This is a genomic window from Salinactinospora qingdaonensis, assembly GCF_039539445.1.
In the GTDB taxonomy this organism is placed as follows: Bacteria; Actinomycetota; Actinomycetes; order Streptosporangiales; family Streptosporangiaceae; genus Salinactinospora; species Salinactinospora qingdaonensis.
On record NZ_BAABDD010000011.1, the window covers coordinates 1 to 115343 of the forward strand.

Here is a 115343-nt window from a genome sequence, read left to right on the forward strand (position 1 = left end):
CACCCCAGCCATAGCCCACCCCAGGCTGCCGAGATCGCGAAGCGATCGAGGCACGAGCCACGGGAAACCCTGCGCACTCTCCTCCAGCCAGAGCCCTCCCCCGCCGCACGCCTCCCGGGGGTAGCGCACCATTAAGCGCAGGAACACGCGAGAACCGGACCCGAATAACGGGACGAACCAGACACAAAAGGGCCAGTGGCTGCGCTTGGTGTTACCCCTGCCCTCAACGAGCGTTGCGCGCGGCGATCCCAGCTCGCCGCGATCAGGCCACCTCTCACCCCACCACCCTTCACTACCAGCCAGTACCCCCAAGCTGCGGGACCAACCCACCACCCCCCACTCCGCCTTCGCCGCGCTCCTCCCCTATCCGCGGGATCGGCTTCCACCACCGGATATCGCGCAGGCTCGGACCGGATACCAAAGGAAACGTGGCAGCGGAGGCGAGGTCCGCTCAGCGGCGAGGGAGGCGGCCAGCCACGCGGGCCAAAGCCGAGGTTCGGGAGCCACGGTTGTCCTCCCGACGGTCGGCGGTGCGGTAGAGGCCATGGCTGACCCGAGTTCCGACCCAGCGCAGCGGCTCGGGCCGCCATACGCGACCGGTGTGACCGACCCAAGGCAACTGGGTGAGGTCGGTAGCGCGCTCCAGTACCAGATCGCGCAGTGTACGACCGGCGAGGTTCGCGGCGGCGACGCCGCTGCTCCCGTAACCGCCGGCCCAGGCCAGCCCGCTCTGGCGGTCCAGATCGACGGTCGGGCACCAGTCGCGGGCAACCGCGAGAACACCGGACCAGGCGTGGGCCACCGGGGTCTGGGCGACGCTGGGGAACAGCCGCGTCAGCGCACGCCACAATTCGGCGATGGTCTGAGGGCGCGTAACTCCCTTGTCGTCGCGCTCGGAGCCGAACCGGTAGGGCACGCCCGGCCCACCGATGGCGATCCGGCCGTCAGCAGTGCGCTGTAGGTAGTTGGCGGCGTGGGCGACGTCGCCAAGCACGTCGCAGTCGTGCCAGCCGATGTATTCCCACAGTTCGGCAGGGAGCGGCTCGGTGACAATCATGGAACTGCTGACCGGCTGCCACTGGCGGCGATGCCCGCTGAGAGCGGCGGTGAAGCCCTCGGTCGCGCGGATGACATGCTCGGCACGCACGGCGCCGGCGGCGGTGACTGCGGCGGCCGGTTGCGCGCCGTCGCGGGGACGGATCTCGGTGACGAGCGTGTCCTCGAAAATGTCGACGCCCATCCGCTCCACAACAGCGGCCAGGCCAGCGGCGAGCTTGGCCGGCTGGATGCGGGCGGCGTGGGGGCTGTGGGCCATGGCGAGGGCCCCGGCGACCCGCAGCTCGTGGTCGGGGTCCAGCAGAGAGACGTCCTCATCGGGCCAGTACCCCCACTCCTGGAGGTAGCGGACCTCCTCGTGCAGCCGGGCCTGCTGGGCGGCGTTGCAAGCGATGAGGCGCATCCCGCCCTTGACCACGTCGGCGTCGATGTTTTCGGTCTTGGTGACGGCGATGACCTCATCGACGGTGTCCATCATGGCGCGCTGGAGGGCGACAACGGCGGCCTTGCCGTGGGAGGCGGCGTAGCGTTCCCGCGATCCGGAGAACTCGGCGGAGAGCCAGCCGCCGTTACGACCCGAGGCGCCGAAACCGCAGAACTCGCGTTCCAGGACTGCCACGCGCAGGTCGGGTCGGGCCTTTTTGAGGTAGTAGGCGCTCCACAGGCCGGTGTATCCGCCGCCGACGATGCACACGTCGTAGTCGGCGGGTCCGGGCAGCGCACGACGGCGCTCGGTGGTCCCGAGTTGGCGGTGCCAGAAAGACACCCTGCCGTTGCGGAACTCGGTGGAACGCGGGATGGCGCGCATCTCGGCCGCGCTAGCGATGAGTTTCATGAGGGGATCTTCTTCCCAGGCTCATCCGTCCAGGTTCGCGCTGGGGGCGGGGGCGAATCGGTACGGGCGGTTGCGTGTCAGTAGAGGTTGGTCTCGGCGTCGTGGCGCAGGCCGGCGTCGATACGGTCAGCGGTCTCGTCGACCCTCAGTTGGTCTTTGAGCACGCGGCCCAGTGAGGCCAGCCCCGAGGCGTCGGGCCAGGCGTGGGGGTGCCACAGGGACGAGCGGCGCAGTGCCTTGGCGCAGTGGAAGAACACCTCACGCGCGTAGACCCGGATGGCCAGCTTCGGCATGCGGCCGTTGACGGCCATGTCGGCGAGGAAGGGGGCAGCGGCCACGAGTTCGGCGTGACCGTTGACGCGCACGACCTCTTCTCGGCCGGGAACGCAGAACAGCAGGCCCACCTGTGGGTGGTCGATGATGTTGACGAGGCTGTCGGCGCGGCGGTTACCGGGGCGTTCGGGGAGGGCGAGGGTGTGCTCGTCGAGGACGTGGAAGCCACCGGGGCGTTCGCCGCGCGGGGAGACATCGCAGGAGCCGTCGGCGCCGGAGGTGGCCAGCAGCGCCAGTGGGGCGCACGCGATGAAGGCGCAGACGTGGGCGTCGATACGGCCGATGTCTTTGTCCAGCACAGTCGAGTGGGGGTCACCGATGATCGCGCGCAACGAGTCCCGGTCGGTGATGACTGTCTCCGAGGCGGCTGCCAGGTGGCCCCCGGTTGGGTTGTTCATCCAACACCTCCGAGCTGCCCCGAACCTGGGCTCGGGGCTGGGGTGAACGTCGTGGGGGGCGTATGTGCCCACCCGGCGGATTGTTGGTGGCGTGTGAGGGGACGGGGGCGCTGGTCCCCTCACACGGCCAAAGGCTCACTGCCAACGGTACGGGCAGGGTAGATCGGGCGGTCTGCCGGGTCTGGCGCCGTCGGCTATGCGAGAGGCGCGTGGCCCGCCAGTGCCGTCGGGGGCGGGTTCAGGACACGACGCGCCCGGTGGGGCCGGCGTGTCGGCTGGGACGCTGCTGCCCTGCGGTGAACACGGGCAACGTCAACGCCCCTCCCCTGGGTCAGGGTGCGACCAGTAACCTAACTCGGGCAACCTAGCACGATGGCGGGCAGAGCGGTTCCTGTTCTGCTTTGCCGGACTCGTCGCGCAGGGTGCGGGCAGCCGCTGCGAAGTTACGCAGCCCTTCGGCGCCCAGCGGGGCGAGCACGTAGCGGCGCAGCAGTTCGAGGTGTTTCTCCCTGGCGCGTTCGGCGACGTCGAGCCCACTGTCGGTGAGTTCGGCATAAGTCATGCGCCGGTCGGAGGGGCAGGCCTGGCGTCGCAGGTAGCCGCGCTGTTCCATCCGGTCGGCGAGCTTGGTGAATCCGCCGCTGCTCAGGCTCACTTCGCGGGCGAGTTGGCTCATCGGCAGCCGGTGCTCTGGGGAGCGTTGGAGTCGGAGCAGCACCTCGAACCACGGGCCGGACATGGTGGGGGAATCGGGGTCGAGCCCTTCGAGGAGGAGGGGCTGGAGTGTGTGGAACGCCTCGTGGAGCAATCCCCAGGCGGTGATGAGTTCATCGTCGGTGATGTCTGAGGTGACCGGCTCCGCTGCTGCGGTTTCACGGATACGCGAGGTCATGGATTGTGATTGCCCCTCCCTGCCCGCGTCGGCGCGGCTTCACAGTTGAACATACTCAGAAAAATCTTCCCAGGAAGCGATTCTGCCGACGCGGGCGGGGCGGACTATGCGCGCAAGGTCGCTCCCGTGCGCTCGGCCGCAGCGGCCACGGCGGCGTCCCGTGCCGCTGCGATTTCCTCGGTGGTCAGGGTACGCTCTGGGGCACGCAAGCGCAGCGTGTAGGCGAGCGACTTGTGTCCCTCCCCGACCTGAGCGCCGGTGTAGACGTCGAAGAGCCGGACACTCTCCAGCAGCGCGCCGGCCCCCGCGCGTAGTGCGGCCTCGACCTCGGCGGCGGGTACGGAGTCAGCGACCACCAGAGCCACGTCTTGGGTGGCCACCGGGTAGCCCGACACCGTGGGGGCGACGACACCGGTGCGCGCGCTCTCCAGGAGATCGAGGTCGACTTCCATGGCCACGGTACGTTCGGGCAAGCCGTAGGCGGCGATGACGCGGGGATGCAGTTCCCCGGCGTGGCCGACGGCGACCTCACCCTGGGGGCCGTGAGCGTGGAGCACCGCACACCGGCCCGGGTGCCACGGGGCGTACTGGTCGGCGTGGACAGTGAGCTCGGCGCCGACGAGCCGGCCGACCTCACGGGCGGCCTCGATGGCATCGGCCCACCCGGCGGCGCGGCCCGCCCCCCACCACCCGGCCCACTGGCGGTCACCGGCCAGGACAGCGCCGACTCGGCGCGGTTGGTCGGGCAGCGCGGCGCGCAGCGATCCGAGTTCGGCCTCGGTGGGGCCCCGGTCCACGGTCAGGATGGGGGCACGTTCGGGCGCGTGGGCGCGTGGCTGGTAGACCAGCCCCACCTCGAACAGGGCGACGTCGTTGAAGCCGCGGCCGACGTTGCGGACCAGCGTCTTGAGCAGCCCCGGCAGCAGGGTGGTACGCATCAGGGGCTCGTCGCTGCTGAGCGGGTTGGCCAGCGTGACCGCCCGACGGCGCGGGTCGTCGGTGTCGAGTTGGAGGGCGTCGAAGTCGCCGTGCCCCACGAAGGGGTAGCTGAGCACCTCGATGAAGCCGGCCCCGGCCAGCCCCCGGCTCACCGACCGGCGTAGCCGCTGGCTCTCGGTCAGCCCGCGTCCAGCGGGGGCGCGTGGCGGGATCGAGGGGATGTTCTCGTAGCCCTCGTAGCGGATGACCTCCTCGGTGAGGTCATTGGGGTCGGTGAGATCGGGGCGCCACGGCGGGGGGGTGACCCGCAGAGTAGTGCCGTCCTCGACGACCTCGCAGCCCACTTGGCGCAGCCGCGTCGCTGCGGTTCCCGGCGGATAGTCGACGCCGGCCACGCGAGAGGCCAGATCGGCGGCGATGACGATGGGCTCGCGCGGGGTGGTGAGGTCGATGTGGGTGAGGCCGGCCTCGATGCGGGCTCCGCCCAGTTCGGCCAGCAGGCTGACCGCGCGGGTAGCCGCGGCCAACTGCATCGCGGAGTCGATGCCGCGCTCGAAGCGCCTGGAGGACTCCGAAGCGAGCTGGTGGCGCCGCGAGGTGCGGGCGATGTGGGTTTCGGCGAAGTGGGCCGCCTCGATGAGGACCTCGGTGGACAGTTCACTGATCTCGGTAGACAGCCCGCCCATGACACCGGCGATGTTGATGGGACCCGACTTGTCGGTGATGAGGATGTCGTCGGGGTCGAGCGTGCGCGTGACGTGGTCGAGCGTCTCCAGTTGCTCGCCTTCACGCGCGGCACGCACGACGATGGGGCCGCTGAGCTTGTCGCGGTCCCAGGCGTGCAGCGGCTGCCCCATTTCGAGCATGACGTAGTTGGTGACGTCGACCGCCAGCGAGATAGCGCGCACTCCACACATGGCCAGCCGCCGCTTGAGCCACATCGGGCTGGGGGCTTGCGGGTCGAAACCGGTGACACCACGCAGCACGTAGCGCGAACACAGCGCAGGATCGGCCACCGTGGCGGGGTAGCCTTCCCCTCCGCTCTCGGGCAGCTTGACGTCGGCGGGGTCACGGAAGGCCGCCTCGTAAAGGGTGGCGACCTCGCGGGCCACCCCACGCACCGACAACGCATAGCCCCGATCGGGGGTGACGGCGATGTCGAGAACCTCGTCGCGCAGCCCCAGCAGCTCGAAGGCGTCGGCGCCGGGAGCGGCCAGACCCTGGTCCAAGACGAGGATGCCGGCGTGGTCCTCCCATAGCCCCAGCTCGGTGGGAGAGCAGATCATGCCTTCCGAGACTTTGCCGTAGGTCGTGCGTGCCGAGATGGCGAACCCGCCGGGCAGGACCGCGCCCGGCAGCGCCACCACGACCAGGTCACCTTCGGAGAAGTTGCGGGCGCCGCAGACGATGTGCTGCTCCTCGCCGGTGCCGTTGGCCTCGCCAACGTCGACACGGCAGTAGCGGATGGGCTTTTTGAAGCCGGTCAGCTCCTCGATGCTGAGGACACGGCCGACCACGAGCGGGCCGGTGATGTCGGTCCCCAGTTCGTCGACGGTCTCGACCTCCAGGCCCGCTGTGATGAGCCGGGTGGCTACGTCGCGAGCCGTGACGTCGGCGGGCAGGTCGACGTAGTCGCGTAGCCAGGAAACGGGGACGCGCATCAGATCTCCATCCCGAAAGCCGAGGTGAACCGCACATCTCCCTCGACCATGTCGTGCATGTCGGAAACACCGTGAGCGAACATCAGGGTCCGCTCCACCCCCAGGCCGAACGCCCAGCCGCTGTAGCGCTCGGTGTCGACGCCGGCAGCGGTGAGGACCCGCGGGTTGACGATGCCGCAGCCGGCCACCTCGATCCACCCCTCCGAACCGCAGGTACGGCAGGGACGGTCGGGGTTGCCCACCGAGGCTCCACGGCAGACGAAGCACTGCATGTCCACTTCGGCCGACGGCTCGGTGAAGGGGAAGTAGGACGGGCGGAAGCGGGTCTTGAGCCCGGCGCCGAACATGCCCGACACGAAGGCGTCAATGGCGCCACGCAGGTGCGCCATGGTGATGCCCTCGTCGACGACCAGCCCCTCTAGTTGGTGGAACACCGGGGTGTGGGTGGCGTCGAGCTCGTCGGTGCGAAACGTCTTGCCGGGAGCGACCACGTAGACCGGTGGCTCCCGGTCGAGCAGGGCCCGGACCTGCACCGGTGAGGTGTGCGTGCGCAGGACCATGTTGGAGGGGCCGCCGGAGGGGGCCTCGACGAAGAAGGTGTCCTGCATGGTGCGCGCCGGGTGGTCGGGCAGGAAGTTGAGCGCGTCAAAGTTGAACCACTCGGCTTCGATCTCGGGCCCCTCGGCCACCTCGAAACCCATCCCGACGAAGATGTCGGTCATGCGCTCGGCGATGGTGGTCAGCGGGTGCCGGGCGCCGCGCTGAGACCGGTCCCAGGGCAAGGTGACGTCGACGGCCTCCTCGACGAGGACACGGGCGTCGCGCTCCGCCTCCAGTTCGGCCTGGCGGGCCTTGATCGCCTCGGAGATCTCGCGCCTGGCGCCCCCCACCCGCTTGCCGGCGTCGGCGCGCGCCGCGGGAGGCAGTGCCCCGATCTCACGGTTGGCCAGTGCCAAGGGCGACCGGTCGCCGGCGTGGGCGAGGCGCACTTCCTTGAGTTGCTCCAGGCTGGCCGCCTCGGCGACGGCTCGCAGCGCCTCGTCGCGCATGCGGGCGACCTCGTCCGGGTGGAGAGGGGTCACCTCGACGGGGTCGTAGGAATTATTGGGTGCAGACATGGTGATTGCCTCGCGCCGCCCGCGCCGCAGGCGCGGCGGCTGTCACGGTCCACCTCCCGTGGAGGTGGACGCAGAGCCGACACGTTGAGCTTGCGGTTCGCCCGCCGCATGGTCCGGATTCGCTCAGGCGAACTCAGGAGTACCGGCGGGCATGATAAATCGGAACTCCGCGCCGCCGCTGGGGGCGCGCCCGACCGTGATCGTGCCGCCGTGGGCCTCGATGAGCCCTTTAACGATGAAGAGCCCCAGACCGGTGCCGCCACGGCGCTTACCGCGCCAGAACTGGCGAAAGACGCGCGGGATGGCCTCAGGCGCGATGCCCTCGCCCTCGTCGCGCACAGACACCGCCGCTCCTCCCTCGTGTGGCTCGATCACAACAGTGACAGTACCAGCGCCGTGCCGCACGGCGTTTTCGACGAGGTTGGTGATGATCTGGTCGACCTTGTCGACGTCGAGCCACATCTCCGGCAGCGGTCCGTTGACATCCAACTGGAACCGCTCGGCGGGCTCACCGGCCACGACTCGACCGTCGATGATCTTGCGGGCGCGTTCGGCGAGATCGACCACCTGGCGACGCAGCTCCAACCGGCCGGACTCGATGCGGGAGATGTCGAGCAGTTCGGTGATCAGCCGCGTTACCCGGTCGGCGTCGGCATTGACGGTACGCAGCATGAAGAGCTTCTGGGGTTCGGTGAAGCTCTCCCATTTGGCGAGCAGGGTCGCTGTGAAGCCTTTGACGCTGGTCAACGGGGAACGTAGCTCGTGGGCCACAGTGGAGACGAGATCGGCCCGACTACGTTCGTGACGCGAACGATGCGTGGCATCACGCAGAGTAACAACTAGGCGCACTAGGTCACCGCCGCGATGGGCACGCACATAGCGGGCCGACATGAGGATCTCGCGGCCGTCCGTCAGATACAGCAGCCGCTCGGGCTGGCGGGTGCGGGTACGCAACCCGTCATAGGGGTCGGTGCACTCCCACCAGTCGCGCCCCTCAGCATCGTAGAGCGGAAGCACCTCGCGCAAGGGCCGGCCCAGCATCGCCGTCGCCGCTGTCCGGGTGAGCCGGGCCGCCATATGGTTGAAGATCACCACCCGGCCGAAGTGGTCGGCTACCACCAAACCGTCGGGTAGTTCGTCGGCGCCGATGCGGTCGCCCGCGGCGAGCGGAGTGTCTCTCACTTCACCCGCTGCCGGCTCCGCTGGAACGGGCTGAGCGCTGTACAACCCGCGGGACGCACCATCCGCCGACTGGTCGCCGCCCACGACCGCCTCCCAAGCCATATATGTGCACATCCGCGCCGCTGAGTGCGAATCCGCTCGTCTTTTCCGCCGCCGAATTCCGAATCAGCCGACGACACCACCGAAAATCAGTACCCGCTTATCGCGCCCGCTACGCACCCGCAGGCGTGCCTGTGCCACGCATGCGCGGTACCGAATGCGGTCGGCCGCCGGGCCCCTTCTCGCGGCACTGAGCGTATCGGCAACCGTGGGTAGGCGAGCAACCCAATCCAACCCACCTCTTCAGTGGTTTTTAATCGGGATTCCGACAAACCACGACAATGCACTTTTCCAGCCAGGGAGCCGCGCGACCCGCACCAGGAAAGATGCAGGTAATACCCGTGTTACGGGTAGTTACGCCTATAAGGCATAGCGCTCACCGCCATGGGCTGATGTCCCGTATCCGACAGGGATTCAGCCCCCCACCGACGCATCCCGACGCTGTTCGCGTGCCGTGGTGTAGAGACACACGGCTGCGGCTGTAGCGAGATTGAGACTTTCGGCGCTGCCATAGATCGGCACACTCACCGCTTGGTCGGTTAGCGCCAGCGTCTCCTCAGGTAGCCCCCACGCTTCGTTGCCGAAAACCCACGCGACCGGACCGGCCAGCTCACCGCTGTCGGTAGCGTCGTCAAGGCTACGATCGCCGCTGCCGTCAGCGGCCAGCACCCGCGCCCCCCTCCCCCGCAGGTGGGTGACGACCTCCCCAATGCGCGGGCCAACCACGACGGGCAGGTGGAAAAGGCTGCCGGCGGAGGCGCGCACACACTTACTGTTGTAGGGGTCGACGGAGGCGTCGGTGAAAACGACGACGTCGGCACCGGCGGCGTCGGCAGTGCGCAGCACCGTACCGGCATTGCCGGGATCGCGGACGTGGGTCAACACCACCGCGAGGCGCACCGGGCCAAGCTCGTCGAGCCCGCGGTCGATGAAGCCACAGACCGCCAACAGCCCTTGCGGGGTGACCGTCTGGGCGAGCTCGGCCATAACCTCCGTACTCACCCGATGCACGGGAGCACCGGAGGCCTCCGCGGCGGCGACCAGATCGGCGTGGCGGTGCGTGGCCTCGGCTGTCCCGAACATCTCGCGCACCACGCCACTGCGCGCCAAAGCTTCACGGACCGCTTGTGGCCCTTCGGCGAGGAACAGTCGCTCGCGCTGACGAAACGCGCGCTTAGCCAAGCGCCGGGCCGCCTTAATCCGGGGCGACCGAGCGCTGGTGAATTCGTGGGTGGGGGTCATGACCGGTTACGCGAACCAGTGGCGGGGCAGGCGCCGGCGCTGGGAACGACCGGGGATCGCCACGGCTGGACGGCCGTGGCGATCGTGGCGACTCCCTGCCACATGGAATCGCTGCTTCTAGGCCGTGGCCTGAGCCTGCTGCGAGCCGGCCTGCGGGGAGGCGGGCAGCGCCTGCTTGGCGGTCTCGACGAGCGTGGCGAAGGCGGCTTCGTCGTTGACGGCGAGCTCGGCGAGCATCCTGCGGTCGACCTCGATACCGGCACTCTTGAGCCCCTGCATGAACCGGTTGTAGGTCAGCCCGTTGGCGCGAGCGGCAGCGTTGATGCGCTGAATCCACAGCTTCCGGAACTGGCCCTTGCGGTCCTTACGGTCCCGGTAGGAGTAGGTCATCGAGTGGAGCATCTGCTCCTTGGCCTTGCGGTACAGGCGTGACCGCTGGCCACGGTATCCGCTGGCGCGTTCGAGGATAACCCGACGCTTCTTCTTGGCGTTGAGAGACCGCTTCACGCGTGCCACTGTGACTCCCTTGTGGGTTTCCGGTGCGCGTTGCGTGCATCACCGGTCGGCTCTGCTCCTCCTGGAGGTGGAGGGGAGCCGGTTGCGAACATGGTCATCCGGGGGTGGTAGAGCGGGGTGCCGCGCGTTCCACTCGGTCCCGGTTCTGCGGCGGCAGAGCCCGCTGCTAGGGGAGCAGCTTCTTGATCCTCCTGGAGTCGGCCCGCGCCATCGGGACCTCTTTGGAGAGGCGCCGGGTGCGCTTGGAGGACTTGTGCTCCAGGAGGTGGTTCTTGTTGGCACGGCGGCGCATGATTTTGCCGGAGCCGGTCACGCGAAAACGCTTGTTGGCTCCACTGTGGGATTTGTTCTTCGGCATAGTCGCCGTCGTCTCCTTACAGCTTCACTCGAAAAAGTGCCGCCGGGATCGGCGGCACGGGCACTGCTCGCTTCACACTGCTCAGGCCCGCGTGAGCACATTCCCCGCTGCGGGGCCGTGTCGCACGCTGTTGTGCCCGGTCGCCCCTGAGGCAGTGGACGGGCCCGGGGAATCCGGCGTGCGCGGGACGCGCACATGCCGGTTCCCCGGGTCCCCCTGGCTGGCGGGGCCCGGTGAACCGCACACCGGGGTTCGGAGGTTAGCTCCCCTGCGCCGCTTGACGCTGCTCACGACGCTGCCGGCCCTGCGAACGGGACTCGGACTTCTGGTCGGAGCGTCGCTTGTGCGGGCCGATCACCATGACCATGTTGCGGCCGTCCTGCTTGGGCTGTGACTCGACCTGCCCAAGCTCTTGGACGTCTTCGGCGAGCCGGCTCAACAGCCGGTACCCCAATTCGGGACGCGACTGCTCACGGCCTCGGAACATGATCGTCACCTTGACCTTGTCGCCCCCCTTGAGGAACCGCTCGACGTGACCCTTCTTGGTCTCGTAGTCGTGCGGGTCGATCTTGGGGCGAAGCTTGATCTCCTTGATGATCGTGTTCGCCTGGTTCTTGCGCGACTCACGCGCCTTGACCGCCGAATCGTACTTGTATTTGCCGTAGTCCATCAGCTTGGCGACCGGCGGGCGGGCGGTCGGCGCGACCTCAACGAGATCGAGGTCAGCCTCCTGAGCGAGGCGCAGCGCGTCCTGCACGGACACGATACCGACCTGCTCGCCATTGGGTCCGACGAGTCGGACCTCGGGAACCCGGATACGGTCATTGATGCGGGGCTCAGCGCTGATGGGACCCCTCCCTAGCCTTGTCGTGTTGCGTATGTGTTGGGGGGCCGCCCAGGCCCTCGGGCCCGAAAGCAAAAACCCCGCCAGCATGTGCAAGCGGGGTGATCCACCGGAAGGCGAAGACGACGGTGGCGCCGAATCTCGGGCGATCACCGACTCTCCTCCGGTCCGTACGACGCAGACGCCGAAGCGCCGGCTCGACCGGCCGGGTACCGGTAACCCACACGGGGGACTACCCCGGTAGGTGGGAGGATCGACCTCCGCTTACGGTTCGACACTCCTCATACTACTACTGGCAGTACGAGCTGCGACGAACAAACTTTCTGGCATTCTATCAGGAAAATGACGGGCGGTTACCGAAATCCGTCGCCCCGCGCGGCCGGATACCGCTGACTGGCCATCGCCACCGGCAACCAACCGAACGCGGAGCCGATTTTTCAGCGACGCGGCCCGGAATCACCGGTTACCCGCGGTCATCCCGGGCCGCGACCTCCCTTGTGTCTTTTCCAACCCTCCAACGGCGAAAGATATTCCGCGATGCGGCGGCGGGCGTTCACTGCGCCGCGGCGGTCCGCTGGGCGAGTTCGGCCTCGCCCGCGGCGCGCATATCCTCGACCGGGATGCCGCATTGGCCCGTCATCAGCTCCACCTGGAACACCGCCTGGTGCAGCAGCATTGGAAATCCCCCCACCACCGTGGCCCCGGCCTCGCGCGCACGGCTGCCCAAAACCGTGGGCCAGGGAGCGTAAACGACGTCGAAGACCGCGGCACCGCTGGCGGCGATCGCCGCGGCGTGGCCGTCGGCAGCTCCTGCCGGGAGCGTGGAGACCACCATGTCGACGTCGAGGTGCTCGGTGAGCTCGCTCAGCGGCGCCACCGCCACCTGCGCCGACATCCGCTGGGCCGCCGCGGTGAAGTCGCCGGCACGGTCCAGAGAGCGCGCCAGCGCCGTCACGGCACCGGGAGCGGTCGCCCCCAGCTCCCGCAGAGCCGCCAGCGCCGAAGCGGCGGTGGCGCCGGCGCCCAGAATGGTCGCCGTGCGCACCCGCTCGATGCCCGCTTCGGTCAACGCTGCCACGATCCCGGCCACGTCGGTGTTGTAGGCGTGGCGCCGACCCTTGTGGAAAACCAGGGTGTTGGCCCCGCCCACGGCGTTGGCCGGCTCGTTGACCTCGTCGGCCAACGACAGCGCGACGCGCTTGAGGGGCATGGTCAACGACAGGCCCGCCCACGTGTCGTCACAGCCGGCCAGGAAATCGGCCAGTTCGGACTCGCCGCACTCGAACCGTTCGTAGCTCCATGTGTCGGCGATGCCGAGCGCGGTGTAGGCGGCGGTGTGCAGCACCGGCGACAGCGAGTGCGCCACGGGTGAGCCCAGCACGGCGGCACGGGTGAACAACGAATCCTCCTAGAAGTGTCCCAGGAACGCCCGAGGTGAGCACGGCGGAGCCACAGCCATGGCTGATGACCTCACTGGGCTTGCTGGTTCTGGTTGAACTCCTCAACCAGGTCCCAGAACTTCGTCTCTGTCTCGGCGAACTTGGTGACCCCGTTTTCCGGATCAGTGGTGACAAAGTACAGCCAATCGCCATCGGCCGGTTGCAGTGCCGCTTCGATAGCGCTCTTACCGGGACTGACGATGGGGCCCACGGGCAGACCTTGGCGGAAGTAGGTCTTGTACTCGCTGTCGGAGGCCTCGCAGCGTTGCTGCTGCTCGTCGTTTAACGCGATGCCGTACTCACCGAGGGCATAGAAGCAGGTGCTGTCCATTTGCAGCATCATGCCCTCGTCGAGCCGGTTGTAGATCACCCGCGCCACCTTGGGCATGTCGGCCACACTGCCCGACTCCGCCTGGATGATGGCGGCCATGGCCATGATCTCGTTGACGGTGTAGCCCTGCTGTTCAGCGCGCTTGCCCAGCTCTATCTCCTCGGCCACTTGCTTGTAGCGATCGACCATGCGGGTCAGGATTTGCGTGGCGTCAGCGCTGGCGTCGAAAGCGTAGGTGTCGGGGAAGAGATACCCTTCAGCGCCCTGCTCGGCGTAGTCGGGCAGCCCCAGCGCCGCCGGGTCCTCGTAGGCGGCTTCGAACTCCTCCAGCGGAACACCGCTCTCCTCGGCGAGCTGCTCCATGATCTCACTGGCGCGTAGCCCTTCCCGGATGGTGATCTGCTCGCCCATGCGCGAGGCGGGATCGAGCAGCATGTCCACGGCGGCTTCGGCGCTCATGCGCAAGCGCAGCTCGTAGGTGCCCGGCTCGAAGTCGGCGGAATTCTCGCCGCGAATGGCGTTGGTGAACGCGCGGACGCTGGCGACCACGCCCTCGTCCTTGAGGGCCTGACCGATCTGGGTGCCGGTGAATCCCTCCTCGACGACGATCTTGACACTGCCCTCGCCCTCACCGTCGTAGTCGGGAGGGAAGACGTAGGTGCGCAGCACGGTAAAGCCGGCCGTGCCGCCCCCGCCGACGATCAACAGCAACACCAGGACCGCGACGATACCGGCGCCACGGTTGCGCCTGCGCTTGCGGACGGCGCGCCGGGACTTTCGGGAGGCAGTGCTGCGGCGCCCGGCGCCGGCAGCCGAGCGACGCTTGCGATCACGCCGCGGCGGCTCGTCGTCCTCGTCGGAGACCTCGCGGGCGCCACGGGAACGGGACCGGCGGCGCGGCCGGTCGTCTTCGCTATCCTCCCCGGCACCGTCGAGCCACCCTGACTCGTCGTCGGTTTCAAACGGGAGATCGAAGGGGGGGGCGGGGTCGTCAGTGCTATGGGGGGGCTCGGCCACGGGGGCCGCTGCGGTGTTGCGGGAGGACGCCTGAGCGGCGGGGGCCGAATCGCCGGGGTCAGTGTCGGTGGGGCGGCGACGCCTGCGGCGGGGGCCGGCGTCCTCTGAGGGGAAACTCTCGGTGACCGACGTGGACTCGACCGTCTCGGCGGAGCGGCGGTGTCGACGACCCCGCGGCTCGGCATCGGGGAGGGGACCCGCCTGCTGGTTGAGCGCCTCGTTCCAACCGGTCTCGGGGTCGGGGGTGGCCTCAGGTCGATGGCGTCGCCCACGGGGACGAGCCTCGCGAAGCTCCTCTGAATCGGTTGGGGAATGGTAGGCCTCTTGGGACGGGCGGGCCCGGCGGCCCCGGCTGGCGCGACTCGACTCGCGCTGCCATGGGTCGGTCAGCGGGTCGGCATCGCGCTCCTCTGCGGTGGCGCCGGCGCCGGTGTCTTGGCGGCGCCGCGAACGGCGCGACACGCCTTCCTGTCCCTGGTAATTGTCGTAGCTCATTGCGGCCCTCCGATGCGTTGCCCCGGAGGGAGGCCGGTCTGCCGCTCGGTGTCAAGGGCGGTTTGCAGCAGGACGGTGGCAGCCGCCTGGTCGATAACCTGACGGCGGGCGCGCCCACCCTGCGCTCCCCGCTTGCCGTAGGACGCTCCGGAGTGCAACTGGTTCTGTGCTGTCACAGTGGTCAGGCGTTCGTCGACCAGACGCACAGGCACGGGCGCGACGCGGCGCGCCAGTGCCTCAGCAAAGGAACGCACTTTGCGCGCCGCAGGGCCTTCGGTGCCTGACAGCGAGGTGGGGTAGCCGACGACGACTTCCTGCGCCTCGTACTCGCGGGCGAGCTTGGCGATGCGATCGAGATCGCCCTTGCCTCGCCGGATGGTCTCGACCGGCGAGGCGAGCGTCGCGCTGGGGTCACTGCGGGCGACCCCGATGCGGGCTTCGCCCGGGTCGACCGCGATCCGTACGCCATGCCTCAACGGGCAGGCTCCTCGGAACGGAGAAAGGTGCCGGTGCCAGACGTGGTTGACGCCGGCACACAGTGGGGGATTCTCATGTGGCCTCCGAGATCCGCTGCTCGACGGCGCGCAGCGCGGCGTCGATGGCAGTGGGGTCGTTGCCGCCGCCCTGGGCGACATCGGGCTTGCCACCGCCGCCACCCCCAAGGGTGCGGGCAGCGGTGCCGACGAGGTCGCCGGCCTTGAGCCCGGCGGCCTGAGCTGACTTGTTGACAGCGACGACGATAACCGGCCGCTCCTGGGGAACCGCGGCGACGGCGACGGCCACCGGACGGTCCTCCCCCAGCCGGCCCCGCACATCCAAGGCGAGTTTACGCAGATCATCGCCGCTGGTGCCGTCCGGCGCGCGGTGGGTGACCAGCCGGGTATCGCCGTGGTCGCGAGCGCCGGCGGCCAGCCCTTCGGCGGCTTGGAGCACCTGGGCGGCGCGCAGCCGCTCGACTTCTTTCTCCGCCGAGCGCAGCCGAGTGAGCACGGTGTCGATGCGTTCGGGCAGCTCCTCACGCGGGGCCTTGAGCTGCTCGGCCAGCCGGCTCACCAGCAGCGACTCACGCGAGAGGCGGCGGAAGGCGTCCAAGCCCACAGCGGCCTCGACACGGCGCACTCCCGAGCCCACCGAAGATTCGCCCAGCAGCTTGACGACGCCGAGCTGGCCAGTGGCGGCAACGTGGGTCCCTCCGCACAGCTCACGGGAGTAGTCGCTCATCTCCACCACGCGCACCTGGTCGCCGTATTTCTCTCCGAACATGGCCAGCGCGCCCATGGCCAGGGCGTCGTCGAGCGAGGTCTGGAAGTCGCGCACCGGGATGTCGCCGGAGAGGACGGTGTTGACCTCCTCCTCGACCTCGGCCAGCTCAGAGGTGTCGAGGGCGCGCTCGGCGGTGAAGTCGAACCGCAGCCGGCCGGGTTGGTTTTCCGAACCGGCCTGCCCGGCTGAAGGCCCCAGCGCGTTGCGCAGCGCCGAGTGGATCAGGTGGGTGGCCGAGTGCGAGCGCGACACCGAGGCGCGCCGGTCGGTGTCGATGGCAGCGTGGACGTGGTCGTCGACGACGAGCTCGCCGCTGCGCACGGTGCCGCGGTGCACGGACAGGCCCGCGATGGGGCGCTGCACATCGTCGATGTCGATGACGCCGCGGCCGTCGACACTGAGCGTGCCTTTGTCGGCGAGTTGGCCGCCGCTCTCGGCGTAGAAGGGGGTGCGGTCGAGGACGACCTCGGCGCGGTCGCCGGCGCGGGCGGCGGGCACCGCCTCCCCGTCGACGATGAGGCCCAGGATGCGGGCTTCGCCCTCGTGGTCGGTGTAGCCGAGGAACTCGGTGGCGCCAGAGGTGTCGAGCAGTTGGGCGTAGGTGCTGATGTCGGCGTTGCCGAGCTTCTTGGCGGCGGCGTCGCGCTTGGCGGTGTCGCGCTGCTGGCTCATCAGCTCGCGGAAGGTGGCCTCGTCGACGGTGAGGCCCTGCTCGGCGGCCATCTCCAAGGTGAGGTCGATGGGGAAACCGTAGGTGTCGTGCAACTGGAAGGCGTCAGAGCCGGAGAACTCGGTGCCGCCGGCGGCCTTGGTGCGCTCGGCGGCGCGGTTGAACAGGGTGGTACCGGCGCGCAGCGTGTCGGCGAAGTTCTTCTCCTCGGCGTCGATCACGCCGTGGATGACGTCGGCGTTGGTGCGCAGCTCACCGTACTGGTCGGCCATGGCGCCGATGGCGGCCTCGGTGAGGTCGTGCAGGTAGAGGTCGTCGTCGCCGGCGAGCAGGCGCAGGTTGCGGATGGTGCGGCGCAGGATGCGGCGCAGCACGTAGCCGCGCTTCTCGTTGCTGGGGCGCACACCGTCGGAGACGAGCATGGTCGCGGTGCGCATGTGGTCGGCGACCACGCGCAGGCTGACATCGGAGCGCTCGCTGTCGCCGTAGTTGACGCCGGTCAACTCGGCGGCGCGGTTGAGGATGGCGCGCAGGGTGTCGGTCTCGTAGATGTTGTCGACGCCTTGCAAGATGGTGGCCAGCCGCTCCAGACCCATCCCGGTGTCGATGTTCTTGCTGGGCAGCTCGCCGAGGATGGGGAAGTCGTCCTTGCCGGAGCCGGGGCCGCGCTCGTACTGCATGAAGACGAGATTCCACACCTCGATGTAGCGGTTCTCGTCGGCGGCGGGGCCGCCCTCGGCGCCGTACTCGGGGCCGCGGTCCCAGAAGATCTCCGAGCAGGGGCCACACGGACCGGGCACGCCCATGGACCAGTAGTTCTCGGCCATGCCGAAGCGCTGAATCCGCTCGGGGGGCACGCCGACCTGCTCGCGCCAGATGGTCTCGGCCTCGTCATCGTCGAGGTAGACGGTGACCCACAGCCGCTCGGGGGGCAGTCCGAAACCGCCCTCGTCGACGGGGGTGGTGAGCAGGTTCCAAGCGAAGGGGATGGCGCTCTCTTTGAAGTAGTCGCCAAACGAGAAGTTGCCCAGCATCTGGAAGAAGGATGCGTGGCGTGAGGTCTTGCCCACCTCGTCGATGTCGATGGTGCGCACGCACTTTTGGACGCTGGTGGCGCGGTCGTAGGGGGGTGTGCGCTGGCCCAGGAAGTAGGGCTTGAACGGCACCATGCCGGCGTTGACCAGCAGCAGTGTCGGGTCCTCAGCGATCAGGTTTGCGGAGGGCACCACAGTGTGTCCGTTTTTTTCAAAGAAAGTAAGGAAGCGGCGAGCGATTTCGGCCGTCTCCATAGTTGCCCTCCTGTGTTGCTACCGCAGCCACCGACCGTGGTGGGCTGAGAATGGTCCCGTGCGTGGGGACGTGACGACGTTCAGCGGGTGCTCAGGCGCCTATGGTAGAGGGATTGGCGGCCGGGACGGGCATCGCGTATGCCGACTGCGGCTCTGGCCGAGCACCGGGGCGAGTCCACTGCTACCGACGGATTCGATCCCGCTTCCCGCTACAGGCGGTGACACCCACCTGTCCTCAAGGCTACTCGCCACACGGGGCCTACGGCAGCCACCAACCGAGCCGTATCTCTCCCCGATTTTCGGACAAGGATACTACCGCTGCCAAACGCTGACCGTATCAAGAACATTCCCGCTCTAGACGGCTTCGCGGCGGCTCGCTTCGGCCGGTAGGTCCGGCATGTGTCCGTCCAGGTTGCGCCCGCCGGGGACTCCCCCGCCAGCCGGAGACTCGTCATCCAACAGCTCAACGATCTTGATTCCGTGTGCCAGCCGCCTGAGTCAACGGTGGTGACGCTAGGCCACACCCGTGTCCTTTGTTGTGAACGGCTGAGCGGAATCATGCGCCATGCCTCACTGGAGTGGAGTGACCCAATTCAGCCCAGGGAACCTGGCGAATTCGGTGTCGTTGGAATGCATCTCGCCCTGACACTCGACGGCGTAGGCGGCCAGTCGGACGTCTGTGGTCAGATTCCCGCCGAGGCCGACTCTTTCGAAGAAGGCCGAGCGCGATCCGAGGGTGGTCAGGGCCAGGTGTTAAAAGATCAACATTGGGATGTGCAAGCCAGTCATGTACGTATTCGACGGCATCATCGATGGGCAAGGGCGATTGGAGTATCCGAGCGTTCGTGGCGATATGCAAAAAGCCGAAAACCGCAGGCTGGGTGAGACCGATCCGGACAGCGCCATTGATCGTCTGCTCCCCAAGCGTGCGCGCGAGGATGCTGCGGGCCCCGGAGACGACGGCATAGAGCAGCAGATTGGCGTCGGGGACGCTCATGATGCCCGCCGTGATTTGTCGATGATCGCCTCGTCCTCCAGGTCATCGGCCAGTCGATTGAAACCGGAGAGACCAAACCCAGAGCGTATCGCCGACTCGTGTGGTGTCAGGTGGTACGGCTGTTGCCGAGCGACACGTTGCGTCAAGGCACTGCGTCCAGCGCAGGCGCCAGCTCTGGCTCCCGCGCTGGACGGTGGCGTCGGCGAGGCGAACTGCCGGCGTGCAGCCGGCGGTAACGCGGTGTGGGCTGGGCTCCGCGGCGGAACCGCGAGCGGATCGCCTCGCGCTCGCGGTCATCGGCCCAGCCGATCGAATCCGGACAGCTCACGTGCCGGAGGTAGTGCCGACTCCTGCGGCGTCAGGCGGCACGGCTCCCGCCAAGGAATGCGATGCGGCACGGCACTGCGCGACGCATGGTTGACGAACTGCTTCGCGGCCGGTGCGTGCGGCGGCCGGCGTCGTCGACGAGCTGAGTGACGTCATTGTCGAATCTCAGAGTGACCCGGGTAAAGGTCATCGTGTAATGCCTCCAGAGCAAAGCATCGCAATGCTGGTAAGGGTGCTGGAACCGGTAGAGCGTTACAGACCGGCGCGCTGGACGGCGTGGAGAAAGGCGTTCCACTCCGAGTGGCCGAAGGAGAGGAACCCGAGGTCGCGCTGTGTGGAGTCGCGCACCGCGAAACGAGCCGAACCGTCAAAGACGGGCCCGGCCTCGACACAGCTCGCGCCCCCGCTGGGGCTGTGGCTGCTGATGTGCCAACCGATCTCGACGCACTTCGCGTTGCCATTGGCGCTGTCACTACTGGCGCGCCAGCCAACCACTGACGACACGTCCGGTCTCATAAAAGGTCCTTCCCAGTGGTCACGACATAGGTGACCGAATTACGGGGCATGGGTGTGGTGTGCGCCGACAATAGTAGGCCGAGCGCTGCGGCTGTAGCTGTGATTACGTGGTTTCGACACGCCGCCAACCCCGGAGAGAAAACGCCGTATGCGCTGGACCGTATATTCCGAAAAGCCGCTATATCAGGACCGCTGGCTGGACATCCGGGTGGCCGATATCGAGATTCCCGGAGGCCGCCGACTGGAGCATCGACTCATCCGTTCCGCCCCTGGCGCTGGTGCTGTTGTGACAAATGGGGCTGGTGAGGTTCTGCTGCTGTGGCGACATCGATTTATTACTGATTCTTGGGGCTATGAGATTCCGGTGGGCGGCATCGAGAGCGGGGAGTCTCCGGAGTCGGCTGCGGCGCGCGAGGTGGAGGAGGAGACGGGGTGGCGCCCGGGGCCGCTGCGGCCCCTTATCTACACCCAACCCACCAGCGGCATCTCTGACTCCGAGCACCACATTTTCCACACTGACAACGCTGAGCACATCGGGGAGCCCACGGAGGTGTGGGAGTCGGAACGCATCGACTGGGTCGCACTACACCGCGTCCCCGAGCTGATCAGCAACCGCGAGATCGTCTCGGGAACGACCATGAACGCGCTGCTCTACCTCATCGCGGCTACAGGGTGAACGGGTGACAGAAGAAACGGCGGGGAATCGGCGAGAGCCGACGATGGCGGGTGGTGGGTGGTGGGTGGAGAGGCGGTGGTTTGGTGACCGAGCGTTGGGGTGCTGGCGATGACGGCGGCAAGGGCAGGTTGGGAGGTTGGGGTGGGGCGGTCCGGTCATCGGTACTGCTCGTTTGGGACGGGGCCGGCGACGGAGGGCAGCGAGGACGAGCGGTGGGTAAGGGTGGTTTGGGTGTCGGTGCCGTGGCGCTTGGGGTTGCCGGCGGTGGGGGCGGGCGGGGTAGGCGAGGCGGTTTCCGGGTGGTGCGGGCGGCGAGAGCGGGGTGGGGTGGCGTTGGGGTTACTGACTGGTAGGGCAGGGGTGTGAAGGGCGAGGGGTTGGGGTGGTGGGGTAGAGGGTGGCTTTGGTGTCGTGATCGTGGCGAGTCGGGGCCGGTGGGCGATCCTGGTGGCCCATAATCGCCGAGCGGGCGCCCTTCGTCGGGATCGTGGCAACACTGGGCGCGGTCACCGACCCCTATCCGCGTCCGGTTTGGCTGGTTATGCCGCTTTCCCGATGGGGGAGAATGTTGATTCTCGAACGAGTGTCTCGCATGTTGGGCGTTCGGGCTGCGGCCGTGGGGGACTATTGGGGCTTTGTCGCTTTTGCGGGTGCGGTTCTCGCGACCTCTCTGACGAGCAGTTCGACCGCTACACCCAAACCGTGACCGCGCTACTGACCGCCCTGGGCCTGGACGTCCACGTCCCTCACCACCGCGCCCCGGGCTCGCTGGAGGTGCGCAACCCCCGCACCGGACAAACCCTCGAACTCGACATGCGCGACGACCGCAGCGCCGAATGGAACCTCGAAGCCGGCGACGACATCCCCGAAGGCACCAGCGCCACCGGAATCGCCACCCAGATCTCACGCATCCTCGGCGCCATACCACCCGGCGACAACTGAACACGACAGCACTCCCGTGGGCGGCCCTTGCCAACCCCGGCGGTCTAACCGCTAAGCAGGGGCCGCCCTTGTGCGGCGGGCTAGCGGCCTCGCCTATCGGCGGCGGTAGTGTTCTGGGGGTTCGGGAAGGCCGTTAGGGCTGGTCCCGTTGGGGAACTTGGGGGTCAGCGCGGGGCGGGCCGAGGCGGGCTCGTGGCGGTTGCGCAGTTCGGCTTCGCGCTGCTGCACGGCCGCGGCGACATCCTCGTTGAACTCGCGCAAGGCGCTGCGGTAGTCGGCCACCCGGTCCTCGACCCGGTGGGCGATGCCCTCGGGGCTCCACGAGCGGGCGGCGCGGTTGAGCTTGTAGACGACGTATCCGCCGAGGGCGGCCCCGGCGGCGAAATAGACGATGCGACCGATCATGCGCGCTCCTTCCGTCGGCGCGTCCGCACGAGGGCCAGCGCACGGCGCTGCCCTAGTACACGGCGCACGCCGTAGGACACCGAGGCGACCTTGACCAGGGGGCCGGTGACCGCCGAGCGTGTCAGTGCGGTCATGCTGGAAACATCCTCGGCGGTGGTGGCGACGTTGCCGGTGATCTCCTCGATGCGCTCCAGCGAGGCGTTGGCCCGCTCCACGGTCGCCGCCACGTCGTCGAGTAGGGGCGCCGTCCGTTGACCGAACTCCGAGACGACCTTGGTCGTCTCGTTGAGCAGCCGGATGAGCTTGACGAGGGCCACGCACAGGAACGCCGTGAGGATCGCCCAGACCACGGCGACGATCAGAGCGGCTACCTCTGCTCCGGTGAGCATGCGGACTCCGTTGACGAGTTGGGGTGAGCTGTCGCCGGGCGGGAGAGGAAGGCAGGGGCTCGCGGGAACCGCTGTAGAGAGGGGGCTCCCCTGCCAGGGTGTGAGGGGTGCTCTCCTACCGGCGCCCGCCGTACCGGCCCGGTCGACGAACCGAAATCTGAATCGGTTCGACCCTATCGTGCCTGGAGGCGTGCCGACCGCTCGACTGAGCGGCGCGTCATGAAAGTCGTGACAGTACTGTGCCTATGTGGTGCCACAGAGCCGAACAGATCGGTCTTTGCGGTGGCCAGCGCAGTGCCTTGCCAGGAAACAGGCGCCATCTCACCCCAAGGTTCGGTCGAGATTCAGGCACAATACCGGATAAGCAATGACCTCTCCCCAGAGGCGGGTCTCCCCGGATCGCCAGTGGACGATTGCCGGGAAGGTCCGCCTCCCGCCGCCCAATCCGCAGAAGACAGGACCCCCGTATGAGTCGACGCGCGGAGCGGACAGTCTCCGTTCTGGTCCCGCCGGATCTCGCTCCCCTGGCCAATGAAGATCCGCGCACGATTGGCCCCTACGTGCTGATCGGGCGCGTCAATTCCGGTCGTGCCGCGACGGTGTACGCGGCAGTGGACCCGGCAGCCACTGGCGACGCCACTGTGGTGGCCGTGAAGGTGCCCCATGCCGCTTACCCGGCTGACGAGGCGGTTCGCGCGGAGTTGGACCGCCGGCTGCGGGCGCTGACGGGGGTGGACGGCCGCGGCTATGTGCGCCCGATCGCGTTCGACGCCAACGCGCGGGTGCCTTGGCTGGCCATGCCCTTCGTGCCCGGGGTCATGCTGGAGCAGTACGTGCGCAAGCGCGGAGCGCTCAGCGATGGCAGGCTGGTCGCCCTGGGGGCGGGGCTGGCGGAGAGCCTTGCGACGCTGCACCGCTTCGAGCTGGCCCACGGTGACCTCAAGCCCGGCAACGTGGTGCTCACCTCGTCGGGGCCGCGGGTGCTGGACTGCGCGCTGCCCGGTGACGCGCTCGCGCCGCCGCACGCGGCGGCGTGGACGAGCCCGGAGCGGCTCCGGGGTGGCCCACCCACGGCGGCCGGCGACGTGTTCGCGTGGGGGGCGGTGGTGGCTTTCGCCTCGACCGGCCGGTTGCCGTTCGGGGAGCAGTCGGGCGACGGCCCCGACCTTGCGGGAGTCAACGCAGAACTTGAGCCTCTGGTACGCGACTGCCTTTCCCCCACCCCCGATGATCGCCCAACGGCACGGGAGTTGCTGGAGGCCGTGGGTGCTGTTGGGGAGTCGCTGTCGTCGGAGGTGGCGGGGGCCACGCCGGTGGCGGGCACGTCGATCACGCGGGTGCTCGCGCGCGAATGGCGGGGGATCGTGGAGCCGGCGGGGCTGCCTCGGGTGGTGCGCCTGGACGGCAAGGGGGCAGGCGGCACATCCGGTACCGGCAGGCCGGGTGGCCGACTGGCGCTTGTGGCCGGCGGTGTGGTACTGGCCGTAGTGGTGGTCGGGGGTGCGACGTGGGCCGGTGTGGCGGCCATGGGTGGTCCGCCTGAGGCGGCGCCTTCCTCCTCGCCCTCGACCACACCGACGTCGACGCCGACGGAGTCGACGACGCCGGAGGGGCCGCGCACGGCGCTGGTGCGTTTCGAGGCGCTGGAGCAGCCCAACCCGGTGCAGGGGCCGTGGGTCTACACGGAGGTGGAGCGCTCCGGGGTCTCGCCGGAGCCGTCGCCGGGAGCCGAGCAGCTCACCCCCGAGCAGTTCAGCAGCGGTTTCGTCGAGGTCGCGGAGTCGTCGCAGCCGTCGGAAGCCTACATCGCCCCCGACGCCGAGGTGATGTGCGCACAGTTCTGCCTGTCCCCGGGGCAGGTCTCCTCCGACCCGCAAGGGCGGGGTACCTACGAGGTCACCGGTCAGGACTTCATCAACTACCTGGGCTGGGGCCAGGTCGTGATCGCTGAGGTGGAGTTCGCCGCGGCGGGTGAGGAGACGCCCGGCGCGAGCGGCACCGCCCCTACGGCCGGGACGTCGAACACCGCTGGAGCGTCCCCGTCCTCGGAGGTGCCTGAGATCGTACGGATCACCGAGATCTTCACCCCGTCGCAGTAGGCGCTGCTGGGCCGAGTGAGCGGCCGAGGCGTCGTCCCGGGCGGGCCGGATGGTTGGGGCGGTGCGCTCGGTCGTGCAGGTTGATGCGGTGACGGCAGGGGATCGTGGTGGGAACCACTCCCCCTTGTGGCGACAGCCGTGGTTCGGACGGGCTTTCCCCTGCCAGCGGTTCACAGCGCCAGAACGCGGCCAGGGTGCGCGGGAAAGATGGTCGGTTTCTGCCGATCCTTAGCGCATGACCGCAAGAACGAGCGAGAATCCGCACAGTAGCCAATAGTTGCCTTATGGGTTTTCTCTTCGCTCTCCCCCATCACTGCTGGCCGTGGATTTCGCGCGCGTGCCAGATCGTCTCAAGGCGTGGGGGCGGCGTCGACGCGCACGGCCGCGGCCACCTGGGGCTGTCGGGGAAGCGCAGCGGTTCCAGCGCCGGACGGCGCCGGGAGTGCTGGGGTTGGCACCCTGGGAAAAGGACTCGGTAGTGCTGCCTGCGAAGCCGGTAAGTGGTCGAGGGAGGCGGCCTTTGGCACAGCAGGACCCGGCCGATCACACGGTTGGGCGCGAAGCGCCGGGGGCTCTTCCCAGTCGAGATGGCCGAGCCGCTGCGAAGCGTGGCGCGGCTGTCGGTTGGCGTAGCTGCGAGCGCGGAAGTTCTCGGTTTCGTCACGGATGCTGCGGAACCGCTGACGGTAACGCGCATCTTCGGCGGTGTCGGCGATCGGGGCCGCATCCGGGGGCAACCACACCGTCCGGGGAGGCAAATGGGAAGAAGAGGACTGACCGCATCTGGCTAGTGGCGGCGCGCCCGTGTGGCGAGGGGGCGCGCCGCGGCGGAGCGGTCATGTCGCGCGCCCGCGCAGGGCCTCCTTGATGCGGGTGAGGATCTCACCGAAGCGGCGCTCGGCACCGTGGGAGGTGGGGCGGTAGTACTCGCGGTCGGCCACGGCGTCGGGGGCGTAGCGTTGGGCGGCTACCCCGCCGGGATGGTCGTGGGCGTACTGGTAGCCCTCGCCGTGGCCCAACTGTTGGGCGCCCTTGTAGTGGGCGTCGCGCAGGTGGAGCGGCACGGGGCCGACTCGCCCGGCGCGCACGTCGGCCATGGCCGCGTCGATGGCGGTGATGACCGCGTTGGACTTGGGGGCCAACGCGATATGGATGACGGCCTGGGCGAGGTTGATGCGGGCCTCGGGCAGCCCGATCAGATCGACGGCCTGGGCGGCGGCCACGGCGGCCTGTAGGGCGGTGGGGTCGGCCATGCCGACGTCCTCGCTGGCGTGGACGACGATGCGGCGGGCGATGAAGCGTGGGTCCTCGCCGGCTTCGATCATGCGCGCCAGGTAGTGCAGGGCCGCGTCGACGTCACTGCCGCGCATGCTCTTGATGAAGGCGCTGACGACGTCGTAATGCTGGTCGCCGGAACGGTCGTAGCGCACGGCATGGCGGTCGACGGCACGTTCGACGTCGTCGCCGGTGATCTCGCGGCGTTGCCCGGCCACGAGCACGGCCGCCTCCAGGTAGGTCAGCGAGCGTCGCGCGTCGCCGCCGGCCAACTGTACGAGGTGGTCGAAGGCCTCGTCGGTGAGCGTGTAGGCCCCGTTGAGGCCGTGCTGCTCGGTTAGGGCGCGCTCGACGACGGTGCGGATGTCGGCGTCGTCAAGGGATTGCAGGGTCAGCAGCAGGGAGCGCGACATGAGGGGGCTGATCACGGAGAAAAACGGGTTCTCGGTGGTGGCGCCGATGAAGCTGACCCACCGGTTCTCCACTGCCGGCAGGAGCGCGTCTTGCTGGGTCTTGGTGAAGCGGTGCACCTCGTCGATGAACAGCAGCGTGCGGGTGCCGCGCATGCCCATCTCGCGGCGCGCCTCGTCGATGACGGCGCGCACGTCCTTGACTCCGGCGGTGACGGCCGACAGTTCCACGAAGCGGCGCTGGGTCACCCGGCTGACGACACTGGCCAGGGTGGTTTTGCCGGTGCCCGGCGGACCCCACAGGAACAGCGACATGGGGGCGTCGTCTTCGACGAGGCGGCGCAGCGGGCTGCCGGGGCCCAGCAAGTGGGGCTGGCCCACTACTTCGTCGAGGGTGCGGGGACGCATGCGCACCGCCAGCGGCTCTTGGCTGCGCTGCGCTTCGGCCCCGGCGTCGTCGAACAGCGTTTCGGACACACCCCCAGCCTATTGGTTGCTCTCGCCTCTCAACGGTCGGGCCTTTCCCCGCCCCTGCCCTGGTTTCCCGGTCCGTCGTCGCCCAGTGCCGTCCAGGAGGGCCATTGTGGTCCTACAGCGGCTGGCTGGCCTACCGCCGGCCCAGCGGCTTCGATGCCGGTCTCGTGCGTCTGGCGCGCGCCCGGGAGGAGCGCAGCGGTGCGTCACGGCGGCCCGGTCGACGTTGCAGAGGGGCCGGTGGTGGGGCCGGGTGGCTCTGCCGGGCAGCCAGCGGGGGACGAGCGGGCCACAGGCCCCACAGCAGCAACGCGATGCCCCACCCGAGGAGGGCCCCGCCGACGGTGTCGGAGAGCCAGTGCGCCCCTAGGTAGATCCTGCTCCAGGCCATGACGACCGTCACGGCCAGCGTCGCCGCCAGTGCCCAGGCGCGGTGGTTCCGCGCCACCGCGACCAGCGCCATCCCCATGACGGCGGCGTAGGCGGTGTGGCCAGAGGGGAAAGCCGAAGTGTGAGTGGCCACGAGTGGCTCAGGGGGGCGCGGACGGCCCAACAGTTCCTTGAATGCCTCCACGGTGATGGCTGAGGTGAAAATCCAGGCCAAGAGCACCAGCGCGAGGTCGCTCCAGCGGCGCGCCCAGGCCAGGGGCGCGAGGATGATCACCATCGGCACGGCTCCCCACGGCCGCATGCCCCCATAGTGCAGCAGCGTGGCAACAGCGGTGAGCGCGGTCTCGCGCCCGGTTACCGCCCAAGTCGTGACGGTTTCGTCCAGGCCGTGGAAGGGCGGCGGAGCCGGACCGATGAGCATGGACAGGGCAAGGGCGCCGAAAAGCGCCAAAGCGGCCACGCCGGCGAGTAGCGGCGCGTAGCGGAGAACGGGAACGCCTCCTCTCGCTGGTCTGAATCCAGCCGCATGCCGGGCGCGCCCGCCCGGTCTCCCCGCTGCCGGGACACCCCGCAACCAGCGGTAGAGCCCCGGCCTGGGGACGTGCCGTCTTCGCGGCCGGCCGGATGGACTACCGGGTCGATTCACCTTCTCCTACCCCGCCCCGCCTCGGGAAAAAGTCCTGGCTGGGCGGGGCCGCCGGGCCACGGCAGCGGTGCACAGCCCCGGCTCGCGCCGGTGGCGGTGTGGCCCTGGGTCGGCGATGGCGCGTGCGCTGGAAGAACACCTGGCTGGGACAACTTCGGCCGCGCTGAGCAGCAGCGACAGGGAGGTCAGCGGGCTGGACGGCGCTGCGACGGCACAGTCACCGTTTGCGGGCGATGAGGATGGCGATGTCGTCGCCGCGGCCGGCCGGCGTGAGATCGGCCAACGAGGTCGCGGCAGCGTGGACGTCGGTGGCCAGGTCGGCCAGGGCACGGCCCACGTGCTGCATACCGTCCTCCATGGGCACCTGGGGGCTTTCGACCAGGCCGTCGGTGCACATGAGCAGAGTCTCGCCCGAGGCGAGGGCGCGCGTGGTGACGGGATACTTGCTGTCGGCGTCAACGCCGACCGGTGGGCCGGTCTCGGGTTCCCAGACCTCGAAGAAGTCGGTGGTGGCGATGACGGCCGGCGGGTGCCCGGCCCAGGCCGCCTGAACATGGCCGTTGTCGAGGTCGAGGACGAGGTAGCCGCAGGTGGCGAAGACGATCTCGCCGGTTTCACTCAGCAGCCGGTTGGTTTCGGACAGTACCGCCCCGGGATCGATCTGGTTGGCGGCGTAGGCACGGAACGCCACGCGAATCTGGCCCATCGCGGCGGCGGCTTCGACACCGTGGCCCTGGACGTCTCCGATGAGCAGCCCGATCCGGCGTTCGGGCAGTTTGATGACGTCGTAGAAGTCGCCGCAGACCCGCCAGCCGGCGCGGGCGGGCAGGTAGCGGGCGGCCACGTCGAGTTCGGGGATGTCGGGAAGCTGAGGCGGCAGCATACGGCGCTGCATCGCGTCGGCCAGTTCGAGTTCGGCCTGCTGGCGGCTGATGCGTTGCAGCGCCTGGCCGGCGAGCCCCGCCAGGGTGAGCATGAGTGCCCGCTCGTCGGGAGTGGCGTGGTGAGGCTGGGTCCACGACACCGACCACACGCCCAGCGCCACCCGGCGGTCCCCGAATATCGGCGCCAGCGCCCAGGACTGCTCGTTGGTGTGGTGCAGCGTGGCCTGCACGATGGGGAAGCGTTCCAGCACCTCGGCGCGGCTCTCGAAAAAGCGAGGCTGGCGGTCGTGCAAGACCGCGGCGATGGGCGAGGAGAGGTCGGAGATGTCTCCGCCGTCGCAAAACTGGATCACGTCGAAGCCGGGGTCGAGCGGAGCGTGCACGCGCAGCCGGCCTTCTTCGACGAGGGTGACGCCGGCGGAGTTGCCGTCGAAGATGGGGACGAAATCCTCAGCGAGCAGCCGGACGACCTCCTCGACGGTGGTCGCGGAGACGAGCTTGGCGGCGAGTTCGTTGACCTGGCGCCCCTGGGCCGCCTCGATGCGGCGGCGATCCGCGAGACGACGCACGAGTTGGACGTGCTCGGTGACGTCGTCGATGATGCCGATGAGGCGAGGTCTGTCGCTGGCCTGGTAACGAGCGCGAGCATGCAGCCACCGTTCGTCGCCGACCTGGTCGAACATGCGAAACCGCTGCTCGTAGTCGTGGCCGCTGTAGGAGGCTTCCAGGGCGTCACGCAGCCGCGCGATGTCATCGCGGTGGACCCTGGCCAGACACTCCTCCAAGGTTTGGCTGTCGCCGGCCAATAGTCGGCCCAGCGGCGAGGGGCCGAACAGTTCCCCCAACTCTCCGGTTTCTAGGTCCAGTGTCCACAGCGCGGTGTCGGAGTTTTCGGTATGCAGTTCAGCGATGGTGCGCAGGGTGTCATCGTCTTCCTGCGCCGGTTGGCACAGCACGACGAGACCAACGGAGCGCTCGTCCTCACTGGGTAGTTGACGCGCTTCGACGACGATCCGGCGCGGGCCGCTGGTTCCGGGGATGTGCAGGGCAGGCCGGGGAGCCTCCGGTGTTCCTTCCACCGCAGCGCGGTGGAGTTGCCACCCCCGCTCGGTGTCCTCCGCGGTGAGCATGGTGGGCCACTGCTGCCCCTGAACTTGTCCTGGGGCGGCTCCTACCAGTTCCTCAAAGGCGTGGTTGGCCAGCAGGATCGTGCCCTCGTGAGCGACGATCACCATGGCCGCCGGCGCGTGCAGAAACGCAGCACCGGAGGGATCGCCCATAGCCGACGTGGCTGTGGTGTCGGCCAATCCCCCCGAGCCGACGAAGCTATCGTTCGTGCCGGTTGTGCCATTCACGTATAGATCATCCCTGCGTGATAACGAATGCCCACCCAACCGCGTGAGTCTCCCAGAGAACATCTTGATTCGGCTCAGTTTATCGAGAAAAAAGACCGTTTGGTCAGGTCAGAGCGCCTCCACCCGAGCTTGTCCAACGTTGGTGGGACGCCCACTGATTCCCGTGGACATTCCGCCACAAGATGCGACAAAACAGACGAAGGGGAGGCTTTCCACCGCTGGAACCAACCACTTTTTGACGTAATACTTACTTGCACATGACGCCGTATAGGTAAACCGCCCCTTGCTTGCCCACGGTATCGACCCTCCGGGATGGACAGGAAAAACAGCCCTCACAGAGGAGGGGATGCCGAGAGGTGCCTCGATGGCTTTTGTCAAGCAGGGTGGGGAGGTGACGTCGTTCGCTCCTACCTCGACCGCTGCGCGATCTCGGCAGCCTGAGGGAGCGCAGAAGCGGATGTGGCCGCAAACGATGCAGGCGGCCACCGGGATCAAAGGACACTGCCATGGCCCGAGACACCACAACGGGTGTCCCTCCCGCCCCCAGGCGCCAGACCGCAACGCCCACCCCCCACACCCCCGGGCGAAGGGGATCTCGGGGGCGGCGTCAGGTTACGACACCTCCCCCAGACACAACCTGCCCCTGGTTGCTGAGATCGCGGAGCGATCGAAGCACGAGCGGCGGGAAACACGCACCCCCACCCCACCTTTCCCGCCGGCAAGAGGCCGGCATCCGCCAGCCGCGCTACGGCGGGGCATACGGTCACGACAGCACGGGACCGCAGCGCCGGCGAATCTTTTCGGAAAGCGAGCGGGGCGATGCGAGTGTGGCGGTGGTGACGCGCCCTTGGTGGGCACCGCACCACCGCCACGGACAGCCAAAACGGTGTTAGGACCGCTTACGCTGATCAGAAGGTGGGACCACGCGGATGTGCACATCGGAAAGCTGGCGCTGCGACACCGGCGCCGGAGCGCCCATCATCAGATCCTGGGCGTTCTGGTTGAGCGGGAACGCGATGGTCTCGCGGAGGTTGGGCTGGTCGGCCAGCAGCATGATGATCCGGTCGACACCGGGGGCGATGCCACCGTGGGGCGGCGCGCCGTACTGGAGGGCGCGCAGCATCCCGCCGAACCTCGCCTCGACCTCCTCGCGGCTGTAGCCGGCGATCGCGAACGCCTTGTACATGATCTCGGGCTGGTGGTTACGGATCGCCCCCGAGGACAGCTCCACCCCGTTACAGACGATGTCGTACTGCCAGGCCAAGATGTCGAGCGGGTCCTGGTTGTCCAGTGCCTCTTCGCCGCCCTGGGGCATGGAGAAGGGGTTGTGGCTGAATTCGATCTCGCCTTCGTCGGAAAGCTCGTACATGGGGAAGTCGACGATCCAGCAGAACCGGAAAGCGTTCTCTTCAAACTGCTCGGCACGGCGGCTCAGCTCGACCCGCACCGGCGCCATGATCCGGTTGATCTGCTCATCGGTGTCGCTGGCGCAGAAGAACAGGCCGCTTCCGGCCTCCCCGCCGGTCTCGGCCAGCAGCTCCTCGGCGATGTCGCCGACGAACTTGGCGATGGGGCCGCTGAACTGCCGGCTCTCGTCGACCTTGAGCCAGGCCAGCCCTTGGGCGCCCATCTCGACGGCGTAGTCGCCGATGCTGTCGTAGAAGGAGCGGGGACGGTCGGCGATGCCGGGAACGGCCACGGCACGCACCCGCTTGCCGGCGAAGGCCTTGAAGTCGGTCTTGGCGAACAGTTCGCTGACATCGGCCATGCGCAGCGGCGCCCGCAGGTCGGGCTTGTCGGTGCCGTACCAGGTCAAAGCGTCGCGGTAGGCGATCCGGGGAAACGGTGACGTCGTCTCCCGCTCCGGGGCGAACTCGTGGAAGAGGTCGGTCATCAAGCGCTCGATGACCTCGAAGACCTCGTCCTGCTCGACGAAGCTCATCTCGACGTCGAGCTGGTAGAACTCCCCCGGCGAGCGGTCGGCGCGGCTGTCTTCGTCCCGGAAGCAGGGCGCGATCTGGAAGTAGCGGTCGAAACCGGCGATCATCAGCATCTGCTTGAACTGCTGGGGCGCTTGCGGCAGTGCGAAAAACTCGCCGGGGTGCAGCCGCGACGGAACCAGGAAGTCGCGTGCCCCCTCTGGACTGGAGCTGGTCAGGATGGGGGTCTGGAACTCGTTGAAGCCCAGTTCGGTCATCCTGCGCCGGATGGCGGCGATGACGCGCGAACGCAGCACCACGTTGTTATGCATGCGTTCGCGCCGCAAGTCCAAGAAGCGGTAGGTCAACCGGCGATCTTCGGACGTGGCGTCCTCGGGGAAGACAGGGAAGGGCAGCTCGGGGCAGGTCCCCAGCACTTCGAGGTCAGTGACCTCGACCTCGACCTCGCCGGTGGCCAGCTCCGGGTTGACGTTTTCCGGGCTGCGCGCGAGGACGGTGCCGTCGACACGGATGACCGTCTCCTTGGAGACGCGGGCCAGCGGCTCAAACATCGGCGACTCGGGGCGAGCCAGCAACTGGACGAGTCCGTAGTGGTCCCGCAGATCGACGAACAGCAGACCGCCGAGGTTGCGACGGTTGTGCACCCAGCCCGACAGGCGCACCTCCGCTCCAACATCGTGGCTACTGAGCTGGCCACAGGTATGAGTCCGATAACGGTGCATGAGGTACCAAGTTCACTAACGACGCGGCTGATGAAGAGCCGGCGGCCCAACATCCGCCCCAGGCGAGGCGGGACGCGGCAAGCCGTCCAGACTTGAGAAATCCTACCGGCAACACGGCCAGTGATCCGCTGTCCAGCCCAGGGCCCGGCTCTGTGCAGGTCAGCCGATACCGCGCAGGAAGGGGTTGGTGGCACGCTCCTGGCCCACTGTGGTCTGCGGTCCGTGACCAGGCAAGACGGTGGTGTCGTCGGGGCGGCTCAGGCAGACACGTTGCAGGCTGTCCAGGATCGTGGGGTGGTCCCCGCCGGGAAAGTCCGTGCGACCGATGGAACCGGCGAAGAGAAGGTCGCCGGTGAACAGCACCTCAGGCTGGTCGTCGCCGGCGGGCAGTGCGAAGACGACCGAGCCGGGCGTATGGCCGGGCACGTGGTGCACGGTGATCTGCAACCCGGCCAAGGCCACCGTGTCGGCGTCGGCTAGTTCCACCAGGTGGTCAGGCTCGCCGGGCACCTGCCCGCCCAGCAGGGCCGAGAGTTGCCCCACCATGGCGGGGTCGAGGCCGGCGGCCGGGTCGGTAAGCAGCCCCCGATCCTGCGGATGGATATGCACGGGAACGTTGTACTCGCGGCTCACGCTGGCAGCCGACCAGACGTGGTCGAAGTGGCCATGGGTCAGCAGCACCCCAGTCGGGGTGAGACGGTGCTCCGCCAACAGCTTCGCCAGCCCCTCCGTAGCCTCCTGGCCAGGATCGACGATGACGCATCCGTTGCCGGCCGCCGGCGCGACCACATAACAGTTCGCGGCCAGTGGCCCGGCGGGGTAAGCGGCGATGAGCACGGCGGCAGATGACCTCGTTTCCGTGTCGAACAGGGCAGCGGGCCGGTCGGTGCGCAGTCCGGCCGTGCCCGCCCAAGCCTATCGGGACCACCGCGGGTGAGCGAGCGGCCGGCGCCGCGAGCAGCGGCTTGCCGAAAATGCCTGCTCATGTAACCGTAAAGGGTGACGAGTGCGACGGATCATCACCATTCGGTCACCGCCCATCGCGAAACTCTTTGCCAAAAGCCACGGCGATGCCATATTGGTCCATGCCCATGGGGCGCGCGAGGACACGTGTGGCCCCGACAATCGGTGGTGTGATCGAGGATCACCGCCCGGACGCCCCTCATCGCGGGACTGGCCAGCGCCTCCGGAACAGGTTTCGACGCACCGTCGCACAGCGGGCGAGAAAATCAGGTCATAGATCGACATAAGTCGCTACAGGTCGATACCTGCCGAACCGTATAGATATTGTGCAGAGTCACGGCAGCTCACCGGACTCGATCCGGATTTCCGAGTTCGCCGCGGCCACGACGACGCTGTGGCGACCAAGCGGACCTGACAAACGTCAGGCTCATGACAGCAGGAGGACACGGTGACCACGGACCCTTGGGGCCGCGTAGACGATGACGGCACGGTCTACGTGCGCACGAGTGAGGGCGAACGTGTCGTCGGGTCGTGGCAGGCCGGAGCGGCCGACGAGGCTCTCACGTTCTTCCGCCGGAAGTACGATGCGCTGGTGACCGAGGTCGAACTGCTAGAGAAGCGGCTCGACACCACGGACCTCTCGGCTTCCCAAGCCATGTCCAACATCGACAAGCTACGGGCCTCGGTACAGAATGCCAATGCCGTCGGTGACCTTGAGGCACTGTCACGGCGGCTGGACGCGCTGGCCGAACGCGCCGAACAGCGCAGAAACGAGCAGAAGCAGGCCGCCGAACAGGCCCGCCACGAGGCGCGCGACACGAAGGAACGCATCGTCGCCGAAGCCGAGCGCGTGGCAGCCGAGACCACGCACTGGAAGTCCGGTGGAGAGCGGATGCGCCAGCTCATCGACGAGTGGAAGGCCGCGCCCCGCGCCGACCGGGCCACGGAGCAGGCGCTGTGGAAGCGGATGTCGGCAGCGCGCAACTCCTTCTCCAAACGCCGCAAAGCCTACTTCGCCGGGTTGGACCAGCAGCGCGAGCAGGTGCGGCTGCAAAAGGAGAAGATCGTCGCCGAGGCCGAGTCGCTGCGCACCTCCACCGACTGGGGCCCCACGGCCGGGCAGTACCGCGAGCTGATGCAGCAGTGGAAGTCCGCTGGCCGCGCCGACCGGGCCAGCGAGGATCAACTGTGGGCACGGTTCAAGGCCGCCCAGGACGAGTTCTTCCAGGCCCGCAACGCCGCCTTCGCCGAACGTGACGCCGAACTGCGCGGCAACGCCGAGGTCAAGGAGCAGATCCTGGAGGAGGCCCGCAACGAGCTGCTTCCGGTCAGCGGCGATCCACGGGAGGCTCGGGCGCGGCTACGCGCCTACCAGGAGCGCTGGGATGCGGCCGGTCCCCTGCCCCGCGACTCCCGGGACCGGCTGGAAGGAGCTTTCCGCAAGCTCGAAGAGGCGGTGCGCAAGGCCGAGGAACAGGAGTGGGAGCGCACGAACCCTGAGGCTCGGGCGCGCGCCGAAGCGACGGTGACGCAACTGCGCGAATCCATCGGGCAACTGGAGCAACAGTTGGAGAAAGCCCGCACGGCCGGCAACGAGCGCAAGATCCGGGAGGCTGAAGACGCGCTCGTGGCTCGGCGTTCCTGGCTCAACGAAGCCGAGAAGGCGCTGGCGGAGATGAGCTAGCGTCCCGCCCGCGGCACCACAGCCGTCGGGCGCGGCGCGTGGAGGGGCGGCCCGGGGTTGCCAGCCGAGGCGTCAGCCTCGATGGCATCGGTCCGGGCCGCTTCAGTTGCGCATGCGGTAGACGTCGTAGACGCCGTCAACCCCCCGAACCGCCTTGAGGACGTGCCCCAAGTGGGTGGGGTCGGCCATCTCGAAGGTGAATCTGCTCAGCGCCACCCGGTCCCGGCTCGTCTGCACCGTAGCGGACAGGATGTTGACGTGCTGGTCGGAGAGCACGCGGGTGATGTCGGAAAGCAGGCGGGTACGGTCGAGGGCCTCGACTTGCAGCGCCACGAGGAACATCGAATCGTCGGTGGGACGCCACTGCACGTGGACCATGCGCTGCTCGTCGAGTGCCTTGGTGTTGACGCAGTCGGCGCGGTGCACCGAGACGCCGTTGCCGCGCGTGACGAAGCCGACGATGTCGTCACCGGGCACGGGGGTGCAGCACTTCGACAGCCGTACCCACACGTCGGCGTCGCCGTCGACCACCACTCCGGGGTTGCCCCCGGGCCGCTGCCGGCTGCGCGAACGTGTGGGCAGCGATGTCTCGGCGATCTCCTCCTCGGCGCTGTCGATGCCGCCCAGGGAGTCGACGAGCTTTTGGACGACGTTTTGCGCGCTGACGTGGCCCTCGCCGACCGCTGCGTAGAGCGCGTCGACGTCGCCGTAGCGCATGTCGCGGGCCAACGCGAGCAGGGCCTCGCCGGTGAACATGCGTTTGACCGGCAATTCCTGCTTGCGCATGACTTTGGCGATGGCGTTCTTGCCGTGTTCGATGGCCGCGTCACGGCGTTCGCGGGTGAACCACTGCCGGATCTTGTTGCGTGCTCGGGCGCTTTTGACGAAATCCAGCCAGTCGCGGCTGGGGCCGGCGTCGGTGGCCTTGGAGGTGAGAATCTCGACGGTCTCGCCGTTTTGGAGCGCGTTCTCCAACGGCACGAGCCGACCGTTGACCCGGGCTCCCACCGTGCGGTGACCGACCTCGGTGTGCACGGCGTAGGCGAAGTCGACCGCCGTGGCCCCTTGGGGCAGGGAGATGACGTCGCCTTGGGGCGTGAAGACGAAAACTTCCTGTACCGAGAGGTCGAAGCGCAGCGACTCCAGGAATTCGCCGGGGTCCTTGGTCTCGGCCTGCCAGTCGATGAGCTGGCGCAGCCAGGCCATGTCGCCGGCGCCTTTGGACTTGCCGCCGCTCTCCTTGGCCGCCCCGCCGCCGCGGTCCTCCTTGTACTTCCAGTGCGCGGCGATGCCGTACTCGGCGCGGCGATGCATGGCGCGGGTGCGGATCTGGAGTTCGACCGGGTTGCCCGCCGGACCGATCACTGTGGTGTGCAGTGACTGGTACATGTTGAACTTCGGCATCGCGATGTAGTCCTTGAACCGTCCCGGTACCGGGTTCCAGCGGGCGTGGATGGTGCCGAGGGCGGCGTAGCAGTCGCGGACACTGTCGACCAGGACCCGGATGCCGACCAGATCGTAGATCTCGTCGAAGCCGCATTCGCGAGCGATCATCTTCTGATAGATCGAGTAGTAGTGCTTGGGCCGGCCGCGCACGGTGGCCTTGATCTTGGCCTCGCGCAGGTCGGCGGAGACGGCCTCGATGACGTCTTGGAGGTAGACGTCGCGGCGGGGGGCGCGCTCAGAGACGAGGCGGGCGATCTCGTCGAAGCGCTTGGGGTAGAGGGTGGCGAACGCGAGATCCTCAAGCTCCCATTTGATGGTGTTCATGCCCAGTCGGTGGGCGAGGGGAGCGAAGATCTCCAGCGTCTCGCGGGCTTTCTTCTCCCGCTTGGCCTGGGGGAGGTAGCGCAGCGTGCGCATGTTGTGGAGCCGGTCGCACAACTTGATGACCAGCACCTTGATGTCGCGCGACATCGCCACGACCATCTTGCGCACCGTCTCGGCCTGAGTGGCCTCGCCGTACTTGACCTTGTCGAGCTTGGTGACCCCGTCGACGAGCTCGGCGATCTCCTCGCCGAAGTCGGAACGCAGCATGTCGAGGGTGTATTCGGTGTCCTCGACGGTGTCGTGCAGCAGCGCGGCGGCGAGCGTGGACTCCTGCATGCCGAGTTCGGCGAGGATCGTGGCCACGGCCAGGGGGTGCGTGATGTAGGGGTCGCCGCTCTTACGCTTCTGATCGCGGTGATAGTAGGCGGCGACCTCGTAGGCGCGTTCGATGAGCCGCACGTCGACCTTGGGGTGGGTCGCTCGGACGGTCTTAACGAGTGGTTCCAGTACTGGGTTCATGGTCACCCCCCGCTGTGCGCCCAGTCGCGCGAGCCTTCGTCGTACTCGCACGGTAGAGGAGCGGCTGTGCGGTGTCGTGGCGGGCGGGCGTGGTGGCGAAGCGTCGTCGGCTGACTGTGGCGGCGAGGCACCGTGGGCGGCGTCGGGCGGCGAAGCCACGGGTAACTCGGATGTGGCCGCCGCGGTGGCGTGGGATGCCGGAGGAGTGTCGGACTCAGATATTTCGGGCGCCGCGGATTCCGCGGCGCCCGGGGGACACTCCGAGGACGCATGCTGCTGTGGGCGCTGGGACTCGTCGGCGGACTCCTCTCGCGTGGGCGCGAGCGTCTGGGGGAATTCGGCCATCGCTTGGTCCGAAACGGCTTCACTGCGCATGGACATTCCTCCCACGGCTCACCCCGGCGGTGTCCTGCTTGAACACGCCGAGCACGTTTGGGGGTCGGCCCATCCCGGCGAGGCCGTGTGGGCCAACGCTCAGCCATCCGATGGCGGAAACGTCTGGGACGTCACTGTCGCCGGCGGAGGCGCGCTCCCCCTGCGGTGAGCATCCGCACTCACCTGTTCCAACGCACCGCCACGGTCCCCTTATGCCTAATGCCTAGATTCTATCGTCGAGGCAACAACAACCACGCACGTCACCAGGGTTAAGACGGGTAGGCGCCGCGAGGTGGGCCCGCCACCGTCGGCTTAGACGGTCGCAAGCGTGTGCAACACCACGTCGGACAATCGTTCTCGGCCGTTGAGGAAAGACAACTCCAACAGCACCGAGAGACCAACGACAGTACCACCGGCCCGCCGGACCAGTTCCACTGCGGCCCGGGCGGTGCCGCCGGTGGCCAAGACATCGTCGACGATCAGCACCCGGCTTCCCGGCGCGACGGCGTCGGTGTGCATCTCGACCGTCGCGGTTCCGTACTCCAGATCATAGGTCTCTTGGAGCACGCGCGCGGGCAGTTTTCCCGCTTTCCTGATCGGCACGAAGCCCGCCCCCAGCGCCAGCGCCGCCGGCGAGCCGAGGATGAACCCCCGCGCCTCCAACCCCACAACCAGGTCGATCTCCGTGGGTGCACAACGGTCGACCAGCGCACGAATGACGTGGGAGAAACCTTCGGGGTCGGCCAGCAGCGGGGTAATGTCTTTGAAGACCACCCCTGGCGTGGGGTAATCGGGGATATCGCGGACACGTTTGTGCAGCAGATCGGTCACATCGAGAGACATATGCTCCGGTGTTTCTGGGTGATCGGGGGAATCACGGCTGGCACGGCCAACACGTGGGAACGGCTAGCGCCAGGGGCGGACGCACGTGGCCCACACGGGGCCAACCCGTGCCTGTCAAGCCGCTCGGACAGCCCGGAAGAGGTCACGGCTGTTTGGGACCGTCGTCGCCTTTGTCGTCGGAGCCCGTGGGAAAGTCGGGACGGTCTTCGGGCGGAATATCTTGCTTGGGGTCGATGACTTCGGCGATACCGGCCTTGACCATCCGGACCCGGGTGCCAGGGGCGATCTCCAGCTCCACCTGATCGTCGCGCACCTCGACGATGGTGCCGAAAAGGCCGGCCTTGGTCAGCACCTCCGAGCCCGGAGCGAGCGAGCTCTGCATCTGCTGCTCCTGCTGCCGGCGCTTCTGCTGGGGCCGCCAGAAGAGCAGGTAGAACACGACGATGATGAGAACGAACGGGAGCAGCGTCCCGAAGATCCCACCCGGAGGCTGTTGAGTTTCGGCTGCAAGAGTGACAAGGCCCACAGGGGCGTCCTTTCCTAGGAATCTGCGGCGGTGGCCGTATCACGTGCCACCACGCGCGGTCGGCATGCGCCACTGCGCCGAACGGGCCGACCGCCGGTCACGGCATGCGCAGTCTAGATTCACGCGCGCGCCCCGAACAATCGCGAGGCTCCCGCCTGAGGTTGTCCCTCCAGCTTATGCTGCCGCTGTAACAACGGTGAGCTGCGAACCCCCAGAGGTTAACGGTTCGGTGTCTGTTGTCCCACTCTCACGTCAACGCGCTCGGCACACCCCGCGGCCCCCTACTGATCCGTCGTGGGTTGACCCGCTTCATCGAACAAGCTCGCCACCCCGAAAGCGGCATCGGGCGGCGGCGTCAGCCCCATGTGCGACCACGCCTCGGGGGTGGCCACCCGGCCGCGCGGGGTGCGGGCGATGAAGCCCGAGCGCACCAGGAACGGTTCGGCCACCGACTCCACAGTCTCGGACTCCTCCCCCACCGACACCGCGAGCGTGGACAGTCCCACCGGGCCACCGCGGAACCGGCGCAGCAGCGCGTACAGCACGGCCCGGTCGAGACGATCCAGCCCCTGCTGGTCGACTTCGTAGAGCTGTAGCGCGGCCTGGGCCACCTCCAGCGACAGCTCACCGTTGCCGTGAACCTCGGCGTAGTCGCGCACCCGGCGCAGCAGCCGGTTGGCGATACGCGGCGTGCCGCGGGATCGCCCCGCCACCTCCCTGGCCGCCTCCGGATGCAGATCGACCCCGAGAAGCCCCGCCGAACGGTTGAGGATCGTCTCCAACTCCTCGGGATGGTAAAAGTCCATGTGTGCGACGAAACCGAAACGGTCCCGCAGCGGCGGCGGCAACAGTCCCGCCCGCGTGGTCGCGCCTACAAGCGTGAAGGGGGCGATGTCGAGCGGGATGGCCGTGGCCCCGGGCCCCTTGCCCACCATGACGTCGACCCGGAAATCCTCCATGGCGACATAGAGCATCTCCTCAGCCGGTCGCGCCATGCGGTGGATTTCGTCGAGGAAGAGCACCTCACCCTCGTGCAGCGTCGACAGCACCGCCGCCAGGTCCCCGGAGCGCTCAATGGCCGGCCCTGAGGTGATGCGCAGCGAGGCCCCCAGTTCGGCGGCGATGATCATCGCCAGTGTCGTCTTGCCCAACCCCGGCGGCCCCGACATCAGCACGTGGTCTGGCGTGCGCCCGCGGCGCTGGGCGCTGCGCAACACCAGGGAAAGCTGTTCGCGCACCCGCCGCTGTCCTACGAAGTCCTCCAGGCGCTTGGGCCGCAGCGCGCCTTCGATGGCGCGGTCGTCCCCATCGGCGTCAGGGGAGACGAGCTCGCGCTCGTGCTCACTCATGACTGTTCGCGCCTCCTGTCAGCATCAGGCTCGGCTCAGTTTGCGCAGCGCGCTGCGCAGCAGGACCGAGACGTCGGTCTCCTCGCCCGCGTCGGCGGCCACAGCCGAGGCCGCAGCCTCGGCGTCCTTGGTGGACCAGCCCAGGTTGACCAGACCGGCCACCACCTGGGGGCGCCAGGCGGCGTTGGCACCGAACACCGGCGCGGCAGCGCCCTCCTCCTCGGTGGCAGCGGGCTCCTCGGCGGGCGGTCCCAGCTTGTCGCGCAACTCCAACACGATGCGTTGGGCGCCCTTGCGACCGATGCCGGGAACGCGGGTCAGCGCCCCCGTATCCTCTGCGGCGACAGCGCGGCGCAGCGTGTCGGGGGTCAACACGGCGAGGACGGCCAGCGCCAACCGCGGCCCCACCCCACTGGCCAACTGCACGCGCTCGAAGACGTCGCGCTCGTCATCGTCGGCGAACCCGTAGAGCGTAAGCGAGTCCTCCCGCACGACCAGCGACGTGGCGACCGTTGCGGTCTCGCCCACCTGGAGCCCCGCCAGGGTGGCCGGTGTGCACCGCACCGTCATGCCGACCCCTCCGACCTCGATGACGGCGGACTCGGCACCACGGGCGGCGACTCGGCCGCTGAGAAAAGCGATCACGGTTACTTGTGCCTCCCCTGTCCATAGTGCCGGGCAGCGCGGGCCGACTCGACCTTACGGGCGAACTCTTCTTGGGCTTTGGCCACCCGGGCGTGCGCGCCGCCGCGCCAGATGTGGCAGATGGCCAGGGCCACCGCGTCGGCGGCGTCGGCGGGCCGGGGCGGGCCGTCGAGCCTGAGCAGTCGGGTCACCATTCCCCCTACCTGGGTCTTATCGGCCCGACCGCTCCCGGAGATGGCGGCCTTGACCTCACTGGGGGTGTGCAGCGCCACCGGCAGCTCGCGGCGGGCCGCGCACGTCATGGCCACGGCCGCGGCCTGGGCGGTGCCCATGACGGTACTGAGATTGTGCTGGGCGAAGACGCGCTCGACGGCGACAGCGGTGGGACGGTAGGTGTCAAGCCACTCCTCTAGCCCCTGCTCGATGCCGAGCAGGCGACGCGGCAACTCCTCCTCGGCTGGGGTCCGCACCACACCGGCGGCCACGAATGCCAAGGGCTGGCCGATGGCTCCGTCGACGACGCCTATGCCGCACCGGGTCAGTCCCGGATCGACTCCCAGCACCCGCACTCGCTCGTCTCCCGTCCTTTCGGCTGCACCCCGGGCCGCACCTGACTGACCTCGAACGCCCGTTCGCGAAAGCCTATCCGGCAGCGCTGTCACGTGGGACACGTCGGCGCGCCACCGCCGGATCACGGCGGACCGTTTTCCGAATCGTCTTCGGCCGATGGGGTGGTGCCTCCGGCAACCGGGAGGGCGAGAGACGACAGGCGCAGGGGCGAGGCGCGGGAATCGGCCCGACGCCCTGCCCTGGCCGGTGGAAAAGCCGTCGAGACAGGCAGCCGAAACGGCGCGGTTCGACCGGTGAGGACGCTGCGCGCCCCCACCGGCGTACGGCGCTGGGGGCTAGAAACCGCCGCGTTCCCGCATGGCGCGCAGATCCTCACCGATCTTGAAGATGACGATCAGCAGTTCCATCCAGATCCGCAACAGGATCAGATAGATCATGCCCAAGATGGGGGTCGCGACGAGCAACACGATGCCCATCCCTGGCGTGTCGCCCATGACCACGAACGCGCTGACTAGGGATATCAACGTGCTCAAAGCGACGGCGACCATACCGAGCACGTAGAGAACCTTGATGACTTTCGACGTCACGAAATAGTCGAAGTTGAAGTCGAAGAGCGCACCGAAGAACCCCTTGTCGGGGGGCGAGGGGTACCCGCCCATGCCAAGAGGAGGGCCGGGCGGCGGCCCCGGCGGGGGCGGCCCCTGCGGCGGGGGGCCTTGGGGTGGCATCCCCGGGGGAGGCATCCCGTGCGGCGGCTGATTGTAAGGGGGCTGCTGGCCGGGGTCCGGCGGGTAAGGGGTAGCCATAAATCTCGTTTTCTAACGTCAAAAGGCACGGAACGTCGGGGGAATCGTACCGCCGGTCGCTGTGCCTGTAGCGCCCCAACAAAACCTGGCAGCCGGCCTGGCAGGCAGCCGGTGACGCTGCCGCCGCAGGCGCACTGCGGCCAACGCAGTCAGCACAGCCAAGGAAAGGAGGGCGAGAGGTCCAGCTCGCTGGGACCCGGCTCTGGGAGCTGGAGCGGCCGTCGTCAAAGAGAAGGCGAGAACGGCGACAGTTGGGCGAGCCCCGCAGCCCGAAGCAACACCGTTTCACCGACCGCCCGCGGTCCTGCGCTGCGGCTCACCCCGCTGCCTGCTAGCACCCCCAGCGCCAGCGTCCGGAACGGAGGCTGCCTAGGGGTGTCACGTCGGGTGTGGGGTGGGTGGTGGCGTTTCCCGCCGCTCGTCCCTCGCCCCGAAGCCACGCCGCATCGCAGGCTTCCGCGTACGCGGGAAGGACGGGAAGGATAGGTGGGGCAGTCCCGTGTGAACAGCGAAAGACGCCCGGTGCCGTGGCGCTCGCACAGGGCTCGTGCCTCGGTCACCGCACCGGGCGCGCAGCGCTCACAACAGCGCTAGCCGATCTTTTCCATCACCTCGTCGGAGATGTCGGCGTTGGTGTAGACGTTCTGGACGTCGTCGGCGTCCTCAAGGACATCGACGATGCGCATAACCTTCTTCGCGGTCTCCTCCTCCAACGGGACCTCCATGCTGGGAAGGAAGTTCACCTCGGCGGAGTCGTACTCCACGCCGTTTTCGCGCAGCGCGGCGGTAACGGCGCTGAGATCCGTGGCTTCGGAGATGATCTCGAAGGTCTCCCCCAGGTCGTTGACGTCCTCGGCGCCGGCGTCGGCCACCGCGAGCATGATGTCGTCCTCGGTGGCGTTGTCCTTGGGCACCAACACGACGCCCTTACGGTTGAACAGATAGGTCACCGAGCCGGCGTCGCCCATGGAGCCGCCGTTGCGGGTGACAGCCGAACGGACGTCGGAGGCGGCGCGGTTGCGGTTGTCGGTGACACACTCCACCAGTAGGGCCACCCCGCCGGGCGCGTAGCCCTCGTACATGACGGTCTGCCAGTCAGCGCCGCCGGCTTCTTCACCGGCGCCGCGTTTGCGCGCACGCTCGATGTTGTCCAACGGAACGGAGTTCTTGCGCGCCTTCTGCATGGCGTCGTACAGGGTGGGGTTGCCATCGGGGTCGCCACCGCCGGTGCGCGCCGCCACTTCGACATTCTTGACCAGCTTGGCGAAGAGCTTGCCGCGCTTGGCGTCGATGACGGCTTTCTTGTGCTTGGTGGTGGCCCACTTGGAGTGGCCGCTCATGCCTGTCCTTTCACCATGTCGACGAAGAGCTGGTGGATACGCGCGTCCCCGGTGAGTTCGGGGTGGAACGCGGTCGCCAACAGGCTCTCCTGGCGTACCGCGACGATCCTACCCGCCCTTTCTCCGCGCGTGACGTGAGCGAGTTCCGCAACGCGCTCGCCGACTGACTCTACCCATGGCGCGCGGATGAAGATGCCCTCGACAGGGCCGCCGTCGAGGCCGCGCACCGCCACCGGCGCCTCGAAGGACTCGACCTGGCGGCCGAAAGCGTTGCGCCGCACGCTCATGTCGATGCCGCCGATGGTCTGCTGGTCGCGCGTACCGTCGAGCACGGTGTCGGCGAGCATGATCATGCCGGCGCAGGAGCCGTAGCAGGGCAGTCCCTCGTAGACCCACTTGCGCAACGGTTCCATCAGGTCGAAGGCGGCGGCGAGTTTGGCCATAGTGGTGGATTCCCCACCGGGGATGACCAGGCCATCGACGGTGTCGAGCTCTTCGGGCCGGCGCACGGCGACGGCTCGGGCCTCACACGATTCGAGGACGCGCGTGTGCTCGCGAACATCGCCTTGGAGGGCGAGTACGCCGATGGTGGGTGTGGCGGTCACGGACAACCTCGCTCACTCACTGCCGCGTCGGATGAGGGGCAGGCGGTTCTGGGGCGGTGACGCCGCCGCGTTGCGGGCGTCATTGTGCGTCAACCACAGCGGACGGCCCGTGCATTCCGCCATGGCGGTAGGTGCGTCTCCCGCCGGCCGGTGGCCAGGAGGAGACGCACCAGGGGGTGTCCGGAGGGCTACCAGCCGCGCTCGGCGTAGCGCTCGGCCTCGGTGAGGTCGTCGAGGTTGATACCGGTCATGGCCTCGCCCAGCCCTCGGGAGACCTTGGCGATGACGTGAGGGTCATCGTAGAAGGTGGTGGCCTTGACGATGGCGTCGGCGCGCTTGGCGGGATCGCCGGACTTGAAGATCCCCGAGCCGACAAAGACGCTTTGGGCGCCGAGCTGGCGCATGAGGCTCGCGTCGGCGGGAGTGGCCACGCCGCCCGCCGAGAACAGCGGCACGGGCAGCTCACCGAGCGCGGCGACTTCCTTGACCAGCTCGTAGGGGGCTTGGAGTTCCTTGGCCGCGCCGAAGAGCTCGGGTTCGTCGAGCGTCGTCAGGCGGTTGATCTCGGCGCGGATACCGCGCATATGGCGGGTGGCCTCGACGACGTTACCGGTGCCGGCCTCCCCCTTGGAGCGGATCATGGCCGCTCCTTCGGCGATGCGGCGCAGCGCCTCGCCCATGTTGGTGGCGCCGCACACGAACGGGACGGTGAACGCCCACTTGTCGATGTGGTGGGCCTCATCGGCGGGGGTGAGGACCTCCGACTCGTCGACGAAGTCGACGCCGAGAGCCTGGAGCACCTGGGCTTCGACGAAGTGGCCGATGCGGGCCTTGGCCATGACCGGGATGGACACGGCGTTGATGATGCCCTCGATCATGTCGGGGTCGGACATACGGGCGACCCCGCCGTGCTGGCGGATGTCGGCGGGAACCCGCTCCAGTGCCATGACCGCCACGGCACCAGCGTCCTCGGCGATCTTGGCCTGCTCCGGGGTGACCACGTCCATGATCACGCCGTTTTTGAGCTGTTCGGCCATGCCCCGCCGGACGCGGGCGGTTCCGACCACGCCTTCGGTGGTGTTCTGGGCAGTGCTGGTCACGGTTGCGGACTCCTGTGTGTGGACGGGTTCTGGGCGGACACGGGTGCCTACCTCACGATTCACGCGCGAGCGAAACCGACGACGGGTACGATCCAGCAGGCGCTGTGGATCACTGTATGTCGTCGTGCTCCTTCCTCTATGGTAGATCCTCGCCGCGCCGCCCCTCGGGGGGAGTCGGCGGCTACCTCCATACCGGGAGCGACTAGGAACGGCCGGGAAATACCGGCGGCTCGTCATCCATGTCGAAGAACACCGGTAGCGGGGCGTGGCCGGCGAGCCGCAGCGTGCGGACGAGTCGACGCGAGCGGACGTCGCGGATCGCGGCGACCGCGTCGTTGTAGAAGCGCCGCGCGATCAGCACCCGCTTGGCCGCCGCCTCGACCTCGGCCAACAGCCCGTCGTCGGCCGCGACATCCCCCAGCGCCTCCCCCAACTCCGGTTCGCTGATAACGGCCCGCAAGGCGCGGGAGAGATTGCTCTCGGCGAGTTCACGCTCGTCGGGATCGTCAGCGCGGCGGGCCCGGCCGGCGGCATCGGCGAGCAGCACGCGCGAGGCCGGCTCCAGCTCCGGCAGTGAGGCCAGTTCCAAGACGACGGAGCTACGGCGCAGCAGGGCGGCGTCCAGTGCCGCGCGGGCCGTCTCCACGCGAGTGTGCAACCGGTCCAGCCGCCCCACCCGCCAGGAAAGGTAGAACGAGAACAGCACCGCCAGCGCGACGGCGGTGACGATGAGCGGAACCCAGTCAAGTCCCATGGTTGGCTCCCCCGCTTCAGAGCGTTACGGCCCCGGATCTGCTCAGAGCGTGTCGGTACGGCCGACGGTGACGCCGCCGCGCGCGGTGCCGTGCGGCAGGACCGTCTCGTAGACCCGCACCACGTCGGCGGCGACCGCGTGCCAGTCGTAGGCGCACACAGCGGCGTTGGCCGCTGCCGATAGTTTGGCGCGGCAGGCGGGGTCGTCGAGCAGTCGTGCGGCCACGCCGGCGAGATCGTCGGGGTCGCCGGTGGCGAAGAGCGCACCGGCCTCGCCGTCGCGCAACACGTGGCGGAAGGCGGGCAAGTCGCTGGCGACGATGGGCGCGCCGGCCGCCATCGCCTCGGCCAGCACGATCCCGAAGCTCTCCCCGCCCAGATTGGGGGCGCAGAAAACGTTCACGGAGTGGTAGGCGCGCACCTTCTCTTCGGCGTCGACCCGGCCAAGGGCGACCACGCGGTCGGCGGCTTCGGCGGCGAGGGCCGCACGAGCCTCGTCGGCATCGCCGGGCCCGGCCAGCAAGAGCCGCAGATCGGGGCGGTCTCGGGCGAGGATGTCGAAGGCTTCGAGGAGCACGGGCAGCCCTTTGCGGGGCTCGTCCATGCGCCCCAGGAAACCGATGGCCTGGCCGCTGCCGGGCCATCCCGGCAGCGGGTCGGCTTTCTCGTACCGGCTGACCGCGACCCCATTGGGGATGAGGACAGCGTCGCCTCCCAGATGTTCCACAAGGGTGGTGCGGGCCGCCTCGGAGACGGCGATACGCCCGTTGATCTTCTCCAGTGCACTGCTGAGTACGGCGGCCGACACGACGAGGGCACGGGAGCGCTGGATCGAGGTGTGGAAAGTGGCCACGATCGGGCCTTCGGCGAGCCAGCACGCCAGCAGCGGCAGGCTGGGGGCCGCGGGCTCGTGGACGTGCAGCAGGTCGAACGCACCCTCGCGAATCCAGCGCCGCACCCGCGCGGTGGCACGCAACCCGAACGCCAGCCGGGCCACCGATCCGTTGTAGGGCACGGGCACGGCCCGTCCGGCCGAGACGATGTGGGGCGGCAGGTCGGTCTCGGAGTCGCAGGGCGCCAGCACCGACACCTCGTGGCCCAACTCCATGAGGGCGTTGGCGAGATCGTCGATGTGCTGCTGCACTCCGCCGGGAACATCCCAGGTATAGGGGCAGACGAGCCCAACGCGCATCAGATCTGCTCTCCTCTCACCGTTGACCTGGGGGCGGGGGCGAGGTGGGGGAGGTCGCTGCGGTGGATCGACCGGCCGGCTCGGCGCCGGGAAGGTCGGCGGTGAAGATCGGCTGGAGCATGTGCCAATCTTGGGGATGTTCGCTGATCTCGGCCTCGAAGACGTGGGCCAATTCCTGGGTCATCGCGCGCGTCTTGGCCGCGGTGTCGCCCGCAGCCGGCACGGGGATCTCCTCGTGGACCCGGATGACCATGTGCCGCCCTTCGTAGTGCAGCGAGACCGGCAGCAGCGCGGCCCCGGTGCGTTGGGCCAACAGCGCAGGTCCGCCCGGCATGCGCGCGCTTTCACCAAAGAACGTCACCCCGACGCCGCTTTCGGTAATGTCACGGTCGGCCAGCAGGCACACTAACCGCCCGGAGCGTAACCGGCGGGCGAGCGTACCGAACGGGTTGGCAGCCCCGGTCAGCGGCAACACCTCCATCCCCAGACTGGAACGGAAGGCGACGAAGCGGTCGAACAGCCGCTCGGGCCGCAGCCGCTGGGCCACAGTCGTGAGCGGGATGCCGCGAGCGGTGATCCACGCGCCGGCCAAGTCCCAGTTGCCCATATGCGGCAGTGCCGCGACCACGCCTCGGCCGGAGGCCACGGCCTGTTCCACACGCTCCACGCCAACGGCGCGGACGCTGTCGTGGAGCTGAGCCGAACTCAGCGCCGGCAGGCGAAACATCTCGTACCAGTAGCGCAGGTAAGAGCGCATACCGGCGCGCGAGAGCGCCCGTAGCTGGTCGTGTCCTACCGGGGCTGCCATAAGGCGCTCCAGATTGGCCTCAAGCTGGCCCACGCCGCTGGTTCTGCGTCGCCACGCTGCGTCGGCGATGCCGGCGAAGGCGTGACGCCCCAGCCGCTCGGGAAGTCGGCGCACCAGCGCCCACCCCAGCGTGTAGGCCGCGGCTGCGACGCGCTCTGCCATGACGTTGCGCCTTTCCTTCCAGGACGTGCCCGTGGGCTGTGCCGGCCGCCGCGGGCCCCTCTAGTTGTTGCCGGCGGGCTGGTGTGGCTCGGCCAGCCGGCTGCGGGTCTCGACCAAGCGCTGCACGATGGTGAAACCGCTGAGCAGCGCAAGCAGCCACAGGCCGCCGGCCAGCGCATAGGGCACATCCATACCGTGCAAGCCGATGGCGACCAAGGCGATGATGAGGCGTTCGGTGCGTTCAGCCACTCCCACATCGCAGTTGGCGCCCAAGCCTTCGGCGCGCGCCTTGATATAGGAGACCCCGAACCCGCTGACGAGGCAGAACAGCGAGAGCCAGGCAAGGGACTGATCGTCGCCTTCTCCCATGAACCACAACAGCAGCCCCGAGAAGATCGAGGCGTCGGCCAACCGATCCAGGGTGGAATCGAGAAACGCTCCCCACCTGCTGGAGCGTTGGGTAGCGCGCGCCACCGCGCCGTCGAGCAGGTCGAACAGCGTGAACACGGTGACGACGATGGTGCCGACGTAAAACTCGCCTCGGGGGTAGAAGACAAGGGAGGCCACGACGACGCCGGCGGTTCCGATGAGGGTGACCATGTTCGGTGTGACACCGATACGGGCAAGCCCTCGGCCTATGGGCTGCAACATCCGGGCGGCAGCGGGACGCAGGATTCTCAGCATGACTTCTCAACATCATAGAGCGCGGGCGCCCGCATCGGGCGAGACGTCCCGCCGTTTCGGAGGGTATGGGGCCGTCGGACGTCCTGCGCTGGGACGGTCACGGGCGGAAAGTGGGAAACGCCGATGTCATTCCTCTCCACTGGGGCACCGGACGACGGCAGGCGCGCCGACCACCGGGGATGCGGCTACGGTTACGCGATAACCACTGGTAGAGCGACACTGCCAGGCCACGACCCCCCGGCAGACGCAGCACTGCCCCCAGCGGCCACCACCGTGGACGGGGCGAGGCCAGCAGCAGCACCGCGATGGCGTGGACTCCGCCCCACACATGGCGACCGTCGGGATGGAGCAACAGGATCTCCTCGGCTGCCCGCCTGCGCAGGTGCGGCGGTAGGTCGGCTGCGTGCCAGGGCACCACGTGACGTCGGCGCCCGCCGTGACGTGGTGCCGCGCGAATTCGGCGCAGGAGGTGCAGAAACCGCACTCGCCGTCGAATATCACCGTGGCCGGTGGCATGGGAACTCCCCCGTTCACGGCCAATGCTCAGCGAGCAGTTCGCGCGTGTCGCGCAGCAACTGCGGCAGTACCTTGGTGCGGCCGACTACCGGCATGAAGTTGGTGTCGCCACCCCACCGGGGGACGATGTGCTGATGCAGGTGGGCGGCGATCCCCGCCCCGGCGACAGCGCCGAGGTTCATCCCGACGTTGAAGCCTTGGGCGTCCATGGCCGAACGCAGCGCCGTGATGGCCGACTGGGTCAGCGCCGACACCTCACCGGCCTCGGCGTCGTCGAGTTCGGTGTAGTCGGCGACGTGACGGTAGGGGCAGACCATGAGGTGCCCACTGTTGTAGGGGTAGAGGTTGAGAACGGCGAACGTGGCCTTGCCGCGCGCGACGACCAGCCCCTCCTCGTCGGAAAGCGACGGGATTCGGCAGAAGGGGCAGCCCGCGCCGGCCGCCGGCCCGGTGGGTTTGTTCTCTCCCTTGATGTAGGCCATCCGGTGCGGGGTCCACAGGCGCTCGAACCCGTCGGCCTCACCGGCCCCGCCCTGGGGCTGCCGTTCCGCCTCGCCCATGCGCTGGCTCACCTCTCCTCGTCTGTGCGCCGCCGGTCGTCGCCTCCCAGCCCTGCACCCGCGGTGCCTTCCGCGGTCGCAGCTCGCCATCCCAGCATAGAAGCTGCGGCCCCACACGGGCGCGCGGGCGGGACACGTCCCGGCCGGGGCCGAAGCGGGCTCACTCTGCCGCCGGTACCGCCGAGGCGTCGGAAGCGCCAGCCCTCGCGGAGTCGCTGGACTCGGCGTAACGGCTGGACAGTTTGACGGGCGTGGCAGTCGTGCCCGCCTTCTTGCTGCGGCGCTTGCTGGCGAGCAGGTTGAGGATCTCGACGAAGAGCGAGAAGCCCATGGCGGTGTAGATGATCGGCTTGTCGATGTGGATGTGGAACCCTTCGGCGACCAGGCTCATGCCGATGAGCAGCAGGAAGGCCAGCGCCAGCATCTTGACGGTGGGGTGGTTGTGGACGAAGCGCCCCAGCGGGCCGGCCGAGACCAGCATGACGATCACGGCGATGATCACCGCGGCCGACATCACCCAGATGGCGCCCTCCTCGTCACCGATCATGCCCACGGCGGTGATGACCGAGTCGAGCGAGAACACGATGTCGAGGATGACGATCTGGGTCACGACCGCGCCAAAGCCCGCGGCGACCTTGGAGCCCTTGTGGTCCTCCTCGCCTTCGAGGCTGTCGTGGATCTCGTAGGTGGCCTTGGCGATGAGGAAGAACCCGCCGGCGAGCAGGATCAGCGACTGGCCGGTGAACTCAAGGCTGAACAGCGCGAACAGCGGGTCGGTGAGCTGCATGATCCAGGTGATGGAGGCCAGCAGCAACAGTCGGGTGATCAGGGCCAAGCCGATGCCCACCTGCCGCGCCCGGTGGCGCTGATGCTCGGGGAGCTTGCCCGACAGGATCGAGATGAACACGAGGTTGTCGATCCCGAGGACGATTTCCAGCGCGGTCAGCGTCAGGAATCCGATGATGAGGTCCGTGGGCATGGTGGCGACTCAACTCCCAGGCGTGTGATCGTCCGTGACGTGCCGAGGCGGTGCAGCGCCCCGAGCAAAGAGCCGGTTCAAGGGCCCGCGGGTTCGCCCCGGACACAACGGAAACCCCGCCGCCGGAAGACCTTACTTTCCCCGCGGCCGTTATCGTAGCGGCTTTACATCGGCGGCGAACCAACGGTAAGGCACTGACCGTGCCCCTCCGAGGTGGCGCGGTCGAGCCGGACGCGCCGTGCCGTCCCGTTCGACCGTCTCACAGGCCGAGCAGCACGCGCAGGTGGCGCGGCGGCGGGCAGCCGTGGCCGAGCATGGCGTCGTGGAGTTCGCGGGGCGAGGCTTTGGGACGAGCGGTCGAGAGGTCTCGGGCAAGGTCGCTGACCTCACGGTAGCCGACGTAGTAGGTGGAAAGCTGGGCACTGGTCAGCCGCGCACGCCGCCACTTGCCGGCGGCCTCGCCCTCCTCCTGGTGGCCGCGCTCGGTCAGCAAAGTCATAGCCTCGGACTCGTCGATGTCGCGGGCGTGCACCCGCACGTCGAGGATGGCGTTGAGGGTCATGCGCAGCCGCATCTTCAACTGCATGAGCCGCAGCGCCAGATCGGCCCAAGGGTCGGCACCCCCGGTCAGCCCGTGGCCGGCCATCAGCTCCTCGGTGTAGACCGCCCACCCCTCGATGAAAGGGCCGCTCCACAGCGCGTGGCGGATCGGGGTGGCGCCCCGGTAGCGGGCGGCATGGGCCAACTGCAAGGCATGGCCGGGCACCCCCTCGTGGACCATGAGGTTACGCACCAGGTGCGCGTTGTACTCGCGGTAGAACGACGCCTGCCGCTGCGGCGCCCACTCCTCGGGGGGCGGGGCGACGGCGATGAGTGTGGGCGCCTCGCTGGTGGGGCTGAGTGGCCCCGGAGGGTCGCAGTAGGCCACGGCCGTGCCGCGTTGGGAAGCGGGCATGTCGATGACCCGCACCGGCTGCTCGGGGATGGTGACGAGGTCCAAATCGGCCACGCGCCGCCACAGGTCGCTCAGTGCCTGCTCGCACAGCGGACGGATCGAGTCGGCGTCGGTGGCGGCGCCGCCGGCCAACTCGTCAAGCACCTCGCGGACCTGGCCGGCCCGCGGCGACTGCCCCGTGTACTCGGCTGCGACCTCGGCGATCTCCTCCTCGGTGGCGATGAGGTCGCTCTCGGCTCGGGTGAGCAGGGTATCGGGGGACAGTTCGGAGTCGAGCGTGTACCACAACTGGGCGGCGTAGTCGCGCTCGCCTAGCCGCGGGTCGGCGGTGGCGGACTCAAGCCGCGACTCCAGCCAGGCCACGTGCTCGTTCAACGCAGCGGCAGCCTCGTCGCGCGCCGGCTCCACTTCCGCGCGCCGCTTGGGCGCCTCGGACAGCAGTGTCTCCAGTGCGTAGGTCAGCAGCTCCACCGTGCCACGGGTGCGTGCGATGGCCGTCTCGACGTGTACGCGCGGCATGCCCCGGCCACCGTCGAGTCGGTCACGGGCGGTGGCCAGGAAATCGCCGACGGCGTGGCAGCGTTCGGTGATCGCGGTCAACCGCTCCTGCAACGGCAGCGTGTCTTTGACGATCAGACTGTAGAGCGCGTCGCTGGGCAACTGGTGCAGCGGGTCCCAGGTGTGGGGGCGCAGCTCGGTGAGTCGCCACAGGTCGGCGCTGATACGCGAGCGCAGCATCTCCAAGTCGACGTGGTCGGCCGCGGGCAGCATGGTGTCGTCGATCTCGTCGAGCGCGCCGATGGCGTCGGTGAGGGTGGCGGCGCGGTGGGTGTCGGCGTCGATGGAGAAGTCGCTGAGCCGGCCGGCGAACCGGGAGTCGCCCAGTCCGCTCGCCCACTCTGGGTTGTCGGCGAGCAGCGCCTCCACGATGGCGGAGGCCACGCTGTGGAACCGGTCGGTCATGGCATTGACGCCGTGCTCAGGCTGGTGGGGGTCTGGCGTTGAGGTCATCGCTCTCATCCTGCCCCTTCAGCAATGGCCGCGCACCTGTTACCCGGCGTTAGACTTGCGGGCCGCGAAAGCGGTGGTGTCCAGCGTCACCGAGAACGGCTCGGGCAGCTTGACCCTCGAACCGATGGCGACTCGGGTGTGGCGGTCATAGCCCTGACCGTGGGGCTCCTCGAACAGGGTGACCGTCTCCTCGACTATGTCGATGAACAGGTAGAGCGGCACCCCGGCCAAGGCGTAGCCGCGCAGCTTGCGCACGCGGTCGTTGTCGGCGTTGCCCGGCGAGGTGACCTCCACCGCCAGCAGCGCCGCCGAGACCGGGAACACCCACTCGTCGTCGGTGATGACGTGCTCAGGCAGCACCACCGGGTCGGGGATGGAACGCTGGTCGAGGTGCGGCGGGGACAGCGTCACCATCTCGACGGGGCCGAACTCTCCCGGCCTGATGTCGAGCAGGGCGCGGTAGAGTTCCCGGACGATCCGGGCATGGCGTCCAAAGGGTGGGGCCGACACGATGATCTGGTCTCCGATGATCTCGACTCGATACCCCTTCGGGACATCCAGTTGGTCGGCGACCTGGGTAAGGGTCAGCTCCGGGTGCTGTACCGCGAACGCCATGTCTTCTTCCTGGCTCCCGTTACTGTCTGCCATGACTCTAATGATGCCCTGTGCCGCTGCGCAGGGAAATGAGCAAGGTGAGCGGGAAACGTGCGACGCGGATCGGAAACAGAGCACATGAACCAAGACGGGATGGTCGACCTCAGCCGGCCCCTTGGACCCGACACCCAGGTCTATCCGGGCGATCCGCCGGTGACGTTCACGCCCGTGGCCACGCCGGCCGAAGACGGGTGCGGCATCACCGCGGTGAGTATGAGCTCGCAGAGCGGCACGCACGCCGACGCGCCGCGGCACTTCTTCGCCGGGGGTGCGGGTATCGATGAACTGCCGCTGGAGCTGTTCACCGGTCCGGCCGTCGTGGTCGACGTGACCGGACGGCCCGACCGCTGCCCCATCGGCTGGGAAGACCTGGCTCCCCGAGAAGCGGATCTGGGTGCGGGCGTGGTCGTGCTGCTGCGCACCGGCTGGTCGGCCCACTACGGCACCCCGCACTACTTCGCCCACCCCTACCTCAGCGGCGAGGCCGCCCGCCGGCTGGTCGCGGCGGGGGTGCGCACGCTCGGCATCGACGCGCCCAGCCCTGATGTCACCCCCGAACCGGGACGTGAGATGCCCGCGGACGGCTTCGCCGTGCACGAGGCGGTGCTGGGCGCGGGCGGGGTGATCGTAGAGAACCTGTGCCGCCTGGAGCTCCTCGACTTTGCCGCGCCGGTGTTCAGCGCACTGCCGATTCCGCTGGCCGGCGCCGACGGGGCGCCGGTGCGCGCGGTGGCCTGGCCGGTCCGGTGAGAACGCCGGGTGGCTACGCGCGGCGGGGGCGGCCGACAGGCCGGTGGCCTTAAGCAGGCGAGCGGGTCGCTGCCTCACCGCCGCGGTGAGGCCAGTGAGGCCGGCGGACAGCGCGCCACCGCGGACAGCCTCGGCTGCACAGCCGGCGTCGCCCCCGTGGGCGGGGCTTGCGGCGCGGCGTGGATGAGGGCTGAGGTGGCGCGTAGTGTTTCCCGTCGCTCGTACCTCGATCGCTGCGCGATCTCGGCAACCTGGGGTGAACTGTGGCCACGGTGGGGGGTTGTTGAGGGGCGGGGCTGGGGCCGGTGCCGCGGCTCAACGCCTTCTGGGGTGCCCTCGGCTCCCACCCCGCAGAGCTTGCCGCCCACCGCTGTAGCCCCGCCACAGCACCATCCCGCGACAGCGAATCCTGGAATACGGCACCGCCCCGAGCCAGAGCAAGATCCCGGCGAAGTTCTGGGGTAGGGCGAGATCGCACGCGCCAGCGACGGTGTCTCACCCCTGGGGCCGTCCGCGTCGTTTCCGCTCACCCCAGCCCCAGCGCCCCCTTCAAGCTGCCGATATCGCGCAGCGATCGAGGCATGAGCGAACAGTCCGCCTTCCCATCCGCCCGACAAAAACATCGAGGCCCCGCCGAGACGGAGGAGAGAGCAGCGCTAGACCTGCCGGTGGGCCTCGACGGCCTTGATGATCTCGGCGACGGCCTCGTCGACGGGGACCCCGTTGTGCTGCGATCCGTCGCGGTAGCGAAACGACACGGCGTCCTTGCTGACGTCGTCATCGCCGGCCAGCAGCATGTAGGGGACCTTCTGCTTCTGGGCGTTGCGGATCTTCTTTTGCATCCGGTCGTCGCTGGCGTCGATCTCCATGCGCACGCCGGCGGCGCGCAGCTTGTCGGCGACGCGCTCCAGATAGGGCACATGCTCGTCGGTGATCGGGATACCCACGGCCTGCACCGGGGCTAGCCACACCGGGAACGCGCCGGCGTAGTGCTCCAGCAGCACGGCGAAGAACCGCTCGATCGAGCCGAACAGGGCGCGGTGGATGACCACCGGGCGCTGCCGGGAACCGTCGGCAGCCTGGTACTCCAGCTCGAAGCGCTTGGGGTGCTGTAGGTCGACCTGGAGGGTCGACATCTGCCAGGTACGGCCGATGGCGTCTTTGGCCTGCACCGAGATCTTGGGGCCGTAGTAGGCGGCGCCGCCGGGGTCCATGACCAGTTCGAGGCTTTGCTGGCCGGCCGCCTGGCGCAGCGCCTCGGTGGCCTCCTCCCACTCCTGAGCCTCGCCGACGAACTTGTCGGACTCGTCGCGCGTGGACAGCTCCAGGTAGAAGTCGCTGAGACCGTAGTCGCGCAGCAGGTCGAGCACGAAGGTCAGCAGCGTGTCGAGCTCACCGGGGAGCTGTTCCCGGGTGGCGTAGATGTGGGCGTCGTCTTGGGTGAAGCCGCGCGCCCGGGTCAGGCCGTGCACCACACCCGACTTCTCATAGCGGTAGACCGTGCCGAACTCGAACAGCCGAAGCGGCAGCTCGCGGTAGGAACGGCCCCGAGAGCGGAAGATGAGGTGGTGCATGGGGCAGTTCATGGGCTTGAGGTAGTACTCGGTGCCCTCGAACTCCATCGGCGGGAACATCCCGTCGGCGAAGTGCGGCAGGTGCCCCGAGGTCTCGAACAGCCCCGACTTGGTGATGTGGGGGGTGTTGACGAACTCGTAGCCCGCCTCCTCGTGGCGGCGGCGCGAGTAGTCCTCCATGACCCGGCGCACCACACCGCCCTTGGGGTGGAACACCGCCATGCCCGACCCGATCTCGTCGGGGAAGGAGAACAGGTCCAGTTCGGCGCCGAGCTTGCGGTGGTCGCGCCGCGCCGCCTCCTCAAGCAGGGTGAGGTAGTCCTTGAGCGCGTCCTTGGACTCCCAAGCGGTGCCGTAGATGCGTTGCAACTGCGGATTCTTCTCGCTACCACGCCAGTAGGCCGCGGCCGAGCGCATGAGCTTGAAGGCCGGGATGACCTTGGTCGTGGGCAGGTGCGGCCCCCGGCACAGGTCCTTCCAGCACAGTTCACCTGTGCGGGGGTGCAGGTTGTCGTAGATGGTGAGCTCACCGGACCCCACCTCGACACCGGCGCCCTCGGCTGCGTGGGAGGCGTCGTCGGCGCCGCCTTTGAGCCCGATCAATTCCAGCTTGTAGGGCTCGGCGGCCAGTTCTTCCTGGGCTTCCTCGTCGCTGACCGCCCGCCGGGCGAAGTGTTGGCCCTGCTTGACGATCTCCTGCATGCGCTTTTCGATGCGCTTGAGGTCCTCGGGGGTGAACGGCTCGGCGACGTCGAAGTCGTAGTAGAACCCGTTCTCCACCGGCGGGCCGATGCCCAGTTTGGCGTTGGGGAACAACTCCTGGACGGCTTGGGCCATGACGTGGGCGGTGGAGTGGCGCAGGATCGCACGGCCCTCGTCGGAGTCGATAGCGATCGGCTCGACGGTGTCGCCGTCGGTCAACTCGTGGGCGAGGTCGCGCTGCTCACCGTTGACGCGGGCGGCGATGACGGTCCGCCCGTCGGCTTCCAATGCCTCGCCCGCCGTCGTGCCGGCCGCCACCACACGCTCGGCTCCGGCGAGGGCGACGCGCAGTTCAGCAACGGCGGACACGGTGACTCCTTGCGAGGATCGAAAAAAGCTGGCAGAGGTGACGACCGCCACAGGGCGGACCCAGGCGATACTAATACTACGGCTTTAGATGCTATCGGTAACGAGCCACCGCCCGGCCCGAATTCCTGCGCGGCAAGCGCCGACGAACCGGTGGTGCGAACCGGTTTACGGGGTGTGACGAGACCCCCAGTGACCGTGGATGCGCGCGTCTATGGAACTGGTACTTGCCCAGACCGATATCGTGATCGCATGTCACCGAGCCCAGTAGCAGGCACCGGTCGTGCGGACCCGGCGACATCCCCCGTCTCGTCTTCCCGCCGACGCGCCCACCATTGGCGCCGACTGCGCGCTCGGCTGCGCGTGTGGCGGATGCGGATGCACTCCCACCCGGTGCTGCACTGGACCTGGTGTAGCGCGGTCATCCTGGTGGGTGGCGTCACCCTACTCGCCGGAATCGTGATGTGCGTGACGCCGGGGCCGGGGGTGGCCGGCATCGTGCTAGGGCTCGCGATCCTGGCGAGCGAGTTCGCGTGGGCGCGTGGCCTGCTGCGGCGCGCGCGATTGTGGGCCCACCACACCAAGGAGATGGCGATCCAGCAAAGCAGCCTCCGGTTTCCTCTTCCTCGCAAGCGGCGGAGCTGAGGACACCTGGCTCGGCGCGTTCCTCCGGCGCGGCACCGAGCGAGGTAGGGGCGGCGAGGGAGGGTGGACGGCTGAGAGGGGCTACGGACGTGTGGTGAACTCCGGCGTGGCAGCGCGGAGTTGCCGAGCATGACGCGCTATGACTGGATTCGGCCACGCTCAAACCGGTGATCGCCCAGCGATCAAATGGAGCGGACGGGCACGCTCATCGCGCGTGTCAGCGCTGCCCTAGGGACGTGTCCCGCGATCATGGGGACGGTGGGGGCGTATCGCCGGTCCCATGATCCCGAGCGGTAACAGGGGGTCAGGGCCGAAACTTCACGAAAAACGGCCGAGTCCCTGTTTTATAGGCCGATCTGTGGCCAAGGTGGGCGATACTGGGGCCAGACCAGAGACGCTGTGGTGTGCCTGAGACCTGGCTGCGGCTGAGCCTCTCGTCGACGTTTCCGATCGGGAAGCGGATGGACGTCAGGTGGAAAGATCCCCCTGACCCGGCGGCCTGTGGGGCGCTGGTCGAACCCTGCCTGCCGAGGAGGGAAACCTTGCCGCGGCGGCGTAGGCGAGGTGGCCCAAAACAAAGATCGGGCTACAGCGGTGTCGACGGCGGGTCGACGGGCGGCGACCCGTGGCTGGTGGGCGATACTGGACTCGAACCAGTGACCTCGTCGGTGTGAACGACGCGCTCTAGCCAACTGAGCTAATCGCCCTCGGTCCGCATCCCCGTGTCTGCGGGGCGGACTACGAAAACTCTAGCGCATTCGACAGCGTGGTCGGCGCACTCACGCCTCCCACGGGGGATACATTCATGTGATCGACATCACACCATGGAATGGGCAAGGCTCATGCTCGACTATGTAAAACGCGAGAAACCCTCGTATCAGGGAGGTGTGGCGCGCGGCTTACGCCGAGCTTGCCCGGCGATGCCCCCTCTCGTGACACGCTCCACAAAACATTGGGAATTTCTTGGTTTGCGCAGCTCATTACAGTGTCGAAGGGTCGAGGAAGGTCGGCGACACGCCGACGCGACGGCCCGAAAGAGTAAAGTTCCACGGTTGCGCGTCATAGACATCGTCCAGCCTCGTTGGAGCGGATGAGGCGTATACCTACCCGCGCACGCGGGGTCAGGACGAGAAAAGGTTTGGCGAACATGAACAGTAGCGACACCACTGCCTCCGCCGAGTTGGGGCTCCGGCTGATCGTCCCCGACCGCCCAGCGGTCCCCCTGGTGGCCCGGCTCGACTACACAGCAGACGACCCCTACGCGATCAAGGTTTCGTTCCACGTCGGTGAAGACGACCCGGTGGAGTGGATCTTCGCCCGCGAACTGCTGACCGTGGGGATCGTCCGGGCTGTCGGCGAGGGCGATGTGCGCGTCTGGCCCGCCAAGGGCAGCGGGGAGCGCACCCTCAACATCACGCTCTCCTCCCCCTTTGGCCACGCCCAGTTCGACGCCGCCGTCGCCCCCGTGGCCGACTTCCTCCACCGCACCTACGAGATCGTGCCCGCTGGCCAGGAGTCGGACTACGTGGACCTCGACGCTGAGATCGAGCAGCATCTCTGTTAGTGACGCCGCGGCAGAGCCAACGGAACAGTCCACGATCGCGCCGGCGCGGCCACTCGGATAGCTCAGGTGACCAGCGGAGGTATACGTGCCGCACACAGAGGCCGTTGCCTACAGATCTGACAGTGGTTTACCCATCCGAAAAACCGCTAAACACACTCCGCGCGACAAAGCGGCGAGAATGCCGCGACTGTCACCAGTCGCGGCATTCTCGGTTCCTGCGGCCAACCGCTGCCTGCTCACCTCACGGGTCCATCTCGGCAGCGCTGCGCTCAGCGAAGACCGCCATGGCCTTGCGGGTGAGGGGACCGGGCGCATCTGCCAAGACGTGCCCGTCAATCGCGCGAATGGGCTGAACGTCGCGCCCTGAAGACGTCAGAAACGCTTCGGTGAGGCCGGCAAGGGCGGACATGGGCACGTCGCTCTGCTCGCCGCCGAACCACTCCAGCACCAACGCGCGCGTGATACCGGCGAGCGGACCAGCCGACAGCGGCGGCGTCGCGAGCTGTCCCTGCGTCGCGGGGCCAGCCACGAAAATATTGCTGCCCGTGCCCTCACACAGGTTGCCGGCGGTATTGGCGAAGATCGCCTCCCCCGCGCCGCGGCGGTGGGCGTAGTCGAGGGCCCGCACGTTCTCGGCATAAGACGTGGTCTTCAAGCCGGTGAGTGCCCCGCGCTCGTTGCGAAGCCAGGGAACCACCGCGACGTCGACGGTGGGCTCGGGCGTGGCGAAATCGGCGACGGCCACTGCGTAGGTCAACGACTCCCCCGAACGCTCCGAGCCCAACGGGCCGGGGCCGGCGGTCACGGTGACGCGAACCCGCGCCGGGTCAACCTCGGGGTTGGCCGCCAGCGCCTCGCCGATTCCGCCGGCAAGCAGATCAAGGTCAGGGGGAAAAAGCCCAAGACCTTCGGCGGAGTGCGCCAATCGCCGCAGGTGCCGGGTGAGCGCGAAGGCTCTCCCACCCACGGCCTTGATGGTCTCGAACACCCCGTCACCCACGGTGATCCCGTGGTCAAACAACGAGATCCTCGCTTCTTCCGCCGGCATTACCCGACCGCTCCCGTAGCCGCTCCCGGCGATCCACACGCGCATCTGAACCATCTCCCTCCCCATCGGCTCACCGGCGTTGACACGCCAGTACCTGAAATCCTGTCACTGCATCCCCGCGGCGGCCCGACAGTGGCTCTTGGACCAAGGCGACCCAGTGTGAAAAAAACCGTGGGGAATCGGCGTGAGCGCTGTAGTGAGCTCTGGGAACGGGTAAGAGCATCCGGGGCAGCGCGCGGCGGACCCTGCGCGTATGCGCCAATGGATCACGAGCCGGTCTCGCACCGCGCGGCGGTGCTGTGGTTCCGAGCTCTTCGTGGGTGAGGTGAACGTCTGGGCCACGAAGCGCGATCGGACCGACTCAACAGTCTGTCCGACAGTGGCCGTTTACGCTGCACGGCCACCCGCGCGGGGTAGCGTAACCAACCGACCACGATCCATTGCGACACGAACGTGACCTAAGCGCCGTGACATGACGCCGAGAGCGCCGGATAAATTACGAATGACTATCATCCGGGCAACACTTATGGGAAGCTACCGCCGTCACCCCTGCCGGCGATCCACTCGACTCCGCCGGCCCATCCCTTCCGTTTCAGCAACCGAAACAGAGCAAGAGAGCCATGACCTCACGGAGCACCGCCCCTGGCGAACTGAGCTGGTTGCTCGACGACCTTCTCACCCGAGCGGACGGCACCCATCACGCCATCGTGCTGTCCACTGACGGACTGCTGATGGCCTCCTCAAGTCAACTCGAACGCCCGGCCGCCGAACACCTGGGAGCGATCGCCTCGGGGCTACACAGCCTTGCCAGCGGCGCCAGCCAGCAGTTCGAGGCCGGGAACATCCGGCAGAGCATCATCGAGATGGACAAGGCGTTCCTGTTCGTGGCCGCGGCCGGAGAAGGCGCCTGCCTCGCCCTCGTCGCCGAGGCCGAATGCGATGTCGGACTCGTCGCCTACGAGATGAACAAGGTGATCCAGCGCGTCGGGCAGTACCTCTCCGCGCCGCCGCGACCGGACATGCCCTCCTCTGCGGCGCGGTTGGAACGCTGAGGCAAGGGGCGGGGCTGAAATCGGCGACAGCGCGGCCGGAGTGCTCCGGCCGCGCTACGAACGAGGGGCACTCGGCGCAGGGGCAGCTTTGGCCAGGGCACGCCAGACACCCGTTTCGAGTTTGTGCCAGCGCTGGAATCAGATAGAGTTTTCTAACGCGAGCAGGGATGAGGCCCACTCACTCGGGGGTTCCACCCGGCTCCGCGCGGACGTGGCTCAGTGGTAGAGCATCACCTTGCCAAGGTGAGGGTCGCGGGTTCGAATCCCGTCGTCCGCTCGAAGCACAGAGATGTACCATGAGGTTTGCCTTATGGCACGCGGACGTGGCTCAGTGGTAGAGCATCACCTTGCCAAGGTGAGGGTCGCGGGTTCGAATCCCGTCGTCCGCTCGGAGAAGCTGCGTGGGTGTCACTCGCGGGAGGCCCGACGGTTCTCGCGGCGGAGTGGCCGAGTGGCTCAGGCAAGGGACTGCAAATCCCTGTACACGGGTTCGATTCCCGTCTCCGCCTCCATTCCCATGGCTCGGGGCGATTAGCTCAGTGGGAGAGCGCTACCTTGACACGGTAGAGGTCGCTGGTTCAATCCCAGCATCGCCCACCAGCAGGACGTAGGTCCGGACAAGGTCTCTCCGTCCTCCCCAAGCGGGTTCGCGCTTGCGGAGGACGGAGAGACCTTTTTCTGTTCCTGCTTTCCGGGGAGGCGCCGGTCGGATCAGGCTGGGCCCCAGCTCCCCGTTCAAAACGGAGTCGGCCCACCAGGCACGTGTGCCGCCGAGGGCGAGCAGGCCATCGAAACCTCTGGGGCCGGAGATGGCACCCGCATGGTTGGGCGGAGCACATGTTCATACAAGAGTTTTCGATAATTTCTAATATTATAACCTCCCCCCGCTTGAACTTACCATGAAATGGAAAAGGGGGATGTTATTCCTTCACAAGATCGCCGCTGTCTATGCAATTCATCGCCAACGATATCCATCATGACACGCCGCTGAAACATTTTGTGGCAAGTTGCCAACGATGGGAGCCTCACCGCAACGCAGCAGGGTTCACGCCAGTGTCACCTTGCCAGAACCACTGACCTGCCGCTGTCCGACGGCGCCACAGCACGGTAGGGCGGGACGGGCGCCCCAGGCAGGACCGCCGTATCGCAGCAGCGGTGGCTATAGGCCGACCACCATCATCGACTGGCCTAATTCACCAGGCCCGATACAGCGGTATTCTCGGCGCGGTCCCTTCGCAGCCAACGGTACCGCGATGCACAACCCCAGCACCGCGCATGCGTTTCAGTCGATCATGTTGGCCCTGAAACCGGGACGGCAATTTTCCATATAGGACGATCCGACACTTTTCTAGACCGACCGCGATCCCCTCACTGGACCGACTGAGAGCCTCTCCTAAAATTCCATGATCACCAAACGGTCGGCGTCTCCACGCAGCCGAAACCGACCAACACGGCAGCATGGAACGGGCACCCCGCCCCTGAAGCCGCAGTCACGGCAAGATCTGACCGGAATCGCTGGTCACATCAAGAACACGGATTGCCGATCTTCCTCATCAGAGCAGCTCCGATGATCTGATTCCTGGCTATTTTTAGAAAAAATCCCAGCAGATGATCAAGTTTCTTATATCACACCCTCCCACTTTCAATGCCACCCTGAACTGCTTGTTTCACTTCCAACAACCGATCAAATACTTTCCATTTTTCTTGGCAAGCCCGGCTGGCTATTGGTAAAACTCTCCTACACAACAACCAGTTCAGGTCCAAATTGAATGGGAGGGCTCAATGATCACTCCGCAACGTAATCAACCAAGTTCAAAGAGAACGATCCAGGCGAGCCCCTCGGCGGTGGACGATGCCCAAGTTCACGGCATTCGCCGAGCACGTCTTCCAGCATCTGCCGCGCATCGAGCAGCGCACCACAGCGGCCTCCTACATCCAGGGAATCCTCACCACCCCCGACAAGAAGTCGATCAACCGAGCCGCCGACGCCTTGGGCCTGTCCGGAGCGGCACGCCACGCCCTGCGCCACTTCATCAACGACAACCCCTGGCCCTGGGACGACGTTCGCCAGGAGTTGGCCAGGTGAATCTGTCAACGCGAGACCGTGCACGCCTGGGTACTGGTACCCGTGTTCATCCCCAAACGAGGTGCGAAGTCGGCCGGCGTGCACAAGGCGTTCGTTTCGATCATCGAACGTGCCCTCAACTGCCAGATCGGGATCGGCCTGTTCCCGGCCACCGCCGACCGCACCATCCCGGTCGACTGGCGGCTGATGCTGCCGCGCCAGTGGCTGCAAGACGCCGAACTATGCCGACAGGCTCGCATCCCCGAGGACGCCAAGCCCCTCTCGTTGTGGTCGTCCATGCTCGACCTGAGAGACACGCTCTCGGGCCACCACGTCGGCAGTCCCGCCCCGCTCATCGCCAAAGTGTGTACGCCCGCCGACGCCCGGGGACTGGTAACCGGACTGACACAGCGACAGCAGAGTTTCACCGTCACCGTGCCTGAACGGGTCCCTTTCTTCGCCGGCTCACCGTTTCCCGAGGGCGCACGGGGCTCCCTGTCCCAGTACTCGGCGTTGGACGTGCTCAGCGGCACCAACCGGCCCGGCACCCGACACCACGCCTCTCCGCTGCTGGAGGGCCCCGCCGACAACCAGCGCCTAGCCGAGCGCTCCGGTGACTCCCGCGCCACGCAAACCCACCGACTGTTCGCCGAGTGACTGCCGGGAGCGGCCTCACCGACCCAAACATGGCTAACGAACATGGCCTCCCAGCCGGTGGAAGAACTGTTCAAGCTCGCGGCTTCGCACCGGCGCGCGCTGCAAACGGTGGACGACCTGCGCGACAGCTTCGGCTTCCTCGACTTTGAGGGGCCTACCTTCCCCGGTTGCCACCACCACGCCACACTGGTGTCGGCCGCCTACTGTGTCAGCAACCTTTCCGCTCGCGCCGCCTTTGCAGCCTGATTCGACAATTCGGCGCGCTGGCGTAGGCGGCCCGGTCACCGGCCTTACGGGTGTGCCTGCGCCTGCCCGTCTCGTTGGCCACGGGCGTTGTCACGCTTGTGACGGGCGGCGGTGTCGGCGACGGCGCCGCCCAGCAGTCGCAGGGCGCCCTCCGAGGCGCTTCCCGGCTCAGCACTGTAGGCGATGATGCGCTGGCCTGGACTTCCCGGGATTTGAAGCGTCTCGAAGGCCAACTCCATCGTGCCCACCGTCGGATGGTGCAACCGCTTGGTGCCAGAGGTACACGTGCGCACGGGATGGCGAGTCCAGCGCTCGGCAAAGGCCGGGCTTTGCATCGTGAGCTGCCCGATCAGCTCGGCCAGCCGCCGGTCGTCGGGGTAGCGCCCAGCGGTGAGGCGCAGGGAAGCCACGGCCAAGGCGGCCTCCTCGGCCCAGTCGGTGTAGAGCTCGTGGAAGTGCTCGTCCAAGAAGAGCAACCGCGTCAGATTGGGACGGCGCTCTGGCGCGTCGACGCTGTCGAAGTCGAGGTGGCCCGCCAGCAGCGCGTGGCCGAGCGGGTTCCATGCGAGTACGTCGTTACGCCGGTCCAACACCAGCGCAGGCACGTCGGCCATGGCGTTGATGAGCTGGCGGGCCGAGGAGCTGGCATGCTCTGGGCACAGGGAGCCAGGGGCAACGCAGCGTCCGGGAGCGGCCAGGTTCATCAGGTGCGCGGTCTCGTCCTCGTCGAGCCGCAAGGCCTGGGCGATCGCGTTGAGAACCTCCTGGGATGCGCTGTTGCTGCGCCCCTGCTCCAGCCGGGTGTAGTGAGTGACGCTCACCCCGGCCAGCATGCACAGTTCTTCCCTGCGCAGTCCAGGTACACGGCGCCGATCACCGTAGGGGACGAGCCCGACGTCTTCGGGAAGCAGGGCCGCGCGGCGGTTTTTGAGGAAATTGCCCAGCTCGGATGCGGGGGGCATTGAATCCCTCTCTCTGTGGAGTTGGCAGGTCCGGCTGACCGCCACCGGCCCGGAGTGGGCCGGCCTGCTCGTGAAAACGCCGCCGCCGCACTGTCCCATCCCGACGTGAGACGCGCAGGGTAGTCACGTCATGACTACCCTGCGGTGAGCTATTCAATACGGAGTCCTAGCTGCCCCCCGTCGAAGGCGCGACGGTTTTCTCGTCGGCGAAGACAACCGAGAGGAAGACCATCGCCATGTCGGCGAAGACGGAAACGGCCGCCACTGGCGTCCATGAAGCTCCCCCCACCCGGTTGACCCCCCGCTTGCGGGTCGTCTTGGTGGTGCTGTTGTCCGCACAGTTCATGCTGGCCGTGGACTTCTCCATCCTCAACGTCGCGTTGCCGATCATCGGCAACGGCTTGGGATTCACACTGGCCAATCTACAGTGGATCACCACCTCGTTCGCGCTGTGCGCGGCCGGGTTCACCCTACTGTTCGGGCGCATCGCCGACCTGTTCGGGCGTAGGCGGCTGTTTCTCTCCGCCCTGGCGGTGCTGGGGCTGGCCTCTCTGGTGGGCGGCCTCGCGACCACCCCCGAGGTCCTCATCGTCGCCCGCGTCTTCCAGGGGTTGGCCACCGCAGCAATGACCCCCGCCGGGTTGTCGCTACTGACCACCTCCTTTCCCGAAGGGCCGCTGCGGGACAAGGCGCTGGGGCTCAACGGGGCCCTAATGTCGGCCGGGTTCACCACTGGCGCGATCCTCGGTGGGCTGCTGACCGATCTGCTGTCGTGGCGCTGGGCGTTTTTCATCAACGTCCCGGTCGCCGTCATCGTGCTGATCGTGGCCCCCATCGTGATCAAGGAATCGCTGCCCCAGGACCGGCCCAAGCTCGACGTACCGGGCGCCCTGCTGGTGACGGCCGGTCTGCTGTCGGTCGTCTTCGGTTTGACACAGGCCGGTGAGGCGGGCTGGGGCTCGTCGATGGCGCTGGGGCCGATCGTGCTCGGCGCAGCGCTGCTGGTGGTGTTCTACCTGGTCGAGCGGAAGGTTGCCGCACCGCTGGTGCCGATCGGGGTCCTGCGCCGCCGCACGGTGGCTTGGGGCAACGTCGCCGGACTTATCGCTTTCCTCACCGAGACCTCATTGGTGTTCCTGATGACCCTGTACGTGCAGCGGGTCCTCGGATTCACGCCGCTGGCCGCGGGGGTGTCCTTTGCGGTGCTCGGCGTGGGCACCGTGTTGGGCGGCACCTTCGCGCCTAAGGTCATCGGTGCCAGCTCCCCCAAGACCACGCTGATATTGGGCGGCGTCGTGCAGGCCGTGTCCACCTTCGCCCTACTAGGGCTGGGAACCACGCAGGCGACCATGTGGCTGCTACTGGCGGTCACGTTCCTGGGCGGTGTGGGCAACATGTTCGTGATCGTCGGATTCATGGTCACCGCAACCTCGGGTCTTCCCGATAACGAGCAGGGGTTGGCCACCGGGCTGGCCACCATGACCCAGCAGGTCGGCATCACCATGGGCACGCCGATCATGAGCGCCATCGCCAACTACGCGATCGTGGGCGCCGGAGCCGTGGCGATCCTGGACGGACTGAGCGTGGCGGTGGCCGCCAACGCCGCGATCGTCCTGCTCGCTGTCCTCACCAGCGCACTGTTCCTGAAGCGTCCCCAGCAGGCCGCCGCATGACATGGCAACGCTCGGGGCTGCTTCCCGAGAGCCTGCGAGCCGGCCGGAAATCGGCCAGTGACTGGCGGCCGATCGAGATCGCGGGCAAAGCGGGAACGGTGGGAGCGCGGCTGTACATCCCGACCCGCCCCCACGCGGGCTGGTTGGTCTGGGCCCATGGTGGGAGCTGGCAGGGCGGGTCGGTCGAAGGGTGGCACCACGCCACGGTCGAGCTCGCGCGGAACTCGGGGTGGCTGGTGGTCAGCGTCGACTACCGGCTCGCCCCCCGCCACCCCCACCCCGCGCCCGTGGCCGACGTGCTGGCCGCGCTGTCATGGGTGCGCAGTGTGGCCGGAGACAGCGGCACACCCGCCCCCGTGGCGGTGGGTGGAGACAGCGCCGGAGGCACAATCGCCGCGACCGCCGCCGTAGCAGCGCGTGACGCCGAGGATCAGGGGGCGGGGCCGGCTCAGGCGCCGGGTCCGTGGCGGCGCAGCGCGTCGGCCAGCGGGGCGAGTTGGGGGTCGCGTTCGGCGGTGCGCAAGATCTCGGCGAGGGCGGCGTCGTTGGTGGGGCGGGCCTCGGCCAGCAGCCGGTGTCCGGCCTCGGTGACGGAGGTGTAGATACCGCGTCGGTCGGTGTCGCACAGGACCCGGCTGAGCAGACCGCGGTTTTCCAGCCGGTTGACCAGGCGGGTGGTGGCGCTCTGGCTGAGGACGATGGCCTCGGAGAGTTCGCTCATCCGCATCTTGGCCCCCTGGCGCTCACTCAGGGCCGCGAGGACGGAGAACTCGCGACTGCTGATGCCGTGGGCAGCCTGGAGCGCCTGCTCGACGTGGGCCTCGATGGTGTTGTGCAGCAGCGAGAGGACGCACCACCCCTGGGCGAGAGCCGACCCCGAGGTCTCTTCCTCGACAGCCGCGCCTTCCATAACGATTCTCCCGTGCGTTCGCGTCCTGTGCCGCCCCAGCTCATGGGCACCCCTTCCAGGATAACCCCACACACAAATACCTGCGCTTGCAAATAATACGCTTCTGCATATATTTTTTACGCTTACAACCAGCGTGCACAACTTCTATGTTGGGACCCCCTATGCCACTTGCACTGTGGGCACTGGCGATCGGAGCCTTCGGGATCGGGACCACCGAGTTCGTCGTCGCCGGCGTCCTACCCGGCGTCATCGACGAGTTCGGTGTTTCGGTATCGACCGGTGGCTACATGGCCACCGGCTACGCCACCGGCGTATTCATCGGAGCCCCGCTGACCACCGCCCTCGGCACCCGCGTCGAACGCAAGCACATGCTCGCCGCCCTGATGGGCCTATTCATCCTCGGCAACATCACCACCGCCCTCGCGCCCGCCTTCGGCGTGGTGCTGGTAGGACGGGTAGTGGCCTCCCTGACCCACGGCGCCTTCTTCGGCATCGGGTCCGTGGTCGCCGCCGAACTCGTCGGCCCGAAGAAGGGCGCCAGCGCCATCGCGTTCATGTTCAGTGGGTTGACGCTAGCCAACGTCGTGGGCGTGCCCGCTGGGACGCTGTTGAGCCAGCACACCGACTGGCGCACGACTTTCGGCGCCATCGCCCTGCTGGGGGTGATCGGCCTGCTCGGCGTCCTCGCCCTCGTCCCCCGCGGTTCCCGCCCCGAGGGGGCACGCCTGCGTCCCGAGGTGGCGGCGCTGCGCAACCCGCAGGTGCTGCTGGCGATGGGGATGACCGTGCTCGGCTTCGGCGGCGTCTTCGTCTCCATCACCTACGTGGCCCCCATGCTCACCGACGTCGCCGGCTTCAGTGAGTCCGGTGTGACCTGGGTGCTCGTGCTGTTCGGCCTGGGGATGGTGGTAGGCAACTCCCTGGGCGGGCGCTTCGCCGACAAGGCCCTGATGCCGATGCTCTACGTCGCGCTGGTATCGCTGTCACTGGTGCTGCTGGTGTTCACCTGGGGCGCCCACAGCACGATCGTCGCCCCGATCTGTGTCTTCCTGGTCGGCGGTTTCGGGTTCGCGACCGTGCCGCCGCTACAGAAGCGGGTCATGGACAAGGCGTCGGCGGCCCCGACGCTGGCCTCAGCGATCAACATCGGCTTCTTCAACCTCGGCAACGCCATCGGCGCGTGGCTCGGCGGGCTGGCCATCGCTTTCGGATTCGGTCTGACCTCCCCCAACTGGGTGGGCGCGCTGCTGCCGGTGGGAGCGCTGGGGCTGGCCGCGCTGTCGGCGGCGCTGGACCGCCGCGACGCCCGCCGCGTCGAACGCGCCGCCACGATCTCGACCTCTCGTGGCTGACCCCGGGTCATCCCACGGGGTCAAGCGGACGAACGTAGGTGCCAAAGAATGACTGACGTCGGAGCCGACTCCTGCGCACCGGCAACCGCCTGCTACGTCTAGCTGTCACGAGAGGTTCGTCGAAGGCTTCGACGGGGGTGCGCTAGTCCCGCGGGGCCAGTCGATGCCCACAGCGGGAAAAGGTGTCCGACGGTGGCCACATCGGCCTCGCAGGCGCGACGGAACTCGTCGGTGCCGGTAGCGACGGCGCGCTCGGGAGGCTCCGGGGAACTCAAGGGGCTTGAACAACCCCACTGGATTTGTCTTCCAATACCAGTCTAGGGTTGTGGACACATGCCGCAGTGCAACTGTACGGCTACCTCATGCCCCAAGTACCCAGGGAGAGGGATGACCACGACCAAACAAGCGCGGGAGGCCGTGCGGCTCACCGCCCCGGTCGCGATGGCCTATGTTCCGTTGGGCCTGGCCTTCGGCGTCTTGGTGGTGAAGAGCGGGATCGCCTGGTACTGGGCCCCGTTGTCGGCTGTACTGATCTTCGCCGGCTCGATCGAGTTCCTGACGGTCAGCCTCATCGCGGGAGGCGTGCCTTTCGTGCAAGTGGCCGCCACCGCCTTTGTCGTCAACTTCCGGCATATCTTTTACGGCTTGACGTTTCCGCTGGAAAGGATTCGCGACCGCCTGGCCAAGATCTATGGCGTGTGGGCGCTGACAGACGAGACGTATGCCATCACATCCGCCGGCGAAGGAGCGGCGCTGAACGGATTCCAGATCACGGTCCTGCAACTCGTCAGCCATTTCTGGTGGGCCGGTGCCGCGTTCACGGGGGCGCTCGTCGGCTCGATCATCCCCGGTTACATCGTCGGATTCGGATTCGCCCTGACGGCGATGTTCGTGACCCTGCTGGTCGATTCGCTCCGCAACAATCCCTCGGCTTTTCAGATCGCAGCCGCACTCAGCAGCGTCCTCGTGGCGGTGATCGCCGACGCGTTCTTCCCCAACTGGTTCCTGATCTCGGGACTCGCGGCCTACCTGGTGCTCATGACGGGACGCTATTTCATGACCTCCACCAACCGCCGTAAGGAGCTGGTATGAATCAGCAGGCCCTGATGGTGATCTTGACCATCAGCGCGGTCACGATGGCCCTGCGCGTCGTGCCCTTCGTCGCTCTCGACGTCCTCCGCGAAAACCTCTACCTGCGTTACCTCGGCCGAGTCATGCCGGTGGGGGTCATGACCCTGCTCGTGGCCTACTCCCTCCGCGAGACCGACTTCCTCACCTTTCCCTACGGCATTCCCGAGATCGGCATCGCGGTCGCCTCCGGTCTGCTTTACTGGAAGACCAAGGCTTCCCTGTTGTCGATCGGGACCGGCCTCATCGCCTATGTGCTGCTTGCTTCCTTCGTGCTCTAGGAAAGACGGGCGTAGACCTCTCCTAGGCGGCTTATACCCTCGCTCAGCACCTCTGGAGGCTGGACCAACGGAATGCGGAGGCAGTCGGAGAACGACTGGTCGAAACCGAAGTAGGACCCCGGCCGCACACGGACCCCCATTCCCTTGGCGGCCGCGCAGAGAGCGGGTGCCAAGGATTCGCCCAGCCGGACCCATAGTGTGAAACCGTCCCCTGGTGTGCATACAGCGTCAGGCAGGAAATCCGCCAGCGCCTGTACCGCCGCGGCTCGGCTCCGTCGCAACTGAGCCGATCGGATCTCCCGCACCTTCTCCATATTCGTGAAAACCTGTATCGCGGTTAGTTGGTCCATAATCGAGCAGCTCGTCTCGTCGCTCGACTGCGACATGGTGAGCGAGGCGATCACTTCCGGACAAGCTCGAACCCAACCAACCCGAAGCCCCGGCCAGTAGATCTTCGACAGTGATCCGATGGTGATCCCAAGGCGGTGATTGCGCAGGTATGACGCCAACGGGCGCGGACGAGGACGATCCGGGTAGGAGGTCAGTTCCGTCGTCGTCTCGTCGATGAGCAGTACCGTTTCCTGGGCCTCGGCTGCCGAGGCCAGGCTCTGCCGAGCTTCGTCGCTCATCACCAGCCCTGTCGGGTTGTGCCCATCGGGAATCGTGTAGTGGCAGGTCGGTCGGACGAGCTCGTAACGGGCCGTGATGTCCTCGCTGTTCCAGCCCACGCCTTCCCGCCGCGGGTCGATCGGCATGGACACGGGCACACGTCCCGTGCGGGTCACCAGGTTGGTCGCTTGAGGGTAGGTGGGTTGTTCGACGAGCACCGAATCGCCACGGCGGCTCTCGACCTCCAAAACCCTGCGTAGTGCGTCCTGAGCACCGGCGGTGACGAGGATCTGCTCTTCCTGGGTCGGCAGCCCCCTGTCGGTGAAGCGCTGTGCCACTAGCCGCCGAAGCTCCGAGAGTCCGTAAGCGGGCAGGGAGGTCCGACTGAAGAAAGCCGGCAGCATGCCCGCGGCTTTGCGGTAGAGCGACTCCAGGAGTTCGCTGTGCGGCATCGGGGCGCCGGTCGCCAGGTCGATCGTCTCGTCCTCTTGGGGCAGCGGCATGAAATCCGCCATGCCCCCACGCGGAATTTGCAGCACCGCGCGTCGCCCTTGAGATGTGGTGATGAGGCCGGATGCCCGCAGTTCGCGATAGGCCGCCGACGCGGTCGTGCGGCTGATGCCGAGCGCTTCTGCGGACGCTCGCTCGCTGGGCAGTTGAGCGCCGATGGGCAGTTGGCCCGATAGCACCAGGGATCTAATGCCGTTCGCTATCGCCAAGTAGGCGGGAAGGTCCTCCGCTGGGCGAACGTCTTGAATCAGGCTCTTCAATGACTCAACCGAAATTCGGCTCATATATCCAGTTTAGCAAACTGGACCCGTTGACCTTATCCATTCGTATGACTACTCTTCTTCAGAGTCGTAAATATACTTTTCACTCGCAATATCACTCCCAACGACACCCCCACTGAGCTCAGAATCAGAGCGGGAGCGTTTTTCCATGCCTCGCACCCCACGTCGCGATGCTTTACTGCAACACATGCCCTCTTATGACGAGGCATTCTCCGACTCCGGAGAGATCAATTGGACCCCCTACACCATCTTTTTCCACCCTCGCAATTACTCGTCTCCCGTCGTCAACACGGACCGCTTGGGATTCCGTCTTTCGACAGATGCGGGGGGACGGCGGGTGTCCCTGGCAGAGTACGCGGGTCCGGAACCGGTGAATATCATGGCCGGCAGTTCCACGACGTTTGGCATAGGAGCCAGCAGCGACGCCACCACCCTGGCTTCACTTCTCTCTGAGGCGGGGCCGACATGGCTGAACTTCGGCGGCCGGAGCTTCAACGCCATCCAGGAATACCTGCTGCTGGCGCTCCACCAGCATCTTCTTCCCCCCGTCGGGGAGATCGTCCTGCTGTCCGGCTTCAACAATCTCGGACTCGCGCGCCAGCCAGTGTCGACCTTGGGCGAGCACGGCACCTTCTTCATGCACGGTCGCTATGAGCGCCTGCGCGAGCAGCCGACGAAACTCAGCTCGATTCTCCGTGGATCTTCACGAGCAGATCACGGCGAACCGGATACGGCGAGGCTCCCACTCGACGAACAGATCGAGTTCGCCATCACGACGACCGCCCGGGCCTTGGAGCTGTGGTCCATTCTGGCCCGGCACCTGGGGGCGCGACTCACCTACGTACTTCAACCTCTCGCCAACTGGGTCCGTGAGAATCCGTGCCCGGAAGAGGCCGAGATCTTCGCGGAACTGGACGAGGTCGGTGGATTCACCGAAATGTATGGTGAAATCCTGGCTGCGGAGGTGCACACCCGATACTCCCGCGGCCTGGAGCAGGTAACCAACGACTTGGGCATCCGGTATGTGGACAGCGTGCCGCTCTTCGCCGAATCGTTGAAGCCCGAAGACTGGGCCTATGTGGACCGGATTCACTTCACCGACGAGGGTCACCGCACGTTCACCGATCTACTGACCTCCGTGATCTGACACCTCCGAATGCAAGGGACACCACATGAAAAGCTTGATCCGCCACATCCTGAGTATCTTCAAGAAGAAAAAGAAGAAGAATCGAAAGAACGATCCCTCGATCTATCCGATGTTCTGACCTGAGCGGTATCGGAGAAATGTGGAAACAGGTATTCAGAAAAGCACTCGACCCAGAAAAACCGTGGTCCGTCGAAGAACTCCATGAGCTCCTGGGCGAGGTGGACCGCCTAACCGGAGCGCAGGAGGCGGGGGCCGCCTGCCCCGACGCTGACACGAGGACTCCCTCCCCCGTGTTCATACGCTCGGTGCTCCGCGGGACGCAGCCCATGGCGGCCGCCCTGGGCGCCACGCTGCACTCGCTCACGTCACCGAGCGTCTTCGAGGATGACCAACACCTCGTGCTGCTTGCCGTCTACTCCCACGACATCGGTGTCGGCGCACCGCATGCCGCGCGATTCGACGCCTTCCAGCGGACCCTCGCGACACACGGCCTCACCGAGGACGCGACCACACGCGCCAAACTGAGCGACCTCAGCGGACTCGCCGACGAGGTCTTCGTCGCCCCGGCGGTTATCTTGGCGCTGAGCCGCAGACCCGACTGCTATCTAGCGGAGCTGCTGGGCGCCGACCTGCATCTGCGCCGCACCGGGCTCCTCGCGCCGTGGTCCCGACTGGCCCGCTGCGGCGTCCAGGGAGAATGGTCCCGGCTCGACCTGGGCGCCTCGTATGATGCAACCGAGCCGCGGCTCCACCAGCGCGTCAGCGAGGTGATCAGCGCCGCCCCGATCGACATGGAACGTGTGCGGTGGGGTGAGGAACTGATGCGGGCGCTCCTGCGGCACTGGGAGCACGCCGTCTGGCGCAACGCCTCCAACGACGACGATCCACACGCCGCGATGCTGAGCCTGATGCGCCAACGGGCACGCGAGGCCTCCGTCTACCACCAGCAGTCCCGACTCGCCGGCCGCACCATCCAGGAGTGGTTCGCAGAAGCTCGGGAGGACCCGAGCGGACTCGTGGCCGCGCTGGCCGAGTCACGGTATGTGAAACCGGGCGCCCCCGACGAGAGCCGGCTCCTCACAAAGCTCACCGACTTCGGCGGTCCTATGTTCCGCATCTTCTCCCCGGAGGATCGCGACGTCATCTCTCGCTGGATCGCCTCTCTCGCCGAGCCCGACCGGCAAAGCGCAGACGAGGCTCCCGGCTCATCGGCACCGCAGGAGTCGTCACCGGCGGCCCCGCGCTTCGGCGCCCACCGTTGCCGCCACGTCTCCACGGCAGACGAGCCTCCCTCGAACATCCGCGAAGCTTACGTGGCGCTCCAGGGGCGCCACTGTGCCCCACGTGTCCGCCGGTTCGCCGACGACTACATCGACTACTGGCTCGACCTGGCGCGGAACAGCCTTGACCGGCACCCTTTCCCGCTCCCCGCCCAACCGCCGGCGCCCGGCGGGCTCAGGGAGTGGCTGCTGCGCGCGCATGAGCAGCACGCCGAGGAGATCGATCTGGAGTCCGCACGAAGCGAGCTTCCCTCCCGTGAGGAACTCATCGAGTCCACCGTCCAACTGGCACCGCTCACCCTCATCGACGGGAGTTGGCTCCTCGGCTTCACCGATGTGACCCTCGCATCCTCGCGCATCGGCTTCTCGCTGTTCGAAACCTACTGGGATGAACTGGGCAATGGGGATATCACAATCAACCACCCGAAGCTGTACCGCGATGTTTTGCACGGGATGGGGGTGACCCTGCCCCCGACCGCGAGCCCGGAGTTCGCCCGTTCCGAACTGCTGAACGATTCGTCTTTCGAGCTTCCGGTGTACTGGCTGGCGATCGGACACGTCCCCAATAGCCGGCAGCCGGAAGTGTTGGGCCTCAACCTCGCGATGGAGCTTTCCGGCGTGGGGGGCTCCTACCGGACCGCCCGAGAGGCGCTGAAGGCCTATGGCTTCCCCACGGTGTTCGTGGACATCCACAACACCATCGACAACGTGTCAACCGGCCATTCGGCGTGGGCGGCGGACGCCATCGAGTCGTTCATGGACGCCGCGGCGACGATGGGAACCGACGACACGGCGTTGGCGGCTCTGTGGGAGCGCATCCGCGTGGGATTCGCCTCGCTCGCCCCACGCCGCGACAAGCCGGGATTCTTCGAGGAGTCGGGAGTGGGCAAGGCGCTCCGGCGGTTACGCGCCGCCCGGGCCACCGACAACCGCTCCATATCCCAAAACGCCCGTGCAACCCACAACGAGGAGCTGAACGGACCCTGGCGGCAGCAGACTCCCGCACCCGCCCATTAGCCATAACCGAAAAGGAGGAAGCAGTGGGCAATGCCTATCTGGGCATAGCGAGTTTCTACCATGACAGCGCTGCCACCCTCGTGGTCGACGGCGTTGTCCGCGCCGCCGCCCAGGAAGAGCGATTCACGCGCCGCCGCCACGACCCGTCTTTTCCCAAGAACGCCGTCGCCTACTGTCTCTCGTCGGCCGGCCTGAAGCTGGGCGACCTTGAGGCCGTCGTCTACTACGAAGACCCGGAACTGAAATACGACCGCGTGCGGTCGAACTTCCGCTCCGCCGGCCCGCGAGCTTTCAAGGCGTTCGTCAACGCGATGCCCGAGTGGGACTCGTGGAAGCGGAACGTACTCGCCACGGTCCGCCACGAGTTATCGGAACTCTTCCCCGGCCAGTCCTGCGAGATAAGGCACTCCACCCACCACCGCTCGCACGCCGCGTCCGCGTTCTTTCCGTCGCCCTACGAAAAGGCGGCCGTTCTCACCATCGACGGCGTCGGGGAGTGGGAGACGACCTCCATATGGCGCGGCGACGGAACGGCTCTCGAACAGATCGCAGCGATCCACTACCCGCACTCCCTCGGTTTCCTGTACTCGGCGTTCACCCAGTACTGCGGGTTCAAGGTCGACTCGGGCGAGTACAAGCTCATGGGCCTGGCCCCCTACGGCCGGCCCCGATACGCCGACCTCGTCCGCGACGAGCTCATCGACCTCAAGGTGGACGGCTCCTTCGAGCTCAACACGTGGTACTTCGACTATCAGCACGGGCAGCGGATGGTGGGACGCACCTTCGAGCGTCTCTTCGGGCGGCGCTGCCGCACCGAGAGCGAGGACATCGAGCAGTTCCACTGCGACATGGCAGCCTCGGTGCAGCAGGTCACTGAGGAAGCCGTGCTCGGCCTTGCGCGGCACGCGCAGGAGGTCACCGGGCTCGATCATCTGGTGATGGCCGGCGGTGTGGCTCTCAACTGCGTCGCCAACGGGGTCCTGGATCGCACAGAGATGTTTCGCGAGCTGTGGATCCAGCCCGCCGCGGGCGATGCCGGCTGCTCGCTGGGAGCCGCCATGGACGCCTCGGTGCGGGACATGGGCAAGCGCCCCCACCTCTTTACCGCCGGTAACGACGGCATGCACGGATCTCTCCTGGGGCCCGAATACGCCCCCGAAGAGATCCGACGTCGCCTCGACGCCTTCGGTGCTGTCTACGAGGACCACGGTGAGGACGTCTGGGAGGCCACCGCGGCGCGCCTTGCCGAGGGAGACGTCGTGGGCTGGTTCCAGGACCGCATGGAGTTCGGGCCGCGTGCCTTGGGAAACCGCTCCATCCTGGGAGATCCCCGCGACACGGCCATGCAGCGCACCATGAACCTGAAGATCAAGTACCGGGAGTCGTTTCGCCCGTTCGCGCCCGCGGTGTTGGACGAGTACGCTGACGAGTTCTTCCTGCGGCGGAGCCCGAGCCCTTACATGCTTGTGGTCTCCGACGTCGTACCGCACCTGCGCCGAGAGACCGCGGGCGGGCTGGGATCGATCAACGATGTCCGTAGCACCGTGCCGGCCGTGACCCACGTCGACTACTCCGCACGGGTGCAGACGGTCACATCGACCAGCAACCCGTCGTTTCACAAGCTGCTTTCCCGGTTCGCGGCTCGCACGGGGTGCCCGGTGCTGGTGAACACGTCGTTCAATGTTCGAGGCGAGCCCATCGTCATGACGCCCGAGCACGCCTACACCTGCTTTATGCGCACCGAAATGGACACGCTCGCCATTGGACCTTTCCTGCTGCGAAAACAGGACCAGCCTGAGTTCAGGGATTCGCAGGAGGACTGGAGGTCCGAGATCCCGCTGGACTAGGAGCCCGCGATGCAGACGATGAAGTACAGTGCCCGGTTCGTTGTGGGCTACCTGCCGCCGTGGCTGTTGGCGGTGCTTCACCCCAGTTCTTGGCGGCGCCGAGACATGCGTCGGCGTCGTAGCAGCATGTGGACCACGCCCGCTCGTCGGACGGAGAAGTGACTGTGGCAACACCGACCCCGCTCATCAGCAAGAGTCTGCATGTCCCGCCGATCGAGATCGTCGACGGTCAGGGATTGACACTGGTCTCGCGCGACGGCGACCGCTACCTGGACTCTTGCGGCGGCGTGGCCGTATCGGCCCTGGGACACCGCCATCCTCGCATCGTCGAAGCCATGGAAGCCTCGACCCGGGACGTCACCTGGGTCCACGCCGGCAGCTTCACGACCCGGGCCGTCCAGGACCTCGCCGCGTACCTGACGGATCGCAGTGCGGGGCTCGACCACGTGTACTTCATGTCGGGCGGTTCCGAAATCATGGAGGTCGCGCTCAAGCTGGTGCTACAGCACCACATGGAGCGCGGGCAGGCGTCTCGCACCGTCTTCGTCTCACGACGCCAGAGCTATCACGGCAGTACTCTGGCGACGCTCTCCCTGTCGGGGAACACCCAGCGTCGCGCCTGCTTCGATCCGGCGCTCACGACACCCGTGGAATTCGTCAGCCCCTGCTACAGCTTCCGCGAGAAACGGCAGGGCGAGACCGACTCCGGCTATGTGGCGCGACTCGCCGGAGAGCTCGACGAGACCATCACGCGGGTCGGAAGCCGGCGCGTGGCGGCCTTCGTCATGGAGACGGTGGTCGGCTCCACCTCAGGAGCCGTTCCCCCCGTCCCCGGGTACCTCGCTGCCATGAAGGAGGTGTGCAGCAAGCACGGAGTCCTGCTGCTTCTCGACGAGATCATGTGCGGGCTGGGTCGGACCGGACGCTACTTCGCCTTCCACGACGACGACGTCGAGCCCGACATCGTCACGGTGGGTAAGGGACTCGGCGCCGGCTACGCGCCGATGTCGGCCCTGCTCGCCACTGAAGAGGTCATGCGTCCGCTTCGCGAGGGGTCGGGCGTCCTCGAAAACGGGCAGACCCACGTCAACAACCCCCACGGCGCAGCCGTGGCTCTCGCCGTCCAGAAGGCGGTCTGTGAAGAGGGCGTTCTCGAGAACTCGGTCGGTGTGGCACGGTACCTGAGATCCCTTCTGGAGGAAGTGAAGACCCAGACGCCGGTAGTGGGCGACGTGCGCGGCCGTGGCATGTTCCTCGGCCTGGAGTTCGTCGATCCGGAGGACGGTCGATCCCCGCTTCCTCACGCGAAACGGTTCTCCCAGCTCCTCAAATCGTCGGGACTGGCGAACGGCGTGCTGCTGTATCCCGGTCACGGAACCGTGGACGGCACTGCGGGAGCCCACCTGCTCCTGGCACCTCCGCTGGTGACCACCGACGCCGAGGCCGCCACGATGGTCGAGCGGGTCCAGGCGTCGATCACGGCCGCCTTCGAGGCGTGGCGCCAGGAGCTTTCTCCCGTGTAGCGCTGGGCCGGCCGGTTCCGCGGTTCGCCCAGGAAAAACCGGATGCCCCACCGCCCTGTCTCCAAGGCACTCGATAGGCGGGCTACCGCTTCCGGCGCGGGCGGTGGCCCGCCGCAGCTTCCCGGCACCCGCTGGGCGGGAACCGTGCCCCGGAACCGCTGGCGACGCCGTCCACACGGTGACTCCCCGTCTGGGGCAGGCAGCGGCCCAGCCGAGCGGAAGGAGCTGCGCTCGACCGGGCCGGGGCTTGAGCGGCTGCGGGAGCCGGCTCAGCTCAGGATGTCGCGGACCTCCGCTGATACCCCGTCGTCGTTGAGGAAGGAGATGTGGCCCACGCAGCCGGCGTAGCGGTTGTCGGCCCCGGAGAGGGTGACGTTGGAGCTGGGGCGGACGATGAAGTCACACAACGACCGGAAGGTCGTGTACGTGACGTCGCCGGGGGTGGGGTCACCGGAGTTGAGCTGGGACAGAAACGAAGAGCCGACGACGACCTCCTGGCACGACGGCTCGGTCTGCACACACGGCAGTTCCACGATGGAGCCCTCGTTGGGGCCGGCCAGCGAGATCCAGTTGTCGACGTGGTCTTGGCCACCGAGGAACTTCACGTACCAGCGAGAGGACAGCGAGCCCATGGAGTGGGCGACAATGTCGACCTTGTCGTGGGCCGGGTCGGCGAGGACGGCGTCGACCTCGTCGGCGATCAGCTCGGCGGTCTCCACGTTGGAGGCGTTGTAGTCGTAGGTGATCGGGTGCAGGTCTTGGGCCTGCCACCCGTCGGCGATGAAGTCGGAAATCATCGAATCCCAGTTGCCGGCGTCTCCGCTGTAGCCGTGCACGAAGAGAACGGGGTCGCGTTCCTGAGCGTGCGCAGTCGTCGGCACCAGGGCCATGGCGAGCAACGTCAGCGCGGCCGCCACAGGCGTGAGAACAAGTCGCATTACGCGCTCTCCTTTCGGGTCGACCTCCGAGTATCAAGAACCCTTACAATGCCGCACATCGGTCGAAACACCGGTTGGGTGACTATTTTTCTCTCCGGCCACCTGGGCTCTGCTCGTGCCGAGGCGACTGGAGGCGACAGCGCCGATCGTGACCGCGTGAACAGGGGCGGGTCCCACATGTCGGGACACTCGAGGGAATCGACGGGACCGTCCCACGTCCGTCGCACACGCACCCGCACCACCTGCGGCAAGGCGCACACCCCTGGACGGGTCCACTGTCGGTGCAGGCGCGCGGCTGGCAGCTCGACGACGAAGGGTCCGACGAGGACGTCGCGCGGCTGAGCGCCCGCGCCGTCGACGGTGCCGAGTCGCAGATCGACGTGGCCTACGACGCTGCCCCATCGACAAGTCCGACGACGCCGCATCCGCCCGTGCGCTCTGGCGACGGCCACTGGTGTGGTCCGTGGTGGCGCTGTTCTTTCTCAACGGTTCGGGCCATGCCGCGTTGGCGTCCCGGCTGCCTGAGTTGCAGCCGGTGCTGGGCCTGTCGGGGCCGCGGCTAGAAGCTGGCACGCAGCGGGTCCGTGGTGGGCGTCACTGCCACCATGCTGGTGGCACCACAGATCGTCGGGCGCTACCGCGCCCGACGGGTGGCTCCCATCGCCGCGGGGCTCTAGGCGTGCAGCGTCTGTCTGGCGGTCGCCGGGGGCGGGGCGCCTCCTTTGTGGGGTGGCTGATCGCCGCCGGTGCGCTCAACGCACTCGTCGACCTCGGGCAGAACGTCCTGGTGGTGCGGCTGGAGAGGAGTGGGATGTGCATGCTCGCCCGGACACGCCCCAACAGCCTGCTGTCACCCCTGGAGGGCTTGCCGGCCGTGGGGCACCGCCGGGACCGGGTTCAGTCTGCTCACCACCGGCCGATTCCCGCCGGTGTACGGTTTCACAGTTCTGGCTGTCGTGGGCGTGCTGGTGGCGGTCCTCGCCTTCGCGGTCTTGCGCAGCCTTGACGCGGTAGACGAGAACGCCGACCCCCGGCCACGACCGCCACCGCGCGCGACGAGCACGACAGAGCCGCATCGGAGGGGCGGTGCGCCCGAGCGCCGGCTGCACGGGATCACCGATGAGCATGTCCCCTGGTGGCGCTCATCCGCGACGGCGACGCCGAGTCCCGCCAGGCGGCCCTGTACGAGCACATCGTGCTCGCCGCGGAAAAGCGGCCCGACAACGGCGGCCCCGACGAGGCGGCGCAAAGACAGCGGTGACAACCGGGGGAAGCCCCGGGGTGACGGCCCCGGAGCCGGCGTCTCCTCTTCTGCCCCCTCTCTAGGCAGATACGTGGGCCGCGCGGTGCAACCCTTTCGCCGGTCACGGTGTTCCTTTCGGGGAAAGCGGAACACACCGCTCGCCCCGCCCTACGTGAGCGGGCAAGCCCCCGAAACCGCGAAGGAACTCCATGGACCTGCAACTTTCCGGCCGTGTCGCCCTCGTTACCGGCGCTTCCAAAGGCATCGGGCTGGCCGTCGCCGCCACCCTGCTCGACGAAGGCGCCAAGGTCGTGGCGGTCTCGCGCTCCAGCAGCCCCGAACTCGACAAGCTCGCCGGAGCGGGGCTGGTTCACCTGCCGGCCGACCTGACAGCGGCCGAAGCGCCCGCCCAGGTGGTGAACCAGGCCGTCGAGATCTTCGGTGGGCTCGACATCCTCGTCAACAACGCGGGCGGCCCGCCCCCCGGTGTCGTATTGCCGCGCCAGTCGTTCCTGGACGCCACCGACGAGGAGTGGCGCGCCATGTTCGAGTTCAACCTGTTCTCGGCCGCGCGCGCCATCCGTGCCGCCATCCCGCACCTGCGCAAGCGCGGCGGCGGGGCGATCATCAACGTCTCCTCGGTCAACGCTCGCCAGCCCTCCCCCATCAACGTCGACTACGGGGCGGCCAAGGCCGGGATGAGCAACCTCACCAAGGAACTCTCCAGCGAATTCGGCCCGGAGGGCATCCGGGTGAACACGGTCTCGCCGGGGCCGGTGCGCACGCCGTGGTGGACCGACGAGGGCGGGGTCGCCGACATGATCGCCGCCCAAGCCGGAACCGATCGCGACAGCGTGCTGAACACCGTCGTACCGGAGATGATGAACCTGACCACCGGCCGACTCGTCGAGGCCCAAGAGGTCGCCGACGCGGTCGCGCTGCTCGCTTCGCCGCGCTCGGCCGCCACGACCGGCGCGGACCTCGCCGTCGACGCCGGCTTCCTCAAGGAGATCTAGGTTCTGTTTTTTGAAAAGGGCGGCGAGGGCCGGCGGCGGGCGCGGGCGGGTGAGCGCGCCCGCTGTCGCCCACGCGGGCTGCCGAGATCGCGCAGCGATCGAAGCACGAGCCGACGACGAACACCCTCCACAGCCCACACTCCAGCCGTTGGAAAAACAACAACCTAACTCGGCCGCGGCACCGGCGGGGCACGGCCTTCCCGGTTTCCCTGCCCGTTTTCGCCACGGTTACCGGTCGGTGCGGCTCGTAAGCGTGGGCCACCGCGCCACGTGAGCAAGGTTGGTGTCACTGCCGGTGGGCAGAGGGTCTCCATGGAGATTGCAGGAACCCGAGTCCTGGTCACAGGTGCCACCGGGGTGTTGGGCTCCGGGCTGGTCGACGCGCTGTGGCAGGCGAAGGCGAACGTGGCCCTGGCGGGGCGCGACCGGCAGCGGCTGACGCGGGCGAGCGCCCATTATGGCGACGCCCCCACGCTGCAATTCGACGCGATGGACCTGGAACGCTGCTCTGAGCTCGCGGCGGAAGCCGCGGGGACACTCGGTGGGCTGGACGCCGTCGTGGTTGCGCACGGAATAGCCGCGTTCGGCGCTGCCACCGACGAGGATGACGCCGACAACGAACAACTGATGCTGGTGAACGCGCTGTCGCCAATGGCGGTGCTGCGCGGAGCCGTCCCACACGTGGGGCCCGGGGGAACGCTGGCCGCGATCAGCGCTGTGCTGGTCGACACCCCCACCGCGGGGATGGCCGCCTATTCGGCGAGCAAGGCCGCGCTGTCCGCATGGCTCAGCGCCCTGCGTGGGGAACTGCGGCGCCGCAAGGTCTCCGTGCTCGACATCCGCGCGCCGCACATGGCCACCGGCCTGGTGGAGCGCCCGATCGCCGGCTCGCCGCCGCGGGTGCTCCCCCGCCCCTTCGACCAGCACGAGTTCTTCGCCACGGTACTCAAGGCGCTCGGAGACCGAACCGCCGTACTGCACTACGACGCCAAGGAGCGCAGCCTCCAGCCCGCGTAACGGCCTTTTCCGCCTCGGCTATCGCCGAAACGGGGCGTGTCGCTACGTGCCGGTGCGCGCCGAAACGTCGGCTCGCCGGCCGATGAGGGGCGCCGGTGGCTGCGGCCTCGGCCTCGCCGAGCATGCGCCCCGGCTCGCTGCGCACGGTCTGCTCGCAACGAGCTACCTTTCACCTTTCTGGATACGCTCGAACGCTTCGACGTTTCCCATAGCGTCGTTGACCGGATTGTGGTCGTGAACGGTCTCCCGAAGCCGTTTCCATGCCTGGGTGTTGTCCCAACTTCCGGTAAGGCCGGCGTAGTAGTCGCTGATCCGCCGTCCGGAGTGGCCGAAGGGGTTGCCCATACCGGCCCGGTCGAACATGGCCGCGACCCATTGCCAGTCGTAAGCGACGTTGTCACTCACGAAGGAAGGACGGTTTCTACCGCAGACCTGCCGTAGCCACTCGGCGAATGCGGCGGCGACCTCCTGATCGCTCGCCACTCGCTCGCCGACAACGGGGATCGCTGGATTCGCCGGATCGGGGCTGCCTTTGAAAAGGCGCCCGTGGAACGTTGTGCGGGTCGTGTAGTGGACCGCACCGAACTCGGTGAGTGTGCCGTTGACCGGGCTTGTGCCGCGGGCTTCGCAGTCCACGAACACGAGATTGTTCATTGATGCTCCCTGTGGCCTCGGTGGTGTGCGGAGGTGGCCGGTCGGGTGATCTCGAATTGCCGCTTGCCGAGCCCGGAGGAGCGAGCCAAGCACTCCTTGTTGTCAGGGGGGTTTCTATAGGGGTTGTCAAGCAGGGTGGGAAGGCGGCACCGTTCGCTCGTGCCTCGATCGCTGCGCGATCTCGGCAGCCTGCGGGGCGCGGTAGCTAAGGTGGCCTCAAAAGCCGCAGGCGGCACTGGGGTGAGGGAGATGCAGGCGGCCACGGAGTGAAAGAACGCCGTTATAGCTCGGGACACAGTCACGGTCGGCCCTCCCCTGCGACGGCGTCAGTTACGGCGCCCACCCTGGACACAGCCGCGAGGCGAAGGGAAGAGCGACCTTAACGACGCCAAGCCATTGTCACTCACCCTGGACACAGCCCCCTAGCTGCCGAGATCGCGAAGCGATCGAGGCACGAGCGGCGGAAAACTCACACGCTGTCGGTGCTGTCGGTCTGGGGTGACCGGTGGTCAAGAAAGGCAGCGAGAACGACCGGCGGGCGGGAGTCGCTGCTGTCGCCATAGCGATCCGCATCGAGTCGGACGGCTGGGCGGCGATCCCCTCCTCGGCTGCGGCAAGCGCGCTTTTGCTATCCAGTTTCCCAGAATTTTGCTGTAGGACAAAACGCTTTGAGCTCGCTCGGCTTGAGATTCCCAGGGCACGTGGGGTAACGCCTCGACCGGAGGTGACACTGGGGAAACGCCCCGGCGCTCCTTGCGGATCTCGAAGTCGTCCATCGCACCCCTTCAGGAGTGGGGTGTCGCAACGACCACTAGAACTCGAGCCCAGGAGGCAGGGCACAACGAACTCCACTTCGGGGCGTGAGCTGCGTACGGACACACCCAACACGGAGACCGACTAGACGGTATGCAAGAGTGGTGTGACACACCCCTACTTTCGCCGCCCCCGACACGGCTGGTGCCGGTCGCTTCGGGACGGCCGACGAGGACAAGGAGACAGCGATGGCAGTCGATCCCACAGGCTCCGCTCTCGCGCAACTGATGGCCGAGGACCCGGGCGGCCCCGTCGTTATGCTCAACCTGCTGCGCTTCGCCCCGGAGGGCCGCGCTTCCTACGAGGAGTACAGCCGCAAGGCGGGCAAATTTCTGAAGCGTTACGGAGCCGAACTGCTCTACGCCGGCGACGGCACCTCCCCCTTGGTCGCCGAAGAGAGACAAGCCTGGGACGCGGTGCTGCTGGTGCGCTACCCCAGCCGGGAGGCGTTCAGCCGCATGGTCGCCGACCCCGAGTACCGGGAGATCACCGAACTACGCACCCGGGGCCTGGAAGAGGCCGTGCTCCAGCCCACCGTGCCCTGGAGCTCTCGCGGCGGCTCCTAGGTTCTGTTTTTTGAAAAGGTCGGCGCGGGCGGGGGTGGGCGCACGCGGGTGAGCACGCCCGCTGTCGCCCCCGCGGGCTGCCGAGATCGCGCAGCGATCGAGGCACGAGCGAACGACGAACACCCCCACGCATCCCACACCCCGGCCGTTCGAACAACACCAACCTAGCCGACCTCTGGGCGGTGCTTCCGCCGTAACCACCCCTCCTTGCCCCTCCCAGCGGGTTCACCGGGACAACGGAGGCGCGTACTTCGTAGCCGTGTGGGCAGGGGCAACGGCAGAAAACGGTAAGGATAGCGCGAGGGCAGCACGCGCCCGGGGCGGTTGTGTGGACCGTTCCTGCCGTGGAGGTGCCGAGACTGCGTTGGAGGGGTGAAGGTGGCATTCACCGGTGTGGAGAATCTCGACCGCAGTATTCACAATTCCAACACGTGGCTTGCTGATGTCGCCAACGGGTTCGAGACGACGGATCGACAGTTCACCTACCGGGTGCTGCGGGCGTGGTTGCATACGCTGCGCGACCGGCTCAGTGTCGAGGCCGCCGCGCACTTGGCGGCGGGGTTCCCCGAACTGTTGCGCGGGGTGTTCTACGACGGGTGGAGCCCCAACAAAGTGCCCGAAAAGTACGACCGCGCCGAGTTCGTGGCCAGGTTCGCGCAAGAGGCCCGGATCGGAAACGGCGAAGCGTCGGAGAAGATCGCGGTGGTCTCAGGGGTGATCCGCGCCCGCCTGGGCAATGGCGCGTTCGATCACACCCTCGCCCAACTGCCCAACGAGCTTCGCCAGTTGGTCTCCCCAGAGTCGACGTAACCGTCCCGGCACACGCCACAACAGCCAGCGCCGCCGTGTCCCCGCCCATCGCCTATGACGCTACGGGCGCAGGGACACGGCGGGACGGTCACCGGGTGGCCTCCTGCGGGGTGGGCAGGGCGAACTCGGCCCACACGACGGTACCCAGACCGGCGCAGAAGGGGAAGGCGACCAGCGGGTGGCTGCCCCAGGCGGCGGCGAGGGTGTCGATGAGCAGCAGGCCGCGCCCGCGTTCGGCGTAGTCGCCCTCGTCCTGGGCTGCGGTGTGTTCGGCCGTGGACTCGCCGGGGCTGTCGGGGTAGGGCTCGGCGGCGCCGTCGTCGACGATGACCAGCCGCAGCCGCTGCGGCGTCGGCGCGGACAGCACGCGCAGCACCTCTCCCCCGGGCTCGCCGGAGCGGGTGTGTTCGACGGCGTTGGCGAAGGCTTCGCTGGCGCACAGCACGACCGTGTCGACCAGGTCGTCGGGCAGGCCGATCGGGTCGTCCTGTGTGCTGCGCAGCCGGGCCAGGTCGCTGCGCAGTTCGGCGCGCACGCGGGAGGTCTGGGCCAAGTCGCCGGGATAGACGCGCGGAGTAAGTTCACCCCGACGCACGGTTACCGGTCCGGTGCTGATGTAAGGCACAATGGACATGTCAGTTGCTCCGTTCCATTGGCTGGTTGACTGACCGCGCTCTGGGGGTGTTGTGGCACCCGCCAGAGCTTTTTCGTGCGCGGCCGTCACCCAGCGGGACGAGGGTCTTAGTCGGCGGCTGCGGGCGCCGGGCGCTGCCGGGTGTGCCGGCTGCTGTGCTGGGCGAGCGGGTCGCCGGGGTCGGGGGTGGTGCCGCTGGTGATGGCTTTACGCGGCTGGGCCTGTTCGATGGTCTCCTCCAGCAGCGTCAGGGAGGCGTCTGCGGGAAGGGCAGCGCCTTGCAGGGTGGCGTAGAGGTCGATGTAGCCCTTGATCTGAGTGGCGTCGGTGACCAGCGCGCCGGGGCCGCGCGGGTGCGGCGTGTAGGCCAGGGTGTGGCGCGGCGAGAAGTCCAGTGTCCAGAACGCGCCGCGCAGCCCGGGGTGGTGGGCCGTGCCGGAGGGGATGAGGTGGAGGGTGATGTAGGAGGCTTGGGCCAGCCGGTGCAGGTGGGCGAGCTGTTCGCGCATGACTTCGGGGGTGCCGACCCTGCGGTGCAGGACGGCCTCGTCCAGGATCAGGCAGTGGAACGGCGGCCCGGACCCGGTGGCCATGAGCGAGCGCAGCTTGGGCCGGTCGGCGACGTAGGAGGTGCACTCCATCGGACGCTCGACCCGGTTCAGCGCTTGATGGTATGCCTCGGTCTGGTACCAGTCGGGCAGCATCAGCGGCGAGAACGCGCGGATCTGGGACGCCTCCCGCTGCAACTGGTCCACACGTGAGCCGCTGCGGACGTGGTGGCTGATGTAGACCTGCGCCCAGGCGTCGGCGAGCACCCCTTCGGCGCCGAATTTGGCATCGAGGAGGTCGATCACCCGCCGCCCGGGATCGTCCTCGCCCGCCTCGATCTGGCCCATCGTGTACTCCCCGACATGCACCCACTCGGCCAGGTCGGCCAACGACAACCCGAGCTTCTTCCGGGCCGCTCGAATCCGCTCCCCGAGCCGGGACCAGTCCGCAGTGTGTGAAGCGGCCTCGTAGTTGTCGTTCCGCTGGTTTGCGTCGCGACGGCTATCGACACCCATCTCAAACCCCTTCCTGAAGTAGATCTAACGCTGCGCTTCGAGGCAAAAGCCCTCGGTAGCCAAGAACAAAGATAGAAACTTATGCGATATCTGTCAACGCTTATGCAATAAGTTGTGGAGAGTCTGACAGCATGACCATGCCGTGACGGAGGCGAGCCACCGCTACGGTAAAGACGCGAGTACACACATGTCGGAAGGTGACAGTCGGATGAGCACCCTCGAACCGCCGAAAGCGCGGTACAAGCAGGTGGCCGCTCTCCTGCGAGAGGCCATCAAGAGGGGCGACTACGCTCCCGGCTCTTCCCTGCCCAGCCAACCGGATCTTGCTCGCAAGTTTGACCTGAACCAGAGTTCGATCAGCCGTGCCATGGCCATGCTCCAGGCAGAAGGATGGATACGCACCGAGCACGGACGAGGATCTGTGGTGCTGGAGATCCCCACCGTCAAACGCGTGCGCAAGATAGACAAGGACTACCGCAGAAGCCAGAGTGGAAGCTCTTATGCCGAAGGGCTGTCCGAAGCTGGGCTGACACCACACACAGAGCTGGTGCACTGGGGCGCCGCACAAGCGCCGGAGCACATAGCTGAAGTTCTCGGCCTGGATGAGTCGGAGCAGGTACTGGTCCGTAAGAGGCACATGTTCGCTGACGCCAAACCGATCCAGATCGCCACGTCCTACATCCCCATGGAGGTCGCCGGAGATGTGGAGATCGCCATGCCCGACGTCGGCCCCAGTGGCATTTATGAACGGATCTCAGCACGCGGGTTCCCGCCGGCGCGCTTCACCGAAGATATCGAGGTACGCGGTGCCACGCAGGAAGAAGCTACGTTCTTTGACGTCACTTCAGGGCAACCCGTGTTCTCTATCTTACGCACAGCATTTGATACCACCGAGCGGCCGGTTGAGGCATGCTCGAACATCCTGGCCGCATCCCAATGGCGGCTCACCTACTCCTGGAAGCAGGAGGCATGAGCACAGACCCTCTTCATAGCGTCAGCGTCACAGGCATCGTGGTCCGACCTGACGACGGTCAGGTTCTCGTCATCAAACGTGCCGATGACGGCAGGTGGGTTCCACCGGGTGGCGTACTCGAACTCTCGGAAACACCCGAAAAGTGCGTGGCCCGAGAAGTGTACGAAGAGACTGGCATCCAGGCGCAACCGATTCGGCTGGTCGGCGTCTACAAAAACATGAAACTTGGCGTAGTATCACTCGCGTTTCTGTGTGAACCAATCGGCGGGGAGCTAAGGACCAGCGAAGAAGCTCACGAAGCCGCATGGATGACTCCCGACGACGCCATAGAAGCCGCACCAGAGGCACGTGGAGTGCGCATCGCTGACGCTCTCTCCACCGGAGGCCCTTTCGTGCGATCCCACGACGGAACTTTCCTCCTTTATGAGTGACGAAGCTAGGCACACAGCCATGCCCTGTATGCCCTGCTTTCCGTTGAGCCCTCCCCTGCCGCAACCGGAAGCGAATCACAGTTGACGGAAGACGTCGCATGCTGGAGTGTCATCACAGAGAGCAGCCACCGACTGCTGACTGTTTGGGAGAACAAGTTCATGCGGCTCACATTCCTCGGCAAGGACTCCAAGCCTGACGAGTCCCCAACGCTGTATGCGACAGATCAGGACTCTTACGTCATACAGGGGTGGATCGTCACAGACATCGCAATCCTCTCCCAGCTGGACCTCCATGATCATGAAACGGTCGTTGAAGTCCCCAGTCAACTTCTTTCTCATCTCAATAAAAATGGCCTGGAAGGGGATGTGGCCCACATTGCTCCTCCCATAGTCCACGTCAAGGAAGATGGGAATTACCTTATGCAAGGTCAACGAGTCACTGACTCGGAAACATTGTCCCAGATGGACATCCCCAGCCACGAAACCTGCGTCAATATCCCACGCCTCGCAATAGAACGCCTACTGGAAACCGGGTAGATGTGAAGCTAATCAGCAACAAAGAGCGAAAAGATTATTTTGCAAACTTCAAAAAAGAAGCCCTCCACCTGGAGATGTGGGATACCTATGGCACTGAGGCAGAGAAGCCTCATCTTCAGAAATGGAAAGAACAAGGGAAAGATAACAGCGAATGGTTGAAGCCCTGGTTTGACAACGTACGAGCAGCAACGGCATCCGGCAAGGTGTTCCGGCGAGCGCGCATCGTGTCTGAGCCCGTCACCGACTACATTCGCTGGGTTCTGATGGATGCCCACTTGTTCGTTGATGCCGGCGAGGAGATCCGCTGGCTCCCTCGCCGGCTCGCTTCAGCGATCGCCCTTCCCGGTAACGACTTCTGGCTGTTCGACGACGAGACGGTGATCTTCAGTGTCTTCGGTGGTGACGGTAGAGTGACGGAACGACAGTTGACCACTGACCCCAGTGTGGTTGGGCTGTGCAAGTCGGCCTTCACCGCGGTCTGGGAATTGGCGATACCCAACCACGAGTACCAACCTGACTGAGTTTTTTCGTGTCTCAACCGGCCCAGCAGGCCAGGGAAGCCCTGGGGCAACGTCTTAGGGAGATTCGCCAGAACGCTGGCCATACTGGCCGCCGGCTAGCCTCCCTGGCGGGCTGGCACTACACCAAAGTCTCCAAGCTGGAAAACGCGGTGACCAGCCCGTCTGAGGCCGATATCCACGCTTGGTGTTCCCACTGCTCCGCCGAAGAGCAAATCCCTGAACTGATAGCAACTATCCGCAATATCGACGGGATGTATGTCGAATGGCGCCGTCGACTCAGTGACGGATTAAAACAAGTCCAGGAATCCTCTTTCTCATTATATGAGCAGAATCTTCGATTCCGCATATACGAGGCTAGCATCATTCCCGGATTATTGCAAAACGCCAATTATATTGCCGCCACACTACAGATCGCCGACAATTTCTACAATTCCAGTAGCGATGTTGATGCGGCAGTAGCGACACGCGTAGAACGTCAGCGTTTTCTTTATCAGGGTGACCGTCGGTTCCTATTTCTCGTGGAAGAGAGCGCGCTGCGTACGGTGCTTGGCTCCCGTGAGGTGCTGCTCGGCCAGTTGGACCGGCTTCTCGCCGTCATGAACTTGCCGCGGGTCTCACTCGGCGTCATCCCCGCCCAGACGCCGCGGGAACTATGGCCTGGAGAGTCATTCCTGATTTTCGACGAACATACGGTTCGCATCGAGACCACCTCGGCGCATCTGACGATCACCCAACCTCGGGAGATCGCTCTCTACGTCAAGGCGTTCTCGTGGCTAGAACGCTCAGCCCTATACGGCGACCAAGCTCGTGTGCTCATCCGAGAAATCATGGCTGAGATTGCTGCAACCTGAAGCAACATCCTTGGAATCGAGCCAAGCAGGGCTTTAATGTTGTGACGTTCCCAACCGGACGGCAGCGGCTGGCTACACGCAGAGAACAGCGCACAGTCCAGCGGTTGCCCGATTTTTTCATGACCTATTCAAACGGAGCTGATGAATTATGAGTGATCAGGACGAACTACTTGTAGCGGTCGAGTACCTAGCCGCGGCGCATGATCGATTCGACGCCGAACACTCCGATCCCACAGGAACTTCGGTGGGAGACGATGGGGAGAACCGAGACGGATTCGTGCATGTCGAGCCCTGACCTGTTGGCCTCTGGCTCCCTCATCAGACTCCACCTCCAATTGAAGCAAGGGAATCCATGGATCATCGGTTCGTCGACGCGATCGAAAAGGCTTTCGGTTGGCCCGGTCCCGATGCGTTAGGTACGGAGTTTGCTCGCGGCAATATCGGCGATTCCGAACTGCCAGCTCGCCTACTGCCCCCAGACCGGCTGCTTGATCTGGTGATGCGGCGAAGTCTATCCGCTCCGCAGTTCCGGTGCTTTCGCTCCGGTGAAGAGCTGCACCCCGCACGCTTCCTCACCGATGCGGTCAGCAGGCGGGGGCAGAGCGTCCGGATAGCCGACATGTCTCGGCTCGGACGACTCCTGGACGACGGCTGCACTCTTGTACTTGATGAAGTCAACTTCTTCGACCCCACAATGGAGGTCGCCTGTCGGGCACTGCAATGGTGGTCCCATGAACTTGTCCAGGTCAACTCCTACTTGACTACCCAAGAGGCGGCGGGTTTCTCGCTTCACTGGGACGATCATGACGTATTAATTCTTCAACTGGCAGGGGAGAAGAGCTGGGAGGTCCGTAATGCCTCCCGCCCGGCACCGATGTACCGAGATGCCGAGCCCAACGACATGCCAAGCGAGGAAGTCCTCTGGTCAGGCATCATGCGGCCAGGCGACCTCATGCACATACCGCGAGGTTTCTGGCACCAGGCCACCCGAATGGAACATGGTCCGGGATTCAGCCTGCACGCCACCTTCGGATTCGTGAAGCGCGCTGGCGTGAACTGGATCGCCTGGCTAGCCGATCGTGCCCGTGAACACGAACTCTTCCGTCATGACCTGTACCGAGGGAGCGATCCAAGCGCACACGCCGCCCAGCGCGAGGAACTCACTTCCTCTACTTCTCAACTCATCAAGTCTCATCCTCCCGAAGAATTCCTCGCAGCCCGAGAGCAGCAGCGCCCCACACCTCGACACGTTCCGTACCTGCCCGTCTTCGGCCCACCGACCGAGATCGTGTGCATCACTGAGTTTCCACCAAAAATCGAGGAGAGCAGTGAAACAGTCGCTGTTCTCGCAGCCGGAAAGAAGCTCACGTTCACAGCGAAGGCCGGACCGGCACTGCGTTCTTTTCTCAGTGGAAACCCTGTACGTATCACTGAGGTCGGTGAGTCAACCGACATCGACGCTGGACAGATAGCCAAAATCCTATTAAAGGAAGAACTGTGCGCGGAACTGACTCCGGAGTTGTCCTCGGGCTTTACCGGTCTCGTTGCAAACGCAGGCTACTCGAAGACGCCCTGAGCTTAGGTGTGCGCAAGATCGACACCAGCTACAACTATCATGGGTTCAGAGCCCATGAGATCCTCAGCAAGCGGGCCGGCGACCTGCTGGGAGATTTCGATATCTCAACTAAAGTCGGTTTTTTTCGGACGAGCAACGGCTTTGAACACTCGTTGTCTCCTTCGCGGCTCCGGCAGGCGGTAGAAGAAGCCGTCGAGCAGCTAGGAATCCCTCCAGCCGTGATATTCCTACATAACCCGGAACATACTCTTACCGGCCTGAATCCGGCATATGGTCAAGCGCTCTTAGCGGCTGCCTGCACCTCCTTAGAGGAGGCGGCTAGTGATGGCTTGTGCCAATCCTGGGGTATCGCCTCATGGAATCCGATTCCGCTTCTGAGACTCTTTACCGACCGCTATAATTCAACGCTGCCAGCACCAAAGATACTAATGCTTCGATCCGGACTGACGGTCAATGCCGCTACTCTCGCCGCAGGCGAGGCATTGACCCAGAACTTCGCGCTTACACCGGAAGCGCGGTGGGGAATGAGCCCGTTTGGAGGAAGTAGTACAGATCCGATTTGGCACCAGATCGATACACGCATTTTCCTGCCTCCAAGCGAACGAGACTGCTCTTACCTGCAAGCAGCGTTCCGAGTGTCTTTCCACCTTCCCAACGTCAGCCGGGTCGCGGTAGGCACCGATAGAACCGACCATCTCCACGAGCTACTCGCTGCCACAGAGCGAAGCGTCAATGCAGCCGCCGTAACACGTTACCGGCACCTTCTCTCCAAACGGAAGACGAGAAATCTGTCACAGTAAGCCATGGTTTCTGTAAAAATGAAGCGGCTGACAGCGAAGGTTTCATGATCGAAGGGCTGGCCCATGACGAGTGCCTCGCCGCAAAGCGGTGAAGCGGATATGCGCACGCAGATTCCTGAAGATGTTCTTGATCTGGTCCAGCGTTGGCTGGGCCTGCGGCTGGAGCGGGACACAGCGGCCTACGGGAACACCGGAACGACAGCGGGGTTCCGTAGCGACGCGGGAACCTGGGTGCGGCTGCAGCGGCGCAGTGTGTTCTCCATGAATGGTCAGTCCTGGACCGGAGCCGAATGCGCCTCAGTACTGCAGGGAGTGGCCAAGCCCGAACTCCTGCGTTCGGTGCGCTGGCGAGACGACGACCGCGAGGCGGTATGGCGGGCCGATGAAATGACGCTGGTCGACTCCGCGGTTATCTCCCCCAACGGCAGCGTTACCGCTGATCCGCAGCTTCCCGACGCTTGGTGGAGCGGACTCGCCACGTCACTCGCAGCGCTGTCAAGACACGAGACCGAGCGCGTGGGAATGCGTCAGGAGCACGTGACACGACGCATCCGCGAGGTCTTCGGCGACGGTATCGAAACGACAATCGACGAATGGCGCACGGCCCACGCCGACCTGCATTGGGGCAATCTCACCGCTCCTACCTGTCACTTGCTGGATTGGGAAGACTGGGGCTCCGGGCCGCGTGGCCTGGACGCGGCCACTCTCTGGGGATTCTCGCTGGGGGTACCATCTCTGGCCGACCGGATTCAGCACGAGTTCAGCGACGAACTCCAGTCACGGTCCGGCACGATCGCGATGTTGCTGTTCTGCGCCAACGCCTTAAGAGCCGCAACGCGTACCGGCCGGTCAATGCCGTTCACCGAGCCTGCCCGAACAGCGGCGTCCGGTCTGATGACACAACTCGACCAGTAAGGGACTCCCGAAAAAGCAAAGGACACGAACACCTAAAACTCCCGCCGTCCTTGACAGCTCAAGTACATAACCATGCCTTCGATCTGATCGGACTACTGATCTTTTCATTAACCGGGTGGGATGGGTGGGTGGCCTGCGATCATCACGGCATGCCCCCATGGTTGAGCGTGATGCCGCTGATGTGCCCCCATTGACACGGCCGCAGACGGCCGAGGCCCGACGGATGCGCGTCGCCGAACCGCTGGAACGGGGTCACTCCCAAGCTGAGGTGGCGCGGATGGTGGGAGTCTCGCCCGAGAGCGTGCGGCGCTGGAAACGCTGCATCGAACAGGGCGGCACCGCCGTGCTGCAGCGACGCTCGGCCGCTTCGGGGCCGCTGCGGCTGCGGGCGCCCCCGCCTGAGGAGAATCGGCGCCCGCGCGGCGCGGCGAGGACGTCGCGCACCCGCGAAGCGGGGCGCTCCCCCGGGCGGGCGCTGCGGCGGAGGGCGTCTCGGAGGCGAGGGGTGTGGCGGCTGGTCATCGGGCGGGGCGGTCAGGGCGAACTCGGCCCATACGGCGGTGCCCAGGCCGGCGCAGAAGGACATATCAGTCTTGAGGGCAAGGAGGAAGTGGCGCTCCACCGAACGCGGTTCACCTATGCCTGCGGAGCAGCACTCTCGCAAGAGCAGTCCGTCCAACTTCTCAAAAGCTTGCTGACGAGCCACGCCTAAACCGACAGAAAACCGATACCCCATGGATAAAATCCCAGATCAGTACGAAGCGCCCTTCCACACTTCCACCTACTCAAGTGCCTCCGCTAATTGTGTCGAGGTAGCCCACGCCCCACTTTCGTTTCAGAAAGCCAGCTACAGCGCGACTGAAAGTCACTGCGTGGAAGTAGCCGGCTGGGAGACCGGCGCCGCCATCCGGGACACCAAGCATCGGGACCTGGGCGCCCTGGCCTTCCCCGCTGCCGAGTGGCGTGCCTTCATCGACGCCGTCAAAGGACACGGTCTCTAACCCTCGCCTCCGAGCGATACCCGCGCCTGTGGTCATGGGCTCCCGCCTCCGGTCAGACCGCGAGCAACGTGACGGCGTCACCTGCGTGACGGCGCACAACACTGATGTAGGCAGGGTCGGCGGCGGGGTCGTCGATCCAGACGAGGGCCTGGGACAGGAACCACTCCACAGCCCAGACCCGATGCCAGCCCAGCGCCCAGTGCTCGGCTTCGAGCCCTCCCCGAGATGCCAGCGCGCCGGATTCGCCTCCCGCGGCGACGTAGGCTTCAAGCAGGCCACGCGTGGCCGCGGGATCGGGCTCGTCCACGGTCCCGTGCCAGGAAGCCAGGTCGAGCAGACCGGGACCGTGGAAGGCGCGTGCGAAGTCGTAGAGGCGAACGCGCTCGTCACGGATGTGCAGGCTCTCCGGGTGGAACTCGGAGTGGACCCACCCGTAGGGCGGAACGAGAACACCTTCGCAGCGGTGCACACTGCCGACGCTGAGTTGTTGAAGCATCCGGGTGATGTCGTCGACACCTTCCCAACGGTTCTTCTCCTGCAAGAGTCGCAGGCTGCGCAACGCGCGATCGGGCAGGGAGGCCAGCCAGGCGTGATCTGCCGGCGGCAGGTGTGGAGGCGTAGCTGCCGCATGCAGGTGGACGGCCGCTGCCACCCCGTCGGCGTCTTCAGGCACACGATCGGGCTCTCCCATATCTTCCAGCACCATCCCGAGCAGCGGGCCGCTGCGAACGGCGACACGCAGCCGGGGGACATCGACGCCCGCCTGCCAGAGGGCACTAAGAGCCTCGTGCTCATGGGTGAAGGGATCGCTCGCGCATTTGAAGATGACAGTATGCCCGCCGGAGAACCTGATGCGCTCCACGTGCGAGAGTTCCCAGCTGTGGAGCACCTCCCTCTGCGTAATGGACTCGGCGGCGTCGATACGTTTCAGCAGCGTGGCTCGTGCCTGCTCAATGTCGCCTGCGCGCATGGCGGTTCGTTCCTCTCCTTCCGGGGGAAGCTCCCCTCCGCCGCTCGGCGGGGAACGATGCCCAGATGCCTTCAGTCGGAGGTACGGCAGAGGTCACGCACGCGCGCTCCAGGCGTCGCGGAACTGTGCGAGTTCGTCGCGGAAACGATCCATGGGTGTGCCGTAGGGAGCCACGGCTCCGCCTCGCCGGTCGGGTACGGACTGGCAGCCATGCACCAGCCGCCCGCCAAGAGCGGCGTGGGCCTTGACGCTCTCGATTCGACGGTTCTCGTTGAACCATCCTCCGTGGTACACCTCATCGAGCAGTCCCACCGTCCTCTCATCGAGTTCAAACACGACTTGAGCCGCGTCGGCGAAGAACCAGCAGGGACCCACATTGGTGATCCTGCCGTCCTGCTCGACCTTGTTGAGGGCGGTGAAAGTGGAAACTTCCGCGAGCATCCGCAGGTGGGCTTCGGTTATTCCGTCCAGCCCCAGCGTCGGCGCGTACTCGGCACGGAAGAGATAGCTGTAGACGCGCCATGCGGTGGCCAGCACCTCGGCGGGATTCTCGGTGGTTCGGGCGTTGTCGGTGATGTAATCCAGGGTGATCTGCTCGATTGAGGTTACGGAGGTCTCCTCTACTGGCAGCAACTCAGCGGTGACCTTCTCCCAGTCAATCAACTTCCAGGTACGCGCCTGCTGACGGAAGAAATACTCCTGGGGTGCGAGGCGGATGATGCGCCCATCCACGGTAATTCCGGGCATCCGGCTCCAACGTGGGTCAAAGGACACCGGAAGCTCAACAGTAACCAGGGGGTTCGGAGCGCTCATACATCTTTCCTTTCGAGATCCGCACGGTTGAGGGTTGGGTAGGAGCACAGCAAGACAATGGAACGTCACCCTTCTCACCGTTAGGAATCCCGCGGCGATATACACAGGCGGTATGTGTGAGCGGCTCTTCTTTCCCCCCTCGGCTTCCGATACCGAATACGTTCTGGCGACGGGCTGATGTGGCACAAGCGCTCATCGAGCACGATGCTGGGGAACTGCTACGGCTCGTACGCCAATTCGCTGGAGCGAGTCAGCACGCGATCGGCGCGGCAGTCGACATGCCCCAGCCCCACGTCAGTGTGATCATGCGAGGGCGCCGCGAGATCTCAGCGCTTCGTACCTGGCAGCGCATTGCCGATGGCTTGGGGATGCCAGACGAATCCCGCAGACTCCTTGGCCTCGCGGACTCCGCAATCACACACGTTGGCGGAATAGGGGCGAGCGGCGTGGCTCCCGCCGACTCCGGTGATCTATGGTCGGCGTCGAGCACACTCCTTGATATCTCCGAGAACACGCTGAAGGACTTGATGAAGCGAAGAGAGGCCCTCAGGACGGGGGGGCGCGTTGATTGTCGGCGCGGCGCTGACGGAGACGTTCGAGCACTGGCTGCTGCCAAGCCCTGGCCTCGTTCCCCGAGGCAGCAAGGCCATCGGGGAAGAAGAACTCCAGCGAATCGAGGCGACTAGCGCTGCTCTACGCCACTGGGACGACCGCTGGCGCCTGGGTATCCGACGCAAAGCCGTCCTCGGTCAACTCGCGGAGGTTTCCGAAATCGCCGAGGAGGTGCGCTCCCCCACCGACCAGGCTCGCCTGTTTCTGGTGATGGGCGAACTGTCGAAAATCAGTGGCGCCATGGCCTATGACGAGGGCGAGCACAGCGCAGCACAGAAGTACTACACCTTGTCCCTACGTGCGTTTCACCAAGCCGGTCCGGAGCATCGACTTTACGGGGTGGGCGTCTTGGCCGACCTGGCCCGCCAGATGCTGGATCTACAACGCCCGCAGGAGGCCCTGGAACTCTCTCGGATCGCATTGGACAGTGCTCAAGCCCACGAGACGCCCCCTTCAGTGCTGTCCATGCTGCGGACTCGTGAGGGCTGGTGCTACGCGCAGATGGGCCGTGCCAAGTCATATCACCGCAGCGTTTCCCAAGCCGAAGAACTGATCGGTTCCGGGAACGGTCGAGACGTTCCCGAATGGGCATGCGGCTTCGACCATGCCGAACTGGCCGGGGTCGTGGGGGCACGCTACCGGGACCTGGCTGCCATCGAGAAAGACCCCTCGATACGGCGAAAGCAAGCTGAGCGCTCCGCCGGCTACATCAGTCGGGCACTGGAGCTGCGCCCCTCCAGTAAAGTACGCAACCGTGCCTTCGATCTGATTGGACTAGGCAGGACCTATCTGGTCTTGGGCGAACCCGTGGAGGCTGCCCGGGTTGTGGGAGAAGCGGCATCACTCGAAAGTCGACTCGGATCAGGCCGCGTACGTCGCCGGCTGGGTGACTGGTATGCCGAAGCTGCCGCCTATAACCGAACCTCTTCTGTGGCGCAACTTCGGGAACAGGTGTCACATACGTTGCTACGCGAATCATCGAACACGGAGGAGCGCGCCTAATGCGCATCGGGATCACTGGTCACTCGAACCTTTCTGCGGAGACCGTGCCGATCGTGCGCCGGGCACTCGACGCCGCACTCACCCCCACGCCACAGGAGAGCTGGTTGGGCTCTCCTGCCTGGCGCGCGGCGCCGATCAACTGTTCGCCGAAGCTGTCCTAGAGGCGGGGGCCGCCTGGAGGTTGTCCTGCCCTCCGTCGACTACCGCGAGACCAAGGTCAAGCCCGAGAACAAGGACGTCTTCGACGAGCTGCTCATGCGCTCGGCGCTGGTGCGCTACATGCCGTATCGCACCGCGGGGCGAACCGCCTACGAAGCAGCCAATTCCACCATTCTCGGTAATATCGATCGCCTGTTCGCCGTATGGGACGGCCACCCCGCCGACGGCAAAGGCGGCACCGGCGACACGGTTGAAACGGCGCACGCCAAAGGTGTCCCGGTGGAAATCATCTGGCCCGAAGGCGCACGGCGCGAGTGACCTTCCCTCCTCTGCCGCTGCTTCCGACAAAAACAGGGACCTCTCACCGCTGTCGTTTCCTTTCGCCGGGAAGGACGAACCAAAGGTTTCATGATCGAAGGGCTGGCCCATGGCGGGTGTCTCGCCGCAAAGCGGTGAAGCGGATATGCGCACGCAGATTCCTGAAGATGTTCTTGATCTGGTCCAGCGTTGGCTGGGGCTGCGGCTGGAGCGGGACACAACGGCCTACGGGAACACCGGAACGACAGCGGGGTTCCGTACCCAGGCCAGCGCAGAAAGGAAAAGCGACCAACGAGTGGCCGCCCCACACGGCGGCGAGGGTGTCGACGACGGCAGATGGATTCTGCCGGGTGGCGCACTCGAACTCTCGGAAACGCCCGAACGGAATCCAAGACTCACCCCACGGCGCGGTAGTGGTAACGGCAGACCTCGCTGAACCCCACCCGCTCGTACAGTCGCAAGGCCGGGGAGTTGTCGCGCTCTACCTGCAAATACATACGGTTGGCTCGGTGGCCGGCGGCCCAGTCGGCAAGCGCGGCGAGTACGCTGCGGGCCGCGCCCTTCCCACGCGCGTCGGGAAGCGAAGCCATACCGAACACTCCCGCCCAACCGGTGTCGACGACCGCGCGGCCCACCGTCACCACATCGCCTCCGATCACCGCGCGGGCGTAGGCGGAGGGCCGCTGCACACGAGTGAGCATGTCCCACTCGCCGCGGGCGTCGCCGCTATGCCCCTGCACCGCGTGCCAGACCTCGAACCACGCCCGGCTCGGCTGGCCGTCGAGTCGAACCCGCGGCGCCCCTGTCGGCGCCTGTTCCAGGACATGCACGGTCGAGGCCGTCTGCAACGACAAGCTGCCCTGACGGCGGTAGCCGCGCTGCGCCAAAACAGTGTCGAGCGCTTCCGGGCACGCCGGCGGGGTGATCTGGAACCGTGCGGCTGCGCCGTGAGCAGCGTAGAACTTCTCCGCTGCGACGACCCGTCGCACCAACGCATCCTGCTCGACCTCGCCGTGAGGGAGCACTGTCCCTATCCACCAGGAGCAGCGGGGAGCATGGCGCAGCCACCACCCGTCCATATCCGCCACGTACTCCGCCGGCAGCGCCCGGGCCGCCCGCTCCTGCACGCCCCGCACCATTTCCGAACTGCTCATCGCAGACGGCATCGAGGGACGCTCTTCCTGCTGTGCCCTGGTCTATGCCCTGCCCCCATGACATCGCCGCTCCGCGGGCGCCGTCCACCCCACAAGCCAGGGCGTAACCGCGGGCGTCCACCCAGGCATAAGATACCGGTGTATATCCGTGCCCGAAGGGGTCTCGGCGTACAGCCGTGACGGTTCCTCGCTCTCGGCGGAGAAGCGCCCGCGAAGGTCAGGGGAGTCGGTTTCTCCTCTAGGGGCTAGGTTGTTGTTTTTTGCATGGCTGGAGTGTGGGCCGTGGGGAGTGTTCTCCGTTCGCTCGTGCCTCGATCGCTGCGCGATCTCGGCAGCCTGCGGGGCGCTACCCGCGTGCGCCCACCGACCGCTCTCGTCGCCCTTTTCAAAAACAACAACCTAGCCCGCGAAGCGGGTGAAGCCCGCCAGGCGCGGGTGAATCGTGATCGGGACATCGCCGCTGGAGCTACGCAGGGTGTCCACTATGACTTGGTCGGGTTCCCCGTAGACGTCGAGCCGTTCCACCGAGCAGTGCTCCATGATGTCGCTGATGTAAGAACCCGACATCCGCCAGTGGGCGCGGATGGCGTCGGAGTCTTCGTAGAGCTGGAAGCTGTGGGCGAGCATACGATCCTCGTCAGCGAAGATCTCCACCATGAGCTGGGGAGCCTGTTCCTCGGTGAAGGCCACCGCGTGCTCGGCAGCCCGGCGGAAGCTTTCCCAGTGGCCTTCCGCCACACGCATCGTGTTGTGAAACAGAATCGGAGCGCTACGTTCGGTCGGCATAGGTCGATACATTTCCCGCGAAGCGGCAAGCCAAGCCTGGCTTGCCGTGTCGATCGGGTAGAAGGCTCCGGCTCCCGGAGAAGGTCATCGTCATACCCCTCCCCCAACAGCCTGTCCGATTCGCACGGAGCAACGACAGAACCGTTCTCCTTCTCGGGCCATGGGGGTGTGTGGAGATCCCACCGGCGAAAAGCAGCAACGAACCAATACGGACCTCCGCAAACACGGCCACGCCCTGTGTACCCTGGCTCCTCGCGCGCCCGGCCGCGGGTAGTCGTGGACACAACGAGGTTGACGGAACCTGCCGCATACTGGAGCCTCACCACGGAGAGCAGCCACCGACTGCTAGTTGTTTGGGAGAACACGTTGATGCGGCTGACGTTCCTCGGCAAGGAGTCCACAGCCAACGAGTCGCCGACCCTCTACGCCACCGACCAGGACTCCTACGTCGTGCAAGGCTGGATCGTCACCGACCTGGCGGTTCTCTCCCACCTGGAACTGGCCGACGACGAAACGGTCGTCGAAGTACCCGACCGGCTCCTCTCCTACCTCAACAACGACGGTTTGGAAGGTGCCGTGACCCGCCCCGTTCCTCCCATCGTCCACGTGCGAGACAACGGGAACTACATCCTCCAAGGAGTCCGGGTCACCGACGCGGAGACGCTGTCCCAGATGGACATCCCCAACCACGAGACCTGCGTGAACATCCCCCGCACCGAGATGGAGAACCTCCTCGGCGAAGGGTGAGCCGCGCTGGCCGGTAGCGGCGCCCCCTCCCCTACGAACCTCTTGATCGCCGCCGGAGTCGCCTGGCGGCGATATTCGAGGCCGAAAACAGCCTAATGGCGATTCTCGCGAGGATCGTTGACCCGCTCCCGCAGGGTGGTGGCTCGCGTGTCGGGGAAGTCGTCCAGCAGGGTACTCGCCTCTTCCCAGTGCCGGCGGGCCTCCGCCGGCCGTTCGGCTTCGGTGAGGGCAGTGGCCAGGTTGTCGAGTGCGACCGCGAACTGCCACCGGTCGCTCAACTCCCGGTGTTGCCTGGCGGCCTGGAGGTGGAACTTGACGCCTTCTTGTGATTGGCCCAGTTCCCGGTAGGTCTCGCCGGTGCAGTCGAGGGCCATCGCCTCGCGGCTGTGGTCGCCGATCCTGCGTTGTATCGCCGCGGCTCGTTGCAGCGGCTCCAAGGCTTCGGCGGGGCGTCCCCAGCCGAAGCACCCGCGCCCGCTCCACGGACCAGTAGGCGAGCCAGACCGAGTTCTGCTCGCTGTCGGCGATGTCGAGCGCGGCCTCGACCGAGCGCAGCGCCTCCGAGGCCCGACCGAGCTCACGCTGGGCCATGCTCAAAAACAGCAGCGAATTCCCTTCTTGCACCCGGTCGCCGAGTTCGCGCTGGATAGCGAGAGCCTGCTCGAGCGGGCTCCCCGCTTCGCGGGGGTGGCCGGGCTCGCACAACGCCTCGCCGATATTGCTCAGCATCAGCGCTTCCCAGCGCGGCTTGTCGAGGTCGCGGAAGATCGCGAGGCTCTGCCGGAAGTGGGAAACGGAATCGTCGAGACGGCGCCACCACAACCCCAACAGACCAAGGGCGTTGGTCGACACGGCCTCCCCGAACCGGTTGCCGATCTCGCGGCGGATCTCCAGCGCGACCAGGTGGTGCTCCTGCACCTCGGTCAACCGGCGCGCCTGGAAGTACGCCTTGCCGAGGCTTTCCAACATCTCCGACTCGCCGTAGCGGTTCCCCGCGGCACGAGCCGCCGCCAGCCCGACCTCTCCCGTGGCGAGCCAGTCCTCGAACACGTTCTGGTGCATGAAGACGCTGCGGAGCACAGCCGCGAGTTGCCAGGCCGTCTCGTGCAGGCCGTTCTCGCCCGCGGCCCTCGTGGCCGCGACCAGGTTGTCGCGTTCCACCTCGATACGGCTCACGGTCGGTTCACTCTCCAGGGTTGATCGCGGAATACACACGGGCGAGGTTCTTCTTGCTGCATGAGCCTCGAATGGGGTTCATCGCCTCGCTGAGGGGCCCGGAATCCGAGACGGCGGCGTTACGGAACGGCACGAGCTGCTTGGCGTCGCGGTCAAGGGGTTGGCCAGTCTCTTCTCCAGGTAGCTCGTCCTGGGAATGGTGGTAGGGGTGGGTGCCGTCCCGCAGGTACACGGGGACGAACATCCGGATGAATTGGAGCCACGCAGGTGAATCATAGGCGTGGTTGGCCGGCCACGCGGGGGCGCTGAGTTGGGGTCAGTTCGGCGGTACGACGGTGATGACGACGTTGCCGACCTTCTGCCCGGTCTCGACGTAGCGGTAGGCGTCGAGGATCTGATCCAGCGGATACCGCCGGTCGATGACCGGCTTGAACGCTCCGGACTCCATCAGGTCCCGAAAGTGCCGCACCATCTCCTGGTCGTGCTTGGGCACGGGAAACTTCACCTTCCTGCCGCGGAACAGGGGCGTGACGAGCGGCAGAATCAGGTTCTGCCCCCAGGGGCCCAGGTCTGAGGACAGATACGCGCCGCCGGGCTTCAGCAGCCGCTTGCAGCGGCCGAACGTGCTCTTGCCGACCGCGTCGAACACCGCGTCGTAGCGCTGCTCGTCCTTGGTGAAGTCCTGGGCCGTGTAGTCGACGACCCGGTCCGCGCCCAGGCTCTTCACGAGTTCCAGGTTCGCCGTGTCGCACACCGCGGTCACGGTGAGCCCGCGATGCTTCAAAAGCTGCACCGTCGCCGAGCCGATGGCTCCGGTCGCGCCGTAGACGAGGACGTCTTGCCCGGCCCGCACGCCCGCCACGGTGAGGAACGCCAGCGCGTAGTGCGAGCCTTCGGTGCCGGGAGCGGCCTCCTCGAAGGTCACGTCCTTCGGCATGGTCGCGATGGAGGCGCCCTGCGGAACCGACAGGTACTCGGCCTGGGCTCCGAACGCGCCCTCGTTGTAGCCGAACACCCGGTCGCCGACGGTAAAGGACGTGACCCCGCTGCCGACGGCTTCCACCACTCCCGCGTACTCGGTCCCGAGCACGCTACGCCGCGGCCGGGTCAGACCGGTGAACGCGCGCACGATGAAGGGCCGGGCCGCCCGGTAGGCACAGTCCGTCCGATTGACCGTCGTCGCATGCACCCGCACAAGAACGTCATGATCCCCGATCGAGGGCTTGTCCACCTCGGCGACCCGGACTACCTCCGGCGCCCCGTACCGACTGTGCATCGCTGCCTTCATGGACGCAAAGCTTAGCGGGGGCGCGGCTTGCGCCACACCCTGCTTGTCTCGAACAGCACCCGACACCCTTCTGAGGCAGGTTCTACGTCAGGCGGGCTCGTGCCGTGGACCGTGGCCGGGGGGTGGGGTGAGGTCGGAGGTGAAGTTCTCGCCGTCGACGACCGGGGTGTCGAGGGAGATACCGGCTTGGGCCATCCGGTCGTAGTTGTCGAGGATGAGGTCCTTGGTGCGGTAGGTGCCGTACTTCTCCTCGTCCTTGCGCTTGACGATGGGGAAGGTGTCCATGATGTAGTCCACATCGTCACGATCGATCCCGTAGAGACGGAAGAAGAAGGCGTCCAACTCGGCACGGATGACGGCGCGGCGCTCGTAATCCCAGCAGAAGGGACTGCCACCGTCTTCCATATCTCGCGCAAAGGGAGTCATGTCGTAGGTGGTGTAGACGAGTTCACATACGCGGGGAACGAGGAACGCAGCGTGAGGTGACAGACTATCGGGCGCTGGAACAGGGAGTTGTTTCCACGTCATGAGCGCCATGTGTACACCGCTGATTTTCTGACGACTGATGTAGTCATAGATAAAGGAACTCTGTGCGGTGCTCAGTGCTGCGACTAAGGGTGGCTCTTTCACTGTGAACATGAGGGGGAATGTGTGCCCAACCCCAGTTCGCGGGGTAAACGCGGGAACGGCCGTTCGTTCATCGGTCGCGCGGCAGACGTCCCGCCATCCGTAGAGCCATCCTCGCTCCCAGCCCACTGAACTCAAACCGGTGTCGACTCCCTCGGCCATAACAGGCATGCCGTCACGCCCCGTTTCCCCTGTCGGGACGTCGACCTCCGGAACCCAGTAGCGGGGCAGCACCGTAGTTTCAGGATTCCGCTTCTCGTCCGGCGTGAGGTTACGGCAGTCCTCTGTAGCCATGCCCGTGAAGGAATTCCACCGATGGTCGAAGTGGTGGGTCATCTTGCCCTCGTACAAGGGCAGCATCCGCTCCTCACCCCGAACGAAGACGTTTCCTTCCAGACTCCAGCCCTCGTCTTCCAACGACTTACGAGTACGAAAGAGAGCAGAGTCATCGGTCATATCAAAAAGCCGTTTAAAATCAATTTTCCATAGATTCCCGTTTTCCCTAAACTCACCCCAGAGCACGGGGAGCCGCTTGTAGACTTCCGCGGTAATCCGGGCGTCTCGTCGACAACGAAAAACCGGCAGATTTCTCGTATTGGGGTTAATGAGGGAGATTTCTTCCGGCGTGAGCGTGAACACCTTATCGACATCATCGAGTTCGCCGGTATCACCCAGGAAGAAGGCGAGCTGAGCTCTCGATCCCTGGAGCCCTTTCCCAACCAGGGAAATCACACAAAACGGGTAACTGGAATGCACACTCGGGAACAGCGGCTTGCGGTTCTCGAAGCCGTATAGCGCGCCGATCGCACCACGCTGAGTGAGACTCGCGAACAGTTGCTGCGCCCCGGCTCCCGTGGCGATCGTAGTGGGGATGATAGCGGCATAACGCCCTTTCGGCGCAGCGAGAGCAGAAAAACGCTCAGCAAAAAGATGGTCCGTCTGGAGCGAGTTGACTCCCTTGATTTTGAGCCCTTCCGCGCACCATGAGAAGTTCCCGGAACTCGCTGCGAAGTGGAAGGTGGATTTCACCGCACGGCGAGCCGCGAGGTAACGGGTTCCCTCGTGGGGGTTCTCTTCGATCCATTCGGCGATGCGGGTACGGCGAGCGGTACCGGAGATCGCCGCGATGGAGGGGGCGACGCTCGCGAAGTACTTCTTGTCCTCGAAGTCCACTTTGTCCCACGGTGGATTGCCCAGCACACAGTCGAAACCGCCTACCCAGCCAGTCTCTGCGTCCACGCCCGTGCCGTCGTCCGGGACGGTGAACACCTCGGGGAACTCCAGGTGCCAGTGGAAGAAGTTGTATTGCCGGCGCAGGCGGACGATCTCGGCGTTGGTCTCGGCCGAAGCGCCCCTCCCCTGCGGCTCCTCCAGTGCGCGCAGCACGTCGTGTGTCACTGCCGGCGGCGCGTCTTTGGCCTTGACCCACATGAACGCCGCGCACCAGGCATCCGCGACATGCAGGGCATGGACGTACTCGGCGGACTGTTCCCAATCGCGGTAGGCGGCCTCCTGGTCGCGGACGTCACGCAGGGAGTCGGCCCTGACCGTGGTGATCTGGCTCAGCCGATGAGCGAGAACGGTGTTGGCGACCTTGACCGTGTCCTCTTCGATGTCGAAGAGGCTCTCCTGCCCGCCACGCTCCTTGGCGTTGGCCCGCTCCAGAGTCTTGGCGTACTTCTTGTCGTCGCCTTCCACCGGCTTGAACGCCGCGTCGGGAACCCCGTCCTTCAGCAGAGCCGGTGTCGCGCCGATCAGGGCGTTGCCGTGTTTGACGTGGGCGTCCAGGAAACCCAGCGGCTTGCCCGGCTCCAACGCCTCCAGCCACAGCGAGACCTTGGCCAGTTCCACGGCCATGGGGTTGAGATCCACACCGTAGATGCAGTGGGTGATGACCTCGTGCAAGGCGTGGCGGACGGAGTCGAGGGTGGGCTCGGGGTTGCCCTCGCGCACGGCGGCCAGGCGTTTGGCGATACGGCGGGCCGCCGCCACCAGGAAATGGCCGGAGCCGCAGGCCGGGTCGCAGACCTGCAACTCCAACAGCTCGACAGCGATGTGGCCCGCCGGGTCGGGCTCACCGTCCTCGGTGGCTTTGACCTCGCCGCGTTTGACCGCGTCGTCGATGACCGGGTCCAGCGAGGAGTCCAGCAGGGTCTCGATCAGCGAACCCGGCGTGTAGTAGGAACCGGTGGTCTTACGGGTGTTGCCCGCAAGCTCCACCAGTTCGAAGGTGCGCTCGGCCGCGCTGTGTTTGGGCACCAGCTCCAACAGCGACTCATACACCGAGCCCAACTCCTCGGCGTCGAGGTCGCGGTAGTTGACCCAGCGCCAGCGCCGCGACGCCGGGTCGCGCACCTGAGCCAGATGGCGCACCGCCCCCAACAGCGCCTCGTTGGACAACTCCAACCCCCGCAGCGGCGCATCAACCTCTGCCTCGTCGAACAGACCGCCCAGGGCGGGCAGCGCCAACTCGGGGCGACCGTTCTCGTCACCGAGCGCCCCCAACACGATGCGCAACGCCCGATACAGGTCCCCATGCGCACTGCCCTGACGGCGGCGGGCATGACGGCGCAGCCGCGCTGAGGAGAAGTAGGTCGCATAGCGTTCTTTCGCCCGTTCGTGGGCGTGCCGCTGCTCTTGGGGCGCGTCCTCGTCCAGCCTGGAGTGCAGGGCGTCGCGGTCCTCGGCCACGAACAGGAACAGCATCCGATAGACCAACCGCAGCAGAGCCGCGTGGAACTCGCGCACGTCCAGGTTCTCGCGCAGCCCGGCGTTGGCGGGGTGGCGCAGGAAGCCGGTGCCCAAAACGGTGATGGCCCGCTGCACCCCCTCGCGCAACTGGTCCAGTGCCCGAGTGCCGGAGTTGACGGCCTCGCCGCGCCACTTCTCCAACCAGCACGCCGAGGGCGGCTGCTCCTCGGCGACCTCGAACCGGGACACGTGCAGCAGCCGATACAACAACACGAAATCGCTGAACAGCTCACCGTCGAAGATCGCCTCCAAGTCGAACTCGACATAGGAGGCCGTCGCCAACGCGTTGGAGTCACGCAGCAACCGCAACCGGCGCCCGTTGGTCACCATCGCCCACAGGTGCGCCGAGGTGCGGTTGAGGCACTCCTGCACCAGCGACTGCGGCGGGACGGCGCCGGCACGCCCGCCCGGGCGGCTGTCGAGGCCGGTGGCCCAGTCCGCGACGTGGACGGGCACGTGCTGCCAGCGGTGGCTGATCTTGAAGACCTTCGCGGCGTCGTTGTCGGCGACGATCCCGGCCTCGCCCACCTTTGGCAGGCGACCGAACCCCAACTCCTCGAACAAGGGCCGCACCCACTGCGACAGAGCCACCCCCGTCGAATCGGCGGGCACGTCGGCGTCGGGGGCGGCGGGCAGGTAGACGTAGGCGCCGAGGATGTCGGCGGGCTGCTGGGGGGTGACCTTGAGGCCGCGGATGATCTCGCCGGCGGCGGTGCGCACCCGGCGGTGCGACTCGGCCAACTCGGCGGCCAGCTCCGCGCCGTAGGCGTCGAGGTGGGCGGTGGTGTGGTCGAGGGCGTCGAGCAGCCGGCCCATGGTCTTCTCGCCGAAGGCGGGGTCGGTGTTCTCGGTGGCGCGGGCGGCCGGCAGCGCGAGGGCCTGCTCGCGGTCGAGCCATTCGGCGCTGTCGGGCGAGCCGGTGAAGGCGAGCAGCCGGGCGTCCTCGGCGACCAACTGGGTGGTGCCGTTGCGCGAAGGCAGCGTGAGGTGGAAGCGGTAGCGCACCAGCAGCAGTGTGGTGCGCCGGGACACCGCGTCGGTGCGGATCACGCCGCAGCGGCACGCCGGCCGGGGGCCGTCGCCGCCGGTGTCGAGGGCGCTGTCGAGCACGTGGGAGGCGAGCGCGCCCACGACCGGGTCGGTGCGCACCAGGGCGGCCTCGCCGCGGGCCACGGCCGCCGTGTCGCGAAACGCCACGGGCCTTCCGGTCTCGACGGCGTCGACGCCCACGGCGGGGGCGAGCGCGTCGCGCAGCCCCGCGGGGGTGGCCGAGACGTCGGCGGTGAACCCGTCGTCGTCGGGGCGCAGCACCGCGCCCAGCGCGGCCAGGGCGTGTTCGACGAACGCGCGGACCTCGTCGGGGCCGCCCAGGGCGTCGCGGACCGCGGCGACCTCGCGGGCCACCTCCTCGGGGTGGATGGCGCGCTGGGCGTAGCGCGACCGGGAGGTCTTCTCGCGTTCGGCGGCCGACTTCCACTCGGCTTCCACCTGGGCGGCCTTGGCGCCCAGCTCCTCGCTGCCGAACAGGGCGTCCTGCTCGCCGCGGCTGCCGCGCATGAGCACCCACTCGATGAGGGCGTTGGTGACGCCGGCGGAACTCTCGTCGGGCACCGAGACGCTGATGCCCAGGTCGGCGCGGATCTGGCGGTGTTTCTTGATCAACATCTCCAAGACCTTGCCGTCGATGCCGTTGTCGTGGCCGTAAAGGGTGAGCACCCGCACCTGGTCGCGTTTCTGCCCGTAGCGGTCCACGCGGCCTTCGCGCTGGTCGTGGCGGGTGGGGTTCCAGGCGAGGTCGTAGTGGACGACGGCGTCGAAGTAGTGCTGCAGGTTGACGCCTTCGGACAGGCAGTCGGTGGCCACCAGTACCCGGCGCGCGCCGCGGCCCTCGGTGGTCTCCCGGGCGGCCTGGTCGGCCAGATCCTCGATGCGTTCGACGCGCTGCTGGGGCGACAGGGTGCCGGTGACCGCGCGCACGACGGTGGTCCAGCCGTTCTTTCCGCCCTTGTCGAGCGGGGACTTCTTGGCTTTGGTCGCGGTCTTGGCGCTCTTGGTGCTCTTGGCGTCCTCGGTGTCGGCGCTGTCCCGGGTGTCGTGCTCGTCGGTGCCCGACAGGTGAGCGGCGACGTATTCGGCGGTGTCGATGTAGCGGCAGAAGACGATGGGGTTGTAGCCCTCGGCCAGCAGTTTCTTGAGGTGGCCGATGAGGGCGTTGAGTTTGGGGTCGCGATCGGGGCCTTCGAGGTCGCGGGCGCGCCGGGCCAGGTCGAGCAGTCGCGCCGCCGGGCCGGCGGCGGCCCGCTCGGGCGTTTCGGTCTCTTCGGCTTCGGCACCGGGGACGGTGTCCATTCCTTCCATGGCGTCGGCTTCGGGGGCGTCGCGGGTGACGGCGGCGCCGATCCGGTCGGCTTCGGCGGGGGTTCGGGCCGCCGCCCTGGCCCGCGAGGGCCTCACCAACGGCGCCCTCGCCCTGGCCGCAGAGAGCGGAGAGACCGAGGGGCCGGGGAAGGCCGAGGGGCGCGGGAAAACTGAGGGGGCTTGAGGGGGCCGAATCCTCCCGGCGCTGCCTAGTTCCGCAGCCCCGGGAGGACCGCCGGCCGCACGGTTTGCGTGCGCCTCGCGCTCGCCGGAGTGAGGGCGCCGCATGTGGACTCGCCTGCGAGAACGCGCGGGAAGAGGCAGCCGGCCGGGCGCATGACCGGCGACCTTGGAAAAGTTCCCCGCCGCTCGCACCTCGATCGCTCCGCGATCTCGGCAGCCTAAGGTCCACGACAAACCGGGCGGACTCGGGTATCGGTGCTGTGCACCGAGGTCAAGGCGTGTGACGTGAAGCAGCGACGGCGGATGGTGGCCGGGCGGATGCGGGGTAGGTTCCGGTTCGCTGGGGCGGGCGCGGGTAGCCGCTGCGGGGTCGGGCCAAGGGGCGGGCCTCCATGATCACTACGAGTGTTGCCGCTCGGCGATCCTCACGGCCTAGAATCGCCAACCCCGACCTCCTCGTCGTGGCCATGGCGGCCTCGGGCTGGAGGAGCGACAGCGGCCGTTCGGCCCCTCGCCCGGACACGCGGGGGAGAGGCCGAGCGGCGCCGGTTCCACGGAGACGCTCAGCCGGCAGTGTCTCTGAAAGCGGCCACAACGGTGTCGAAGCCGGTGAGGTAGCGGTCGCGGCAAGCGCGGCGTTGGATCTTGCCGCTGCTGGTCTTGGGGATCTTGCCGGGGCGGGTCAAGACGACGTCGAAGACGTCGATGCTGTGGTCGCGCCCGATCGCCTGGCGTACACGGGTGATCGCGGCTTCGGCGTCGAGGGCCTTGATGCGGCCGGCCTCGATCTCACCCACGATCACCAGCCCGCCCGTGCCGGGCTCGTCGACCTGGAAAGCGGCCACGTGCCAAGGCCGCAACTGGGGAAGCGCCTCGGCGACGGTGGCCTCCAGGTCGAACGGGGAATGGTTGGCGCCGTTGACGATCACCACATCCTTGAGCCGCGAGGTCACATAGACGCTGCCGCGGTGGACGAACCCGAGATCGCCGGTGCGCAGCCAGCCGCGAGCCGGGTAGGTCGGATCGTCGTGGACGAGTTCGGGCGGGGGCACCGGACGCGCATCGAAGACCTCGGCGCTCTCGGCGGGACGGCGGTAGTAGCCGGCGCACACGTTGGGGCCGTGGACCCACAACTCCCCCACCTGGCCTTCGGGCAGCGGAGCACAGGTGTCGGGGTCGACCACGATCACGTCCTGCTGCCAAGGGACCCCGCAGCCCACTTGGGCCGTCGCGCCGGAGGCGTGGGGTTCGGTCTCGCGTACGCGACCGGCTCCCAGTTCGGTGCGGTCGAACCAGCGGATGGGGGTGTGCTCGGACAGCGGCACCCCGGTGACGAGACAGCCGGCTTCGGCCAGTCCCCACCCGCCGGAGAAGGCGCGCGGGTCAAGGCCGTGCTCGCGGTAGGTCTCGGTGAAGGCCGTGACCGACTCGGGGCGGATGGGTTCGGCCCCCACGAGGACCAGCCGCAGCGCCGACAGGTCGAACTCGGTGTGCTGCTGAACGGAAAACGCCTGGACCGCGCGGTCTAGGCCGAAGTTGGGGGTGGCTGTGGCCACGGCCCGGTAGTCGCTGAGCAACTGCACCCATCTTCGTGGTCGCTGCACGAACGCGTGGGGAGCCAGATAGACGCCGTGGGCGCCGCAGCGCAGCGCGTGGACCACGGCCAGCAGCAGCCCCATGTCGTGGAAGAAGGGGGTCCAGGCGGCCAGCGCTTCCCCAGGGGCCAACCCGGAGAAGGCGCTGACCTGCTCGGCCTGGCTCCACAGGTTGCCGTGGGTGACCATGACGCCGGCGGGCCGACGGGTGGAGCCGGAGGTGTACTGAAGGTAGGCGACGGTGTTGGCGTCGGGCCGGTCGGGGGTGAAGTCGGGGCCGGGCTCGATGGTGTCGCAGGCGATGATGCGGCCCAGGTCCGCTCTGCGCTCCTCGACCAGCTCGCCCAGGTTGGCGACCGAGGCCGTGTCGGTCAGCGTGACGGCGGGGGCGCAGTCGTGGGCGACGCTGACCAGCCGGCCACTGGAGACCAGTAGGTGAGGGGCGTACAGCGGGACGCTGATCACCCCGGCGTACAGGCAACCGACGAAGGCGGCGATATAGGACAGCCCCTGCGGCAGGGCCAGCAGGACGCGGTCGCCGGGGTCGGCGGTTTCGCGGACCCTCTGGGCGATGGCACGGGCGTGGGCGTCGAGTTCGGCGTAGGTCCAGGTGTGGGCGAGGCCGTCGCGGTGGCGCCCGTAGTCGACAAAGGTGCAGGCGAAGTCGTGGGGGCGTTTCCTGGCCCAGTGGCGGATCGCGTCGATAAGGCTGTAGGGGTGGGACGCTGCCGACTCAGGCTCGGCAAGCAGGAGTTCTGCCATGTCGACCACTTTTCTCCAAGTGTGCGATGCAGGTGACGATGGGAAGGTGACGCGAACATCGGGGGTGGAGAGGCGCGGCGCGCCTGCCGTAAGGACGGCTCCCGCGCGGCGGTGCGCGGGGGCGCGGCGCGCCCGTGTCGTCGTTGACCGGCGGGCCCCTGCGCGCGGAGGCGCAGGGGCGGCTATGGCAGGATCACGGTGGTAGCCCTGTCGCCAAGCGGGAGGAACGCGCGCGAACGATGGCTGAACCCGGTGCATCCTTGCGTGACCTGGACAAATGGTTGACTGCCGAGGTGGCCCGACTGGTCGGTGTGTCACCGGCCGCCGTTGACCGCGACATGCCCTTCCGGGAGTTGGGGCTGTCCTCTGTGCAGGCCGTGGATCTGGTGGCGATGACCGAGGATCGCTACGGTCTCGCTCTCAGCCCGACATTGCTGTTCGAACACCCGACGCTGTCTCAGGTCGTAGCCGCGATCCGCGATGAGGCGGCGGGCCGCTCGGAATGACCCGAGCGCACAAGGAGACACCGCTCACCGCAGCCATATGATCACAGTAAGTTAACTTGATAGGTGGGGAAGTAGGTGGTGATCCTGCCGGCGGCGTAGTCGGCGGCCAACTGCGGCACGTCGTCGAAGGCGTAGGTGGTGACGGTCTCGCGCGGGGGCATCCATGCGGTGGCGTTTTGGAAGTCGCGGATGCGGGCGGAGTCGTGGATGCGCCACACGTGGGTGTTGACGTGCAGGTGGCGTTTGATGCACTCGCTGGCGCGCAGGGTGCTGGTGGTCATGCCGTGTTTCCAGCCGACGGTGGCGAGCACGCCCTGGCGTGCCATGGCCTTGAGGGTGGCCTTGTACAGCGGTGAGCCGATGTTGTCGAGGAAGATGGCGGCGCCGGCGCCGTCGCTGAGTTCGCCGATGATGCGGAGGAACTCCTTCTCGCTGGCACGGTAGCGCGCCAGCGCCTCGGGGTCGTCGGCGACCTCGGCGCTGTAGGACAGGTCGGGGAAGAGTCGCCGGTCCACCCCGGTGATGCCGTGTTCGGCCAAAAAGGACAGCCGCGCGTCGGTGCTGGCGGTCATGGCCACGCGAAAGCCCGCGCGGCGGGCCAGTTCGAGTTCGGCCATGGCCACGCCGCCGCCCCAGCCGAAGACGAGGTGCTTAGCGGGGTCCTCGTCGCGCATCTGGGCGCTCCAGCAGGCGTGGGCGACGTTCCAGTTGTCCCAGGCGGTGAAGTAGCGGCCGTAGGTGGCCCACTGGGCCAGCGAGAAGGGGGTGTCTTCGGGCAGCGGCAGCAGGATGCCGGCGTGGAGCTTGGTGCGTTTGGCCAGCAGGCCGACGGTGTGGGGCATGTCATAGGCGTAGACGCGCTCGACGTAGCCGTAGCGGTCGCATTCGCCGAAGGGCAGCACGAGGCACGTGTCGCCTTCGCTGACCGAGGTGACATCGGCGCCGGTGCGCAGCACCCGCACGACGGCGAGGTTGCCCAAGACCACGGAGCTTTCACCGCGCTGGCGGCAGATGTCGATGGGATCGCGCGAGAGCGCGTGGTCGAGGTTGGCCTCCCATGAGCCTACGAGCGGCTCTACGAGGGCTTCGTGGTCGGCTACGTCGGCGAAGGAGAAGGTTTCCCGGCTGAGTTCGCCCCGCTTGGGCACGGCGGGGTCGTCGGGTCTGCGGTGCAGGACCCAGGCGTCAGTGGTGATCATCGCTGTGGCCTCCCAAATACAGACAGGAGTCATAAGGGGTACGGAAAACGCTCGAGGGCAGCGGCCGAGCGCTGATTGGAGAGTGGGGACTCTCCGAGGGCAGGGGGCGGTCAGGCGGGTGGTGTGTCGAGCAGGGACAGGATCGTGTGGACACCCTCGTCGCTGGGGAAGTGGTCGCCGGGGACGGTGCGGGCCTGGAACGGCCCCGAGGTCAGCTCGGCCCACTGGTCGAGGTCACCTCGGGTGATTCCGGGATCGTCGTGGCCGGCCAGAGCGGTCAACGCCACGTCGATGGGCTCGCCCCCGAAGCTGCGATAGGTGTTGTGCAAGGTGAGGTCGGCGTGGAGGTTGCTCCCGAAGATGCGGGCGAGTTCGTCGTCGGCGCGGATCTCGGCGGGGACCGCGCCGTAGCGTCGCCCGACGGCGTCGAGGAGTTCGTGGGGATCGTCGGGCAACGGGAGCTCCTCGGGAGCGGGGTGGGCCCGGCCACCGCAGACCACGAGGTGGGCGACGTCGCGACCCCGGCGGCGCAGTTCGCGCGCGGTCGCGTAGGCCACGGTGGCGCCCAGGCTGTGGCCGAACAGGGTCAGCGGCCCCTCCAGGTGCGCCAAGTGGTCGGCGAAGCCGGTTAGCAGGCGCGGCCACGCCTGCGGGTCGGCGGGGTCGATGGCGGCGTCGCGCAGCGTGGCTTCCCACAGTTGGACGTCGCCGTCGACGAGGCCGGCCCAGGGGCGGTAAGTGTTGCGCAGTGCTCCGGCGTGCGGGAACAGCGCGACGTGGCGCGCCGGCTGGGACGGTTTGTTGAGGCGCAGCAGCGTGACCGGAGCCGGCTGCGGGCCGGAGTCTTGCTGCTCTGCCTCGCTGGCCGTGCCGTCGCCGGCGACGGCACGGCCAGCGAGGGTGGCGAGACTGTCGGTGGAGAACAGGTGTTGCAGCGTGAGGGAGATGGCGAAGCCGAAGGTGCGCTGCACCTGGTTGTAGAGTTCGACGACGGC

General features: G+C 66.9%; 98 protein-coding genes, 5 tRNA genes and 4 pseudogenes (1 of these 107 running past the window's edge). 44 read left to right on the top strand and 63 right to left on the bottom strand.

All coding sequences use genetic code 11. The features are described from left to right. Nucleotides 1-451: 451 nt before the first annotated feature. The 15 genes from ABD848_RS13280 to ABD848_RS13350 form a co-directional block, all read right to left on the bottom strand. Nucleotides 452-1891, bottom strand: coding sequence for an NAD(P)/FAD-dependent oxidoreductase (locus ABD848_RS13280; protein ID WP_344971559.1), 1440 nt, complete (start codon nt 1889-1891; stop codon nt 452-454). Nucleotides 1892-1968: 77 nt separating this feature from the next. Beyond that, on the bottom strand, nt 1969-2622 hold the full coding sequence (locus ABD848_RS13285) for an MSMEG_1061 family FMN-dependent PPOX-type flavoprotein (protein ID WP_344971561.1): 654 nt from the start codon (nt 2620-2622) through the stop codon (nt 1969-1971). A 364-nt stretch (nt 2623-2986) separates the two neighbouring features. Beyond that, nucleotides 2987-3514: a MarR family winged helix-turn-helix transcriptional regulator gene (locus ABD848_RS13290; RefSeq protein WP_344971563.1), complete on the bottom strand. Its 528-nt coding sequence runs from the start codon at nt 3512-3514 to the stop codon at nt 2987-2989. Between the two features lie 104 nt (nt 3515-3618). Further along, the gene (pheT, locus tag ABD848_RS13295) at nt 3619-6114 is read right to left on the bottom strand and encodes a phenylalanine--tRNA ligase subunit beta (RefSeq protein WP_344971565.1); all 2496 of its coding nucleotides are present in this window, start codon (nt 6112-6114) and stop codon (nt 3619-3621) included. After that, nucleotides 6114-7232, bottom strand: a complete 1119-nt coding sequence (pheS, locus tag ABD848_RS13300; protein WP_344971567.1) for a phenylalanine--tRNA ligase subunit alpha — start codon at nt 7230-7232, stop codon at nt 6114-6116. The genes pheT and pheS overlap by 1 nt, the downstream gene beginning before the upstream one ends. Nucleotides 7233-7355: 123 nt before the next feature. Then, nucleotides 7356-8516, bottom strand: coding sequence for a sensor histidine kinase (locus tag ABD848_RS13305; RefSeq protein ID WP_425567533.1), 1161 nt, complete (start codon nt 8514-8516; stop codon nt 7356-7358). A gap of 411 nt (nt 8517-8927) precedes the next feature. Beyond that, nucleotides 8928-9755 (bottom strand): TrmH family RNA methyltransferase, encoded by an 828-nt coding sequence (locus tag ABD848_RS13310; RefSeq protein ID WP_344971571.1) that lies wholly within the window; start codon nt 9753-9755, stop codon nt 8928-8930. 117 nt (nt 9756-9872) lie between these two features. Next, entirely contained in the window at nt 9873-10271 is a 399-nt protein-coding gene (gene rplT, locus ABD848_RS13315) for a 50S ribosomal protein L20 (protein WP_344971573.1), read from the bottom strand. Nucleotides 10272-10437: 166 nt separating this feature from the next. Next, nucleotides 10438-10629, bottom strand: a complete 192-nt coding sequence (gene rpmI, locus ABD848_RS13320; protein WP_344971575.1) for a 50S ribosomal protein L35 — start codon at nt 10627-10629, stop codon at nt 10438-10440. Between the two features lie 259 nt (nt 10630-10888). Then, on the bottom strand, nt 10889-11509 hold the full coding sequence (infC, locus tag ABD848_RS13325) for a translation initiation factor IF-3 (RefSeq protein ID WP_344971824.1): 621 nt from the start codon (nt 11507-11509) through the stop codon (nt 10889-10891). 517 nt (nt 11510-12026) lie between these two features. Next, nucleotides 12027-12872, bottom strand: coding sequence for a shikimate dehydrogenase (locus ABD848_RS13330; protein ID WP_344971577.1), 846 nt, complete (start codon nt 12870-12872; stop codon nt 12027-12029). Nucleotides 12873-12943: 71 nt separating this feature from the next. Next, nucleotides 12944-14755: an endolytic transglycosylase MltG gene (gene mltG / locus ABD848_RS13335; protein ID WP_344971579.1), complete on the bottom strand. Its 1812-nt coding sequence runs from the start codon at nt 14753-14755 to the stop codon at nt 12944-12946. Next, nucleotides 14752-15231, bottom strand: a complete 480-nt coding sequence (gene ruvX, locus ABD848_RS13340; RefSeq protein ID WP_344971581.1) for a Holliday junction resolvase RuvX — start codon at nt 15229-15231, stop codon at nt 14752-14754. The genes mltG and ruvX overlap by 4 nt, the downstream gene beginning before the upstream one ends. Nucleotides 15232-15304: 73 nt before the next feature. After that, the gene (gene alaS / locus ABD848_RS13345) at nt 15305-17977 is read right to left on the bottom strand and encodes an alanine--tRNA ligase (RefSeq protein ID WP_344971583.1); all 2673 of its coding nucleotides are present in this window, start codon (nt 17975-17977) and stop codon (nt 15305-15307) included. A 1576-nt stretch (nt 17978-19553) separates the two neighbouring features. After that, nucleotides 19554-19805, bottom strand: coding sequence for a DUF397 domain-containing protein (locus ABD848_RS13350; protein ID WP_344971585.1), 252 nt, complete (start codon nt 19803-19805; stop codon nt 19554-19556). 160 nt (nt 19806-19965) lie between these two features. Here ABD848_RS13350 and ABD848_RS13355 point away from each other — a divergent pair, with 160 nt between their 5' ends. Then, entirely contained in the window at nt 19966-20493 is a 528-nt protein-coding gene (locus ABD848_RS13355) for an NUDIX hydrolase (RefSeq protein ID WP_344971587.1), read from the top strand. 702 nt (nt 20494-21195) lie between these two features. Beyond that, entirely contained in the window at nt 21196-21435 is a 240-nt protein-coding gene (locus tag ABD848_RS13360; RefSeq protein ID WP_344971589.1) for a hypothetical protein, read from the top strand. A 93-nt stretch (nt 21436-21528) separates the two neighbouring features. Here the strand turns inward: ABD848_RS13360 and ABD848_RS13365 are convergent, their stop codons facing one another. Then, nucleotides 21529-21840: a DUF6167 family protein gene (locus ABD848_RS13365; protein ID WP_344971591.1), complete on the bottom strand. Its 312-nt coding sequence runs from the start codon at nt 21838-21840 to the stop codon at nt 21529-21531. Continuing rightward, a complete protein-coding gene (locus ABD848_RS13370) occupies nt 21837-22229 on the bottom strand; it encodes a DUF948 domain-containing protein (RefSeq protein ID WP_344971593.1) in 393 nt (130 codons plus the stop codon). Before ABD848_RS13370 ends, ABD848_RS13365 begins: the two co-directional genes overlap by 4 nt. A gap of 467 nt (nt 22230-22696) precedes the next feature. Between ABD848_RS13370 and ABD848_RS13375 the strand changes: the two genes are divergently transcribed. Beyond that, complete coding sequence (locus tag ABD848_RS13375; RefSeq protein ID WP_344971595.1) at nt 22697-24328, top strand: serine/threonine-protein kinase; 1632 nt, start codon at nt 22697-22699, stop codon at nt 24326-24328. Between the two features lie 836 nt (nt 24329-25164). Here the strand turns inward: ABD848_RS13375 and ABD848_RS13380 are convergent. The 5 genes from ABD848_RS13380 to ABD848_RS13400 form a co-directional block, all read right to left on the bottom strand. Next, nucleotides 25165-26490: a replication-associated recombination protein A gene (locus ABD848_RS13380; protein WP_344971597.1), complete on the bottom strand. Its 1326-nt coding sequence runs from the start codon at nt 26488-26490 to the stop codon at nt 25165-25167. 130 nt (nt 26491-26620) lie between these two features. Then, complete coding sequence (locus ABD848_RS13385; protein ID WP_344971599.1) at nt 26621-27337, bottom strand: phosphatase PAP2 family protein; 717 nt, start codon at nt 27335-27337, stop codon at nt 26621-26623. A 403-nt stretch (nt 27338-27740) separates the two neighbouring features. Beyond that, nucleotides 27741-29762, bottom strand: coding sequence for a SpoIIE family protein phosphatase (locus tag ABD848_RS13390; RefSeq protein ID WP_344971601.1), 2022 nt, complete (start codon nt 29760-29762; stop codon nt 27741-27743). A gap of 889 nt (nt 29763-30651) precedes the next feature. Further along, nucleotides 30652-32424 (bottom strand): aspartate--tRNA ligase, encoded by a 1773-nt coding sequence (aspS, locus tag ABD848_RS13395; protein WP_344971603.1) that lies wholly within the window; start codon nt 32422-32424, stop codon nt 30652-30654. A gap of 159 nt (nt 32425-32583) precedes the next feature. Continuing rightward, nucleotides 32584-33261 carry an MBL fold metallo-hydrolase gene (locus ABD848_RS13400; protein WP_344971605.1) on the bottom strand — a complete coding sequence of 226 codons (678 nt, stop codon included), beginning with the start codon at nt 33259-33261 and terminating at the stop codon, nt 32584-32586. Nucleotides 33262-33835: 574 nt separating this feature from the next. On the opposite strand from ABD848_RS13400, the gene ABD848_RS13405 reads away from it, so the two are divergent. After that, the gene (locus ABD848_RS13405; RefSeq protein ID WP_344971609.1) at nt 33836-35071 is read left to right on the top strand and encodes a DUF349 domain-containing protein; all 1236 of its coding nucleotides are present in this window, start codon (nt 33836-33838) and stop codon (nt 35069-35071) included. 102 nt (nt 35072-35173) lie between these two features. On the opposite strand, the gene ABD848_RS13410 is transcribed toward ABD848_RS13405, so the two are convergent. Further along, nucleotides 35174-37360, bottom strand: a complete 2187-nt coding sequence (locus ABD848_RS13410) for a RelA/SpoT family protein (protein WP_344971612.1) — start codon at nt 37358-37360, stop codon at nt 35174-35176. Nucleotides 37361-37733: 373 nt separating this feature from the next. Here ABD848_RS13410 and ABD848_RS13415 point away from each other — a divergent pair, with 373 nt between their 5' ends. Beyond that, complete coding sequence (locus ABD848_RS13415; RefSeq protein WP_344971615.1) at nt 37734-37904, top strand: hypothetical protein; 171 nt, start codon at nt 37734-37736, stop codon at nt 37902-37904. Between the two features lie 143 nt (nt 37905-38047). Here ABD848_RS13415 and ABD848_RS13420 read toward each other — a convergent pair whose 3' ends face one another. The 18 genes from ABD848_RS13420 to ABD848_RS13505 all read right to left on the bottom strand — a co-directional run bounded on the left by ABD848_RS13420 (nt 38048) and on the right by ABD848_RS13505 (nt 53787). Then, entirely contained in the window at nt 38048-38578 is a 531-nt protein-coding gene (locus ABD848_RS13420) for an adenine phosphoribosyltransferase (protein ID WP_344971617.1), read from the bottom strand. Nucleotides 38579-38720: 142 nt separating this feature from the next. After that, nucleotides 38721-39104: a preprotein translocase subunit YajC gene (gene yajC, locus ABD848_RS13425; protein WP_344971620.1), complete on the bottom strand. Its 384-nt coding sequence runs from the start codon at nt 39102-39104 to the stop codon at nt 38721-38723. A 281-nt stretch (nt 39105-39385) separates the two neighbouring features. Continuing rightward, entirely contained in the window at nt 39386-40453 is a 1068-nt protein-coding gene (gene ruvB, locus ABD848_RS13430) for a Holliday junction branch migration DNA helicase RuvB (RefSeq protein ID WP_344971622.1), read from the bottom strand. 24 nt (nt 40454-40477) lie between these two features. Next, nucleotides 40478-41098, bottom strand: coding sequence for a Holliday junction branch migration protein RuvA (ruvA, locus tag ABD848_RS13435; protein WP_344971625.1), 621 nt, complete (start codon nt 41096-41098; stop codon nt 40478-40480). A gap of 2 nt (nt 41099-41100) precedes the next feature. Beyond that, nucleotides 41101-41667 (bottom strand): crossover junction endodeoxyribonuclease RuvC, encoded by a 567-nt coding sequence (gene ruvC / locus ABD848_RS13440; RefSeq protein WP_344971627.1) that lies wholly within the window; start codon nt 41665-41667, stop codon nt 41101-41103. A 336-nt stretch (nt 41668-42003) separates the two neighbouring features. Further along, nucleotides 42004-42327 (bottom strand): DUF4282 domain-containing protein, encoded by a 324-nt coding sequence (locus ABD848_RS13445; RefSeq protein ID WP_344971629.1) that lies wholly within the window; start codon nt 42325-42327, stop codon nt 42004-42006. Between the two features lie 737 nt (nt 42328-43064). Next, entirely contained in the window at nt 43065-43814 is a 750-nt protein-coding gene (locus ABD848_RS13450; RefSeq protein WP_344971631.1) for a YebC/PmpR family DNA-binding transcriptional regulator, read from the bottom strand. After that, on the bottom strand, nt 43811-44419 hold the full coding sequence (pdxT, locus tag ABD848_RS13455) for a pyridoxal 5'-phosphate synthase glutaminase subunit PdxT (protein ID WP_344971633.1): 609 nt from the start codon (nt 44417-44419) through the stop codon (nt 43811-43813). The genes ABD848_RS13450 and pdxT overlap by 4 nt, the downstream gene beginning before the upstream one ends. Before the next feature lie 188 nt (nt 44420-44607). Beyond that, nucleotides 44608-45519, bottom strand: a complete 912-nt coding sequence (gene pdxS, locus ABD848_RS13460; RefSeq protein ID WP_344971635.1) for a pyridoxal 5'-phosphate synthase lyase subunit PdxS — start codon at nt 45517-45519, stop codon at nt 44608-44610. A gap of 202 nt (nt 45520-45721) precedes the next feature. After that, nucleotides 45722-46273 (bottom strand): LemA family protein, encoded by a 552-nt coding sequence (locus tag ABD848_RS13465; RefSeq protein ID WP_344971637.1) that lies wholly within the window; start codon nt 46271-46273, stop codon nt 45722-45724. Between the two features lie 42 nt (nt 46274-46315). Further along, nucleotides 46316-47464, bottom strand: coding sequence for a glycosyltransferase family 4 protein (locus ABD848_RS13470; protein ID WP_344971639.1), 1149 nt, complete (start codon nt 47462-47464; stop codon nt 46316-46318). Between the two features lie 16 nt (nt 47465-47480). After that, complete coding sequence (locus ABD848_RS13475) at nt 47481-48434, bottom strand: phosphatidylinositol mannoside acyltransferase (protein ID WP_344971641.1); 954 nt, start codon at nt 48432-48434, stop codon at nt 47481-47483. A 60-nt stretch (nt 48435-48494) separates the two neighbouring features. Further along, complete coding sequence (gene pgsA / locus ABD848_RS13480) at nt 48495-49118, bottom strand: phosphatidylinositol phosphate synthase (protein WP_344971643.1); 624 nt, start codon at nt 49116-49118, stop codon at nt 48495-48497. A gap of 97 nt (nt 49119-49215) precedes the next feature. Beyond that, nucleotides 49216-49533 (bottom strand): thiol-disulfide oxidoreductase DCC family protein, encoded by a 318-nt coding sequence (locus tag ABD848_RS13485; RefSeq protein WP_344971645.1) that lies wholly within the window; start codon nt 49531-49533, stop codon nt 49216-49218. 115 nt (nt 49534-49648) lie between these two features. Then, on the bottom strand, nt 49649-50194 hold the full coding sequence (locus ABD848_RS13490; protein WP_344971826.1) for an HIT family protein: 546 nt from the start codon (nt 50192-50194) through the stop codon (nt 49649-49651). Between the two features lie 160 nt (nt 50195-50354). Further along, on the bottom strand, nt 50355-51173 hold the full coding sequence (locus ABD848_RS13495) for a TerC family protein (RefSeq protein WP_344971647.1): 819 nt from the start codon (nt 51171-51173) through the stop codon (nt 50355-50357). Nucleotides 51174-51432: 259 nt separating this feature from the next. Further along, on the bottom strand, nt 51433-53139 hold the full coding sequence (locus ABD848_RS13500) for a DUF885 domain-containing protein (RefSeq protein WP_425567534.1): 1707 nt from the start codon (nt 53137-53139) through the stop codon (nt 51433-51435). A gap of 39 nt (nt 53140-53178) precedes the next feature. Beyond that, nucleotides 53179-53787 (bottom strand): Uma2 family endonuclease, encoded by a 609-nt coding sequence (locus tag ABD848_RS13505; protein ID WP_344971649.1) that lies wholly within the window; start codon nt 53785-53787, stop codon nt 53179-53181. Between the two features lie 84 nt (nt 53788-53871). On the opposite strand from ABD848_RS13505, the gene ABD848_RS13510 reads away from it, so the two are divergent. Then, nucleotides 53872-54543, top strand: coding sequence for a cyclase family protein (locus ABD848_RS13510; RefSeq protein WP_344971651.1), 672 nt, complete (start codon nt 53872-53874; stop codon nt 54541-54543). A 656-nt stretch (nt 54544-55199) separates the two neighbouring features. On the opposite strand, the gene thrS is transcribed toward ABD848_RS13510, so the two are convergent. After that, complete coding sequence (gene thrS / locus ABD848_RS13515) at nt 55200-57188, bottom strand: threonine--tRNA ligase (RefSeq protein WP_344971653.1); 1989 nt, start codon at nt 57186-57188, stop codon at nt 55200-55202. Nucleotides 57189-57437: 249 nt separating this feature from the next. On the opposite strand from thrS, the gene ABD848_RS13520 reads away from it, so the two are divergent. Continuing rightward, nucleotides 57438-57830 (top strand): PGPGW domain-containing protein, encoded by a 393-nt coding sequence (locus ABD848_RS13520; RefSeq protein ID WP_344971655.1) that lies wholly within the window; start codon nt 57438-57440, stop codon nt 57828-57830. 630 nt (nt 57831-58460) lie between these two features. On the opposite strand, the gene ABD848_RS13525 is transcribed toward ABD848_RS13520, so the two are convergent. Continuing rightward, nucleotides 58461-58537 (bottom strand) — tRNA-Val (locus tag ABD848_RS13525). Nucleotides 58538-58977: 440 nt separating this feature from the next. Between ABD848_RS13525 and ABD848_RS13530 the strand changes: the two genes are divergently transcribed. Continuing rightward, nucleotides 58978-59394 (top strand): SsgA family sporulation/cell division regulator, encoded by a 417-nt coding sequence (locus tag ABD848_RS13530; RefSeq protein ID WP_344971657.1) that lies wholly within the window; start codon nt 58978-58980, stop codon nt 59392-59394. Between the two features lie 241 nt (nt 59395-59635). On the opposite strand, the gene ABD848_RS13535 is transcribed toward ABD848_RS13530, so the two are convergent. Continuing rightward, complete coding sequence (locus ABD848_RS13535; protein ID WP_344971659.1) at nt 59636-60487, bottom strand: aminotransferase class IV; 852 nt, start codon at nt 60485-60487, stop codon at nt 59636-59638. 575 nt (nt 60488-61062) lie between these two features. Here ABD848_RS13535 and ABD848_RS13540 point away from each other — a divergent pair. The 7 genes and pseudogenes from ABD848_RS13540 (at nt 61063) to ABD848_RS13570 (ending at nt 64462) form a co-directional block, all read left to right on the top strand. After that, nucleotides 61063-61494 (top strand): roadblock/LC7 domain-containing protein, encoded by a 432-nt coding sequence (locus ABD848_RS13540; protein WP_344971661.1) that lies wholly within the window; start codon nt 61063-61065, stop codon nt 61492-61494. A gap of 205 nt (nt 61495-61699) precedes the next feature. Beyond that, nucleotides 61700-61771: transfer RNA gene (locus tag ABD848_RS13545), tRNA-Gly, on the top strand. A gap of 40 nt (nt 61772-61811) precedes the next feature. Continuing rightward, nucleotides 61812-61883, top strand: a tRNA-Gly gene (locus ABD848_RS13550). 48 nt (nt 61884-61931) lie between these two features. Further along, nucleotides 61932-62006: transfer RNA gene (locus tag ABD848_RS13555), tRNA-Cys, on the top strand. Between the two features lie 13 nt (nt 62007-62019). Continuing rightward, nucleotides 62020-62094 (top strand) — tRNA-Val (locus ABD848_RS13560). Between the two features lie 1252 nt (nt 62095-63346). Next, a pseudogene (locus ABD848_RS13565) lies at nt 63347-64216 on the top strand (IS701 family transposase). A 42-nt stretch (nt 64217-64258) separates the two neighbouring features. Then, on the top strand, nt 64259-64462 hold the full coding sequence (locus tag ABD848_RS13570) for a hypothetical protein (protein ID WP_344971663.1): 204 nt from the start codon (nt 64259-64261) through the stop codon (nt 64460-64462). 44 nt (nt 64463-64506) lie between these two features. Here ABD848_RS13570 and ABD848_RS13575 read toward each other — a convergent pair whose 3' ends face one another. Next, the gene (locus ABD848_RS13575; protein ID WP_344971665.1) at nt 64507-65424 is read right to left on the bottom strand and encodes a helix-turn-helix domain-containing protein; all 918 of its coding nucleotides are present in this window, start codon (nt 65422-65424) and stop codon (nt 64507-64509) included. 236 nt (nt 65425-65660) lie between these two features. Between ABD848_RS13575 and ABD848_RS13580 the strand changes: the two genes are divergently transcribed. Next, complete coding sequence (locus ABD848_RS13580; protein ID WP_344971667.1) at nt 65661-67097, top strand: MFS transporter; 1437 nt, start codon at nt 65661-65663, stop codon at nt 67095-67097. Beyond that, a pseudogene (locus tag ABD848_RS13585) lies at nt 67094-67513 on the top strand (alpha/beta hydrolase); the annotation flags it as partial. The gene ABD848_RS13580 and the pseudogene ABD848_RS13585, both read left to right, overlap by 4 nt. A gap of 32 nt (nt 67514-67545) precedes the next feature. Here the strand turns inward: ABD848_RS13585 and ABD848_RS13590 are convergent. Continuing rightward, entirely contained in the window at nt 67546-68007 is a 462-nt protein-coding gene (locus ABD848_RS13590) for a MarR family winged helix-turn-helix transcriptional regulator (RefSeq protein ID WP_344971669.1), read from the bottom strand. Nucleotides 68008-68168: 161 nt separating this feature from the next. Between ABD848_RS13590 and ABD848_RS13595 the strand changes: the two genes are divergently transcribed. The 3 genes from ABD848_RS13595 (at nt 68169) to ABD848_RS13605 (ending at nt 70768) form a co-directional block, all read left to right on the top strand. Then, nucleotides 68169-69359 (top strand): MFS transporter, encoded by a 1191-nt coding sequence (locus tag ABD848_RS13595; protein ID WP_344971671.1) that lies wholly within the window; start codon nt 68169-68171, stop codon nt 69357-69359. Between the two features lie 387 nt (nt 69360-69746). Next, on the top strand, nt 69747-70451 hold the full coding sequence (locus tag ABD848_RS13600) for an AzlC family ABC transporter permease (RefSeq protein WP_344971673.1): 705 nt from the start codon (nt 69747-69749) through the stop codon (nt 70449-70451). Then, nucleotides 70448-70768 (top strand): branched-chain amino acid transporter permease, encoded by a 321-nt coding sequence (locus tag ABD848_RS13605; protein ID WP_344971675.1) that lies wholly within the window; start codon nt 70448-70450, stop codon nt 70766-70768. The genes ABD848_RS13600 and ABD848_RS13605 overlap by 4 nt, the downstream gene beginning before the upstream one ends. On the opposite strand, the gene ABD848_RS13610 is transcribed toward ABD848_RS13605, so the two are convergent. Further along, a complete protein-coding gene (locus ABD848_RS13610; RefSeq protein ID WP_344971677.1) occupies nt 70765-72171 on the bottom strand; it encodes an aminotransferase-like domain-containing protein in 1407 nt (468 codons plus the stop codon). The two genes, ABD848_RS13605 and ABD848_RS13610, sit on opposite strands and share 4 nt — an antisense overlap. Before the next feature lie 184 nt (nt 72172-72355). On the opposite strand from ABD848_RS13610, the gene ABD848_RS13615 reads away from it, so the two are divergent. The 4 genes from ABD848_RS13615 (at nt 72356) to ABD848_RS13630 (ending at nt 78982) form a co-directional block, all read left to right on the top strand. Then, on the top strand, nt 72356-73315 hold the full coding sequence (locus ABD848_RS13615) for an SGNH/GDSL hydrolase family protein (RefSeq protein WP_344971679.1): 960 nt from the start codon (nt 72356-72358) through the stop codon (nt 73313-73315). 326 nt (nt 73316-73641) lie between these two features. Then, nucleotides 73642-75612, top strand: a complete 1971-nt coding sequence (locus ABD848_RS13620) for an iron-containing redox enzyme family protein (protein WP_344971681.1) — start codon at nt 73642-73644, stop codon at nt 75610-75612. Nucleotides 75613-75635: 23 nt separating this feature from the next. Continuing rightward, a complete protein-coding gene (locus ABD848_RS13625) occupies nt 75636-77459 on the top strand; it encodes a carbamoyltransferase family protein (RefSeq protein WP_344971683.1) in 1824 nt (607 codons plus the stop codon). A gap of 164 nt (nt 77460-77623) precedes the next feature. After that, complete coding sequence (locus tag ABD848_RS13630) at nt 77624-78982, top strand: aspartate aminotransferase family protein (protein ID WP_344971685.1); 1359 nt, start codon at nt 77624-77626, stop codon at nt 78980-78982. A 269-nt stretch (nt 78983-79251) separates the two neighbouring features. On the opposite strand, the gene ABD848_RS13635 is transcribed toward ABD848_RS13630, so the two are convergent. Next, a complete protein-coding gene (locus tag ABD848_RS13635; RefSeq protein ID WP_344971688.1) occupies nt 79252-79920 on the bottom strand; it encodes an esterase/lipase family protein in 669 nt (222 codons plus the stop codon). Between the two features lie 1135 nt (nt 79921-81055). Here ABD848_RS13635 and ABD848_RS13640 point away from each other — a divergent pair. The 3 genes from ABD848_RS13640 (at nt 81056) to ABD848_RS13650 (ending at nt 83196) form a co-directional block, all read left to right on the top strand. Continuing rightward, nucleotides 81056-81181 (top strand): hypothetical protein, encoded by a 126-nt coding sequence (locus ABD848_RS13640; RefSeq protein ID WP_344971689.1) that lies wholly within the window; start codon nt 81056-81058, stop codon nt 81179-81181. A gap of 191 nt (nt 81182-81372) precedes the next feature. After that, nucleotides 81373-82179 (top strand): SDR family NAD(P)-dependent oxidoreductase, encoded by an 807-nt coding sequence (locus ABD848_RS13645; protein ID WP_344971692.1) that lies wholly within the window; start codon nt 81373-81375, stop codon nt 82177-82179. Between the two features lie 312 nt (nt 82180-82491). After that, entirely contained in the window at nt 82492-83196 is a 705-nt protein-coding gene (locus ABD848_RS13650; RefSeq protein WP_344971695.1) for an SDR family NAD(P)-dependent oxidoreductase, read from the top strand. 162 nt (nt 83197-83358) lie between these two features. On the opposite strand, the gene ABD848_RS13655 is transcribed toward ABD848_RS13650, so the two are convergent. Further along, nucleotides 83359-83850, bottom strand: a complete 492-nt coding sequence (locus ABD848_RS13655) for a 3'-5' exonuclease family protein (protein WP_344971697.1) — start codon at nt 83848-83850, stop codon at nt 83359-83361. Nucleotides 83851-84851: 1001 nt separating this feature from the next. On the opposite strand from ABD848_RS13655, the gene ABD848_RS13660 reads away from it, so the two are divergent. Next, nucleotides 84852-85229, top strand: coding sequence for a DUF1330 domain-containing protein (locus ABD848_RS13660; RefSeq protein ID WP_344971699.1), 378 nt, complete (start codon nt 84852-84854; stop codon nt 85227-85229). Between the two features lie 378 nt (nt 85230-85607). Further along, complete coding sequence (locus tag ABD848_RS13665) at nt 85608-86039, top strand: DUF2267 domain-containing protein (RefSeq protein ID WP_344971701.1); 432 nt, start codon at nt 85608-85610, stop codon at nt 86037-86039. An 88-nt stretch (nt 86040-86127) separates the two neighbouring features. Here the strand turns inward: ABD848_RS13665 and ABD848_RS13670 are convergent, their stop codons facing one another. Further along, on the bottom strand, nt 86128-86673 hold the full coding sequence (locus ABD848_RS13670; protein ID WP_344971703.1) for an ATP-binding protein: 546 nt from the start codon (nt 86671-86673) through the stop codon (nt 86128-86130). Nucleotides 86674-86780: 107 nt separating this feature from the next. Beyond that, on the bottom strand, nt 86781-87737 hold the full coding sequence (locus ABD848_RS13675; protein ID WP_344971706.1) for a helix-turn-helix domain-containing protein: 957 nt from the start codon (nt 87735-87737) through the stop codon (nt 86781-86783). Nucleotides 87738-87945: 208 nt separating this feature from the next. Here ABD848_RS13675 and ABD848_RS13680 point away from each other — a divergent pair, with 208 nt between their 5' ends. From ABD848_RS13680 to ABD848_RS13730, 11 genes are all read left to right on the top strand, one after another. Continuing rightward, entirely contained in the window at nt 87946-88710 is a 765-nt protein-coding gene (locus ABD848_RS13680; protein ID WP_344971709.1) for a GntR family transcriptional regulator, read from the top strand. After that, the gene (locus ABD848_RS13685; protein WP_344971711.1) at nt 88707-89141 is read left to right on the top strand and encodes an NUDIX hydrolase; all 435 of its coding nucleotides are present in this window, start codon (nt 88707-88709) and stop codon (nt 89139-89141) included. Before ABD848_RS13680 ends, ABD848_RS13685 begins: the two co-directional genes overlap by 4 nt. 81 nt (nt 89142-89222) lie before the next feature. Then, nucleotides 89223-89678, top strand: a complete 456-nt coding sequence (locus ABD848_RS13690) for a hypothetical protein (protein WP_344971713.1) — start codon at nt 89223-89225, stop codon at nt 89676-89678. A 2-nt stretch (nt 89679-89680) separates the two neighbouring features. Beyond that, the gene (locus ABD848_RS13695; protein ID WP_344971715.1) at nt 89681-90199 is read left to right on the top strand and encodes a DUF6879 family protein; all 519 of its coding nucleotides are present in this window, start codon (nt 89681-89683) and stop codon (nt 90197-90199) included. A gap of 8 nt (nt 90200-90207) precedes the next feature. Next, on the top strand, nt 90208-91050 hold the full coding sequence (locus ABD848_RS13700; protein WP_344971717.1) for a helix-turn-helix domain-containing protein: 843 nt from the start codon (nt 90208-90210) through the stop codon (nt 91048-91050). Nucleotides 91051-91198: 148 nt separating this feature from the next. Further along, a complete protein-coding gene (locus ABD848_RS13705) occupies nt 91199-91345 on the top strand; it encodes a hypothetical protein (protein WP_344971719.1) in 147 nt (48 codons plus the stop codon). A gap of 57 nt (nt 91346-91402) precedes the next feature. Further along, nucleotides 91403-92626 carry a JmjC domain-containing protein gene (locus ABD848_RS13710; protein WP_344971721.1) on the top strand — a complete coding sequence of 408 codons (1224 nt, stop codon included), beginning with the start codon at nt 91403-91405 and terminating at the stop codon, nt 92624-92626. 8 nt (nt 92627-92634) lie between these two features. Next, nucleotides 92635-93426 (top strand): aldo-keto reductase family protein, encoded by a 792-nt coding sequence (locus ABD848_RS13715; RefSeq protein ID WP_344971724.1) that lies wholly within the window; start codon nt 92635-92637, stop codon nt 93424-93426. Nucleotides 93427-93525: 99 nt separating this feature from the next. Continuing rightward, nucleotides 93526-94341 carry an aminoglycoside phosphotransferase gene (locus ABD848_RS13720; protein WP_344971726.1) on the top strand — a complete coding sequence of 272 codons (816 nt, stop codon included), beginning with the start codon at nt 93526-93528 and terminating at the stop codon, nt 94339-94341. Between the two features lie 157 nt (nt 94342-94498). After that, a complete protein-coding gene (locus ABD848_RS13725) occupies nt 94499-95053 on the top strand; it encodes a helix-turn-helix domain-containing protein (protein WP_344971728.1) in 555 nt (184 codons plus the stop codon). A 22-nt stretch (nt 95054-95075) separates the two neighbouring features. Next, nucleotides 95076-95342, top strand: coding sequence for a DUF397 domain-containing protein (locus ABD848_RS13730; protein ID WP_344971730.1), 267 nt, complete (start codon nt 95076-95078; stop codon nt 95340-95342). A 52-nt stretch (nt 95343-95394) separates the two neighbouring features. On the opposite strand, the gene ABD848_RS13735 is transcribed toward ABD848_RS13730, so the two are convergent. Continuing rightward, nucleotides 95395-96312, bottom strand: coding sequence for a hypothetical protein (locus ABD848_RS13735; RefSeq protein ID WP_344971732.1), 918 nt, complete (start codon nt 96310-96312; stop codon nt 95395-95397). A gap of 93 nt (nt 96313-96405) precedes the next feature. Then, nucleotides 96406-97059, bottom strand: a complete 654-nt coding sequence (locus tag ABD848_RS13740) for a hypothetical protein (protein ID WP_344971734.1) — start codon at nt 97057-97059, stop codon at nt 96406-96408. A 245-nt stretch (nt 97060-97304) separates the two neighbouring features. Here ABD848_RS13740 and ABD848_RS13745 point away from each other — a divergent pair, with 245 nt between their 5' ends. Both ABD848_RS13745 and ABD848_RS13750 read left to right on the top strand, forming a co-directional pair. Further along, complete coding sequence (locus ABD848_RS13745; RefSeq protein WP_344971736.1) at nt 97305-97811, top strand: helix-turn-helix domain-containing protein; 507 nt, start codon at nt 97305-97307, stop codon at nt 97809-97811. 927 nt (nt 97812-98738) lie between these two features. Continuing rightward, nucleotides 98739-99216 (top strand): annotated as a pseudogene (locus ABD848_RS13750) (hypothetical protein). 395 nt (nt 99217-99611) lie between these two features. On the opposite strand, the gene ABD848_RS13755 reads toward ABD848_RS13750, so the two are convergent. Both ABD848_RS13755 and ABD848_RS13760 read right to left on the bottom strand, forming a co-directional pair. Continuing rightward, nucleotides 99612-100370, bottom strand: a complete 759-nt coding sequence (locus ABD848_RS13755; RefSeq protein ID WP_344971739.1) for a GNAT family N-acetyltransferase — start codon at nt 100368-100370, stop codon at nt 99612-99614. Nucleotides 100371-100769: 399 nt separating this feature from the next. Continuing rightward, nucleotides 100770-101156 carry a hypothetical protein gene (locus ABD848_RS13760; protein WP_344971741.1) on the bottom strand — a complete coding sequence of 129 codons (387 nt, stop codon included), beginning with the start codon at nt 101154-101156 and terminating at the stop codon, nt 100770-100772. 369 nt (nt 101157-101525) lie between these two features. Between ABD848_RS13760 and ABD848_RS13765 the strand changes: the two genes are divergently transcribed. Further along, complete coding sequence (locus ABD848_RS13765; RefSeq protein ID WP_344971743.1) at nt 101526-101903, top strand: hypothetical protein; 378 nt, start codon at nt 101526-101528, stop codon at nt 101901-101903. 92 nt (nt 101904-101995) lie between these two features. On the opposite strand, the gene ABD848_RS13770 is transcribed toward ABD848_RS13765, so the two are convergent. The 6 genes and pseudogenes from ABD848_RS13770 to ABD848_RS13795 all read right to left on the bottom strand — a co-directional run bounded on the left by ABD848_RS13770 (nt 101996) and on the right by ABD848_RS13795 (nt 112643). After that, complete coding sequence (locus tag ABD848_RS13770) at nt 101996-102340, bottom strand: hypothetical protein (RefSeq protein WP_344971745.1); 345 nt, start codon at nt 102338-102340, stop codon at nt 101996-101998. 142 nt (nt 102341-102482) lie between these two features. Next, nucleotides 102483-102965 (bottom strand): annotated as a pseudogene (locus ABD848_RS25020) (cytochrome C); the annotation flags it as partial. 121 nt (nt 102966-103086) lie between these two features. Further along, entirely contained in the window at nt 103087-103323 is a 237-nt protein-coding gene (locus tag ABD848_RS13780; protein WP_344971749.1) for a hypothetical protein, read from the bottom strand. A 72-nt stretch (nt 103324-103395) separates the two neighbouring features. Then, complete coding sequence (locus ABD848_RS13785) at nt 103396-104367, bottom strand: NAD(P)-dependent alcohol dehydrogenase (protein ID WP_344971751.1); 972 nt, start codon at nt 104365-104367, stop codon at nt 103396-103398. Nucleotides 104368-104454: 87 nt separating this feature from the next. Beyond that, nucleotides 104455-110199, bottom strand: a complete 5745-nt coding sequence (locus ABD848_RS13790; RefSeq protein ID WP_344971753.1) for an Eco57I restriction-modification methylase domain-containing protein — start codon at nt 110197-110199, stop codon at nt 104455-104457. Between the two features lie 650 nt (nt 110200-110849). Beyond that, complete coding sequence (locus tag ABD848_RS13795; RefSeq protein ID WP_344971755.1) at nt 110850-112643, bottom strand: fatty acyl-AMP ligase; 1794 nt, start codon at nt 112641-112643, stop codon at nt 110850-110852. A gap of 239 nt (nt 112644-112882) precedes the next feature. Between ABD848_RS13795 and ABD848_RS13800 the strand changes: the two genes are divergently transcribed. Further along, nucleotides 112883-113149, top strand: a complete 267-nt coding sequence (locus ABD848_RS13800; protein ID WP_344971757.1) for an acyl carrier protein — start codon at nt 112883-112885, stop codon at nt 113147-113149. A gap of 41 nt (nt 113150-113190) precedes the next feature. Here the strand turns inward: ABD848_RS13800 and ABD848_RS13805 are convergent, their stop codons facing one another. Both ABD848_RS13805 and ABD848_RS13810 read right to left on the bottom strand, forming a co-directional pair. Then, entirely contained in the window at nt 113191-114348 is a 1158-nt protein-coding gene (locus tag ABD848_RS13805) for a zinc-binding dehydrogenase (protein WP_344971759.1), read from the bottom strand. Between the two features lie 110 nt (nt 114349-114458). Continuing rightward, nucleotides 114459-115343 carry the 3' end of a type I polyketide synthase gene (locus tag ABD848_RS13810; protein ID WP_344971761.1) on the bottom strand. It continues 2847 nt past the right edge of the window, so the window shows 885 of its 3732 coding nt (coding positions 2848-3732); its start codon lies off the right edge, out of view — the gene reads right to left on this strand; it ends in the stop codon at nt 114459-114461.

Coding starts and splice junctions, on each gene's coding strand:
- ABD848_RS13280 (WP_344971559.1), bottom strand. CDS start 1,891: ATGAAACTCATCGCTAGCGCGGCCGAGATGCGCGCCATCCCGCGTTCC.
- ABD848_RS13285 (WP_344971561.1), bottom strand. CDS start 2,622: ATGAACAACCCAACCGGGGGCCACCTGGCAGCCGCCTCGGAGACAGTC.
- ABD848_RS13290 (WP_344971563.1), bottom strand. CDS start 3,514: ATGACCTCGCGTATCCGTGAAACCGCAGCAGCGGAGCCGGTCACCTCA.
- pheT (WP_344971565.1), bottom strand. CDS start 6,114: ATGCGCGTCCCCGTTTCCTGGCTACGCGACTACGTCGACCTGCCCGCC.
- pheS (WP_344971567.1), bottom strand. CDS start 7,232: ATGTCTGCACCCAATAATTCCTACGACCCCGTCGAGGTGACCCCTCTC.
- ABD848_RS13305 (WP_425567533.1), bottom strand. CDS start 8,516: ATGGCTTGGGAGGCGGTCGTGGGCGGCGACCAGTCGGCGGATGGTGCG.
- ABD848_RS13310 (WP_344971571.1), bottom strand. CDS start 9,755: ATGACCCCCACCCACGAATTCACCAGCGCTCGGTCGCCCCGGATTAAG.
- rpmI (WP_344971575.1), bottom strand. CDS start 10,629: ATGCCGAAGAACAAATCCCACAGTGGAGCCAACAAGCGTTTTCGCGTG.
- mltG (WP_344971579.1), bottom strand. CDS start 14,755: ATGAGCTACGACAATTACCAGGGACAGGAAGGCGTGTCGCGCCGTTCG.
- alaS (WP_344971583.1), bottom strand. CDS start 17,977: ATGGAGACGGCCGAAATCGCTCGCCGCTTCCTTACTTTCTTTGAAAAA.
- ABD848_RS13355 (WP_344971587.1), top strand. CDS start 19,966: ATGCGCTGGACCGTATATTCCGAAAAGCCGCTATATCAGGACCGCTGG.
- ABD848_RS13365 (WP_344971591.1), bottom strand. CDS start 21,840: ATGATCGGTCGCATCGTCTATTTCGCCGCCGGGGCCGCCCTCGGCGGA.
- ABD848_RS13370 (WP_344971593.1), bottom strand. CDS start 22,229: ATGCTCACCGGAGCAGAGGTAGCCGCTCTGATCGTCGCCGTGGTCTGG.
- ABD848_RS13375 (WP_344971595.1), top strand. CDS start 22,697: ATGAGTCGACGCGCGGAGCGGACAGTCTCCGTTCTGGTCCCGCCGGAT.
- aspS (WP_344971603.1), bottom strand. CDS start 32,424: ATGCACCGTTATCGGACTCATACCTGTGGCCAGCTCAGTAGCCACGAT.
- ABD848_RS13410 (WP_344971612.1), bottom strand. CDS start 37,360: ATGAACCCAGTACTGGAACCACTCGTTAAGACCGTCCGAGCGACCCAC.
- ABD848_RS13415 (WP_344971615.1), top strand. CDS start 37,734: ATGGACATTCCTCCCACGGCTCACCCCGGCGGTGTCCTGCTTGAACAC.
- ABD848_RS13420 (WP_344971617.1), bottom strand. CDS start 38,578: ATGTCTCTCGATGTGACCGATCTGCTGCACAAACGTGTCCGCGATATC.
- ruvB (WP_344971622.1), bottom strand. CDS start 40,453: ATGAGTGAGCACGAGCGCGAGCTCGTCTCCCCTGACGCCGATGGGGAC.
- ABD848_RS13445 (WP_344971629.1), bottom strand. CDS start 42,327: ATGGGCGGGTACCCCTCGCCCCCCGACAAGGGGTTCTTCGGTGCGCTC.
- ABD848_RS13450 (WP_344971631.1), bottom strand. CDS start 43,814: ATGAGCGGCCACTCCAAGTGGGCCACCACCAAGCACAAGAAAGCCGTC.
- ABD848_RS13465 (WP_344971637.1), bottom strand. CDS start 46,273: ATGGGACTTGACTGGGTTCCGCTCATCGTCACCGCCGTCGCGCTGGCG.
- ABD848_RS13470 (WP_344971639.1), bottom strand. CDS start 47,464: ATGCGCGTTGGGCTCGTCTGCCCCTATACCTGGGATGTTCCCGGCGGA.
- ABD848_RS13475 (WP_344971641.1), bottom strand. CDS start 48,434: ATGGCAGAGCGCGTCGCAGCCGCGGCCTACACGCTGGGGTGGGCGCTG.
- pgsA (WP_344971643.1), bottom strand. CDS start 49,118: ATGCTGAGAATCCTGCGTCCCGCTGCCGCCCGGATGTTGCAGCCCATA.
- ABD848_RS13490 (WP_344971826.1), bottom strand. CDS start 50,194: ATGGGCGAGGCGGAACGGCAGCCCCAGGGCGGGGCCGGTGAGGCCGAC.
- ABD848_RS13495 (WP_344971647.1), bottom strand. CDS start 51,173: ATGCCCACGGACCTCATCATCGGATTCCTGACGCTGACCGCGCTGGAA.
- ABD848_RS13500 (WP_425567534.1), bottom strand. CDS start 53,139: ATGACCTCAACGCCAGACCCCCACCAGCCTGAGCACGGCGTCAATGCC.
- ABD848_RS13505 (WP_344971649.1), bottom strand. CDS start 53,787: ATGGCAGACAGTAACGGGAGCCAGGAAGAAGACATGGCGTTCGCGGTA.
- ABD848_RS13510 (WP_344971651.1), top strand. CDS start 53,872: ATGAACCAAGACGGGATGGTCGACCTCAGCCGGCCCCTTGGACCCGAC.
- ABD848_RS13520 (WP_344971655.1), top strand. CDS start 57,438: ATGTCACCGAGCCCAGTAGCAGGCACCGGTCGTGCGGACCCGGCGACA.
- ABD848_RS13530 (WP_344971657.1), top strand. CDS start 58,978: ATGAACAGTAGCGACACCACTGCCTCCGCCGAGTTGGGGCTCCGGCTG.
- ABD848_RS13535 (WP_344971659.1), bottom strand. CDS start 60,487: ATGCGCGTGTGGATCGCCGGGAGCGGCTACGGGAGCGGTCGGGTAATG.
- ABD848_RS13540 (WP_344971661.1), top strand. CDS start 61,063: ATGACCTCACGGAGCACCGCCCCTGGCGAACTGAGCTGGTTGCTCGAC.
- ABD848_RS13570 (WP_344971663.1), top strand. CDS start 64,259: ATGGCCTCCCAGCCGGTGGAAGAACTGTTCAAGCTCGCGGCTTCGCAC.
- ABD848_RS13575 (WP_344971665.1), bottom strand. CDS start 65,424: ATGCCCCCCGCATCCGAGCTGGGCAATTTCCTCAAAAACCGCCGCGCG.
- ABD848_RS13580 (WP_344971667.1), top strand. CDS start 65,661: ATGTCGGCGAAGACGGAAACGGCCGCCACTGGCGTCCATGAAGCTCCC.
- ABD848_RS13590 (WP_344971669.1), bottom strand. CDS start 68,007: ATGGAAGGCGCGGCTGTCGAGGAAGAGACCTCGGGGTCGGCTCTCGCC.
- ABD848_RS13595 (WP_344971671.1), top strand. CDS start 68,169: ATGCCACTTGCACTGTGGGCACTGGCGATCGGAGCCTTCGGGATCGGG.
- ABD848_RS13600 (WP_344971673.1), top strand. CDS start 69,747: ATGACCACGACCAAACAAGCGCGGGAGGCCGTGCGGCTCACCGCCCCG.
- ABD848_RS13605 (WP_344971675.1), top strand. CDS start 70,448: ATGAATCAGCAGGCCCTGATGGTGATCTTGACCATCAGCGCGGTCACG.
- ABD848_RS13610 (WP_344971677.1), bottom strand. CDS start 72,171: ATGAGCCGAATTTCGGTTGAGTCATTGAAGAGCCTGATTCAAGACGTT.
- ABD848_RS13615 (WP_344971679.1), top strand. CDS start 72,356: ATGCCCTCTTATGACGAGGCATTCTCCGACTCCGGAGAGATCAATTGG.
- ABD848_RS13620 (WP_344971681.1), top strand. CDS start 73,642: ATGGCGGCCGCCCTGGGCGCCACGCTGCACTCGCTCACGTCACCGAGC.
- ABD848_RS13635 (WP_344971688.1), bottom strand. CDS start 79,920: ATGCGACTTGTTCTCACGCCTGTGGCGGCCGCGCTGACGTTGCTCGCC.
- ABD848_RS13645 (WP_344971692.1), top strand. CDS start 81,373: ATGGACCTGCAACTTTCCGGCCGTGTCGCCCTCGTTACCGGCGCTTCC.
- ABD848_RS13650 (WP_344971695.1), top strand. CDS start 82,492: ATGGAGATTGCAGGAACCCGAGTCCTGGTCACAGGTGCCACCGGGGTG.
- ABD848_RS13655 (WP_344971697.1), bottom strand. CDS start 83,850: ATGAACAATCTCGTGTTCGTGGACTGCGAAGCCCGCGGCACAAGCCCG.
- ABD848_RS13660 (WP_344971699.1), top strand. CDS start 84,852: ATGGCAGTCGATCCCACAGGCTCCGCTCTCGCGCAACTGATGGCCGAG.
- ABD848_RS13670 (WP_344971703.1), bottom strand. CDS start 86,673: ATGTCCATTGTGCCTTACATCAGCACCGGACCGGTAACCGTGCGTCGG.
- ABD848_RS13675 (WP_344971706.1), bottom strand. CDS start 87,737: ATGGGTGTCGATAGCCGTCGCGACGCAAACCAGCGGAACGACAACTAC.
- ABD848_RS13680 (WP_344971709.1), top strand. CDS start 87,946: ATGAGCACCCTCGAACCGCCGAAAGCGCGGTACAAGCAGGTGGCCGCT.
- ABD848_RS13685 (WP_344971711.1), top strand. CDS start 88,707: ATGAGCACAGACCCTCTTCATAGCGTCAGCGTCACAGGCATCGTGGTC.
- ABD848_RS13705 (WP_344971719.1), top strand. CDS start 91,199: ATGAGTGATCAGGACGAACTACTTGTAGCGGTCGAGTACCTAGCCGCG.
- ABD848_RS13710 (WP_344971721.1), top strand. CDS start 91,403: ATGGATCATCGGTTCGTCGACGCGATCGAAAAGGCTTTCGGTTGGCCC.
- ABD848_RS13720 (WP_344971726.1), top strand. CDS start 93,526: ATGCGCACGCAGATTCCTGAAGATGTTCTTGATCTGGTCCAGCGTTGG.
- ABD848_RS13725 (WP_344971728.1), top strand. CDS start 94,499: ATGGTTGAGCGTGATGCCGCTGATGTGCCCCCATTGACACGGCCGCAG.
- ABD848_RS13730 (WP_344971730.1), top strand. CDS start 95,076: ATGGATAAAATCCCAGATCAGTACGAAGCGCCCTTCCACACTTCCACC.
- ABD848_RS13735 (WP_344971732.1), bottom strand. CDS start 96,312: ATGCGCGCAGGCGACATTGAGCAGGCACGAGCCACGCTGCTGAAACGT.
- ABD848_RS13740 (WP_344971734.1), bottom strand. CDS start 97,059: ATGCCCGGAATTACCGTGGATGGGCGCATCATCCGCCTCGCACCCCAG.
- ABD848_RS13755 (WP_344971739.1), bottom strand. CDS start 100,370: ATGAGCAGTTCGGAAATGGTGCGGGGCGTGCAGGAGCGGGCGGCCCGG.
- ABD848_RS13760 (WP_344971741.1), bottom strand. CDS start 101,156: ATGCCGACCGAACGTAGCGCTCCGATTCTGTTTCACAACACGATGCGT.
- ABD848_RS13765 (WP_344971743.1), top strand. CDS start 101,526: ATGCGGCTGACGTTCCTCGGCAAGGAGTCCACAGCCAACGAGTCGCCG.
- ABD848_RS13780 (WP_344971749.1), bottom strand. CDS start 103,323: ATGTTCGTCCCCGTGTACCTGCGGGACGGCACCCACCCCTACCACCAT.
- ABD848_RS13785 (WP_344971751.1), bottom strand. CDS start 104,367: ATGAAGGCAGCGATGCACAGTCGGTACGGGGCGCCGGAGGTAGTCCGG.
- ABD848_RS13795 (WP_344971755.1), bottom strand. CDS start 112,643: ATGGCAGAACTCCTGCTTGCCGAGCCTGAGTCGGCAGCGTCCCACCCC.
- ABD848_RS13800 (WP_344971757.1), top strand. CDS start 112,883: ATGGCTGAACCCGGTGCATCCTTGCGTGACCTGGACAAATGGTTGACT.
- ABD848_RS13805 (WP_344971759.1), bottom strand. CDS start 114,348: ATGATCACCACTGACGCCTGGGTCCTGCACCGCAGACCCGACGACCCC.